Here is a 115,343-nt window from a genome sequence, read left to right as displayed (position 1 = left end):
CTCGCATTCGCCGCCGCCAGCCTCGTCATCCTGGCCGTCAGAAGACATGCTTACGGCTTTGTCCTTCTGCTCGCCTCGCTGCTTCTCACGGCGCACGGCGTTATCATGCTATGTGAATTTGCGGAGGACGACAGGGGAACGGGAACGGCGCCGCTTTTCCGTCTGATGTCGTTCAACGTTGCGATTGATAACTGGAAAAATTCGACCGCCATCGCGGATATGGTGATCGCTTCGAACGCCGATGTCGTCAATCTGCTCGAAGCCAAGCCGCTGACGTTCCATCTGCAGCGATTGTTCAAGGTCTATCCGTATCATATCGGCTGCGACAACGGCAAAGACAGCTGCGATACGCTGGTGCTGTCCAAACGCCCGTTCGTGACCCGCCAGGTCGCGAGCATCGGCAGCTTGCGGAAAGACAGGCTGGTCGCAGCGAGCGTGGATTTCGGCGGGCAAACCGTCAATCTCGTATCGGCCCATCTAACCAAACCCTATTTCGACGATTACCAGATAGAAGAGTTGGACGATCTCAGCAAAGCGCTTGATGCGATCTCAGGTCCGCTGGTGCTGTCCGGCGATTTCAATTCGTCGTCGATCGCTCCCAGCATTCAGGCTCTCCTGCGCAAGCAGAAGCTGAAGACTATGGCGCCCGAACCGGCGACATGGCCGATCGCCGCCGGTCGGTTCGGTATCGCCATCGATCACATATTCGCGCGCGCGCCGCTTCATCTGACGTCGTTGAAGCGCCTCGACGATAATCTCGGCTCCAACCATTCAGGGCTGATCGCCGAATTCGTTGTCGATAAGAGCGGCGAGACGGCGCTGGCACGATAACAGGCAAGATAAGCCGGGCTGAAATTAGAATCTGGTTCGGCCGCCCTTGCGGTCGATCATCTGAAAATTCTTGCCGTCAGTCTTCACGTTGACGCAGTCGGTCGACTTATCGGGAAACCGGACACAGACCTCGCCATTGTTGATCTTGTAGCCATTCTTGCTGCCCTCGCGATATTCATAGCCGTTGCTGCTTTCTTTCAGCTCAGACGTGCCGGGCAGATGCTGTCGGATTTCCGCCTCGCTTGCGGCGCGCATGTTCGCCGTTTGCGCAAAGGTCATTGCCGGCAGCAGGATTGAGAGAAATCCGGCGAGGGCGGGCAGGGTACGCATCAGAGGACATCTCCTGTGAGGTCTGTCGGCTCATTCTACGAGAATTCCGGCAGGGAATTCAACAGGGATGGTGGTCATGCCGCAAGCGCCGGCGGGCTGATAGGACCCGCCGGCCGTTCCAGCGCTTGGCTTACGTTCTTCCGAATTCGTCGACGATGCGGATGATATCGTCCTCGCCGAGATAGGAGCCCGTCTGAACCTCGATGAGCTCGAGAACGATCTTGCCGGGATTGGCGAGACGATGGACTTCTCCGAGCGGGATATAGACGCTTTCGTTCTCACGCAGCATCTGCACATTGTCGCCGATCGTCACCTCGGCCGTTCCCTTGACGACGACCCAGTGCTCGGAGCGATGGTGGTGTTTTTGCAGCGAAAGCTTCTTGCCCGGCGTGACGAAGATGCGCTTCACCTGAAAGCGGTCGCCGTTGAAGATAGAGGTATAGCCGCCCCACGGTCGGTAGGATGTCGGATGCGTTTCGGCAAATTTCGCCGTCGCCGAGGAGGAGGCCAGCATCTTGACTAATTGCCCTACGTTCTGGCTGTCCTTGAGTGGTCCGACATAGACGGCGTCTTCGCTGGCGATGACGGCGACATCCTCCATGCCTTGGACGGCAAGGTGCACGCCATGGGTCATGACCAGCGAGTTGCGGGTATTGACGACGGTCGTGTTGGCCGCGGCGACATTGCCGTTATCGTCGCGTTTGCCCGATTTCCAAACGGCATCCCAGCTTCCCATGTCCGACCACCGGAATGGTGAGGGGACGACCGCGGCCTTCGACGTCTTTTCCATGACCGCATAATCGATCGATATATCCGGGCTCTTGGCGAAATGGTCGGCATCGAGGCGGGTGAAGTCGAGATCGCGGCTTGCCTTGGAAACAGCCTTGCTTGAAGCCTTCAGCACCTCGGGCGCATATTCCTGCAGCTCGGCAAGAAGTTCCGTCACCGGGAACATGAAGATGCCCGAGTTCCAGTAGAAGCCGCCGTCGGCGAGCATCCGCTGGGCTTCGTCCAATGCCGGCTTCTCGACGAAGCGGCTCACCTTGTGAGCGCCATTATCAAGCGCATCGCCGATCTCGATATAGCCATAACCCGTCGCCGGCTCGGTCGGGTTGATGCCGAAGGTGACGAGCCTGCCATCGGCCGCCGCCTCGCGAGCGATGCGGATACAGTCGAAATAGCTCTTGTCGGCGAGGATTTCATGATCCGAGGCGAGCATCTGGATGATCGTGTCCTTGCCGAAGAGCTCGGCGGCGAGCGTCGCGGCAGCGGCGACCGCTGCGGCGGTGTTGCGGGCAACGGGCTCGAGCAGCACGGCGGCGAGCGGAATGGCAAGTGCGCGGGCCTGCTCGGCGACCAGGAAGCGGAACTCCTCATTGGTGACGACGATCGGAGCTTCATAGAGCTCGGGATCGGAAACGCGTTCGAGCGTTTCCTGAAACAGCGTCTTATTACCCACGAATTGGATGAATTGTTTCGGCGCGGTCGCACGGGAAAGCGGCCAGAGCCGCGTGCCTTTGCCGCCGGCCATGATCACGGGAACGATTTTCTGCGTCATAGGCGGGTTCCTTGAAATAGACGACCTTACTGGTTGCATGTCAGCGGGCGGCTGCCCAGCCTCTTATTCTGTCGAGACCGGCGTGCAGCAGGTCGAGAGCTGCAGGCTCGCTGCCGGCTTCCACGTAGCAGCGCATTTCCGGCGCATTGCCGGATGGGCGGAAATGGATGATCCGGCCGTCCGTCAGTGTCATCCGAAGCCCGTCAATATCGGATTTGGTCGCGACAGCGCCGATCGGCTGCAGGAAAGAACGGAGATTTTCGTCCGAGGCGCGCAAGTGTTGCATCAGCGCGGCGCTCGTCTCCACCGGGAAATTCTCCAGACGATCGGCAGCGGCGAAGGGCAGCTTATAGGAGGTCGCAATGGCAGAGAGCGGCTGCCTGCGAGCTGCCGCAAGCGACAGGACTGCGAGCATGGGAATAAAACAATCGCGCGTCGGCAGGGCGCGGACGTTCTGCCCGTTGACATCGAAAGGGCTGGCGGTCAGCAAACCGCCATTGGCCTCAAAGCCCATGACCCGGTCGTCGCCGGCCGCCACGGCCTCTTCCATGCCTGTTATGACGAAGGGAGAGCCGACACGGGTGCGCTTGACGGCGAAGGAGCCAGCGACCTCGATGCCGGAATTGGAGGTGACGGGCGTCACCACGATGCGAGCTCCCAAGAAATTGGCTGCTATAAGGCCGAGGAGGTCGCCGCGCAGTGGCGTGCCGGTTTCGTCGGCGACCAGCGGGCGGTCGCCGTCGCCATCGGTCGAGACGATTGTATCGAAGCTGTGATCGGAGACCCAGTGCTTCATCAGCGTGATGGTCTCCTCGGAAACGGCTTCTGTATCGACCGGAATGAAGCTATCCGAACGCCCGAGAACAGTGACCTCAGCGCCATAATGGGCAAGAACGTCGACCAGGAGATCACGGGCGACGGTGCTGTGCTGGTAGACGCCGATCTTCAGGCCGGACAGCGCGCCTTCCGGAAGCAGGGCCGTATTGCGTTCGAAAAAGAGCTGTCGACAGATCGCCTCACGATCTTCCATCGCCGCTGGCGCCTGGATCACGGCTTCGCCGCTTTTCTCGATTTCGGCCGCCAAGGCGGTAATCGCAGCCTCGTCCGATTTGTCAATCTCGCCGTCCGGACGGTAGAACTTGATGCCGTTGCGGTCCGCCGGAATATGAGAGCCGGTTATCATCAGGCATGCGGCCTTGCTTTCAAGACCATAAAGAGCAAGGGCTGGCGTCGGGACATTGCCGCAGTCGAAAATGCGGAAGCCGAGCGCGGCAAGCGCGCCAGCGCAATTGCCCGAGATTTCGGGGCTGGAATCGCGAAAGTCGCGGCCGATCAAAATGACGTCGCCGGTCTGTGCCTTGCCGCTTTTCAGCAGATATTTGCCGAACGCCATCGCGTAGAGAGCCGAGGCCCGACCCTTGAGATCCACTGAAAGTCCGCGAAGGCCGCTCGTGCCGAATTTCATTTGAAGAGGTGTCTCCAGTTTACAGTCAAGGTTCTACTCAGGCCGCCTGCCGGCGTAAATACCGAAGCCGTCATATAGTTAAACACGAACGACGATGCCTCGGACAGCCTCTCGCAGTCTTCTCTCGCCGATCCTAAAGACGTAGACCCATCGCCGACAGGCATTGCAGCGTAGATCGATTTTGTTAGAACCGTGTGTCCATTGTTTCGTCCTATGCTGAAGGGTTCCTGATGAGCGATACATCCGTCAGTCTCGATGAGAGCTGGAAGGCCGCGCTGGCGGGGGAGTTTTCAAGCCCCTATATGCAACAGCTCAAATCCTTCCTCGTCGCGCAGAAACAGATCGGCAAACGGATCTTCCCCAAGGGCAGCGAATATTTCCGCGCTCTTGATCTGACGCCGATTGCCAATGTCAAGGCCGTCATCCTTGGACAGGATCCCTATCACGGGCTGGGGCAGGCCCATGGCCTGTGCTTCAGCGTCCGGCCGGGCGTGCGCATACCGCCCTCGCTCGTCAACATCTACAAGGAGATGGAGACCGATCTCGGGATATCGCCGGCGCGTCACGGCTTTCTCGAACATTGGGCAAGGCAGGGCGTGCTGTTGCTGAACAGCGTGCTGACGGTCGAGGAAGGGCAAGCGGCCGCCCATCAAGGCAAAGGGTGGGAGCGCTTCACCGATGCCGTTATCGGCAAAGTCAATGACGAATGCGAATCCGTCGTCTTCATGCTCTGGGGCTCCTATGCCCAGCGCAAGGCCGCTTTTGTCGACACGGCGCGCCATCTGGTGCTCAAGGCGCCGCATCCCTCGCCGCTTTCGGCTCACAACGGCTTCTTTGGCTGCAAACATTTTTCCAAGGCGAATGCCTTCCTCCAGTCCCGCGGGCGGGCGCCGATCGACTGGCAATTGCCGGCAGATCCTCACGGTGCCTGAAGTAAACGCGGACCGGTCTTTGTTCACTAATAGTAGACAATGCGTTTTGGTCTCAGGGTCTGTTCCGGAGGCCGGGTGAGGCGCATTTATGATCCATGAAAGCCCGCGAAAGGCGGGCAAGAAAGGGGTCTCACATGCTCGATCAGATCAAGGGTCTGCACCACGTCACGTCGATGGCGGAGGACGCCCGCACCAACAACCAGTTTTTCACCCATGCGCTCGGCCTGCGTCGCGTCAAGAAGACGGTCAATTTCGATGCGCCTGATGTCTACCACCTCTACTATGGTGATGAGACCGGTGCGCCCGGCACGATCATGACCTATTTCCCGTTCCCGAAGATGGCGCAGGGTCGCCCCGGCACCGGTGAGGTCGGCACGACGGTATTTTCCGTCCCGCAAGGCTCGCTCGGCTTCTGGAGTGACCGCTTCGCTACGCTTGGTCTCGGCGGCCTGAAGGCTGAGGAAAGCTTCGGCGAAAAGCGCCTCAACTTCTCCGGCCCGGATGGCGACGGCTTCGCGCTCGTCGAGGTCAAGGACGATGACCGCCAGCAGTGGACGCATGGCGGCATCAGCGAGGATCACGCCATTCGCGGCTTCCACTCCGTTGCCTTGCGGCTGAGAGACGAGGGCGCGACGGCCGAACTCTTGAAATTCATGGGTTATCAAGTGGCTGAGGAGCGGGATGGTATCAAGCGGCTGATCAAGCCTGACGGCAACGGCGCGCACCTGATCGACCTTGAGACGATGCCGAACATTGCCCGCGCGCTTCCCGGCGCCGGCTCCGTCCACCATGTCGCCTTTGCCGTCGAGAATCGCGAAAAGCAGCTCGAAGTGCGCAAGGCGCTGATGGATACCGGCTATCAGGTCACGCCTGTCATCGACCGGGATTATTTCTGGGCGATCTACTTCCGCACGCCGGGGGGCGTTTTGTTCGAGGTCGCGACCAATGAGCCCGGCTTCGACCGTGACGAGGACACGGCCCATCTCGGCGAAGCGCTGAAGCTGCCGCAGCAGCACGCTCATCTTCGCGCCTTGCTCGAGCAGCATCTGCAGCCGCTAGAAGTGTAAGGAAGGCAAGATGACCGAAACAGGCTATGTGCACCGGCTGCATGCCGGTGCACCTGACAAACCTATTCTGCTCGTGCTGCACGGCACCGGCGGCGATGAAAACCAGTTCTTCGATTTCGGCCGACGGCTGCTGCCCGAAGCAACGGTTCTTTCGCCGCGCGGCGATGTTTCCGAATATGGCGCGGCGCGGTTTTTCCGCCGCACCGGGGAAGGGGTCTACGACATGTCCGACCTCTCACGCGCGACGGAGAAGATGGCGGCCTACGTCAAGGCATTTGCCGACGAATACCGGGCTTCTCACATTCTCGGCCTGGGTTTTTCGAACGGCGCAAATATTCTTGCTAATGTGCTGATCGAAAAAGGCATCTTCGACGCGGCGGTTCTGATGCATCCGCTCATCCCGTTTCAGCCCGAGGCTCGCTCGACGCTCGCGGGAAGAAAGGTGCTGGTGACAGCCGGGCAGCGGGATCCGATCGCTCCGATTGCGGTGACCCAGGCGCTGTCTGCGCACCTGGAGGGCCGGGGCGCGGAGGTCAGGACGGTCTGGCATGCCGGTGGGCACGAGATCGCACCATCGGAGATCAATGCGGTTGGCGACTTCCTCGGCGGTTATTGACCTGTGCCAGCATTAGTGGACAAGACATCAAGCGGGGCCGGCGAATGCCGGCCCCGCATCATTGCTGCAACGACGATCATGGCGTCGTTGATCGACAAGTTATCCAAAGCGCGTCGCGATCTTTCAGATTCGCTCCTTGCGCTTTAGGTCCCCGATTGCGCGTGTCGTAGCCGCAAAACCGCAGCGCAGTTCTGCGCGACATGCTTATGGGCGATGAGGATATTTGCCTCTTATCGCCTTCATGTAAAAATTCCCCGGTGATTCTGCCATCGTCAAACCGACGACGACTCCTTTGGGGACTCCTTCATATTCTCGTCTCTGACCATTGGTCAGATAGACCCGTAGATGCCGGCTGTCTTCGTCGTAGCTGATCGCCTCGATAAGTTTCGAATCAACCGCAGTTTCCACTTTGCACCCCGCAGTTTTGGATCTGAGATTCCTGATCAAGAATTGTCATTCATGCTCGCAGCGCACCATATTTATGCGGCGTCGAAGGGTCGTCAAGCGTGATCTGCTTTAACGTTCATTTTTTCCGGTAGCCTCTCGCTATAGTTGATATGTGCAGCTTTTTCGAAGTCCTCACCTGTGGAAAGTCCATCGTTTCGAGTTCTTCCAGGCGTGGAAATATTGGATGACACAGCTGAACGTGAAAGAATCGAACCAGTAGACATACGTTTAACCAGTGGTTAAGCATCATGTAATAAAATACAACCTGTTATTAATCGCGATGTCTTCCCAACTATGGATAAGTACAGAACGCCGATTTCCGCGGCAGCCGTTTTGCTATCGCCGGTGAGCTGCGGCGCTTGGCACAGGGGAAGATACGCAGGAGACCCTTGCGATTTCCATCGCGAGCTACAAGCATGGACCGTCCCCGTTGCTTGATGTGGGAGCGCAGCGTTCTGTAGCGGTCGCGCAGGCGAGCCTGGCGCGCGCGGTTCAGCAAACCGCGAAGGATCATGTCGTTCCGAATATGGCAAGAGGTTGCGGCTACATTGTCAACGCCGCGATCAGGCCAACTTCTTATGAACACTACGATTCGTGCCATTGCAGCGATAGATGGGAAATCGATCAACCCGCCACGCGGTCGGGTCTCATAAATGGGTTACATGTCTAATTATCTAGGACGGTGGCGACAACAGATACCGATGCTGGCCGGCAATCGTAAGCAGCGCGCTCGGCTGACCTTTGCCGAAGGCGACTTCGCTGCGGTCTACGCCATGAGCGATGTTCATGGATGTTACAACGAACTCCTCGACGTACATCGCCGTATCGAGGAGGACGCAGCACGCATTCAGGGGCCGAAACTCATCGTCATGCTCGGCGATTATGTCGACCGTGGACCAGATTCAAGCGCGGTTCTGGAGTTCCTGAGCAAGAACCCGCCGCCAGGATTTCAGCGCTTGGTCCTTTGCGGCAATCACGATGCTGAGTTGGTGAAGCTCTATCGCAAACCGGCGGGTATTCTCGAATGGCTGGGTTTTGCCGGGACGGAGACGCTGCACTCATACGGCATCGATATCGAGCATCTCCTGCAGTCGGCGGCCGGAAACGAAACGATCGCCCGCATCATTCGCAATATGATACCCGAGCGGCATATTCAGTTCCTCGAATCGCTGCCAATCATGGTGCGAATGGGCAGGGTAGTGTTTGTGCATGCTGGCGTCAGACCCGGCATCGATCTTGAGAAACAAAAAGACAGCGACCTCATGTGGATCCGGCAACCCTTCCTGGACGAGGGACCGCAGCTTCCTGTCCTCGTGATCCACGGACATACTCCGGGGCGAGCCCCGACATTCGGTCCGCAACGCATCGGCATCGACACCGCCGTTTCGGCGACGGGCCGGCTGACCGTACTGACGATCAAGGGGACGCGGGTAGGGCTGCTTTAGAGCTTCGGACGCTCAAAGGACGCGCTGCCCTCTGAATCCCCCATGTCGTCCTTTTCGAAAATCGATTCCGATCTTTAAGCCGATGCCCTGGGCGAAGAGAGCGTGGGGCACGCTTCAAAAACAAACGCCGCGGGCTTGTGCCCGCGGCGCCAGAAGGTTCACATAGTTGCCAGGCGCTGTCAGGCGTCCTGGTAAAGGTTGGTGCCGATACCGGTATAGGTAAAGCCGTGTTTGCGGATCTCGTCACTGCGGTAGATGTTGCGCAGATCGACCAGGACCGGAGCGCGCATCGACTGCTTCAGGCGATTGAAATCGAGTGCGCGGAACTGGTTCCATTCGGTGACGATGACGAGGGCATCGGCGTCGGCAGCGGCTTCGTAAGGGCCGTTCGCATATTCGATGTTCTCGATGACCTTGCGGGCATTGTCCATACCCTCGGGATCATAGCCGACGACCTGGGCGCCGGCGTCCTGCAGGGTCTGGATGATGGCAATGGCCGGGCTGTCGCGCATGTCGTCGGTGTTCGGCTTGAAGGTCAGTCCGAGGATGGCGACTTTCTTGCCGCGAATGTCCCCGCCGACGGCCGAAATGACCTTGCGGCCCATCGCCCGCTTGCGGTTGTCGTTGATCGAGATCGTCGTTTCGATCAGACGGACCGGTGCGTCATAATCCTGCGCCGTCTTCGCAAGGGCAAGCGTATCCTTGGGGAAGCATGAACCGCCGTAACCCGGACCGGCATGCAGGAACTTGGAGCCGATACGGCCATCGAGGCCGATGCCGCGTGAAACGTCCTGGACGTTTGCGTCGACCCTTTCGCAGAGATCGGCGATCTCGTTGATGAAGGTGATCTTCATGGCCAGGAAGGCGTTGGCCGCATATTTGATGAGCTCGGAGGTGCGGCGGCTCGTGAAGACCAGGGGAGCCTGGTTGAGGTAGAGCGGACGATAGACTTCAGTCATGGTCTCCCGTGCCCGGTCGTCGTTCAGCCCAACGACGATCCGATCCGGACGCTTGAAATCCTCGATCGCCGCGCCTTCGCGCAGGAATTCGGGATTGGAGACGACGGCGACATCAGCCGACGGATTGGTTTCCCGCACGATGCGCTCAACCTCATCGCCGGTGCCAACCGGCACCGTCGACTTGGTGACGATGACGGTGAAGCCCTCAACATAGGTGGCAATCTCGCGCGCAGCGGCATAGACGTAGGAGAGATCGGCATGGCCGTCGCCGCGACGGGACGGTGTGCCGACGGCGATGAACACGACGTCGGCGCCACGAACGCTTTCGCCGACATCCGTCGAAAACGAGAGGCGGCCGGTGCTGGTATTTTCAGCAACCAGCTGATCGAGACCCGGCTCGTAGATCGGAATACGGCCCTCGCGAAGGGCCTCGATCTTACTCAGATCCTTGTCGACGCAGATGACGTCGTGGCCGAAATCCGCAAAGCAAACGCCTGAAACGAGGCCGACATAGCCTGATCCAATCATCGTGATGCGCATATTTCCCTCAAATCATTAGAGTAGAACGTCATGCTGCGTCGCAGCATGGCGTTCGTCATACTGAATCTGGGCCAAAAGACAATATCGAAGATCGCTTAATACCCACATCGGAAGTCGTATTGAGGGTGCCGCTGTTTGCTGCCGGGCACCCGCTCGACAGCAAAAACATAGGTTTATGTGGGCGATATGACAAGTCGAGCCGTTCCTGAGCGCCGGCTCGACTTCAATCCGGGAATGAGACGAATTGCTCTATCGGCTGCCTCGGCGGCTACAGCCGGTACCAGACGTAGGGGTCCGTTCCCGATTGGATCTTGTCCCAGCGCAGATCTGTATCGCGCCAGTTCTTGATGCTGCTTTGCCTGTTGTCGAGCACCAGGTCGCCCTTGTCGGTTCTGACCACGAGGACGGCGTGCCCTTCGCCGGAGGGTGTATAGGCTGTTGCGATCCGCAAGGCGCGCGATGACCAGCCCATCGCTATCAGGCGGCTGCGCTTGGTCAACGCGAAATCTTCGCAGTCGCCGCTGCGCACATTCACCTTCCAGACATCGCCGTTCAGCTCGTTGCGGGAATCGTTGCGGCCGATCATGGTACGATTGACGGTGTTGTTCACGTTCTTCAGCTGCAGCATTTCCTTGTCCGTCAGTGCGATGACCGACAGTCCGTTATTGTCGCGGCATTCGGCAGGGTTCTGGGCGCAGAACAGCACCTGGGCGAAGGGCGGAACGATCTTTCCCTTTTCGGAGATATAGCTGACCTCCGAACCGCTGGTCAGGCCGTGGGCGAAACCTGCGGGGCCGGCCGCGAATGCAGAGCAGGCATTCCCCGCAGTAAAAGCCAGTGCCAGAAGTGTAACGAAGGTTTTCTTCATCTCTTGATCCCCGTCAGGGCAAGCGCTTGAGATCAGGCTTGCCTTTTGGCTCAGTCAATGGCATGGCGACTTAGTGACCTGCCAAGTATTGGGCACAGAACGTCTGTCCCGTTTTTGCTGCTTGAAGGAGCATAAGCGGGGTCCTGTCTCGATTGGCTTAAGCCATTCGCGACAATTTTAACGATGTGGAATTCTGTTGCACTTTAACACGCAAGCGCTTGATCTGCAACTTATGTTAGTGCGAGTATATTAACCGTAATGGTTGTGATTGGCTCGTTTTGACTGCTGATGAGTGAAGTCAAATGTTATCCAACCTCATCAACAGGCAGGTCTTGCGGGAGGCGGTTCTCGTTGCCTTCATCGGCCTAGTGATATTGACGCTCATTCCTTTTGGAAGTGTCACACCTTTGCCCTTCGCCTTCGCCGCAATCGGAATGTTTGCTCTTGCCATCGTTTCGGTATTGCTGTTTGCGGAGCCAAGACAAAGCAGGTGGGTGTTCAAGATCGCCTTGCTTATGCTCGTCGTGCTGACGAGCTGGACATTTATCCAAACGATCGAACTGCCGGCCAATTTGCTGGCAAACCCCGCCTGGAGCGCTGCACGCGATCTGGCGGGCGTCCAATATGCGGCGATCTCCGTCGAACCGGCGGACACGCTTGCCTCGATACTCTGGGTGGCCCTGCCTTTCGTGACCTTTCTGACCGGACTTATCTTGTGCGATACCGATCAACGAGCGCGCAAAGTGCTCGCCAGCCTGGGGCTCGCGGCGGGGGGCATCGCCGTTTTCGGCCTGCTGCAATTTTCGATGTTTCCCAACGTCTTGATCGTCATAGAAAAACACGCCTACCTCGACAGCCTGACGGCCATCTTCGTCAACCGCAATACCGCCGCCACTTTCCTCGGGCTGGGAACGTTGCTCATGCTGACGCTGGTCAGGGACATTGCCCGTTCCTATTCAACGCATCCGCCCGGCGAACCAGGCCGAAACCTTCTGCTCTTGAGAACGTGGATCTATATTCTGCTCTTATGTGCATGTTTCACCGCGCTGATGCTGAGCCGCTCCCGCGCCGGAATATTCGCGACCTTTGTTGCCGCGCTCATCTATTTTCCTTGGCTGGTCCTCAATTGGAACAGCTCAAGGCGATATTTATCGGCACCGAAATGGCATTCGGTATTAAAGCTTCTCGCGGCAGTAATTTTCGTCGTCCTCTTGCTAAGCACATTTGCAGGGCAAGCGATCTTACGCGCGCAGGAACGGCGGCTCGAGGATGATGATCGTTTCTGTATTCTGCCGGGCATATGGCGCGCCATTTCGGATCACTGGTTAACGGGAACGGGCCTTGGAACCTTTCGCACCGTTTTTTCGGCCTATCGTGATCCTGCCTGCGGCATCTTCGGGATTTTTGACCGTGCACATAATTTCTACCTCGAAGGATTTCTGGGGTTGGGGGTAGCGTTTCCAGTCGCGACGTTTCTTACTTTCGCAGTGCTCGCGAGGGTTTTCTGGCGCGGGCTCTCCGAGAGGCGGCGCCTGCGACATTATGTTCTGCTCGGCATAGCGGCGACGGTTCTGGTCGCTCTTCATGCCGCGGTCGACTTCTCGCTGCAAATCCCTGGTTTCGCAGTTTTTTTTTCCGCATTCCTGAGCGCCGTTGTTGCAATCAGCCTCGGCCGCAGTCACCGCGAAACGGATCGCCAATATGGGTGAGCCGTGCATGCGCAATGGCTTAAATGAATGGAATTTATGAAGGTTTTTCGAAGATGCCGGATTGATTCAGGGCTGCGGGTTGACTCTTAAACCTAAGAAATTTTATAGCGGACGCAGCCTTTAGATTATTGCCGACGTCAGAGAGTCGGGCTGAGGCCGTTGGTTTCCTGAAGGGCGCGGCGTTGCCGGGCTGCCACAGTTAGGGAATGATAAACGGCATTTGGTAATTATTGATCAGGGATTGTCTTGTAATTTGTCCGATTGCGGAGCAGTAGCTTCAAGGGCGTCAACACGGGTTATTCTATGGGTTGTTTTCCTGTTGGTAGTACACGCGTCGCCATTGTTGTAGCGCTAACGAGTATATTGGCAAGCTGCACGTCCTTGCCAAGGTCCGGCCCCGATCACAAGGATGTTGATCGAAACGCCGCGGTAAAGGTAACCACGAAGGAGCGTCGAGTCGGTATCGACTACGCCCTGGTTGATCTCAGCAAAAACGTCCTGGCCTATTTCACTACTCCGCAGCCGAGCTCCTTCAAGGGTTTTGGCGGTGGACGCGGTGGCGCGCCCGAAATTCCACTCGGTTATGGCGATGTCGTAGAGGTTGCGATTTTCGAAGCTCAATCCGGTGGTCTCTTTATTCCCTCTGACGCCGGTAGCCGGCCCGGCAATTATATCTCTCTGCCGGCGCAGACCATCGATAGAAACGGAACGATCACGATCCCCTATGCGGGTCGCGTTCCGGCTGCCGGTCGTCTAAAGGAGACCGTCGAGCAGGATGTCGAAGATCGTCTTGCCAGCCGCGCGATCGAGCCTCAGGTTGTTATCACCACGACGACCAACCGCTCCAGTCAGGTAGCCGTGCTGGGTGACGTCAACAATCCTCAGCGTGTTCAGATCAGTCCGGCCGGTGAGCGCATTCTCGACGTCATTTCCGCCGCGGGTGGTTTGACGACCAATAACATCGAAACGAATGTGACGCTGCAGCGACGCGGCAGAACGGCGACGGTCGCCTACAATACGCTGCTGAAAAACCCGGCGGAGAATATCTATGTGGCGCCGGATGACACGATCTCCGTCGATCACGAGCGCCGCACGTTCCTGGCGCTCGGCGCCGCCGGCGTGAGCGGCCGGTTCGATTTCGAGGAGTCGGACCTGACCCTCGGGGAGGCTATTGCCAAGGCGGGCGGTCTGCGTGACGACCGTGCGGATCCAGCCCAGGTCCTGCTCTATCGCCTTGTCCCGAAGAAGACGCTGGCAGCGATGCATGTAGATACGACGCGGTTTGCGGGCGAGACGGTTCCGGTGATTATCCGCGCCAATCTTCGTGATCCGGCAACCCTGTTTGCCGCTCAGCAATTCAAGATGGAAGACAAGGATATTATCTATATTTCCAATTCGGACTCTATCGAACTGGTCAAGTTCCTTGACATCGTAAACTCGGTATCGTCCACTGTTGCCGGCGTCACGGACGACGCACGCGATACCCGTAATGCGGTCCAAGACCTCGGAAACTAAGTGGGGAGTAGCCGGCGCCGATCGTAAACGATCGGTGCTGGTGGTCTGTTTGCGATAGCGGATTTGATGAAGGAAGCCACTTTTATGGCAAGGTTTAGTGTTTATCGTAAACTTGCATATAGCGGAATTGCCGCGGGGATTTTTGTCGGCATGACTTCGAGCGCCTTTGCAGCTGCTTGCCTGGGTCCTGCAAATCTCACAACCGCAGATGTCGGCGGATTTACCGCCAATCCTGCCGTTCTGCTCGACATGTCCGATCCCCTGGTTCTGTCATCGCGTGTTCGAGCGCTGGTAGGGAGCAGCAACGACGCCCTATTGCCGGTACTCGAGCAGGCCAAGAAGGCTAATGCCGCACAGATGGCGGCGATCGGATCCGGTCTCGGGCGAGCCGCAAACAGTTGCCAAGTCTCGGATCCGCAGTTCAAACTGGCGATCGAAAAAGCTGTTGCCGAGGCGGCCAGCGCCGATCCCGATCTTGCGCCGCTGCTGACAGCCTTTGCAAAGGTTCTGGCCGAAGGCGGGACGGCGGCGCTCGGTCCGGGCACAGGTGCGCCAGCGGCAGCATCCGGTATCGGCAACACCGGTTCAATCGGGCAGACAGGTCCCGGGTCGGATGACGGTACGCCGTTTGACGGCAGCGCCACGACTGCCGGCACGCTCAGGGTTTCGAATACGAACGATGAGGACAGCTCGTCCACAACGTCGACGACGACAATCGTCAGCGCGGGAGGAGCGGGCCAGTCATCCTCTGATACATCGGAGTCGACCAGTCAGAGCGTCCCCGTCACACAATAGCTGGAATTGCCTGTAGATCTTAGCGCTTGACGCCATTGTTGGAGATCGAAATTGCTGTCGCCAGATAAACTTACGCCGCGTATCGACGCTTCCCGCGATACGGGAAACGAAGCTGATTTCATCGATTTCGACAAGCTTATTGCAATCGTCCGTCGCCAGTGGCGGATCGTAGCGGTATGCGCTTTCGCCTTTGGCATTCTCGGTGTCGTCTATGTCCTGACGGCGGTGCCGGTCTATACAGCCGAGACCAAAGTGCTGATCGACCGCAGCGACAATCAGATGATTAACCAGCTGGCGGCTTTTGGCCAGTTGGACGATGACGAGGGTACGGTCCTCAGCCAGGTCGAGCTGTTGAAGTCCGATACGATCGCCTATGCCGTCGTCGACAAGCTGAAACTTGTCGACGATCCGGTGTTCAACGCACAGAAGAACTCACTCTTTTCTGTCGGGACGCTGAAATCTCTGCTGAATTTTCGCTCCTGGTTTGCCGACGACGCGGCCATCGCTCCCGATCTGGAGATGAAGCGGCGATGGGCCGCGGAAACCGTCGCCGGAAATATCGATGTCGAGCGTGTCGGCAAATCCTACGTTCTCGACGTCACCTACACCTCGCAGTCTCCGGATCTGGCCCGAGTAATCGCCGCCGCCATCGCCGATGTTTATCTGGTCGATAAGCTCAATTCGAAATATGACGCGACAAGGCGGGCCGGCGAGTGGCTGCAGGAGCGTATCGAAGAACTCCGGCAGCAGGCGTTGGACACCGACCTTGCAGTGCAGAAGTTCCGAAGTGAGCATGGGCTCGTCGAGGCGGGGCAGGGCAACTTGCTCAGCGAGCAGCAGCTTTCCGAGCTGAACAGCCAGTTGATCAAGGCTCAGGCCGAAACCGCTCAGGCCGAAGCGAAATATACCCGCATCAAGTCGATCATCGAAGCCAAGCAGACCGATGCGATCGTGACCGACGTGCTCGACAGCTCGATTTCAAACGACCTCCGCAAGAAATATCTCGAAGCTTCGAAGCTCGAGGCCGAAATCGAGGCGCGGCTTGGTCCCGACCACGTCCAGGCCGTCCGGCTGCGCGCCGAGATGGCCGAATACGAACGGCTCATGTTCGACGAGCTGAATCGCATCGCCGAGAGCTATCAGAGCGAGCTCACGGTTGCGCAGTCCCGCGAAAAATCGCTGCGTGACAGCGTTGATAAGGCAACGGGTGTGGCCGCAACGGCGGGCGAGACGCAGGTTCAGCTCCGCGAGCTCGAGCGGACACGGGATACTTATAAGAACCTCTATCAGAGCTTCTTGGCGCGCTATCAAGAGGCGATCCAGCAGCAGAGCTTCCCAATTACCGCCGCACGTATCATCACGACTGCGGAGACGCCAACGAAGCCGAGTGCGCCGAAAAGAAGCCTCGTCATCGCTTTCGCCATGTTCCTGGGATGCGCGTTCGGTAGCGGCATCGGAGCTTTCCGTGAATTCCGCGATCGCTTCTTCCGCACCGGTGACGATGTCAGGGATATGCTCGATGTCGAATCCCTTGGCGTCATGCCGCTGATCGAGAACAATGTCGATGATCCGACGCTGGTCGATCCCGGGAACCCGCGAAGCATCGCCAGGGGCGGCAAGACCACGACTTATGTCGAGGAGCATCCGCTTTCGGCATTCGCGGAGACGCTTCGAAGCGCGAAAATCGCGATCGATATCAGTGCCTCCGACCAGCGCTGCAAAGTCATCGGCGTGGTGTCGAGCTTGCCCGGTGAAGGCAAGTCGACGACGGCAATCAATTTTGCCAAGCTCTTGGCCATGCAAGGGGCACGGTGCCTGCTTATCGACGGCGATATGCGCAATCCCGGAGCGACGCGGGCGATCGGCCGCCACGCGGAAGCCGGCTTGCTTGAAGCAATCGTCGACAATCGCCCGCTGAAGGATCTCATTCTCCTCGACCCCAAGACAAAGCTCGCATTCCTGCCGACGGTGGCACGCTATCGCGTTCCGCATTCGTCGGAGCTGCTCGCGTCGCGCGGTATGGATCAGCTTCTCGAGATTGCGCGTCAAAGTTTCGATTACATTATCGTCGACTTGCCTCCTCTGGCTCCGGTGGTGGATGCACGAGCCATTAACCCGAAGCTCGATGCGGTCGTGTTCGTGATCGAGTGGGGCAAGACTTCGCGGAAGGTGGTCCAATCGACATTGTTGTCCGAGCCGGATCTCTATACGAAGTGCGTCGGAGCCATACTAACCAAGGTCGATCCGGCCCAGATGAAGCTCTACCGGACATTTGGTTCGAGCGAATATTATTACAAGCGCTATTCCCGATACTATACCGAAAGCTGATGTTCGGCATTCGGCACGTTTCGCGCACGAGAATCGTTTTCTTCATCGTCGCCGTGGCCTTTACGGCGCTGGCCAGCCGCGAGCTCTATGCTTCGATCAGGACGGCCAGCATTTCGATTGTCGCCGAGAGGATAGAACGCGGCGAAACTGTCGGGAACACTGTCGCGGCCAGATACGCGGCGCGCGCTATTGAACGAATCGACGGACACTATTGCCGATCTGACATTGTTGCCGCCGGCCTGACGCTCGTTCTGACGCAGCTCGATCGACAGAACGTCAATATCGATTACGACGCCTGGGTTGCCGCGGCCGCCAGTGCACGTCATTATCTGCAACATGCATTATCATGCATGCCGACGAACAGTAATTTCTGGCTGCGTCTTGCGGCGGTCGAGTCGAAGATTGCGGAAGAGCCGCTGTCGAGCGCTGGGATGATGAAACGTTCCGTCGCTCTGGCGCCCTACGATGAGTCGATGATTCTGACGCGGTTTTATTTCTGGAACGGTTTTACCGATGCAACGCTCCTGGCGGCGGGCCACGCGCTCGACAGCGATCTCATGACCATGCTGAAGCTTGGGGATCGTTGCAGGGTCAAAGCCGTCATGAAGCAAATCAGCCCGCAACTCCGCCCGATCTTCGACAGAAATTGGGAGAAGGCAGGAGACGGAGCGACAGCGCGTTTCCGGCAACGCTGCAGCAAGTGATTAGGGGCGGAGCTCTTCCTTGGAGCGCCGTGCGTCCTTTCGCACGGACGCCCTGACACCATGAATCTACCATCGTGCTTTCCGAACTCCGATTTTCGCACCGATGCGCTATCTTGCGCTCTCCCCATGTGACAAGGCCCGCCGATTGTGTGACGGGCCTTTTATTGGCACCCCGTTTGCATAGGAAACGGGGTGCGATGCTTGTCGTCGATCAGACGACGGGGCCGGAGACGACATCCGTGCCCGTAATGTTGAGCGTCAGAATGCCGACATCGGTGTGACCTTCGCCGTCGGAAATCTTGTAGTATTGAACGGTTTCGGTGACATGGTCGCCCGGGGCGATATCGGACGTCAGCTCATAGCTGAATTCGCCGTTCGCCTGGACATGAAAGGTGCCATAAGTACCGAGTACATCGGTTACGGCGCCGCTCTCGGCGTTGACGTTCGTACCGTCAAATTGGCGGAGGAAGAGGTGACCATTGTCGCCGGCAATATCATTGTCCAGAACGTTGCCGCCGATGGAATCGCCTTCGTTGAAGCTGTAATGATCGTCCACTGCGATCGGCTTAACCTGCGTGACGCCCTGAATATTGAGGGTGAACAGGCCGAAATCGGTGTGGCCGGCCCCGTCGGAAATCTTGTAGGAGACTTTCTCCTGAAGCGTTTCGCCGTTGATGAAGCCGATCTTCGCGGCATCACTCAGCACATAGGTATAGCTGCCGTCCGCCTTGACGTAGAAAGTACCATAATCGCCGTGAATTTCGGTAATCTGGCCGGGTTGCTTGGCGCCTACACTCTGGTGATCAAAAGCGCGCAAGAATAGATTGCCATCAGATGTATCATTGGTCAGCAGATTTCCTGAGATAACGTCGGTTTCCAGGAATGTCGCAGAATCGTCTGTTGCGTGAATAGCCATCGGGGTCTCTCCTTGAAATATTGTTCGCTGGTCATGTTTGAACTTCAACGAGCGGCCCGATTAAGGATAGCTTAATAGAAATAGTCAAGCATATGCTTAACAAAAATTAAACATTCATAGGTGCGTTCTTTAATAATTTCACGCGTAGAATGTGCATAAGAGGATGAAATAGTTGAAGATTTTGCGTTAATAATAATTGATTATGGTTGTTGCCCGTTATAACGCTCATATCTTCTCAGGCGAAGTTTATTTATCCGTCGTGAAGCCCGTGTCGTACGACAGAAATATGAAAAAGGTAGAAACACCAATTATAATCCCTTATGATCATCTATCTGATCTGTGCCTTTTGTTATTCATGCTTACCTGTTGTGGGTACTCAACGCAAACAAGCGCTTTTGCGCTAGGTGGCGGCGAGTAGTTGTTCTGCGTGAAATTAGCCTTCGTTTTGTTACCTGCGAAGGCCTTTATCTCCGATAGGGGAGTTCGCGGTGGTTGTTGTCTTGTTTAAATATACAACCACATTTTGTTCGGGAAGTGTTTTGCAATGCAGCAAATGTTTGTCATCAGCAAATATTAATGATCACTTTCTCAAGAATATCGCGAGATAGAACGCATTTTAGTGTTTCATTTTAGCAGGCGGAGAGAGGTCCGCCATTAAAAGATCTCCTAACATCGAGGGAGATCACGCATGACTGTTTATTATGTGAATTCGGCGACAGGATCCAACAATAACAGCGGAACCAGCGAGAGTTCGGCATTCGCGACGTTATCCGCCGTGGAAGCCTTGAAGCTGAACCCCGGCGACAGCGTGTTGCTTGCTGCCGGAAGCGTCTTTAACGAACAATTCGATCTGAGATATTCCGGCACTGCCAACGCTCCGATCACCATCGGCAGCTATGGCATCGGTGACGCGCCGGTCATTCACAGCAGCAATGACGGGATCCACGGCTCCAAGGCTTCGAACATCATTATCGAGAACATCAAGATCGCCGATACCGGCGCCAACGCGATCTATGCCGGCAATGTTTCAAACTGGATCGTGCGCAATGTCGAAGTGTCGAATACCGGCCTGTCCGGTAAACCTGGTTCGGTCAGCTTCCAGAGCAGCCAGAACATCACCATCGAGAACAGTACGCTGACCGGCGTGCATTCCGACGGGATCTGGATGGATAAGGTCAACGGCGTCACCCTCATCAACAATACCGTCACCAACAGTCTGGGCAGCGCCGCAGACGCGATCCAGCTTAACGACAGCAGCAATATATTGGTCGCGGACAACCACCTTGAGCAGACGGCCACGAATAGCGCCAAGGGTGTTCTGGTGCTGATCCGGGCGACCAATGCCGTGGTCGAGGGCAACACTCTGCTCGGTGGCGGCTTTGGACTGAGCGCGCAGGCGGGTACGAATATCGCCATCCACGACAATGATATCTCAGGATATGGCGGCTATAGCTGGTCTTACGGTATCGGTCTCGGTGACCAAGGCGATGCGAAGAACTACGACATCAGCGGAAACTATCTGCATGACGGCGTCTACGGCGTTTTGGTCAGCGCCGTAGGCAACCCTGGCTATATTCGCGAGAATATCACTGTCCACGACAACGTCTTCGACGAACTTTCCTCGTCCGCATTGAAAGTGGACAAACCGGCATCAGGCTCCTTCTACAACAATATCATCGACAGCGATGTACCGACGCTCACGATGCCGGCGACAATTGCCGCCCAAAACACGTTCTCCATCGGAGAGAACAAAACCCTCGAGCAGGCGCAGGCAGAGTTGGACAGCGCTGCAGGCGGCACGGGCGACAACACCTCGCCGGCTGTCGCCGAGCCTGAAGTGATGCCTCCGCCCACGACCACGGTAACACCTGCTCCCACCACAGATGCAGTCATTCCCAAAATTGTCGCAGTGCATGACACCCTGAAGATTTCGGCCGATACCGGCAGCGGTTATCATGGCAATCTGCTGGAAAACGACAGCGCGAGCAACGGGATCGTATGGCTTCGCCGCTTCGGTGATAGCGCAGTTGACAAGCATGGCCTGACGCTGACCGGAAAATACGGCGTCATCCATGTTGAGAGTGATGGCGATTACACCTACACGGTCGACGCTGCGAAAATCGCGGGTTTGAGCGGAAAAGTTAGCGAGACCTTCCAATACAAGATCTCCGATGGCGCTTCGCATATCGATACCGACAGCTTGAGCGTCTCCATCAACGTCGACGCATTCCACGGCAGTCACGTCTCACAAATGCTGGCTTGAAACTGCAGCGGATCCCGAAGCGTTTCCCGCGCGTGGCGGAAATGCTTCAACTTTTAAGGGTCGCGAAGGTCGTCGCTATCGGCGGACGCTGAAGTCACGCGGTGATTATGGAAATGTTCCACAGGTACCCATAAAAGTTAACTATAGATTGCATTTATAGTTAACATCCTAGTAAATATCGATATAAGTGCGCCACATGTGCGCCACATGTTCGCCGCTTTGAGCCGTTATTGGGCGGATTGCGATTATCTCTTGCTTCGGCCGGTATGATTATCGTAGCGTTAATGTTAGAGCCTCTGAAATTGTTCGTGATAAATTTGTATTTTCGGTCATTTTTCAGTGGGACTCATGAGCTAAGTTATAGGCTGCAAGCGGGGGGCGGCACCGGTGCCGGCTCCGAAGGCAGCATGTCAATGATTGGGCTTGATAAGCCCGCAACTGCAATGTGTATCCGCGGCTTCGCCGGGTTAGCGATGCGGTAAGAGAGGATTGCTTCGTGTTTCAAAGTTCGACAGCTGACGTCAATGAACCGTCCAAAGCATTGCGGAAATGCAAAGGGGGCCTGATCTTTATTGGCATAGCAAGCGCACTTATCAACATCCTCTACCTCACAAGTTCATTTTTTATGCTTGAGGTTTATGATCGAGTCATTCCAAGCAAAAGCATACCGACGCTGGCCGCCTTGGCAATACTTGCGTTGACTCTTTATGCTTTCCAGGGCGCGTTCGAAGTTCTCAGGAGCAGAATGCTCGTTCGCGTTGCCGGTGCGCTTGACGAGATGGTGAATGGGCGGGTGTTTCGGGCGTTGATCAAAGCGCCGCTGAAGGTCAAGATTGGCGGCGACGGGCTTCAGCCCCTGCGGGATTTCGATCAGATAAGAACGTTCCTGTCCGGCATGGGCCCGACGGCAATGTTCGATCTGCCCTGGCTCCCTTTCTATCTCGTCATCTGTTTCTTGTTCCATCCGGCTATTGGATATATCGCCATCGGCGGATCGCTCGTTCTCGCCATGCTGACGTTCCTGACCAACCAGGGCACGCGTACGCTCTCCAAGCGGCAATCGGAAGCCGCCAACATGCGCAACGGATTTGCGCAGAGCTCGATCCGCAACTCCGAGGTCATTCATGCCATGGGCATGGCAGGCACGATGGCTGAGATTTGGGATCGCAAAAACGGCGAATACCGGAACATCACCCGGCAGGCATCGGATGTCGGCAATGGTTATGCGACCCTCTCGAAGATTTTCCGTATCGCCCTGCAATCGGGAACGCTGGCAACAGGCGCGATCCTGGTCATTCAAGGTCAAGCCTCTTCAGGTATTATCATCGCCGGTTCCATCCTGACGTCCCGCGCTCTGGCGCCTGTAGAGGCGGCGATTGGAAATTGGCGCGGTTTCGTTTCCGCCCAGCAAAGCTGGGCGCGGCTTGCGAACCTCCTGAAGACAATTCCGGAGATTCCAGCCCCTCTCGCGCTGGCCGCACCTTCCAAGCAGGTGACGGTCGAAGGCGTCGCCAGCGGACCGCCGGCCGGCCAGCGGTTGGTCATCTCCGATATCAGCTTCGGCCTGAGAGCAGGGAGCGCGCTCGGGGTCATCGGCTACAGCGCCTCGGGCAAGTCGTCGCTGGCGCGGGCGATGATAGGCATCTGGCCGACGGTCAGAGGGTCCATTCGTCTGGATGGCGCGGCGCTCGACCAATGGGATGGCGACGCACTTGGCCGGCATATCGGTTATCTTCCACAGGATGTGGAGCTCTTCTCAGGCACGGTCGCGCAGAATATCTGCCGCTTCGCGAAAGAGATGTCGCCGGAAGCGGTGGTTACCGCAGCGAGGGCGGCGCGCGTTCACGACCTCATTCTGCGTCTGCCGAACGGTTACGAGACCGAAATCGGCGAGGGCGGTGCTGCGCTTTCAGCCGGGCAGAGACAGCGTATCGCGCTTGCGAGAGCGCTCTACGGCGAACCATTCCTCGTCGTGCTCGATGAACCGAATTCCAATCTCGATGAGGAAGGCGAGCGGGCGCTGAGTGCTGCGATCATGAGCGTGCGTGCACGTGGCGGCATCGTCGTTGTCATCGCGCATCGTTCCGGCGTTCTGGCAGTGTGCGACTTCGTGCTGATGATGCAGGAGGGCAGGATGATCGCATTCGGTCCTAAGGAAGAAGTTCTGGCGCGGGTCAGCCGGACCGAGGCAGCGCGCACTCCAATTGCCGAGCGCGTGGCTCAGCTTAAGGTCGTGGTCGACGGGAATGCGGCGGAATAGGCCGGAAGGAAGATCGTGAGCAAAGTTATTAGTGAATCCAAACGCTCCCTCAATCGCCATGTGGCGGTTGTCGGCGCGCTGTCCATTGCGTTGGTTTGCGGCATCGGCGGGTGGGCGGCGACGACGGAACTTTCGAGCGCCGTCATCGGCGAAGGCGTCGTTGTCGTCGACGGCGACGTCAAGAAGATCCAGCATCTGACGGGCGGTATCGTCTCGGAACTTCTGGTCTCTGAAAACGAGCATGTGTCGGCCGGACAGGTTTTGATACGGCTTGATGGAACGGCGACAAGAGCACAGCTGTCGATTGTCGAGAGCACGCTTGCTCAGCTTTATGCGCGCCGCGCCCGTCTCAAGGCGGAGCGGGTCGGCGCCGAGTCGTTCGAAGTCGACGAAAACCTCAGCGATCTGACATCCAGCACCGCGGCGCAGCAGCTGCTCGACGGCGAGCGGAAGTTGTTCGACAGCCGCAGGTCAGCGCTGATTGGAATGAAGAGTCAGCTGGCGTCGCGCAAGGATCAATTGGGAGAGCAGATCAAAGGCTTGGTCGTTCAGATCAACGCCACCGGCGATTCCCTTGGTTTGATCGAACAGGAGCTCGAAGCCGTCGATGTTCTCTACAAGAAGGGTCTGGTGACGCTTCAGCGTTTGAATACGCTCAAGCGAGCCCGCGCCGATCTCCAGGGTAACAGCGGTCAGGAAATCGCTGCAAAGGCGGAGGCCGAAGGCAAGGCGATCGAAATCGACCGGCAGTCGATTCAGCTGGATGAGGATCGTCGTTCGGAGATCGCAAAGGACCTGACCGATGTCGAAGCTCAGATCGCCGAGAATGAGGAGCGCCGCGGCACTGCGCTCGATCAACTCCGCCGTCTCGACATCACCGCGCCGCTCAGCGGCCGCGTTCACGAATTGTCGGTGCACACCGTCAATGGCGTTATCGAAGCGGGTCAGACGCTGGGGCTCGTTGTTCCGGAAAACGACGATCTTACCGTCCAGGCGAAAATCGCCACCCGCGATATCGATCAGGTCCATGTCGGCCAATCCGTCGATGTGCGTTTCAGCGCTTTTGATCAGCGCACGACGCCCGATGTGCAGGCGGTGATCACCTCAATTGCGCCTGATATCGTCAAGGATGAGCGGACGGGGATCAGCTATTATCCTGTGCGCGTCAAGCCGGAGGCTCAAAGTATCGCGAAGCTGAAATCGATAAAGCTCTATCCCGGCATGCCGGCCGAAGTCTTTATCAAGATCGGCGACCGCACCGTCATCTCTTATCTCACAAAACCGCTGACCGATCAGATGCAGCACGTATTTCGTGAGGAGTGATTGGCGCTCCTCGGCACCGTTGCGGCGTGTCGAGGCAGCTGCTATCCCCGGTTGGATGTAAGGCTGATTTGCGCACTGAAGCGGGCGTGACTATCTGTGCTTGATGATATTGTCTCAAGCCTGCTGCAAGTTTGGCTTCAAGGGCCTGCCAGCCGTTCCACAAGGTTCTCCTGCCGGGTGACGTATAGCTCTTGCCGAGATATGGTTTTTGTCATGATATGTTTGCGGCTTTGGCGAGCGGCGCCGACCGAGAGGCGACCGGTATCGGGTCTGGTTCTGCTTTTAGCCTGCCTCGTGATGGTTTTGATGACTGAAAACAGTGATGCTGAGAACCTTCCACCGCTGAAAATAGTGGCTTTCGGAACATCGCTGACAGCGCGCGGGGGATGGCAGCCCGACCTCCAAACAAGGCTTTCTGCCTGCCTGCAGAGATCTGTGAAAGTCGAGAGCGTCGCAAAGAGCGGCGAGACGTCGGCGTGGGCTTTGACCCAGCTGGACCGGGTCGTTGCCGAGCAGCCGGATATTATTCTGATCGAGCTCTACGCCAATGACTCGACATTGCATCGGTTCGTGTCCCTGGCGCAAAGCCGAAAGAATATTGCCGATATTCTCGATCAGCTTCATCAACGCCTGCCGCGGGCACGGATCATTCTCATGGCGATGAATCCATTTTCAGGACTGCGGGGGCTGATCCGTCCTTTTGTCGGTAGCTATATCTCGGCTCATCAGGCGGAGGCACGGAAACGGGGCCTGGAGTTTATCGACCACCGCCCCGATTGGGAGAGTCTGACCCCTGACGATCTGGCCGCTGCAATTCCTGACGGCGCACATCCGCGACCCGAAGTCGCTTCTAAAATCATTGTGCCCCAACTCGTCCGGCACATAGCCGACCACGATTGCGGAGAATGAATCTCCCCCGCCTGAGGATGTCTGCACCTGTCGACGGGATCAACCTGCTCCGAGATAACCCTTCAAATAGTTGACCAGCGACGTCCGGCCGGCATCGGACACGTCTTGATGAGAGGGGCTCTCCAGGTCCTGGAGGAGATAGTCTTTGAGTTCGTCGTCATTCTGGGCGACATAGATGCCTGGCCGGCCGACAAGCTGGCTGACCGTGGCAAGCTGGTGATCGTTTCGGTGCTCGCCAAGAGCCGCCTTCCGTGGAACGAGAATGATCGGTTTGCCGAAACGTTTCGCCGTGAGGACGGTGCCGATCCCCGCGTGAGAGACGATGACAGTCGCATCGCGGAAGACCCTATCGAAGTCCGCAGGCTCGATATTCTTGATCCATTTCATGTTCTGTGGCGTGTAGGTGCCCTTGCCGATCTGCGCCAGAACCGGCCTAGTCAATCCCTGTGCGAAACTGTCGACAGCCTTGATGAGGCGATCAAAGGGCAGCTGCGTTCCAACGGTGACAAGGATCAAAGGACAGCTCCTGCGTAATGTGGGCCATCCGGCCGCGAAAGATGTTGCCATTGCGTCAGCCAGAGAGTCGCAATATGGCCAGCCAGTTTTCCGGAGAGGGACAGTTTCTCCACATTGGCGACGCTATCGATCCAGATCGTCCGCTTGCCCGTCAACTTGCCGGCAAGCAGGCAGAAAAGCCCAGGTGCTGCACCTGTCGAAATGACAACGTCCGGCCTGTGTTTGATGACAATGGAGAAGGCGCTGAAAAAGCAGCGGATGGACATTGTGATCGAGTCGCGGCTGCAATCGGGAAGCACCAGTCCATCCTTGATGTCGTATTTGGCGAGCAGTCCCGGGATTGTCGTTGCGAAGACGATATCGCAGCCTTCGAATGCGCCGCGCATGGCCATCAGCTGCTCCCAGTGACCGCCGCCGGAGGAGGCGGCGAGGACTTTCAACTTTTTCTCAGCCATAGAGAGACCTCGTATTGAGAATTGCGCTAAAGTGGTCCGCATCGAAGCCGACCGCCGTGTATTGTTTCGATACTCTACATTTCGGGTCGGATACCAGCTCTTAATATGAACTCATACTGCTGGTCTTCGACCAGAATTCGGCATAATCGGTTTTCGTGGCTTGCGCCTGAAGGAACTCGGCGAAGAATCCTTTGGCAAGCACACGACCATAAGCGGCCAAAGCACGACCGGTGCCAACATCAAACCAGCCTCCATCATCGCGCCGATCATGATCATCAGCATGACTGCGACTTCCTTCGCCTGAACTTCGTTTAGCGCGGCGCCCGACGATACCGTCGTTATGCGTTCTCCAAGCCGTTTGAACAAGAATGCAACCCAGGCGATTGTCCCGGGCACGCCAATGTTGAGCGCGAGCTCCAGATAGGTGTTGTGCGTCGATCTCGCATCAAACGTCACACGGACGAACTGTTCCATGATCTCGGGTTGTCGAAACAGAGCGAACCCATATCCGAAAATCGGTTTGTCGTAGACAAGCGGAATCAGTTGCTCCCAGATGTTCGTTCGGCCGGAGAACGTCAAATCCTTGCCGAAGGCATCCGCGATCAGTTGCGCGGCGCCGAGATAGGCCGACGCGCCGACAAAGCCGAGGATAAGACAGAGAAAGAACAGAAAGAACGATCGAACGCCGGAATTTCCGATCTTGAACATCATCTTCAGACCCGCGAGTGTCGCAAGCCCCATTGCCAACATGACGACGGCCGTCGACGATCGCGAGACGGCGATCAACAAAAGCATCAACAACAAAGCGGTCCAGCGCAGCAACGTCCGATATCGAAGCTTGGCGGATGGCAAGCCGATGGAAACCACGACGACGAACGCGACCGCAAAAAATTGCCCCATCGTGTTCTTATGGTAAAAAAGCCCTTTGACCATGCCGGCATAAGAACCGCCCATGATAGCAAAACGCGGGAAGGCGACCGTATACAGGACGTTGGCAAAGGCTGCAAAAATCGCGAAGTTTGTAAGTAGCCTGAATGTCTCGACGCTGCCGTAGCGACGTCGGTAGAGCAGCGGCGCGATTGTCAGCACCGTCACGGCGGCGACACCGCGCGCGGATGCGCCAAAGCTGATCGATAGAGCGAGGGATATGAGCGAAAAGCCAGCCACAACGATGACGAGAACCGGAATCCTTCGAAAATAGGACAGAAACCGGTTTGGCTCCAGGATGAAGTAAACGCCCATCATCGGAATCAGGGAATAGAGCATCAGCTTCTGCGGAAGCGGATCCACAGATATCCCGTCATCGAAGTTCGAGGGATAACCGTACCACATTCCGGTTGCACGCAAGAGCGTGATATAAAGCATGACCGTGAGGAGCCAACGGACCAAGGTTTCTTTCTCGATGCCATGACGTGGTCGCGATCGCGCCGCTTGCCGCGTCAAGCTGATGTTCCCGTTCGGAACATAAGTAGGGCCGAAACTCATCCGAGAGCGCTCCTGCAAACAGTATCAGAGGGCGGCATTGGGTCTGTATTCCTGGTAGGCATGCCCAAGGATCCCGTTGACCATGCCTGCGCCGCGCAAAACATGAGTGAGCGCCCGCATGCCCCAATAGGGTGAAATCAGAATCGCCGGCAGCATGGCCACCCCGAGCATTACTCTCGTGGCGCCATAGGCCGCGCGATAGAGCCGGCGCTTGAGGTTGCCGTGCAGGACCTCGCTGACGGCGAAAGTGTTGCCAAGCCGGTATTGCCGCTGCAACACCCACTTCCAAGTCATTCGGCTGGCAGGAACGATATCATAGACGAGCGCCTTGTCAGCCCAGAAAACCTGCATGCCACGACGAATTGCCTGATTGAAGAAGAGATAGTCAGTGCCCCCGGTGAAGCGCATTTTCTCCTCGAAACGCAGATTCCATGAGCGGATGAGGGGATAATCGAACATGACATTGTTCGAAGCCGCATAGGAAATGCGCTGACCGTCCTTGTTCTTCTTGCGCTCGAAAACCCTTGCCTTGATGAAATATTCCGGCGGGTTCTCGGGATAGACCGGCTGGACCGGACCGTAGACGCAATCGGCGCGGTTTTTCTCCCGGGTCTCCAGCATCGCATCGAGCCAGCCGTCGACCGGCCATTCGTCATCATCGAGAAAGCAGAAGAGGTCCGTGCCGGCAGGGGCCGAATCGAGCGCGCGGTTGCGCGCAAAGGGTATGCCCTGGTTGGGTTCGACGACATAGATAAGATCATAGGCGCCCGTTTGGCCGAAGCCCTCTACCGTGGCTCTTGCGCTGCCAGCGGCATCATTGTCGACGATCACCATCGTCAGATGATAGGGACGATCCGAATGCTTGGTCTGGCGTGTCATCACGTCGAGCAGCTTGGCGATGCCATCCAGCCGCCGATAGGTCAGCACGCCGACGGCGATGTTCAACGGCGACGCGCCTTGCCGATCAGATGAAGGCGCCAAGGTCTCTTGCTGGTCCATCACTGTCCTCTCCGCAGCATAGCGCCCAAACGCTTGCGCGCGGCCATCAGGGCCACTTCGTTTACGGCGTCATCACCAAACGGACCACCTGCCACCGTGCTTCGAGCTTCGCTCCTCAGCTTCAGGAGCGACGTCGTTTCGGCGATGCCGCCGGCCACCAGGCTCTTGCCGAGCGCATGCAGCCCATCATAGCGACGTGCCAGTTCCAATCCTGTGGCGATCATGATCCGCGGGCGCAGTGTTTTCGCCCTGCTCGTGCCCGTATAGCGGTTCGAAGCATGAATGCGCTGAAAGGTCAGCGGTGTTTCGACGATGGCGCCGCGACCCAGATAGGCGGCCGCAAACTTGATGTAATTGTCGCTGAGGACGACGTCTTTCGCGACGGACATCGGCAGGATCTGGGACAGCAGTTCGCGGCGGAAGGTCAAGCCTGAAGTCGGCACGGGGAGCGAGGGGAAACCGCCTCTGCGCAGAGTGTCCCGCTTGTCGAACAGCGTCACTTGCAGGTCCGCGGGAGGCTGGTCGCCCTCATCGGTCGTGACGCGGTCGAAGCACCAGTCGATCTCGTTGCGGTCGTAGATCTCGGCGACGCGCATGAGTTTGCTGGGCAGAAACGCATCATCGGCGTCGAGGAGAAAAAGGATATCGCCGCTTGCGGCCGCAAAACCGGCATTGAAGCTTGAGGCCTGGCCGCCATTCTCTTTCAATACGGTCAGGATCCGCTCGCCGTATGAAGCAAGGATTTCTCGGGAATCATCAGTGGAGCCATCGTCGACGACGATCACTTCGAAATCCGGATAGGCCTGCGACAGAACACTGTCGATGCAGGGACGCAGATACTGGCCGTAATTGAAATTGTTGATGAGCACCGATAATTTCACCGCACGACCTCCTGCACCAGTCGACCAGAATGATTTCCGGCCGGTGCGTATCGGCGCAGCCCGGCGCGGTAGCCACGCATGTAGTAGTACTTCCAAATGGCCCAGAACCTCTTCTTTGATCGGGGCAAAGGATAAAGAAGCGCCGCCCGAACCGCCCAGTTGGCACTTTCGATCCAGGTCCGCAAGGGCACCCCGCCGATCCTTACACCTTTGGGAATGTCCTCGGCGAAGAGCGCAGGCATTCCATAGCCAAGACGTTCCGCACGTTTCTGGACCCAAGCCTCTGTCACGCTCGAGGCGGGAATCCAATGATGAACGGTGGCCTCAGCGCACCGATATGTCTTCACGCCGTTTCGGGATAGGCGGGTGACAATTTCCGTATCCTCTCCCATCGCGAAAAGACCTCCTGGAAGAGGCCCGATGTCCTCGCGGAACCGTATAGTGCTGCCGAGCAGTTCACGACGCACGGTCGTGTTGGGACCCCAGATTTTTGTCGGGTCGCACGGGCCACTGGATTCCTGGTCGGCTATGGCGAAGGTGGATCCCATGGGAATCCAGTCCAACAGCGGATCTCCATGGGGATAATGCTCCCAATTCGGGAGGATGCGACCGCCGACAACGCCGTAATCCGGATTCACCTCTGCGCACTCCGCAATCGAACTCAACCAACTCGCATCGGCCTCGATATCGTCGTCCGTAAAAACGATCAACGCTCCTCGAGCTATCGCCAAAGCGGCGTTCATAGCTCCTGATTTTCCTGGCCGGGCATGATTGACAACAACCATTGGAAGCTTCTCCGTATATTGGTCGAGAAGCTGCTGTGTTTCGTCTTCACTGTTGTTGTTGACGGCAATCAGTTCCCATTGGTCAGCCGGAAGGTCTTGGCCCAGCATCGAATCCAGCATCTGCTGAAGCCGTCTGCTAGCGCCATTAAAGGACGAAAAGATGACACTAATTTTTAGATTCGCCGTCAAACCGAGCCGCCTCCCGAAGTGCGAAAATCCTGCCCCCTGCCTCGGCAGATGGAGCACTTCCTGTCGATGCCGTGGTTTGGGACTGTCATCACTTGGCACCAAGCTGAGAATGGACCGTTTTATTCATCGCAGATCTCTGCTTCAAAAATTGGCGCAGGATTCCCTGTCTCACCGACTGCGCCCAGAGCAATTTGAAGCGAAGGCCGCTTGGGGGGAATCGCTTGACGACGACGCTGGCCGGCGCCATCAGAAGCCATCTCAGGGCGCTAACAACCGGCAGGCCGGCGATTTTCATTTTGCTCTTGAACAGGTCCGGCCGAACGATAACCAAACCCATGCCATAGCGCTCGCCGCGTCGCAAAACCCAGCCTTCCTTCACATAGCCCTTCCTTATAATGTGCCGAACCCCGGGATGCCGCGAATGAAACGCCTTGGCCCCATTCTTCTCCAACCTGAGAGCGAAAGCAGTATCCTCACCCATGGGGAATTGAGCGACAGTGGCATCCGGGCCGAGGCCGTCGTGGACGATGTAGCCAGGCGCTAAAATGGAACGGCGGAAGGCCGAATTCGGCCCTGAAATTAACGCCGCCGAAATCGGGCCCTCGGGAAGATCGCCATTGAGAGCATAAAGAATTCCCAAGTGCCCATACTTGATCAACCACGGTGCCGGCTTTTCCTCCCATTCGGGCGTGATCAAGCCCCCGAAAATGGAAAACTGAGGTTGCTCCTCCGCCAAGATCAGAAACTGCTCGATCCAATCCGGCGCGGGGATGACATCGTCATCAGTTAAAATGACGAGTTCCCCCTCCAGGTGGCGGAAGCCCAAAGTCAATGCATGTTGCTTGCCTTGTTTTGGCTCGAAATAAACTTCCAGCGGAAGCCGCTCCTTATAGGAATTCAGGACTGCTGCAGTGTTGTCGCTGCTGTTGTTATCGACCGCGACGATTTTCCATTCTTTTTTCGGTATGGTGGCAGCGCAGAGTGCGTCAAGCATCGTTGGCAGGGTCTTCTCTCCATTGTAAGTCGAGAAAAGTATTGTTACCTTGACTTTGCTCATTTGCTGCTCCGGACCCCATTTCGGTCGGATCGCCTCACAGTACGGCTTCAGCTCACGCCTTGCCGGTGACTTGGACCTCCGATAGAACGCTGTCGATGCGTGGACGCAAATACTGCCAAAAATGACTGATAGACACCGATAGTCTCAAATTACTGCCTCCTGGGCAATCGATCACTGTACCGCCGTTTGAGACACGTACCGGCGAATTCCGGCGCGGTAGCCACGCATGTAGTAATATTTCCAGATTGCCCAGAAACGTTTCTTCGATTGCGGCAGGAGATAGAGCATTGCTGCCCGGAAAGCCCATTGCGCGCTTTCGATCCAGGTCGGAAGCGGAACTCCGCTTAACCTCAGCCCTCTAGGCACCTCGTCGGGAAAGAGCGCCGGCATCCCGTAGCCAAGCCGCTCACCTCTTTTCTGTACCCAATCCTCCGTCACGCTCGACGCCGGAATCCAGTGATGGACCACGGCCTCCGCGCATCGGTAGGATTTGGCACCATTGGCCGCGAGGCGAATAACGATCTCGGCATCTTCACCCATGGCAAAAATCTTTCCGGGAAGAGGACCGATATCTTCGCGGTAGCGCACGCTTGTTCCGAGCAGTTCTCGTCTGACGATTGTGTTCGGACCCCAGACTTTTGTCGGGTCACAGGGCCCGCTTTGTGTTTCATCGACGATCGCAAAGGTGGAACCCATCGGAATCCACTGGATAAATCGGTCTTTTGGCTCTTTCTCCCAATCAGGAACAATTCTGCCGCCGAAGATGCCATAACTTGGATGGGCTGCGGCGCAGTCGACGATCGCTTTAAGCCAGTTCGGTTCGGCGCGAACATCGTCATCGGTAAAGACGATGAGATCCCCCTTCACCCGGTCCAGGGCCATGTTCAGCGCACCGGACTTTCCTGGCTTGTGCTGTTGGAGGATGGTGATGGGAAGTTTGTCGCAATAGGATTTCAAAAGATCAAACGTGCGGTCATTGCTGTTGTTGTCAACAGCAATCAGTTCCCACTGATCGTGGGGAAGCTCCTGGCGCACCAGGGAGTCCAGAGTATGGCGCAGCCGGCGGCTGGCGCCGTTGTAAGATGAAAAGAGCACGCTGACGAGAAGATTCGCCATCTTTAACCAACCCTTTTGGTGAAATCGAACGAGAAAAGCGTCATAATTTAGTTGCCTTCGCTATGTGCATCGGAGTCTATGCAGGATTCGACCGCGCCCCGCCGAAAAATTCGCGCCGATAACCCTGGCCGAGAACCCTCAGCCGGCGAAAATTGCGCAACAAGCGTCGCGGCTTCAGAAGCACGCCGCGATTGAGAAAATACTGCCGCATCAGGCTCGGCGCCCGACTATGCGATCCGCCATGGGCGACCCGGTAGACCGCCCCGCGAAAGGGGAGTTTGGCGAGCGGCGCTCCGCGTTGGGCGAGAATATCTGCAATGCGCACATGGCTGCCGAGCATCGACTTGATCCAGTCAAGCGAAGCGTCCTCGAACCGCTGCGGCAATTCATAAAGATCGGCGCGAATGATCAGCGACGTCCCGCAGAGATGGCTGAAGTCATCATGACCAAGCAGGAAATTACCGCCGTCGTCCCAGATGTAACCATGGTCAATCGTCCAGCCGTTGGCGTTCTGATTTTCCGAAGCATGCTGGACGATACGGGAGCTAACGAAATCATCATCGTCGACAATCATGAAGAAACGGCTGTCGGCGGCGGCCAGCATGCCGCTCAGGACGCGCCGGCCCTTGTCGGCGCGGAACGCATCAAGGAAGTCTTCCTTGCTGCCTTTGCCGAGTTCATGCATGTCGTTAGGGGGGAAGGTCACGCGAACGGCGGAAAATTTCTCCGGCAGATCAGGTAGATCGGCGCCTTCGTTGGCTACGATGATGCCGCGCCAATCTCCATTGGTCTGATTGGAAATGGAGGCCACGGTCTGGCCGAGATTTGCCTTCAGCTTGCTCCAATCGCGCGCGTTGTCCTGATGTCGGACCGGGATGATGAAGGTGACAAGTGGCATCGAATTCCCCTTAAGCCCGCAGGCCCACAGCTTCTTTCTCAGCGGCGCGGCCCTGGCCAGCCTGCTGACGCGCCCACTCGATCCCGTCTTCGAGCGATGTCGCCTTATAGGAAAGGTCGGTTCCGCCGGAGAATGCATTCATGAAGCGGCGGATCTTTCCATAGCTGTTGTCCAGTACCGCATGCGGACGGCCGAGCAGCAGCGAGCAGATATGGACGTGCAGGCGATCGGTCACAATCGCGCGGGCACGGGAGATCTGGCTGATGCCGCGCTCGAAGCGGTTATGAGCCGCAGCGTCCAGTCGGCGCAAGGCAACTTCGCTCGGCTTCAATGCGAAATAAGCCGAAGCTACGCCCAGTTTCTTGGCGATATTTACCTTACGCTTCGATTCGGTGATCCAGTCTTCCACAGGAATATCGGAAGGAATCTTGCGATCACCGCCGCCAACCCGTTCCGCATCCTCGCGCAACATGGCGAGGACGGGGATCTGCGTTGCCCTTTCCGGCAGCGGACCGATGGCGAAAGCCATGTCCGGGCATAGCCGCACGGTGCAGTCAAAGTGCTTCTCGGAAAACTCCTTCGATTCTTCGTCGCGCACCAGCAGCACGAAATTCTTGTGGCGCCCGATGGCCCGCTTCGACTGCTCGATGCGCTCAGCCGAACTGTAGTGGATCGACTGCGGAAACTGGATGATCTGCCGATCCGGGAAACGTTCCATGATCATCTCGCGGAAATCCTGGTGGGCGACCCAGATATCGCCGAAATTGCCGCCGCCGTGAATGAAGATCGGGCCTGTGGGAACCCGCCGTTTCAGTTCTTCGACGGAGAAGTCGTGAAGCCTGGAAACATAGTCCGGACGCTTGCCGAAGCGATCACGGAGATAGGCCATCTCTCCCAGCCAGATCGCCGAGTCGCCGCAATTGCGAATGTCAGGAAAATCGAGAATCGCAAGCGGTTCATCGCGCGAGACATAGTCCTTCAGGCAATCATGGATCATGCCGTTGAGTTTTGCGATCAGCTCCGATCTGGATTGGCTGGTCATTCTGCCTCTCTTGTTGGTGTTCGTTAACTTCAGGCCGACTTAGGTACGGCAATACGTTTTGCTTTTGACAGGAACTTGACAATGATGCGGTGGACTTCGGTTTCCGGGCCGTTGGGCTTCTTCATAGCGACCCAAAGAACAAAGCTCGATCCGAGATAAATGATGCCGCCCGTAATGACGAGGAAGGCAAGATACACGGCCAAGTGCAGCTTGTCGGCAGGCATGCTGACCATATGCGACAATCCCCACACGCCGGCCGCCATCAAGGCGACGCTGGCAAGCGCGCGGAAGTTCGCTGCGAGCTGCTGGAAGAACGGCAGATTGATCAGGCGCTTGACCAGAAGCATGTTGACCACGGTGGAAATCAGACCCGTCAACACGCGCGCATAGACCACGCCCGGCAGCCCGTACAGCATCAGACCGGCGATGATGATCGGAATGCGGACCACCAGCATTTGCGTGTCGCGGATGAACAGCATCTTGGTATGGCCCTTCGCCATGCCGAGCGGCTGAACGAGCGAACCCAGCGTTTGCAAGGCGAAGACCGATGCTAGCGCCTGGACGATGAAGATTGCCGGGACCCACTTCTCACCCAAGGCAAGCCTCATCATCGGCTCGGCCACCACGGCCATACCGATCCCGGCCGGGAGCGCCACGGCCGCCAGCAGCGCCTGGGCACGCTGATAAGCTGCGATCAGCCGGATCGGATCATTGCGGACTTTCGAAAAGCCTGGATAAATCGTCTGGTTCAACGGCGCCGTGGCTTCGCGCGTCGGCAGCGTCGAAAGGGTGTTGCCGACAGTATAGTGGCCAAGCTGCGTGGCGCCCAGCATCTTGCCGATCAGCAGATATTCGATCCGCCAGTTCAGCGTGTTGACGATCTGACCGGCCGTCAGCCACACCGAGAACGAAAACAATTCGCGCGCGTGCCGAAAGGTGATGCGCGGCCAGAACGGCAGGACGGTGTAGGAAACGATGATATTGGTCACCTGATAGGCGAGGGTGCCGATCACGAGCGCCCAATAGCTATGATAGACGGCCGCAATTCCCACCGTGACGATAAATCCGACCAGCTTTTGCGAGACGTTGAGGACGAATTCCTGCCAGAAGATCAGATCGCGCTGGAGCATGACGCGGCGCGGATTGGCGAGCCCGCTCAGGAGCAGGCTGAAACTCAAGGCAAGCATCACGCTCGTCAGCCGCGGCTCGTTATAGAATTCGGCGATTGGATAGGACGCGGCGGCAAACAGCAGCGCCAATATCGCGCTTCTCGTCACGCTCAAGGTCCAGACCGCGCTGAAGTGCGTTTCGCTTGGCGACTCGTGGCGGATAAGCGCCTGATTGAGGGAGAGTTCGGTGACCGAACTCAGGATCACCTGGATCGTCGTTGCAATGGCGACGAGACCGAAATCGGCCGGCACCAGATACCAGGCAAGCACGAAGGTGCTGAGCGCCGAGAGCCCGTTGACGATGGCGCGGGACAAACTCAGCCACATGCTGCCCTGAATCAGCCGGTCGGTAACACTGCTCATGGGCGAACGGCTCCTGAGGTCGATAACATTGACCATTTCAGCAAGTCGGTATCGGCGGAATTAGAAAGCATCATGCCTTATTGCCTCGTCACGGGATCATCAAAGGGCGCTGGCCGTCTTGTTGGAAAAATCCTGTTTCAGCCGATCCAGCTGGACCAGCATTTTTTCGTGCGCCCTTACGATAGCCTCGTCGGAGCTGAGCTGTCCCGGCTTTTCAGCCACCCGCTGCAGCGTCTTGACAGTCGAGCCGAAGACAAAGTTGCCGGTCAGTTGCCGGATGCGGCGGTGACGGAACGTTATATTCTTCAACAGATATGTGTTTTTGCGCACCAAAGCTGCGCCTGCTTCGACGAGGTTGGACGGGCCGATCGGGTCGAAATCGATCTCCAGATCGAGCGCACTCGCCCAGTCGTACCACTTGGCGCGATTGCCCGGCGCAATCGGCCGGATCGCGCGCCAAGGAACGCGCAGCGCATCGGAGATGATGCAGCCATGCATTGCCTCGGAAACGACCTTGTGCGATGCGCTGAGTTCGGTCAGAACCTTTTCCACCGACCAGCGCGGATCGATATAATGGATGCCGGCAAGGTCGCAGACCTTGTCCCAGCTGCCGTACATGGCGCTTTCGTAGTGCGGCATGAAAGAGACGGGGTAGCGCTTCTCAACGCTTTTTGCATCCCAGCAACTGCGGGTCAGGATGCCCGAATCGCCGATGGCGTAGCTCGGATCGATGCCGAGGGCCTCGGCGGTCTTTTTTCCGCGCACGAAATAGAAGGTCCAGTTACCGTCGACCTTCGGCGCGTTGGTGTAACCGCCATAACCCGAGCCGAAGACGATCTTCTGTATGTTCGGGTCGAAATTGTCGTAGAGGATGGACCCGATGCCGAGAAAGAGCTGGCTTTCATCGTCGTCGAAGAAGCCGGGCAGCAGACGTTCCCAGAGCCAATGGTTCAGCTCGTCGCCAAAATTTTCATGTTTCCCGCGATAGGCAAACATCTTCATCGTGCTTCTCCAGTCGGCAAGTGCGTCACGAGCTGCGTGACGGTTTCGTCCTCGCGGGCCATGCGTCCGTAACGCGAAATGATCTTGATGTCGCTGCGGATTATCTTTGCCGGGTTGCCGGCCACGAGCGATCGCGGCGGCACGCTCTTGGTCACCACCGAGCCGGAGCCGATGACGCATTCGTCGCCGATCTCCACGCCGGGCAGGATGATGCTGCGGGCACCGATGAAGCAGCGTTTGCCGATCCTCGTGTGAAGATAGAGCCCGCGTGTGAGGTCGTGGGTTAGGATCGCCGCCTCAAAGGCGACATAGGTTTCGGCGCCGATATGCAGTCCCTTCGGGTTGGTCTTGTCGAAGCGCACGCTCAACGAAAAGCTGGCAGTCGGATCGATGTCCATACCCCAGAATTTCGTGTAATAGAGCCATTTGGCCTTTACGATCCCGTTCCGCAGCGGCCGAAATACGTTCAGTCCCCACTTCGGCTTCTTTCCTGTATGCACCATCAAGTCCGACCCCGGCTGGCAAATTCGTCTAGAACGGAACTGTAATAGTCCTCTAGCATCCCCGTTTGACGACGTATGTCGAAGCGCTCGGCCACCAGAAGCGGTGCCCGCGCGCTGAAGGCTGTCCACAGGGCCTGGTCGTTGAGCAGCTTTCCAACCGCTTCCGCCATGCCCGCGACATCCCGCTCCTCCACGAGATAACCAGTTTTCCCCTCTTCGATCGCTTCGCCCACGCCTCCCGAGCGGAATGCGACGACCGGAGTACCGACGGCTTCGGCCTCCAGATTGGCGAGGCCGAAGGCTTCCGCGTGACCATTGTCGAGGGTCACGCTGCCATGAAGATAGAGTTCCGCACTGGCGAGCAGATCCCTTATCTCTGTCTGCGACAGATTTTCATGGATCGTGACGCTTGGCAAGGAACGACGCGCCATGGCTTCGATTTCCTCCTTCAGTGGTCCCTGTCCGACCATGACGAATTCAACCGGGGTGCCGGCGGCCGCCACGCGTGAGAGCGCGTCGATCATGAGGCGGTGGCCCTTATAGTCGACGAAACGGGCAATGGAAACCACCAACCCCTTTTTTCGTGGACGCGGTTCCATTTTGAAGAGATCGAGATCGATACCGATATGATGGCGAAAGACGCGGTCGGCGCGGAAACCGAGCGCCAGCAACCGCTCCCGGATAAAATCGGAAACGGCGATGTTCCAGCTGTTCCAGCCGGCCATCTCGCTCCGGCCCTTGGCGAAGAAACGCACCTGATTGAAGCCGCCGGGTTTTTTTGGATCGCCGCGATAGGTGGCGTCGAAGCCATGAAACGTCGTGACGAGTGGCTTGCCGGCGGCGCGCGCGAGCGGACCGATGACATAGCCGTTCTTGCCGAAATGGGCATGGACAAGATCGGCTTGGCTGATCGCGGGAAAGAGAAAAGGCAGGCCGACCTGCGGGATTTTCAGAAGCAGCTCACCGGCCCGCGCAACGGGAGACCGACGAATGTCATGAACCGGGACAGTTGATTTTTTCGTATGGGCGGAAGAGATTCGCGAACCGGCAAGAATTTCAGCTTCGAAGGAACGAAATGCCACGGCCTGGTTGAGAACGAATGCCTGGCTGGCAGGCAAAAATTTTTCCACATAAATAACGGCTTTTCTCATGAATCTGTTCGCGTCTCCACTGTCTTTGGCGATCACATTGCCTCTATTGCCCGCTTGATGCCGTCAATCGAACTTCTCGGATCGTTGTTATCGTCGTAAAGATTAACGCGCTTCGTGCATGCCGCGCCGGGGTTGGTGTCCTTCTCGTCAAGCCCGCCATATCTCTCCGACATGCCCCAAACGGTGGCGCCTTTCAAGTCACCACGGTCGGCTGCGACGGTGATCACGTCACCGAAAATCTCCGCATAGGAGACCGGCGTGGAACTCTTATCGCGATTGAGGAAATGGCAGGACGCATCGAGTTCGGTGATAAAAACCCCGATACCCATATCCTTCAGCGTTGCACAGAATCGGCCCATTCCCTCCGGATCGATCCGATCGAGACCGGGGCGGAAATGCGATTGCAGCCCGACGGCGCCGATCGGCGTCTTTCTGGCGACGAGATCCTCGACAATTTTCAGGATGCGTGCACGCTTCTGTTCGAACACGTCGGATTTTTTCTCCAGGTGCGTCTCATTGAGAACCAGCATCGCGTCGGGATTGGCTTCGTGTGCCATGTCGAAGCTCATGCGGATATAGTCGTCGCCAAGAAGGCGTCGGAAAACGCAGTCCCGCAGATCCGGCACATCATATTCCAACGGCTCGTTCACCACATCCCACGCGTCGATCGACCCCTTATAGCGACCGACAACCTGTTTTATATGACGGTTCATCGCCGCCCGAATGGTCTCAGCATCGGTGATGGCGGACACCTAGTCGGGCGTGCGATACCAGACAAGCGTGTGTCCATAAACCCGCATGTTGTTTTTGCGCGCAAACGCAACGATTTGATCGGCAGGGCCGAAGGAAAAGTTGCCTGGCATCTTTTCCGTTGCCTTCCACTTCAGCTGGTTTCGCGGCGTTATCGAATTGACGTTATCGATGTATATCTGCGACGCAATCGGATTGCCGACATCCGTCGGATCGATCGCCGAACCGAATCGAAACGATTTTCTGTCGGCAAGTGCGCGCAGCCCCGCGGACGGCGGCACCTGCGCCAAAGCCTGACCCGCGCGCGCATATAACAGGGCGAGCGGAACGGAGGCGAGGAAACGTCTTCTATTCATTCTTTCTCTCACTGTTGGCTGTGTTTAACGTCTTCGGCGGAATTGAAGGGCCAAACTTGCGGATTACGATCCATCGCGGCTTCGACCTTAATTAATAGATCGGTACAAATTCCGACGTATTTTCAGCGGGCGCGGATAACGACGGCAATTTCTAGATATCTTCGCATAAGCCAAGATATTAAACCGCTGCGGGAGAGAGCTCGCTATGGAAGATTGGCTTAACTATCTGATGAGCTATGCCGCTTTTTTTATGGCGACTGTTCGCAGCGGCGTATTCCTTCTTGATGATCGTCAGTTCGCGGCGTTTGCTCTCGGCGTTGTCGGCATCATTCTCCTCCTCGTCGGCGCGCTCGTCAGAACCTCGTTGCGATGCGTCAATCGGCCCACGTCGTTCGCTCGCTCAACGACGAACTTGCGCAAGCTACTCAGGACCTCAATGTGGAGCGTCTCTGGCGTCTGGCCGGTGGTGAAGGGGCCGAACGGCCAGGTCCAGACAGCTTGACGGAGCTTTACAGGATCCTGTCCCGGCATCACGGTGATGCAAGTCGCATTGCCTGAGGTGCGCTGCATGCGGCTCTAGAGCCTTTCCGGGTTAGATTGAAGCATTCTGTTGGCTCAAACGGAGTCGGATGGTCGACCGGCCGGCGCGCGTCGTAGCCCAGTTCTACGGCCAAGCCGGCCGGTGGATCAGCCGGCCCGTTTCAGCCAACCCGAAGGGCCGGGCATCTTTCCGCCAGGATCAAAGGCGATCGGCTCGGACGTACCTTGGGGTATGCCCGTCGCCAATCGCCTTTGCCCTGACGAAAACCTGCTCCGGCAGAATGCTTCAAGCTAACCCGGAAAGGCTCTAATTGCGATTTACTGCCGGCGGCTCTTGATGGGGAAGTTCCGGCTGCGCGCGGTTGGCCGCAATTGCGGGCTCCGGCGCGGGAAGCCATGTTCTGCCGGAAAAGTAATTCCTCGCCCTTTTCTGAGGGGCTGAGATTGCCTCCAGCGAGAGGGTAAAATTGTAGCGCTCCGGATTGAGCACCTCGTGGGTGAAGGCGATATTGGCTCCGAAGCCGTCTTCCTTGACGTCCTTCAAGTTTTTTATCGCATTCAGGGTCTCATGAAAATCGAGCCATTGCGGTTGAAGCAGCATGGTTTCGAAAACTCGCAGGATCGCCGGATCGAGCTGGCCATTCTGATCCGTTCCGGGATTGACGATCTTCACGCGCATGCTGCTGATCGTGCCGGCGGCATCGCCACGAACAATGACGAAGATGGAATTCGCGAGCTGATCCTTCTCGCGCTTGGCGCTGTGCTCGTAAAAGCACTCGAACGTGTCGGCATTGAAGCTGGCCGCCGCCCATTCGCTGGTCTGAACGCCCGCTTGGCGCAGCGCCGCGCACATTGCAGGCCCTGATATGCGCCATGTGCGCAGAAAAGCCGACGCGGTCTGTGCCATGGGCGCTTCGGTGGCATGCAGAGGAAGCTTGTAGGTCGCCGGCGGCTCCGGTCGGGAAAGCGCTTTGGGCGGCGGCGGCTTATCCTCAGGGGGGAAAAGATCCAAGCCGAAATAATGGCCGATCGCCCTCAGGTGTTTCATGTCGTTGGACAGAAGCACCGTTCCGATGACCAGCGAGAGGGAAATCGTCAGCAGCAACCAGAAGATCACGGGAATCCGCGGTTTTCCTGCCGGCTGTTTGGCATACGCGGGCAACGAATTATCGGGCAAGCTTGTCTTCTCCGGCACGCGAGAAGGGTTTCGTTGGTCTGTCTGGATCCCAGCAGTATACATGATCCGGTTAAATATCTTTTGGCTTCGTGTCTGCAACCGAGCGCTCTTTCATCCGAGCCCACATGAAAAGCGCGCGATCGGTTCGCCGAGAGCGCTTCAACGGCATTTCAGTCGAGAATTCCAATACAGCATTCGGCAATTCGGCGAGAGATAGCCGCGGATCTTGCCGCTTCTGTGGTCGCATAGGGGCGTTGTCCGAATTGAAATGAAATAAATACGAGTTTTTTGAAAAGATTGTTGAATTGACACAGTTATTTTCATCTATCAGTCGAGCATATTGAGATATTTAGTGTCACTTTCAGGCAATCTGGCTTAATTTCAACAATTTTTTCGCGCGTAACGTTCAGAATTATTTGATGAGTTCTAAATTATTTCGAACATATATTTTTATGCTGACGAATTTAGGCGAATTCGATCAAATTTTCGACGTATTAATCGATAGGGTTTGCGTGCAACAGCAGAAAGGAGAGACCATGTCCATCGAGCTAGACGCAACCACCTATATTCACGCCAAACCGACAACCGCGCACTCCTACATCTTGCCCAAAATCTTCGATGTACTGGAGGATCATTTCGACGGCTCAGCGGAAAATGACGTCTTCGATCTCGGGTGCGGAACCGGCGGGGCTGCAGCGACTCTTGCGAAAGCAGGATATGATGTCGTCGGCGTCGATCCTTCCAGCGACGGGATCAGCAAGGCCAATATCCGTTATCCCGGCCTGGCGTTGAGCGTCGGCTCGGCCTATGACGACCTGTCCCGGGAATATGGCAACTTCAGCGCCGTTATCAGCCTGGAGGTCGTCGAGCATGTCTACGATCCGAAGAGCTTCACCGCGACGATGTTTGATCTCGTCAAGCCCGGCGGCATCGCGGTGATATCGACGCCCTATCACGGCTATCTGAAGAATCTGGCTCTGGCTGCGACGGGAAAAATGGACGATCACTTCATGCCGTTGAGGGATCACGGGCATATCAAGTTCTGGTCGAAAAACACATTGCGCACACTGTTGCTGGAGACCGGCTTCGCTAACGTCCGTTTCGAATATGTTGGAAGAATTCCTGCCTTTGCCAAATCAATGATCGCCGTCGCCGATAAGCCGCTTTAGCCGGGCGGCGCGACATTGCGCGGTTCGCCGCAGTAGTCCAGAGGTTGTTCTACTGCGTGCCGTGATGAAAAAAACCGTTCTGAAATATTTACTTTTAGTTGCATTCTTGCTTAAACTCTCCATTATACAGCCGGCGTATTGATGAAGCGGGAGACTTAAGCAGATGAAGGCAAAATCGCCGAATTCCATCGATGTCTATGTTGGCAACCGCGTGAGAGTTCGGCGAAAGACGCTCGGCATGACCCAGCATGGCTTGGCCGAACTTCTTGGCATCACCTTCCAACAGATTCAAAAATACGAAAAAGGAACGAACCGGATCGGCGCCAGCCGCCTTCAGCGCATTTCCGAGATCCTTCGCGTGCCGGTCGGCTTCTTCTTCGAGAACGGCGGTTCCGGGCCGATCGAAGGCGAGACGAGCGAATTGAACAAGTTTTTGTCCTCGAAGGAAGGGCTCGCGCTCAATAAAGCGTTCATCGCCATCGAAGATCCCAACATCAGGCAAAAGCTGGTGGCCTTGGCCAAAAGTCTGGCGATGACGGGATTGCCCGACGTCGATAGCGACCTGCAGGATCCGGTTGTACACAACTGAGGATGGACCGTGCTTCATCTGCAGACATTTGGCGATCTGCGGCTGACTGAGTCGGATGGCGAGCCGGTTCGCTATCCGATCAAAGGTCTGTTGATGATGGCCCACATCTATGCGGGTGCGAGCCATGAACTCAGCCGTTATGAACTGGCCCAGTTTCTATGGAGCGACGTCGAGCCCGAATTGGCGCGGCTCAATTTGCGCAAAATGCTGTCCCGCATCCGGGAGATGGACGGCGGACGCACGGAAGTAGCCTTCGATTTCACTGCCACGACGGTTTGCCTCAACAAGGAGGTGGTTTCCAGCGATCTGGATGTCTTTCGAGCCGGCGGCTCGCCGCTGGATCGACTACAGGCGATCGCCGAATTGATGCAGCGCGGCTTCATCGGAAATATCAAGCCCGCGACAAAGCAGATAGATGCTTGGATCAGGGCGCAGCGGGACGCCCATGCGCTGCAATTGCGGCAAGCATTGCTGGAGGCGCTGCCCGATGTGCAAAAGCCGGGTGCTGCGCGCATCATTTCCAGCGCCGCCCTACAAATCCTTGAGCGGGATCCGAATGACGAGCAGGTCAGGACATTGCTGCATCGGCTATCCGGCGGCGCATCGTTCGGCGAGAGATTGCCGGAAGGCGGCGGCCAAACAAGGGTGGAGGTGAAGCGTCCCGAGCCCGGCAGCCAGCCGACCGATATCGAACACATGTCGCCGATCCCAAGGATCCTTCCCCGTCTGGTGTTGCTTCCCCCGACGGCGAAGCACGCCGATGCCGGACTTGCACTTGCCAACGCCCTGATCGAAGACGTCACAATCGAACTCTGTGCACTTCGGCATATTTCCATCGTCGCTCCGCATACGGCCGGACAGATCCGCCGCGACTCCGAAAAAGCGGCGGTGGTCGCCAGGCACTCGATTGCCTATCTTCTCGACACCCGGTTTTCCGAAGAGGGATTGTTCGCCCAGCTGATCTATTTCCCCACGGATGAGATCGTCTGGGCCAATCGTTTTAAGATGACCCCCGATATATTGCCGCGTCAAAGGCGGGTTATCGCCCAGCAGTTGACCGAGTCGGTGGCGCGTGAGCTGGCTGAAAACGAGGAGGAACGGCTACGTTTCGAAGCCAATCCTGAAGCCTATCACGCCTATCTCGTCGGCTCCAGCCTGATGAGCAAGCTGACGCTGCCGCATATCCGCCGGGCAAGGAAGGCGTTCAAGCAGTCGCTGTCGCATAGGTCGGATTTCTCCCCGTCATTTACCGGGCTGGCAAGAACTTTCACCAGCGAGTGGCTCGTGACGGCGCAGGGAAACAATGAACTGCTGCACCTGGCAGAGCAGCATGCGCTTCGCGCAATCGAGCGAGATCCGGGATCGGCGGCGGGCCATCGCGAGCTCGGGGTCACCAGACTTTATCTCGGTGATGTGGATGCCAGCGTCGCAGCCCTTCACCTGGCGGAAGAGCTCAGTCCGCATTTTGCCGATGTCATCTACAGTCATGCCGACACGCTCGTGCATGCATCCCGCCCCGGCGACGCGCTCGCCAAGATCAGAAAGGCAATTTCGCTCAATCCGATCGCACCTGACGCCTATCTCTGGTGTGCCGCTGGAGCCAGTTTCTTTTTGGAACAGTACGAGGAGGCCATCGCCTATGTCGAAGCGATGAAAGACAAAGCGCCGGCCCATCGTATCGCCGCGGCCAGTTGCGCAATGATCGGCGATCGAAAACGGGCACTCTTCCATCGGCAGCGCGCCGAAAGCATCAACCCGGTGTTCGACGTCGAGAAGTGGCTCGCCATCGTTCCCTTCAAGGAGCACTGGCAAAAAGAGCTATATCGGGAGGGCCTGTTGAAGGCTGGTTTTTAACAATAGCTGAGGGGCATTACATGGCGAAAGCTGTCATTATAGGAATACCGGGCGAGGAAGGTCTTTGGCTCGCCGATCTCGACGCAGGAACCGTCAAACCGCTCAATCCGACGGGGGAATTGGCGACTGCGAGCAGCCTGCGCAAAGCCGGTGGCATATTCGTGAAGGGCGTCGATTTGGCCGTCGCCGTTTCGTCGGCGCAGGTCGCGCTTTCCGGTCACGTCGACGGCTGAGCCAGCATTCTGACGGACCGGTCCATATATTCCGACAGGATCATATCGCCGCGGGAAACTCTTTCCCGCGTCGAGCCTTTTTTAGCTCGGTTCGGCATTACCAGGATTGCACGACATACCGGGCTTGATGACATCGGAATTCCCGTCTGGTGCTCCTATACCCCGAATTCACGCTCAATCGTGATTGCTCAGGGGAAGGGGCTGACCGATATCGACGCCAAAGTATCCAGCGTCATGGAGGCTGTGGAACGGGCAGTTGCCGGCGAACCTTTCGTTGATCCTGTCCGCAATACCTCGTTCGGTCTGCAGGCGATGGGGCACAAGATCGATACGCTGAGCTGCCTGATCGCCATGCATAAACCCGACCTCAGGCCAGACGAGGAGACGGAATGGGTGGCCGGCATCAACATCCTCACCGGCGAGCCGGTTTATATCCCTTTTGAAGCGGTGCTGCTCGACCGCACGCGCGATGCGCGATACTGGATGTCATCTGATGGCTTGGCATCTGGAAACAATTTCGAGGAGGCCGTTTTCCACGGCGTGCTCGAGCGGATTGAGCGGGATGCGACCGTGCTGTGGCAGGTTGGCGGGGAAAGGGATCGTTATGCCGGCTGCGTCGATCCCCGCGGCTTCAAGGATGAAGCACTGACCGGGTTGATCGACAAGATCGAAAAATCAGGATTGGCGCTCCGGCTCTTCGATATCACAAGCGATCTCGCCATTCCCTGTTTCACCGCCATTCTGGGTCCCAGGGACTCCGTTCCAGGCCAGCCGGATCGCCAAGGCGGCAGGGACATTCGACTCGTCGAGGTGACCGGCGGTACGGGAGCCCATCCGTCTCCCGTGCGCGCGGCCATCCGGGCGGTAACGGAAGCCGCACAATCCAGGCTCACCTATATCAGCGGAGCCAGGGACGATATTTCTCCCGCCACGTTCTCGAGATCCTTGCCGCCGCTCATGCGGCGAGCCTTCGACGCGGTTCCGATCTCGCCGGCTGCCGGTCCTGTCCGCCACCGAACGCCGGGACATCGGGATCTGACGCATTTGTTGCAGCATGTGCTGGAGGCTTTGCGGAACAAAGGGATCAACTCGGTCATCGCCGTACCCCTCAGCGACGACACGCTTCCCTTTGGCGTCGTAAAGGTCGTTATCCCCGAACTCGAAAATCCGGAGGGGTCGCGTGCTCGCCAGTTTGGAACAAGGGCGCTCGCGAGAGCGATAGGCTTTTGAAGGTCATTTTCGCGGGTCCCAGTCTTCCCGACGCAGGCTCACTTGCCGGCGAGGGGATACGCGTCCTGCCGCCCGCCACGCAGGGCGATGTTTTGGCTGTGGTGGAACAGGGTGCCAATGTCATCGGTCTGATTGATGGCGGTTTCGAATACGCCGCGCCGGTCTGGCATAAGGAAATTCTCCGTGCTCTTTCGCTTGGCGTGACTGTCCTCGGAGCGGCAAGCATGGGCGCGCTGCGCGCTGCGGAATGTCATTCGTTCGGGATGATCGGGATCGGCCGCATTTTCGAAGACTATCGGACGGGTCGGCTGGTCGACGATGCCGCCGTTGCACTCCTGCACGCGCCGAGCGCGCTGGGCGGCAAGCCGCTGACCATACCGCTGGTCAATGTCTGCGCCACGCTTGATGCCATGGAAAGGAATGAGTTGCTCGCAGATGGGCTGCGCCAGGTCATTGAAGACGCCGCGAACGCAATATTCTTCAAGAGGCGGACGTGGCGGACAATCGTCGAGCAATGCGCTGACGTAGCCGAGCCAGATCGCCCGCACCTTCTGGCCACTCTCGTGTCGCATTCCGTTGACCAAAAACGCATCGATGCATTGGAATTGTTAAAGATGGTGCAGTCGACCGCCGATATTCGCGTGAATGCCGGTTTGTCCTGGAAACTGCGCGAAACCTCGTTCTCCACACGGTCCGCATTGTGAAGCGAAGACGACGATCGTCACCGAGGGTTGTGTCACGCTTTTTTCACGGGCTCGACCACGTCAGCCCGCGTATCATTCCTTCTATTCGTTGGAGAAATGGACATGGGCGTGACATCGACTATTGAACTAGATGGAGATCTAGGGGCGAAAGACGCTCTGGACGAACTGGTCGCATTGGCACGGATGATCGCCTATGCGCGACAGGTTGCTCAGGATGTCAAGCTGCAATTCGCGACGAATTGCCTCGACCTTGCTCTTGAGGCGGTGAAGCAGGAAGTCGGGGAGGGGCTGACCAGAGAGTTGGCCGAATTGAGCTCTCCGGTTCCGCAAGTCAGCGTAAAAAGACATTAGAGCACGCTTCGATTTTTCAGAATCGCAGATTCGCAAATCAGCTGAAATATGATTCTCTGTCCTACCGGAAAAGGACGGCCGGCAAGGATGACGCACCCATATTCTGAGGATCTTCGCGAACGGGCGATGGCGCGCCTGAACACCGGAGAAACGATACGATCGATCGCAGCAGCACTTGCGATTGCTCCCTCCTGTGTTTCGAAGTGGAAGAAGCGCCTTGCGGAGACCGGCGCTCTGACGCCCGGCCGCGTCGGCGGTCGCAAGCAGCGGACTTTGTCCGGCGAACGGGCCGACTGGCTGCGCCAGCGCTGTCGATCCGGCCCGTTCACGACGCGAGGCCTTGTGGCGGAACTGGCCGAACGCGGTATCAAGACCGAGCGACGCGCCGTTTGGGTGTTCGTCCGGGCCGAGGGCCTGAGTTTCAAAAAAAACGGTTCTGCCGGCCGAGCAGACGCGGATGGATATCGCCAGGAAACGGTTGCGTTGGAAGACCCATCAACGGCGGATCGAAGCGCAGCGGCTGGTCTTTCTCGATGAGACCTGGATCAAGACCAACATGGCGCCCCTCAGGGGGTGGGCACCGCGTGGTCAACGCCTATGTGCCGCGGTTCCGCATGGGCACTGGAAAACCCTGACATTCATTGCCGCCTTGCGCTGCGACCGCATCGACGCCCCTTGGGTCATCGATGGGCCGATCAACGGCGAACTCTTTACCCTCTATATCCAGAGGATCCTCGTGCCCACGCTCGCCAAGGGCGACATCGTCATCCTCGACAATCTCGGCAGCCATAAGGGCCAAGCTGTCCGTCGTGCCATCCGGGCCGCAGGCGCGCACCTCTTCTTCCTGCCGCCTTACAGCCCGGACCTCAATCCCATCGAGCAAGTCTTTGCCAAGCTCAAGCACCTAATTAGGAGAGAACAGCCTCGCACAGTCGAAGCGACATGGCGCAAGGCTGGTGAAATGCTCGACTGCTTCTCGCCAGCAGAATGCGCAAACTACCTCACAAACTCAGGATATGCTTCCGTATGAAAGCAGCAGGCTCTAGTGCCCGCTTTCATGCTGCTCGGATAGCCCGAAAATCACATCGATTTTGGGGCTATATGCGACTGTGCATATGGGAGGGCCGCAGAAAACCGGCTCCGGTCGGTTGCACAGCAACGGTCTGTCGGGCTGAAACGAGTGCCCTGAGGCCTGTCTATCGGCAATCCATCTGAATTGTGGGTTGGGAGAAGCCTCGGCTTGTCGCGGGCTGGACAACCGCCGCTCATTCGATGGCGTAAAGATAGGTTCAGAACGAATGGTAAGCGGTTTGGCTGGCGTTGTCTGCGGGCAGGGAGGCGGCGGCGATATCGGTTTGCGGTCGTCCGACGATCGGCCGAGCCGGCCGATCATGATCAATGGGTCAAATTGCGCTTCTGGGCCAGCAGTAAAATATAGTCGTCGGCAATGTCCGCGATGGCCATTGCGACTTCCGCCGGATCGCACCCCTCGACCTTCGTGTTTGCAATGAACTGATAAACCGCCTTCTCGATCTGTTTGCGGCAAATCATCACGCGTTCATCATAACCAAATTCCGGAATCTGCGATGCCATATCACTCATCAGGGTGGCTCCTCACTACTTCCAGTGACCATGACACAAATTATAAGTTGAGCAAGCAAATGCTTTACGAACGGTTAATTCGATCACGAGGTGCGACCATTTCGACACAGCTTGACGCGAGAACGGACATTCGAGGCTGTTGTCTGCGGCGATGCGTTTGGTACTCCGGAGCCCTCGTTCCATGCGGGTGACCGCTTAAACGAGGATGGTCGTCTCTTAGCCTGCGGCGTCGCGTGCCCGGGGTCTCGGCTCATCATGCGAATTTGTCATGCCACGTCGAAAGGCGCGCCTTATAATGTCCGACCAGTGGCGTGATGAACGGCGATAACCCTTGATTTACTGGTGTTTCGAAGCTTCATTCGCCTCGAGATCAGCACTCTTTGGTATCGAATTGCGCCGCCACGTCTTCGGTGCCTGTCGGTGCGAAGACTTTCGGGCCGCCCGTCGTACTGCCCGTTCGACAGTACTATATGGTTACAGCACTGCCGAAACGGCACTCAGCAAACTAACGAGAGCGATTCCATATTTCTGGAAGGAATGCATCTCCATTATCTACCAGTCAGAAATTAATAACCCTTAAGGATAGCGTAATACAAATCAAATTATATCAAACGAGGAAAACATTAATTTCACACCATGGTTGTATTTATAAATCTACCGCAAGATGAGTTCGATTATGCTAATGCTGTGAACAAGCTGTGACGAGCGAATGTAATGCGGTAGGATGATCTCTGATCGACAATAATACCACGTGGCGAATTTGCTGTGCCCCATCACTGCTGAGGGAAGCATAGGTGCGGGAGAATGCAGCGGGGTCGTTCGGTCCTTGCTTTGTGGTGTCCCGATCTCTTCTTGTCCGACCCAGGAACCATCGCCCTTGGCTCTGCGTAAACTTTCGAGCTTCTCCGAGCTAGATTGAACCATCCTCTTGGCTCAAGCGGAGTCGGCTGGCGATCAGTCCATCCGGGTGTCTCCAGCCAAAGGCGATCGGCTCGGGAGTACTAGGAGGTGTGCCCGAGCCGATCGCCTTTGCCCTGACGAAAACCTGCTCCCCCAGAATGCTTCAAGCTAACCTGGAAAGGTTCTAGCAAAGTTGAGGACCCGCCGGGGTGGTGACGGGTCCTCGGGTAAGATTGCCTGCGCAGTACGGAGACATGATTGCCATTAAATTCGATATTGTCACGGATTATTGTTGGGGCGTCGTGTTTTCTCACAATTTATCGCTTTATTGCTGCGATGATATTTGTGGTTTCCTAGTTTGTACTTAAAAAGAGAGGCGTTGCCGATGGAGTGGAATCACTGGCTTTCCGGAGCATTTCTTTTTCTCTCGATTGGCGGAGATGTCCTATCTTCGAGGAGACGCAACGGACTTTTCGCCGCACCGCCAACGCGCTGCGCGTCATAGATCTCGACAGGTGTATGATCCTCGTCGGCCCAAGGTCGTTGTGCGCATTAAGGGCACGATCGGCGGGTTTGAGTTCGGCATCTTGCGAACGGGCATGATTGACGCGGCCCGCGCTAAAGCGCTGCGGGGCCGACAATCTACCGGCTAGGAACAGCTGCTGGGTAGAAATACCTTTTTCGAAGAACCACTACCCCATTATTGACACTCAAGCCTGCATCTTGATCTATCCTATTTCAGATTGTGGAGCCTTCGGAGTTAAGAGCTTGAAGAAATCGGCAAGAAGTGACGTAACTGTTGCTGTTGTAATCCCTGCCTATAACGCGGAACGAACTCTGGCTGAAACAATCAGCAGCGTTCGCAATCAAACACATCATGCGCTCGATATCGTCGTGGTGGACGACGGTTCTAAGGACCATACCCTGGCTATTGCGCAAGCAGTCGCTGAAATAGATCCGCGTGTTCGAGTATTGAAGCAAAGAAATTCCGGCGTCGCCGCTGCTCGAAATGCGGGTTGGCGCTCTACGTCTGCCGACTTGGTGGCATTCCTAGATGCTGATGACATTTGGTCACCTGATAAAATTGAGCGACAATTGGCTGCATTGGAGAGAGGTGGTCCCAATGTCGGCCTGGTCTACACTTGGTATGCAATGATTGACCACAACAACTACATCATCTACCGGAGTGATGAGGTTTCCATCGAGGGAGATGTGCTCGACGAGGTACTTGCGGATAACTTCATTGGAAATGCAAGTTCGCCACTCGTACGGCGGAATATTCTTGACGCGACGGGAGGATTTGACTCCTCACTCCAACAGCGTGACGCGCAGGGGTGTGAAGATCTCCTCTTCTACTGCTTGGCCGCTGAATTCTCACATTTTGTGGTGGTGCCGGATTATCTTGTCGGCTATCGCCAAACGCCAGACAACATGTCATCCAACCTGACGCGAATGCTACGGTCCTGGATTCTGGTCGCGGATGAAATGCTCAAGAGACACCCGGAAAAGCGTTTTGCAGTCCGGGCCGGCCTAAGCCGCTGTGGCCGCTGGCTCGTCCAGAAGGCGGTTGAACAGCGCCGATACCGCGAGCTCATCAGACTTGTCGCAACCATGTCGCGACATGACAAGCCAATTGCAGCCAAGATGCTTGTGGTCGACACGGGATCAAAGGCGATGAGGAGACTCAAAAGAGAGGCCCGATCGTGGCTGAAGCAGAAATCGTATTTCTCTTCAAATGCCGATCACCGATTTGCCTTAGGAACAAAGTACGATGCGGGTTGGACGGTGGACCCCCCCATTCTTGTCTCAGCCAAATAGCAGATTTGCGAACTCTGATCGGGTGATCCCGCTGAAAACCTCCTGTCTTTTCAATGCGAGCTTATCTGCATTTGCCTGCACCCTGCCACCGACGCAGCTTAGCCCGATCCGGTAGCCACACTGTTCGGCTATCTCCCTGATAGCGGGGTCGAAGTCGCCGTACGGATATGCGACCGCCAGCACTTCTCGACCTAGGCATTTCTCGAGCATAGCCTTGGAGCCAGCAAGCTCTCGCAATAGGCTCTCCGGTGCCAGGGCAGACAAACGCACGTGCCGGGCACCGTGGGCGCCCAGCGTCACGTCGCTGTTCGCGACCGCCGCAAGTTCCTCCCAAGTTAGTAGTGGAGCCGGCGGTCCATAGGCCGAATCCCATATTGCAGAGCTGCCGACCCTATCGGTTGGGACAAAGAGCGAGGATGGGAAGCCATATCGATGTAGCAGGGGGAGGGCATGCGTCATGAAATCGCGTGTAGCGTCGTCGAAGGTCAGAACCAACGTTTTTTCGGGCGGTTTGGCGCCTTCGTCGAAACAAGCAAGCAGCCGATCCAAAGTCATTCCTCGCCATCCGGCGTCGCGCAGGAAGGCCAGTTGGGATTCGAAGGCCTCTGGAGACTGGCGGTATCGAGAAAGCTGTTCCGGGCCATCGTCCGAAACCTGATGGTACATCAAGATCGGGACATCGTTCCAGTCGGCGGCCGATTCCACAACTCGCCCGCCTCTCCAGCGTACTTGGCTGGCGACTTGAAGAGGCAGAGGCTGCGCCGTGTTTACTTCCACGCGTGTAGGCTCTAGGAAGCCCCCGCGCTCTACCTTCTCGAACCTTTGGATTCTATAGAGCGGACTCTTGGCTTCAGCCGAGAGAGTTAAATCCGGATGTTGGTCAAACGTCTCACCTATGCCGATCGCACCGAATTCATGCGGCCACCCAAAGCCTGTCTCATTCGGCCTATCGATCAGGAGGTTGGCGTGAGCGGTAACGAACCAACCACCAGTTCGAAGACTGCCCGCAATCTTATCGACTATCTGCCGGAGCTTTTCTCTGTTCTCCAAATAGTACAGAACTTCACTGCAGACGATGAGATCGTAAGGTCCTCCTAGCTCGTCCCTCAAAAGATCCAACTGCCGATAGGCTACCGGAGAATCATGGTCCTGAAGCGAGGCGGCTCGAGCGACTGCCGACGCCGAAATGTCGGTTGCCAGCAGGTTGTCGACGCGGGGCGCCAACATCCGTGTAAAGGTTCCTTCCGCGCAGGCCAGCTCAAGGCCGTTTGAAAAGCGGCGAGCGTCCAACAATGACAATGTTTGAAGATATTTCACAGTCTCATAGTTATTTCGGTAGTCCCAAGGATCGACCTGGGAAAAAAGCTCCTCCCAGTACGCTTCCGTATCGTACCTCGGCACCTCATCGCCCGCCGGGCCGGTTTTTTTCGACGGCTTCTCATTGAACATCTGCCTCGAGGCTGCAATCGCCCGCTGACGTTCCTCGTCGACGATTCGGTCGAATTCGGCGCGCCCGGTATGCGCGGTGACCAATATCGAATCGACATGTGTCGGTGTCGGCTCCTCCTTGCGCCACCAACCCGCTACTGTCTTAGCTTTGGCCCAATGTGATATTTTCGCCATGAGCTTCAGCAACCGTCGAGCTACTCGGCGGTGGCTTGGCGCCGCCATGCTGGTGGAGACAGCGCGCCCGTCATCCTGATCGAAGTCCGGGCCGAACACCATCCTGAGTCGATTTCGTATCGTATCGGCTTCGATTGCTCCAAAGACAACAAACTCCACTTGCCCTAGCGGGGTCGGACCTCGCCAGATGCAACAGCGCAACCGCTCGATGCCGGGCAAGATGAGGTCGACGATAGGGCGATCCAAATCAATTGGCTGTATCCTTGTTGTTCCGATCGTGGTGAGCACGTTGGTCGGTAGTTGGTCAGCGACCTTTCGCTCCATTGAACGAACCAACAGGGAACCAAAAGCTTCTTGGGGACCATGCCGATTAAACCAGGCCTCCAGCTCGGGAAGCTTGTCCTGGATCTTCGACCAAAGTCCGGGCCAAATCGGCTCGTCCGCGAAGGCGCCGACCACAATCCCGTCTACCATTACCGCGATGAGCGCGTAGACATCGGCGTTAGGTGGAATAGGCTCTGCCACTCGGTCGAGCAGTTCACCAGGATTGTCGCCTTGACCTATTGAGGCGCCGACGAGCCAGATCGCGAGATACCAGCAGGCTGTTCCTAACGCGGCCTGCGTTACTCCCTGGGCGAGCGCCGGCACCGGATCGGTGACGCGGGGATCGGAATGGTGGCCGCGCCGGATCACCTTAAGACCAAAATCGAGATGTTTGATCCTGTTTGACGACAGCGAGCCGGCCGTTACGCTAACATCGGCCATCAGGCCTTCGACCGGCGCAAACTCGGCGCCAGCCCGGGCGAGGCGCTGCCACAGGTCCCAGTCCTCGCACATTTTCATCTCTGGATCGAAGCCGCCGATTTCTGTAAGCCGGGACCGGCGAACCAAGGCTGCGTGGATCGCGAAAGGGCAATAGCGCGCTGTTTCGGCAAACGGATTGTCCATTTTGACCGCGGGGTGAGACTGCCACCAGGGAGCACCATGTTTCAGGCGGCGCCAACCGCAATGCAGAATGTCGGCCTGCGGCAAAGTTCGCGTGTGACCTAGCATGATTTCGAGGTGGGAAAATGCCAAGGTGTCGTCTGAGTCGAGGAAGACGACCCAGTCGCCTTTCGCCTGCGCCAGCCCCGCATTGCGAGCAACTGACACGCCGCTCTGCTCCTGCCGCAGCACACGGAAGCGCGTATCCCGATCCGCGAAACGGTCCGCGATCTGAGCCGTCTGATCGGTTGAACCATCATCAATGATGATGCATTCCCAGTCAGCATGACTTTGGGCTATCAGGCTCTCCAACGTCGAGGAAAGTGTTGTTTCCGCTCCATGCGCCGGTGTAATGATGGAAACTATAGGCATAATTGCTGCTTCCTGCGATAAAGATCACGCTGGAGTTACCGTGTCAGTTCGCGAGTATGATGATCTTTACTACTTTGAGGCAAGGTGTATTTAACCGATGGCAAAAGTGAGCCGAAATGCCTGAGCACCTCAAGGATCAAGCGCTTGATCGCGCGAAGCGACGGGACCAATACAGGCGTCGTGATCAGTGCAAGCGTTTGATTGACATCTGTCTGCAATGGAACGATCTGCTGTTAGCACTTCTGGCTCGCGATCTGAAGATGAGATATCAAAGATCCGCAATTGGCCTCGGCTGGTCCTTGATGCGGCCATTGAGCCAGCTGCTGATTTTTTCCCTGATCTTTCGTCACGTCCTTCCCTTAAATATTCCCTACTACACCACTTTTGTCTTTTCCGGCGTGTTGGCCTGGGGCTGGCTCAGCACTGCGGTACCCGCAGCGGCAACTTCCATAACCGGCAGCAGCGAATTGGTGCGCCGGCCGGGCTTTCCGATCGGGATACTTCCTGTTGTCGCAGTCATCACACAAGCAGTGCACCTTCTGCTCGCTCTGCCACTCCTCTTCATCATCTCGTTTATCGAGACCGGGGGCCTTGCTTTAAGCATAGCGGCACTTCCACTCGTGTTCCTTGCGCAGGCGCTGTTCACGATGGGTCTGTCCTATCTTGTCGCGATTGCGCATGTCCATTTCCGCGATACTCAACATTTGGTAGGCGTGTTTTTGATGCTGGGTTTCTACCTGACCCCTGTGTTCTACAGCCCGCTTAAGGCGAGTGAGCCGATGGCGTTAATTCACACTTGGAACCCGATGGCCTGGATTCTCGAGGGCTACCGCGCCATTTTCGTCGAACACGCGTGGCCTCCGGTTGCTATCTATTGGAAGACTGCGCTGATTTCTTTGCCGATGCTTTTTATCGGCATTTGGCTGGTCGAGCGTGGCAGCGCGCGCCTGGTGGACGAGCTATGAGGCAAGGCGCCATCATCGTCCACGACGTCGGCAAGCGCTACCGCGCGCAAGGGGGGGCGCGCTCCACCACCTTGAAGGGTTACCTTTTGTCCGGGCGGTCCGTGGTACAGTCGAAAAGCTTTTGGGGCCTGCGCCACATCAGCTTTGCGGTTACGCCAGGGCAAGCTGTCGGCGTGGTGGGCCTAAACGGGGCCGGCAAGTCCACTTTGCTGCGTCTGATCGGCGGCGTTGGTCGTCCCGACGAAGGGCAGATCAAGGTGGTGGGTCGAATTGGCGCCTTGCTCGACATCGGGGCGGGCCTGACCGACGATTTGACTGGGCGCGAGAACATCTTTCTGCTGGGGGTTATCGCGGGAATGCGGCGGACCGAGGTTGCCGAGCGGTTTGACGAGATTGTAGCCTTTGCCGAGTTGGAGGCGGCGGTTGATAATCCGGTTCGTAGTTACAGCACCGGAATGCGCATGCGCCTGGCATTCGCCGTCGCAGTCCATGTGCGCCCGGACGTCTTGCTTATCGACGAGGCCCTCGCCGTGGGGGACCAAGCCTTCCAGCAGAAGTGCATTGCAAGAGTGAAGGAGATACTGAATGGCGGCGCCACTATTTTCTTCGTGTCACACGACGTCTCGCAGATAAGAGACATCTGCGATCACGTGCTATTCCTGAGAGCCGGCCGCGTTGTGGGCTACGGGCCAATCGACGAAATGCTGCCGCTTTATACCTCGGCGGTCGAGGCGAAGGTCGCTAGCGTCCAGCACGAACAGTTCGCCGTTACAAAATTGCACGTTGAACTGGTGCCGCAGGTCAGCCGGTTCGGCAATGGCGAACTCCAGATCACAGCCGTAGCGTTGCTGAACGAGCAGAGCATCCCGACAAGCACCATCGCTGCGGGCGACCGGCTGTCGATTTCACTTACCTATGTCGGTGCCACCAGAGATCGCAATGCCATTATCGTCATCGGCGTCTACGCTGCGGACGATACGTGCTGCTTCGAGATCGACAGCAAGTTGGCCGAATTCGCCCCTGTCGTAGACTCGGACACGGTGCGCATCGAAACAACACTCAATCGAATCGACCTGGCTCCAGGCGACTATCGCGTTACGGTGGGCCTTTTTTCGGCAGATTGGCAGCAGGTTTACGATTATCATGCCGAAGTCTATCCGCTCGCCGTGACCGGACCCGGCCCAAGAAAGGGTATGCTGAACCCTCCGACACTGTGGCAGCAGGTGCAGTCGCGCCCCGCCGCGGCCTCGTCGGGCCACGGCTCATTGGGTCAGCCCAGATCGGATCCGAACTCCTGATGCGCCTTGCCGTTCGAGACATCGACATTCTCGACTTTCCGCCGGATTTTGAACCGACGGGTGACTATCAGGGTGCACTTGTGCTGATCAGGGTCGCCGGTCGTCCGTGCGGCCAAGCTGTGATCGCCTTCGACACCGATGGCGGGAAGACGCCAATCAAGGACCGGATTCTGTCTGCGGCCGGTTCGTCGGTGTTCGAGGCTTGGTTAAGGCATTGGCTGGCCCTTCCTGACCCGTCGCCGAGTCCAAGTCAGCTACCGAAAGCTTCCGTCGTGATCTGCACGCGCGATCGTACCGAAGATCTGGAGCGCTGCCTCATCGGGCTATTGGCTATGCCCGATAAGGCCGATATCCTCGTCGTCGACAATGCCCCATTGAACGACGCCACGCGAGATTTAGTCAGCCGCTTCAACACTGTGAGATATCTGCGCGAACCGCGCCCTGGTCTTGACGTCGCGCGCAACACTGCCCTTCGCAACGCAGAAGCAGACGTCGTAGCGTTCATCGACGACGATGCCGTCCCCGACCCGCTATGGCTTAGAACCTTGCTTCGCAATTTTGAGGACCCCCTGGTACTGGCCGTAACCGGCCTCACTATGGCGGCAGAGCTGGAAACGGACTCGCAGATCGCCTTTCAACATTTTGGCGGTTTTTGCCGTGGCTTCAGGCGTCAGGTCTACGACGCCCACAACCTGGACCCATTCACCGGATGGCATGCGGGTGCCGGTGTCAATATGGCATTGCGCCGAACCATCGTTGACGCGGTAGGGTGGTTCGACGAGGCCCTCGACGCTGGAACCCTCAGCCTGGCGGGCGGCGACACGGACATGTTCCGGCGTGTACTCGAAGCCGGTTATCGGATCATCTACGATCCCGAGGCTCTGAACTGGCACCGCCATCGTCGCTCAAGCGAGGAACTGCAGCAGCAGATGTATGGCTACGAGGCTGCATCGTTCGCCATCTTGACGAAGGCCCTCGTGTTCGAGGGGAACCCGCGTGCGCTCCCTCGCATGGTTCGTTCCTACGTCAGGCTTCTTCGGCGAGTTTTTCAACGTCGACAGACACACCAATTCAGCCTGCCCTACAACGACGCCTTAACCCAGTTCAGAGGGGCTGCGAGCGGCCCGGTCCGTTATCTGCGCGCGCGGGCGCGAGCAGCGAAGGCAGAGCATAAGAATGGTTGACATCAGCGTTATCATACCAACGCATAATCGAGCCGCCATGCTGAAGTCGCTTCTGGGAAAGCTCGACGCTCAGCGCGATGGGACACCCGCATTCGAAATCCTGGTTGTGGCTGACGGGTGTGAGGACGACACGTCGACAATGCTTGCGTCGCTTCGTACCCGCGTTCCCCTTCGAACCCTGTCGTTGCCGGGCGTCGGTCCGGCACTCGCCCGTAATGCGGGGTCGCAGGTCGCGAGCGGCCGTTTATTGATCTTCCTTGACGACGACATCGAGCCGGGGGCCAATTTCGTGGCGGCGCATGTCGCTGAACATCAGCGCCACCCCGGGGGCGTGGTGATGGGCCCCTATCCGCCACTTCCGCACGTTGCGACGGACCGCTTCCGCCTCAGCGCCCGCGAATGGTGGACGAGGCACTTCGAGCGCGTCTCCCTCCCTGGACATCGGTTCGCTTTTACCGATGTGCTGACAGGAAACCTGTCGCTGGATGCGGAACTATTTCACGCTATGGGCGGGCTCGATCCTCAATTCGCCCGTGCACGAGAAGACTTCGAATTTGGTCTACGTGTGATCAAAAAGGGAGTTCCAATTCGTTTTGCTCCCGACGCATTCGGCTATCATCTCGAACATCAGACGATGACACTCACCGGAAAGATGGTGCGCAGGCATCAGGAGGGACGCTCCGATGCCTTGATCGCTCGCAAGCACCCCGACATACAGCGGCTGCTCGAGATCCATCGGTTTGCCGGAAGAAAGGGGTGGAAGAAGCGTCTGCGAAGGATCATCGCCACCCGAGCCGGTTCTGTCCTTGACCCCCTCGTCAAGGCTGGCCCACGCGTCCTCCAAACGTTGGAAAAGGCTGGCCTTCGTAGGCTTTATGAGAAGGTAGAGCGGCAGCTCAATGGATATCATTATCTTCGCGGCGCCGCCGAAGTGTTGGGTGAGGATTGGCGGCTTCCGCCGGATCCGACTGCTTCGGCCGACGAAATCGAGGTGCTCGAGATCAATCTGGACCAAGGCCTTGAGGCAGCCGAAGCTATGCTGGCGGAACGTCGACCTCTTGCTGCTCGTATCGTGAATGGGACGAAACTGGTCGGCGACATGTGTCACCAGATCGGTGCCGAACCGTGGGACGCACGGCACCTCCGTCCGTGGCTGAGCCGTCAGGCAATACGTGGATATCTTCCTGTGGCGCTTGCCGAATGGCAGGCTCTGCCGAACAACGTCCCTACGCGTTTGTCGGACTTAACATTGAACTTCCTCAATAACCCCAGTTTCCGCGCGCATACATTCGAGCAGCACCTCCAGTGGATGCAGGCGAAATTGCGTTCAGCACTCGATGGAAATACGAGTAAATCGTAGCGGCCGGACTGCTGCAGCCGAGGCGAGATAGTGAATGGGTACGGGAAAATTCATATTCTTGAGATCAGACGGAATTGGTACCCGCATCAATACACTCTCGATCGAACCCTTGAGCCGTGCGCATCGAGCCTAAATCGAGATCGATCTTCGAAAAGCACGATGCGCGGGTTCAGAATATCGGCGCCCTTCGCGCGTCCGAAAGGCCGCGAGCCGCCCGAAGCCGTCAGCATCAACGATGCGCGCTGCGCAGCCGTGATGATTGCTTCTCAGCCTTCATTTTTTCCCTGAACCATTCGAGCGTCCGGGCCACGCCTTGCTCGTAACTGATCTTACACGACCACTCGGGCATGACGTAGTTCGCATTGCTGAGGTCCGGCCGCCGGTTGGTGGGATCCTGCGGGGGTGACGGCTCGAACACGATGGGCGCGCCGCCGACGAGGCGGGAGACATATTGCGCGACCTCGAGAACCGAAATCTCGCGATCGTTGCCGATATTCAGTGGCCCCTTATAGTCGGTTTGGTTTATCCAGAAATAGCGGGCGAAACCGTCGACAATATCGTCGACATAGCCCCAGCTGCGGGATTGCAGACCGTCGCCGAACACCGTGATCGGGCGGCCAGAAAGCGCCTGGGTGATGAAGTTGGAGACCGCCCGCCCATCGTCGGCGCGGGTTCTCGGGCCATAAATGTTGAAGGGACGGATGACCTTGACGTCGAGCCCCTGGGTGCGCTGCATCTCGAACAGCAGCGATTCCGTGCAGCGCTTGCTCTCGTCGTAGGACGAGCGTGGGCCGGTACAGTCGACCTGGCCCTTGTAGGATTCCGGCTGCGGCGAGACGAGCGGATCGCCATAGACTTCGGACGACGAGGTAAAGCCGAAACGACCCCCCTTTTTCAGGAGATCGAGAAGCCGCATTGCCCCGAGAAGATTGGCGGAAATCGTCCGCTTCGGCTCCTTCATATACCAGGGCGGCGATGCGGGAGAGGCGAGATGGTAGATTTCGTCGAATTTATCGGAGGTCTGCAGGTTTTCGACATCCGATTTCACGAAGTGGAAACGCGGGTCTTTGATGTGTTCGATATTTTCGAAAAGTCCGGTCCAAAGATTGTCGACAACAACGAGTTTCTGAACGTCAGTCCGAAGCAGAAGTCGATCGCACAGATGCGATCCGATGAAACCAGCTCCGCCCGAAATCAATACAGTTTTCATTTGCATTGCCCCTGATGACTTCAAGAAAGGTAGTTGTTTATTAGCATTCTCTATGAGGACTGGCAATTGCTTAGAGAAATTCTAGGAAATACTCGCGCATTAATCTTAATTATTAATTTGCATTACTCCCGGTGGTAGCAGCGCCCTGTGTGCTGGGGGCGAGATTGCGGTCGTTGGACATACGCCGCAGCCGGCTCGGCCACAGCATGTCCGGCCGCCAAGGGTCTATCACAAGGGTGCGGTCGCGCATCGGGCTAAAGTCCGACGCGAGACGAGCACGCTGATTCAGAGCGTTGCCCTCCGTGTGCTTCAAGGTCCGACGGGTGAACAGCCGCTTTGGGTCCGTCACGCCGACTGCGCCCATTTCCGATCACTCGGCCGTAAGTGCGGTCAATATCCGATAGGCTGCGGCAATCCGATCCTCGTTCGGATAGTTTTTATTGGCCAGAATTGCGATTCCAAGGCGCTCCTGCGGAATGAAGGCGACATAGGCGCCGAACCCGTTGGTCGAGCCGGTCTTGTTGATCCAGACGTCGTCACGCGGCTTCATCGGCGGCCGCAGTTCAGAAACCGGAATGGTCTTCAGCATCGCAGGCGAATTGCCTTCGAGCAGGCTCGCCAGGGTGGCGGGATAGGCGTATTGCTCCCAGATCAGATCCTGGGTCATCGCCCCGACGCTGAAATATCCGGTATGGGTACTGGTAATCGCTTGCTGCAGTGTTCCGTCGAGCTTGACCAGGCCCATATTGGCGCCGACGAAGCGGATCATGTCGCCGGCCGTCGATCTCACGCCATAGGCTTCCGAGGAGAGCAGGGCCGGCGTCAGCCGCGCCGGCTCGCCATTGCGCTTATACCCTTGAGCATAATCGGCCATCCGCGATTTCGGCACATTGATATAAGTGCTCTCTAATCCGAGAGCGGCAAACAGCTTGCCTTCCATAAGGGCGGCGAAATCGCCGCCCATGGCCTTCGCGGTCATATAACCGAGCATGCCGATGCTCGGATTGGCGTAACTTCTCTGCGTCCCTGCCGCATAAGAGGGCTGCCAGGCGGCGAAATAGGAAAGCAGCTGCTTTTCGGTCTTGACGTCATCGGGCAGCTGCAGCGGAAATCCGCCGGCGGCATGGGTGGCGAGATTGATAAGCACGACATCGCCGAACGGCTTGCCCTTCATCGCCGGCAGATATGTGCTCACCTTGCGGTCAAGCGAAAACGCGCCCTTCGCGTCAGCGTAAGATGCCAGCGTCGCAGTGAAAGTCTTGCTGATCGATCCGAGTTCGAACAGCGTCGTCGGCGCCACCGGCCGGCCGGTCTCCTTCGATTCTACGCCATAAGTGAAGACGTACTGCTCTCCATCGACGGTGATGCCGACGGCAATGCCCGGGATGGCGTTTTTCTCCATCACCGGCTTGATCGCGGCGTCGGCGATCGCCCTCACTTTCGCGGCATCGGCGGCAAAGCCGCTTGCGCAAGTGCATGCCGAGATCAAAGCGGCCGATAAAATTCCTATCCCAACTTTCTTCATATCAATCATCTCCACATCGCCAGGGCGGTTGATACAAGCGCAAAAATGCGCCGGGGAGGGGATTTAGCTGCCCTGTTTCACGACCACAAACGATGATATCTCGCAGCAGCCACAAGAATTTCTAGGGCTCACATGGTTCGGCAATTCCTTCCCCTGAACGGCCTCAGGGCTTTCGAAGCCTCCGCGCGGCATCTGAGCTTCACCCGCGCTGCAATCGAGCTCTGCGTCACCCAGGCGGCCGTCAGCCAGCAGGTCAAGGGCCTGGAGAAGCGGTTGGGGGTGGCGCTGTTCCAGCGCCTTCCCCGCGGCTTGAAGATCACCGCGGAAGGCGAAGCGCTGCTGCCGACGGTCACAGCCTCCTTCGACCAGATGGCGATGACGCTCGACAGGATCGAGGCCGGGCAGGTGCGCGAACTCATGTTCCTCGGTGTTGTCGGAACCTTCGCCGTCGGCTGGCTCCTGCCGCGGCTTGCGGGCTTCCAGCGCCGGCATCCCTTCATCGATCTGCGCATTTCCACCAACAACAACCGCGTCGATCCGGCGGCGGAAGGGCTCGATTTCGCCATCCGCTTCGGCAGCGGCTCATGGCACGGCACTGAGGCGCAGCGCCTGTTCGAAGCGCCGCTTTCGCCTCTTTGCACCCCGAAACTGGCAGATGATCTCCGATCGCCGGCAGACCTTGCCGGAGCGACGCTGCTTCGTAGCTACCGCACGGATGAGTGGAGCACCTGGTTTCAGGCCGCGGGCGTGCCGCCGGCCGCCCAGGTCAATGCCGGCATCGTCTTCGATTCCTCCGTTGGCATGATGGAGGCGGCCCTCCAGGGGCTTGGCGTAGCGCTCGCCCCGCCCTCGATGTTTTCAAGGCACCTCTGCTCGGGCGCGATCGTGCAGCCTTTCGCCACCGCCATCTCGCTCGGAAGCTATTGGCTGACGCGCCTGCAGTCGCGGCCGGTCTCGGCGGCCATGCGTGCTTTTTCCGACTGGATCTTTTCGGAGATCGAAAGGTAGTCCAGGGGAGCGCCCACCGGAATGGGCGCTCCGAACGCGGCGTCATTTCTGGATGCAGGTGTCGACCGTATCCTTGGTGCACTCGTCCAGTCCGGTAAAGACAGGATCATCGACCTTCTTGCCCGAGATCAGGTCCATCATCACGGTCGGCGCCTTGTAGCCCATTTCGAAAGGCCGCTGGCCGACGAGCGCGGTTACCAGGCCCTCCTTGGCGATCGCCACTTCGTCTCCGATGGTGTCGGCGGCGCCGATGACGAACTCGTTCTTGGCGATCTTGTCGGCCATCGGCTTGAAAAGGTCGCGATAGGGCTGCGGAGCGCCGAACAGCGGCCAGCCGCCCATGATACCAAAGGCGTCGAGGTCGGGATTGGCGGCGAGGATGTCGGTCATCGCCTGCACGCCCTTGGCGCCGTCGTCATTGGTAAAGACCGGGCAGCCCGCCACCTCGGTCCAGCCACCTTCACCCTTAAGGGCGTCGAGTCCCTTCTTGCCGCTCAACGTGTCACGCATGCCCTGGGCGCGGCGCAGGATGTTGTCGGCGCCGGGATTGCCTTCGATGGTGCAGATCTTGCCGCCCTTCGGCTTGGCCTTCTTGATGTATTCGCCGATCCGCGCCCCCATCAGATAGTTGTCGGTGCCGAGATAGGTCTTGCGCAGCGCGGAATCTTCCGCCGCAAGATCGGCATCAAGGGTCATGACGGGCACGCTCGGGTTGGCGGTCTTCAGCGTCTGGGCGATCAGCTTGGCGTTCGACGGCGATATGGCAATCGCCGCCGTATCGGCCTTGCCGAGCATATCCTGGACAATCTGCGCCTCGCCGGCTTCATCCGAGGTCGATGCCGGGCCGGTATAGAAGCATTCATATTCGGCCGAAGCGTTTTCCTTGTTCCACTTCTGGCAACCCTGGTTGATCGCTTCAAAGAACGGGTTGTCGAGGCCCTTGACGACAATGACCAGCTGCTTCTTGGCGGCAAGGGCCTGACCGGCCGTCAACGCCAGGACTGCAGCTGTAAGCAATAATGCCTTCCTCATAGCTTCCTCCCATTGAAAAAGACGGGCGCTTCTGCACCCGCCGCGTTATCAACCTGGATACCAGACGACCCGAGGCTCCTCCTTCGAACGCTGGTAGTCCCAAGCCGAATTGATCAGCTTTTCCAGATCGTAGACCGGCTTCCAGTCCAGCAGATATCTGGCCTTGCTGTTGTCCATCCAGTTCGAGTAATATTCGCTCGGAATGTCGATGGAGCCGAGCCCGCGCGTGCGGGCGAGACAAGCGGCGACCTCGCCGTAATCGACCGGCCGATCCATCGCGATGTTGAAAAGCTGCCCCACGGCGCGCGGATTGTCGATCGCCGCCAGAATCGCCGAGACGAGATCGTCGACATGGACGAAATTGCGCTTCAGCGGCCGCCCGTCGGCATCGCGCAACAGCGGCACCGTGCCGTCGCGCGCATAACGTTCCGCATCGGCCGGCGGCACCAGACTCTTCCAGTCCGGCCCGCCGAAGACATCGTCGCCGAAGGAGAGCGTATATTTGAAATCGTCCTTCTCCATGATCCAGGGCGCCCGCAGGCAGCAGCTGTTGATGCCATACTGGATGGCGAACTGCTCGAGCATCACCTCTTCCAGCACCTTGGAGAGCGCGTAGCAGCCGGGATAGGCGCGATGCGGCGTCTTTTCGGTCACCGGCCCGTCGTGACGATAGAAGAAATGGCCGACGCCGGCATCGCCGCCGATCAAGATGAACTGCCGCGCCGTCGGGCTTAGGCGAAAGGTCTCGAGCAGCCAGAACAGCCCCTTGACGGTAACATCCATCACATCGTCGGGCGTTTCCTTGCAGGTGGCGAGATGCAGGACATGGGTGACACCCGCCATCGCCGCTGTCACGACGGCGCTGTCGGCGATCGAGCCTTTGATGACCTCGATACGATCGGTTTCTTCAAGCACACGATTGTGACACAGCGCGCGGATGCGCGCTTTGGAAAATCTTGGCTCGTCAAGCAGCTCAGTTATGAAGCGCCGCCCGACCTTGCCCGTAGCCCCGGTGACAAGGATCAGCATGCTCTCTCTCCCAGCAACAGCTAATATCTACCCGTTTCCGGCGTCAATCTGTATTTGCGCGGCGAAGTAGATTTTTGCTTTGGCAGGCGCTTGGCGCGGACAATTGATTGACCATTCTTCAGGCTTTTGCATAAATGAGCATAATCGCTTTCCGGGAGGAGATCGGCAAAGCGAGATCGAGGCGTCTGGCGGCCAGCAGGCCCGGACGGTAGGTCTGCGGCATCAGGGGAGGGTGGTCGGCTGGTAGCGGTTCTCGAGCTCACCAATATTTCTAAGCATTTCGGCGCCATCCAGGCGGTGAACGATGTGTCGTTTACGCTCGAAGCCGGCCAGGTCGTCGGTCTGATGGGCGATAACGGCGCGGGAAAGAGCACGCTGGTCAAGATGATCGCCGGCAACTTCCGGCCGAGCGAGGGCACGATGCGGCTCGACGGCAAGGAGATCGTCATGCACCGGCCGGTCGAGGCGCGCCAGCATGGCATCGAGATCGTCCATCAGGATCTGGCGCTCTGCAACAATCTGACGGCCGCCGCCAATGTCTTCCTCGGCCGGGAGCTCCGCCGCGGCATCGGTCCGTTCCGCGTGCTCGATTACAAGACGATGTACAGGCGCGCCGGCGAGATCTTCAAGGAGCTGAAATCGGAAACCCGCCCGCGTGACCTCGTCAAGCAGATGTCGGGCGGCCAGCGGCAGGCGGTGGCGATCGGCCGCACCATGCTGTCGGAAGCGAAGATCGTGCTGATGGACGAGCCGACCGCTGCGATTTCGGTCCGCCAGGTGGCGGAGGTCTTGAACCTGATCCGCGAGCTGCGTGATCGCGGCATCGCGGTCGTGCTGATCAGTCACCGCATGCCCGACGTCTTTACCGTCGCCGATCGGGTGATCGTCATGCGCCGCGGCCGGAAAGTCGCCGACAAATCAATTGCGGCGAGCTCGCCGGAGGAAGTGACGGGTCTCATAACAGGCGCCATCGAACAGGTTTGAGCGGCGTGGAACCGGGCAGAAAAGAAGGTCAGCAATGGCAGTTACCCTCGATCAGACGATTGCGCAGAGAGAGCGAAGCCGGCTTTCGGAGTTCGTCGGCAGTCAGACCTTCTGGGTGCTGATCGCCGTCATCCTCGCCTGCCTCTTCCTGTCCTTTGCCACGGATTCCTTTGCGACGGCGAAGAACCTCTACAACATCACCCGGAACGTCACCTTCGTCGCCATCATCGCGCTCGGCATGACGCTGGTCATCATCACCGGCGGCATCGACCTCTCCGTCGGCTCGGTGCTCTGCCTCTGCAGCATGGTGCTGGCTGTCACCATGCATGCCGGTTACGGCATCGAAATCGGCATAGCGGCCGCGATCGGCACGGCGCTTGTCGTCGGCGCTTTCAATGGCGTTATGATCGCCTATCTCGATTTCCCGCCCTTCGTGGTGACGCTTGGCATGCTGTCGGTGGCGCGCAGCCTCGCCATGGTCGCCTCCAACAACACCGTCGTTTTCCAGTTCGGTCCCGATCACGACAAGCTCCTGGCGCTCGGCGGCGGCGCCTGGTTTCTCGGCATCGCCAATCCTGTCCTCTACATGATCATTCTGGCGCTTCTGACCGGCTTCGTGCTGCGCTGGACGCGGTTCGGCCGCTATATCTTCGCCATCGGCGGCAATGAACACGCCGCGACACTGACCGGCGTTCCGGTGCGTCGCATCAAGGTCGCCGTCTACATGATTTCGGCGCTGTCGGCCGGCATTGCCGGCATCGTCCAGACCGGCTGGCTCGGCGCCGTCACCACCAATATCGGGGCCGGCATGGAACTGCAGGTCATCGCCGCCGCCGTCATTGGCGGCGCCAATCTCGCCGGCGGCGTCGGCACCGCCTTCGGCGCCCTGGTCGGTGCGGCTCTGATCGAAGTGATCCGCAACAGCCTCGGTCTGCTCGGCATCAACGCCTTCTGGCAGGGGACTTTTATCGGCGGCGCGATCGTGCTGGCGGTGCTGTTCGATCGGATCCGGAATTTCAGGCAGAGCGAATAGGCTGCGGTTCTTCGACAGCAGCATGCGTAAACAATGAACTGAAGCGCGAGCGGATCCGAAAGGCCTCGGCGCGCTTTGATGCTACCGCAACCTAGGCTGCCGGCGGGCGGTATCGGATCGACTTCGCTCTTTCCAGGGCCTGGATCGTGTCCTCGACTTCGAGCAGCACGGTGGTCTCGATCGAGCTGAGCGCGCCGCCGGCGCCGATCGCAAGCGTGACGGCCGCCATCGATACGTTGTCGGGCGCCTCCCACAAATTCCATCCGTCATGCTCGCCAAAGGCATACCAGAACCCATGGAGTTTGCCGCCCACGGATTCGATGTAGCTGCGTGCCGCCTCGCGGCGATCCTCAGGCTTTTCGATCATGCGCGCCCAGGTTTCGGGCGTATAGCTGAAGCGTGTGAGATACATGGCCATGGTCTGCTTCCTCCGCCAGAGCGATAGAGTAGACGCTCAAGCCGGAAGGAAGGCCAGTCACTCAATGTGCGTATTGGATGGAGGGTGTGGTGGGCCGCCCGGCGGCGAAAAAGACGCCGCCGGAATCTGCGTGTTAGGCCTTAGGCCTCGATGATATAGACGATCGTCAGAGCATTCGGATCGACGATGACGATCCGGCCATCCGCAAGGATGAAGAAGCGATAGCCTTCATACTGCGGAACGATCTTGACGATGCGCGGCGGCAATGGTTCGAGCCGCACCTTCTTCGGGATTTTCACCCCGACGGAGACCGTGAAGTCCACTTCCTTCACCGGTGCGACATGGACCTCCTTCACCACCGATCGAATTTCAGTCTGCTGTTCGACCGAGATGTTGACGTTGGTGGTGTTCGAAGTCTGCTTGTTCGTTGTCGTGTTGTTGTTGACGTTGGTTTCCGACGAGCTCTTGTTTGTCGTCGTCGCATTCTGATCAGTCGACTGCTTGGTCGCGTCGCCGCTCTGCGTAGTGCTGCCTTTTGTGCCTGTGGTGGCGGAGCCGCTGGTATCGGTCGTGCCGGATTTGGCGGTGGGCTTCTGTTCGGTGGTGGTGGCGCCGCTGGCGTCCGGCGATGCGGGCTTGGTTTCCGTCGAAGCCTTGCCCGAGGTGCTTCCGCTCGTCGAACCGTTGTCGTTGGAAGGCTGTTCAGCACTCTTTTTCATGTCGGAGCCCTGGCCGGATTTCTGCTGCGTCGTCTGGCCCTTGCCCTGCGGGCAGGCCCCGGAAGCATCGGGGGTGCAGTCGGTCTTGCCGGCCCCGGATTGCGAGCCGGAATCCGTGCTTTGAGAACCGGACTGGGTCTGGCCGCTGCTCTTTGTGGTGTCCTGCTGGGCCGCGGCCGGCAGTGTCGCAAGCGGCGATACGCCGAGCGACAGCGCTGCCAGAAGCATGGCGAGATGGTTGCTTTTCATGATCATTCTCCGAAGCTCGAACAGGCGGTACCGCCCGCATTCTCATGCGTGACATGCGCGCCCTGATTGTTGGAATGGCGGCTTTGCCGCCCGTCTGTCACTCGATGACCTGGATGACCGTCCGCGAGGAAGGTTCGACGATCACACGCTGATCGTTGACGATCGCATAGGCATATTTCGGATCGTCAGGAATTGGCGTCGCGACGACTGTCTCCGGCAGGGGCTGCCCGACGACAACCTTCTCCTTCACCACGACGCGTTCAGCCGGGGCGGGAGCCTGCTCGACATAGGTCACCACCTTTGGCGGCGGCGGATCGATGACGCTGCCTGCGACGCCGCCGACGATGCCGCCGACAGCAGCACCCACCGGGCCGCCGACGATGGCACCCGTCGCGGCGCCTCCGACCGCGCCTGTGACCGTCGACTGCTGCGCAAAGGCAGAGGTCGAGGCCAACAGGAGACCAGCGGCAATTCCTACTGCTTTGATATTCATCAATGTTCCTCCTTTGATGCGGTTGGTTCCGCTGGCGTACCAACCGGATAATGGAGGAACGGTTCCGGAGTTAGGACTAGAGGCCGGGGCTTAGCCGACCTTGGTCCTAGTCGCCGACCCCTCGCTACTGCGTGGAGAAACGGCTCAGCATCCGGTCGTGGACATTCTCCTCACCGACGATCATCGCCGCAAGCGCGATGGCTTTGTCGCGGTCGGCGGGCTTGGTAATATAGCCTTCAAGCAGCACGACAGGACCGAGCATCCTGACCTCGATAGCGCTGCTGTCGATGTCGGGATCAGCGGAAAGGGCTGCTTCGATTGTGGCGACGGTTGCTGCCGAACTGTGGCCTTGCGAAAAGCGCTCTTCATGGTTGTTGTTATCGGGGCCGAACTTCATCTCCTCCTCCCGTTCCGCCCCTCCACGGACCTACAGGTTACATGACTCTGTTATATGAACAGCCGCTGCCGCCCTTCCAGTCCGACTTAGGTCCGGCTTTTCCCCTGCATCACCTGCCTTAGATGCTTCCCGTCCGATTGAAGGGACATCTCAGGAAGGTTTTGGTCTGTCGCGAAACACCGTCGAGACCTCCTGCCAAAGCGCCAACCTGCCGAACCCGGCGCCTGCGTTTGAGCGGATGAGGAAGGCTTCTTGTGAGGTGAAGCAACGAATGGCAATACAGACGGTCGGAATTGTAGACTGGCACACAAGCGAAGACTTCGCGCCTCTGATGCTTGTGATGGGCGGTCAGGAAAAACACAGGCTGGTCCGGTCGCTCGGTGAGGTCGCAGGCGCGCTTGTCGCCGCCTGGCCGACGGATGACGGCCGGGAATATATAGCGGCTGTAAAGACCTGCCTTGACGCGATCCAGGGCAATATTTCGCCCGATATGGCGCGCGCCGCCCTCATTCGCGCCGCGGAGGAAGCCGGAATACGGGTGATCGCGGTCGTTCACTGAGACAGTGAGATGAGCCGCCGGCATATGCACAGCGCCACTCGGCCGGATGAAAGGGTGGAGCGGCCGGCGTCGGCTCGGCCGCTGCCCTGCCGCAGCTCGCAATCGGATCTCGGAAGGTTTTGTCGAGGTATTGTGGATCGCACAGGGCATAGGGGTGCGCGCGGAGACAGGAGAGGCTCCTTCTGCGCGATCCGAAGCAAGAAACGCCCGCGGGTCGCAAGAGTTTCCGTACGGTGCCGTACCGAGCAAAGTACTTCTGCAAAAAAAAGCCCCGCTGGATTGCGGGGCTGCGAAGTTGGAAAGGACAAATGCGAAGTCGACTGACCGACGATCACATCCGCACTCTTAACTCACCGGCATTGAAGAAGTTCCTACGGCTTATGATCTTGTTGATACGGCTCATAAGCGCTGAGCGAGTGATGATATATTTCAAACCTCGCGTTGATATTTTAATCGCTCTATTGATTCGATCGGGAACGGAGACAAGAGCATCTCTGCTATTGCCGTGTCGCCATTAGCTCTCCGCCATTGTACCCACAGCACCGGAGCACTTCTCTGACGCAAGCTTAGAAACGACTTCTGGCCCCTATGCATCTATCGTTTTTCGGTGGTCAACCCTCCGGGAGCGACGAAAACCGGCTGGCGTCGAACGGACCTGTGGCGGCGACCGGAACGGTGTTCTCGTCTGAAGCCGCGACATTCGCCTCGCGATGGACCGTGCGTGGGGAAAGGCGAGGCGCGCTCAATCCAATCGCCGCGCCGGGAGAATGCAGCGCCCATTGCATCAGCGCCGCTTCTGACGTCGATGCAAGGAAATCTGCTTCTTCCCAGGAAGCGGTCATCGGCAGGGAGGCGATCATGTCGGTACCCTGCCTGGAGGTCTGCTGGGCGGCAACGACGGGATGGAAGCGCGCGTGAGCCGGCAATGCGGGCGGGCGTCTCTCCGGAAGTGCCGCAATCGGGCCGATCGAGGCAGTCACCAGCCTGTCGTCCGCGCCCGAGTCCTGCGCCAGGGCGAGGGGGCGCATCGCCGGTATCGGAATCGGGAGAGATGAAAGATCGGGAGCGGAGCCTTTGTCATCTCGCTCGACCGCGCCGGTCTGTTGCGCCAGCGCGTTCAAGGCCCGGCTTTTCGGCGTCGGCAGCAGCGCGGTGGTGCCGCCGCTTGGCGTGGTGGAGGCTCCCGCGTCTTCGTCTTCTCCGGCGGTGCTGGCGATCTCGATCGAGGTGGAGCTGACGCGTTTCCTGTAGTTCGCAACCGCCTGATTATATCCCGGCAGCGGCCGGCCATCTGCCGGAAGATGCATCGTTTTCCCATTCGGGAATATACGCGCGAGTTCCTGCCGGGACATGCGGGGCCAGGCCCGGACATTGCCGACGTCGAGATGCACGAAGGGGGATCCCGAGGTCGGATAATAGCCGACACCGCCGACCTGCATCTGCATGGCAATGGCACGCAGCGTCGCAAGCTTCACGCCGGGAACGTAGAAATCCATCGCCTTGCCCAGCATGTGCTGGCTCTTCTTGGCGACGCCAGTGCTGCGCGAACGGTTGCGCAGCATGTTGTTGGTGGCTGGGGAACGATAGGCGGAGACGACGTGGATATAATCCTTGCCGCCGCTCTTCTTATACACCTCCCAGACCAGGTCGAGCAGCCGCGGATCCATCCGAGTCGGCTCATCCTTCGCCAGTCGCGCAGAAACCGGTTGATCTGGGCAAGGCCCCTGGAATCGAACTTTCCATCCCGCTTGTAGGTGATCGTGGCCCTCTCGCCGGTGTGGGTGAAGAAAAGCTTCAGCGCCCGATCTTCCGCCGATGCAAGGGATGCAGAACCGGCAAGTGCCGGCAGCGCAAAGAGAGCCGGCAGAATGGTCTGTGCCGCGAAGCGTTTGGCCCGCGACAGGAGCGCGGCAATTCCGCCCAAGGCTTCACCCGACAAACCCTGTGAATACTCCAACACGAACAATCCCGTCCCACACCAAACATTCGACGGCGGGCGGAAACCTCCCATCCATCAGGCCCAGTAAAGCCAGCTTATGGTCAACAAATTGCTAACAGGCGGATGCGCAAGCGAAGGCTTAGGGCGGAAACAGTTGCCTCGAAAATCTTCATCTTGTTTGTTTCGCCTGCAATCAGAAGCGTCGGACCAGGAAGGCCAAGCCGACGTGGCTGTCTATCAAGGCTAGATTGATGCGAACTTTGGCGATGTAGCGGCGGGCCGTGCGGCCGGGGCACGGGCCATTTCCGGCGCCTCGCAGCCGTCATTCTAACGTAGATCACCTTACGCCCAATCGTGATCTCGCTGTCAATTTTAACTACTGTCATAATCGAAAGGAACGACCGACCGGATAAATTCAATCGCAAAATACGAGCAATATCGAGGATCGGATGCGACGGCTCCACCGGTCGGGCAGAGAAGGCAAAGATCCTCAGCAACGTCTGGTATGGGACGGAAGTGGAGGGCGCTTGTCGTGTGCTTCTAGCTCGTGCGCATGAGCACCATCTCAACGATGGTATACGAAGGTCCGGACTTGAACACCGAGCTCATCGTCCCTTGTGTCGGAGCACCGCCTAATTTGATGGAGAGGCGGAAGACGCGGGACCAGCGTTCGGCTCAGAACTTGCCGTTCGTTCGGCTTGGCTGGGGTGCGGCGGTACCAGGAAATCGAGCAGACCGTTGCTGCGTAGATCGGCGGTTTTCTTTTCCAGAATGTCACCAATCAACGTCGTCAGAAATTCGGCTGTCATATGGTTCCAGTCTGTGATGAATGGAACACCCCTGCTGCTGGTGAGGCATTTCTCCTTGTCATAATCGCAGTGAAGCTTGACGATATCGACGTAGGTGAACGGAAGACCGGAGGGGAAAAAGGGCAGTTGCTCTAAAGGCTGGTTGGCCGGCGGATAGCTCGCCGATCGCAGGCAGATAGAGGCGTCGGATTTTCTCTGAAACATCAGCCCCAGGCACGAGTGCAATTCGTCGAGCTGGAAGTAATTTCCGAACACGAAAACGCGCGCATTATCCGAGTGGCTTTTCATCCAGGAAATAAGCTCGAACCTGAACGGGTTGACGGTGTATTCGAAAGGCCGAAGGCTCGTGAGGAAGATCGCTTTCGTTCGGCTGAGCAATGATTTGTCGTTGATATATTTTTCAAAGGGAATGCAGTATTTGTCGTAGATGCTGGCGCGTGAGGGGGCCTTCACACTATCGTTCTTGATCTCAACCATGCAGTTCAAATAGCTGAGCGCCACGACTTGATACCGATCGGTATCGACGTAATTTTTCAGCGCAATCGACCAATTTCTGGCGTGCGAGTCCCCAATGATGAAGATAACGGGCTTCTCAGCTTGAATGTTGTCGTTCAAGCTTAGAAAAGTGCTTTCGAGCCGTGCTTCGTCCGCCTGCGCGACAGGTGAATAGACTTCATCCAGCCTGTGAGGAAAACCGGCCATCGTGATTGCTGAAAGGACAGCAGCTGCGATGGTTGCAACGGATGAGCTCAGGGTGATCCAGAGAGCGCGGCTTCTCCTGGTGTGGCGAAGCGGCTTTTCAATGACGACAAAGCTGATGACTGAGACCAGGACCGTCACTGCGATGGCGAGAAACTTGTCGCCATTGCCGAAATCCAAGCTTGTCAGCCGCCAGAAAGCGAAGACCGGATAATGCCACAAATATAAGGAGTAGGACACCAATCCGGTGAGCGCCGCGGGCCGAGAAGCCAGCAGGCGCCCGGCTGCGTGCTCACGGCTGGCGAATGCGAGCACAAGGCAGGTCCCGACGACGGGGATCACAGTGACCCGGCCAGGATGAACCGTATCCTTTCCAAACAAGATGAGCGAACCAACAACGAGGATAAGCCCGGCTGCCGCGAGCAACGGCTGGGGGCGAGGCTGTCCTCGCCTGAGTTCGTAATAGGCGAGCAGTGTTCCGGCCAGCAGCTCCCAGGCCCGGGTGAGCGGCGAATAGAAGGCCTGCTGCGGATCGTGCCGTACCGTGACGAAACAGAATACGAAGCTGAGGGCTGCCGCCACCAACACGCATGGCAAAAAGTTCGATTTCAAGTATCGGCGCACGATCAGCAACAAGACCGGAAAGGCGATATAAAACTGCTCTTCGACGCTCAGCGACCAGGTGTGAAGAAAAGGCTTGAGAAGGGTATTGGGCTCGCCGTACTGGGCCGCCGTAAAATAAAAATAGATATTCGATCCAAACAGCAGCGAAGAACCTACGGAGTTCGCCTAATCAGTGAGTTCCAACGGCAACAAAAAATAATAGGCGAAGGGCATCGTCCCGAAAATCACTGCGAACAACGCCGGCAGAATTCGCCGCGCACGACGGGCATAGAATTTCAGGAAATCGATACGCCCCGTCGCTTCGATTTCCGTCAGCAAAATCTGGGAAATCAGGAAGCCGCTGATCACAAAAAATACATCGACGCCGATATATCCACCAGAAAGCAGCGGGTGGCCGGCCACCGTGAACTCGGCGTGGTAAAGAATAACCGCGATCACCGATATGGCCCTGAGGCCATCAATCTCTGGTCTGTAAACCTTCAATGCGCCTGCCTTCGATGTCGAGAGTGTAGTTTGGTCGCGCGCAAGATTGGCGCTTTTGGGGCTGCCTAACACAGAGATCCTGGAGGGAGAACAGTAGGGCCTGATAAAAGATTTACGGGCGGGGCCGATTTCAATCTTTATTTTCTGCGCTGTTGTAAATCAGCATTCAGGGGCGCTCATTTGTTTTCCCGGTTGGCCCGCGCCAGCGGCGATGGAGTCTCTTACTTGAACAGCGCGGCGGTCGCCGCCTGTTTTCAAGAAGTGCCGCGACGGTATACTTCCGGCGGGGTGACGGGGAATCGTGGGGATTGAAAGCCTTGGCGATCACGAATAACGTCAACGAAATCGAGCGTGATTTCACGCTTCCAGTCCCCGCCGGGAGGTAAATGGCGTATTCTGGAGCAGGCGTCGCACTGTTTTCGGGAGATCGTTTTCCAAGGGCTCGCGGACACCTGGACGGGCTTGTGGCCCTGGCCGACCGGTCGCGTCGTCCGGTCGCATCCAATTCAATTGCCGGAGCCAGTTACGGCGATGGTCGGCTTTAAATACCCTCAGAAGTTCGGGCTTTCCTCGTAGCCTTCCAACTCTGGACATCCCCTGATGTTGCCGAAACCGATCGTTCGCCGGTCGCCCGATTCATCCAGGCCTCTGAGCACGATGATATTCTCATCCTGCTGCATGATCTCGCTGCGATAGATGCCGGCCCGAAGCGCACGGTTTTTCGCCTGACTTATATTGCATTGCCCGGGCGGCGGGGTGACATGCCAATATCTCGTGCCTTGCCCATCCGACTGCCATCCGCCAGAAGCGGCAAATCCCGACGCGCTGGATAGCAGCATGGCAGACGACAATATCAGGCTGGCTAGAACCGGTTTCATGCAATCTCCGTAAGCCGTGGCGTTTCCGTGATCCCCAGCGTCCATTTGTGCTGTTGCAACGGACAAACCGGGTTTCCGATAGTGTCGCTATGGTAGGTGACTTACGCTAACACCGTGCTAACGCGGGCTGCGGCCGCTATTCGCCGATATTGAAAACAACGAGTTTTCCGGAGTGGTTAGCATTGCGCTGCCGATATTGCCGTTTTGAGGAAGAGCGCAAAAGCCGACAATTCAACAATTTCGATAAGATGATGGCGCACCCGACAGGATTCGAACCTGTGACCTTTGGAATCGGAATTGGAAGACATAGGTTCTAACCATTTGATTTTTATAGTGCTGATTTCAGACTGCGCTAGGACTGCGCTAGAATTTGGCCGTCGCTTCAGATCTCAGATTAGCTCAGGCCGATTTTTCTGACACTATCGAAGAGCGTCATCGGAATTGGGAGAATGTTGTTCTAATTAATTGAATTTATTGGTTTTGTTTAGCCCTTCTGCTAACTATGCGCTAAGTTGCGCCCCGTTTTCAAGAGCCTTGAATAGCAAGGTTCCTGTTGACGGTGGCCGGTGCCGCAAAGCGGTTTGAGACGGTGGGAGTCACACGATTCAAGCTCTTAAAGATGGCGAACCTTTAAAGAACCTCCCCATTTTCCGTTGAGATATTCACAAACAAGCTGCCGGTGGCAATTATGAGGCTTTGCTTCAGAGCACAGCAAACATGCTCCGTGAAACGACCCAGGAGTGTATCGTTCTTCGACGTGTCGTAATTCCATCAAGTTCATAAATCGAGCTCGATAAGTATACCAGTCGCCTTTTTCTTTCTTAAAGGCTGTAAGCATAGCTTCTGTTGGCGCCAGATTTGGCTCGTGAGCATAATCTATTTCAGCAATAGTTTTCAAAAAAAATCTTAGATCGTTGGCTTTTGCGAAGCCTGCCAACTGAGAGGTATTATTCAAGCGGACGTCTAACAATCGTTTGACGCCTGCATTCTTTAGTCGTTCAAAGAAATTCTGGGCCGTCGTCTGCGTAAAACCAATCGTAAATGTATCAACTTTTTCCATTAGTACGTGGCTTTCCGGTGTACTGGCAAAGCGTATGCGACTTTGCTGGCTCGATCACGATATGCAGCTGATAGGCGATCTTGCGCAGGCATGAACAAGTCTCCAGTAGTGTTGCCGAGCAGAGCGAGAAGATTGTCTTCTATATGCCGGTGAGAACGTATCCGACCGTCCGACAGAATATGACGCACGTCGAGGCCGTTTTCTTTCAAGGCTCTGCCGACCAAGAGGCAACGATGACAATCTAGCGGATTGTGCTCTGAGCACATAAGGGCGACCTGATACGTGCGTGCGCCTTCAATTACCCTGGAAAGCCCCCTCTTGAACTTATCGGCCTTCGCCATTTTTTCATAATCGGCTACCCCTTCACAAAAGAAATCAGGACTTGTTGGTCGCCCCCCCAACTCTTCTCCGAGAAAAGAATACTCTATACCGTCCTTTCGAAGCTCGCGCTTTAGGGTATCCCCATTAAAATGAGAGAAGTGTTTGGAGAATGGGCTGCTACGAACATCCGCAATAGCGGTGATTCCGGCATGTAGAAGCAGCGAGAGGAATTTCTCATAAGTGTGCGTCGAGTGACCGATGGTAAATAATGTCGATTGCGTGTTGGAAGACATCACCAGTGAATCCCGTTTAACATCGCATAGCAGTAGGCGGGCGGATTACCAAATGCTCGCGCTAACCCAATTCTCACGTGCAAATGCTGGTTTGGAACAAATTGATTAACCGCTGCCAATCCGCCAGTTCGCCATACCTGCTTCAGTTCTGCACTCGAAACTGCGATCTTGTATTCATTCTGGCCATCATCAACTATAACCTTCAGTTTTCCAAATTCCTCTACAAACGACACTTGGTTCTTATGGAGCCGCAGGGCTCCTAACGACGGCCCTACGGAGTTGGCAGGTATATGAACGCCTTGTAAGACACCATTCCACTCACTGTTGGCAGCTAATTGTGGACCAAAAGCGGCTTTGAGTGAATTGCTTACAGCGGGCGCGCCAACGCCCATCCAATTGAAGGGAGGAGACGAAACTAACTGAATTGTGGTGGGGTCCACAGGCGTGTCTTCTGTTCGATGGGGAAACGCTCCGTTGGGTGGGTGACCGTTAGCTTGAACTTTTATAATGGTCCCAGGTGCAATCTGGTGTTGGATCAGCAATGCAGCGGTCCAATTTGCTCCATTAGGGAGAGGACGAACCATTGAAGACGTTGCCGAACGCCATCCTGCGACACAAAAATTCCCGGCATGCATTTCGGTAACGTCGGTAATTAGCAGCTTCATAACACCCCCCAGATACCGCAGCGATACATGGATCAATGCTATCTTTACGCGAAGAAAATGCTAGATCATGGACAACCGTTTCGTCGAATTTTTAGAAAGGATTGGCCAACGGACTCAGGAATATAGCATCGGCTGGAAACTTACGAATGCTTCCCTTATCCTCCGTACGTTGCCGCCAAGTGCCGCAGTGGCGTCAGGTAGGCCGCGGTATTTCAGGATCATCAGGTCCGCCAATTTGTCTTGATCAAGCTCCTCTACACCGCGCTCAACGTATTGAAATAGTACGAAATCGAGGAACGCTTGAAGGTTGTCTTCATATTGGGGCAAGATAACAGTCTTACGCGTCGCAACCCGTTCCGCTCGCGTTATGGTCGGTAGGGCGAAAGCGATATAGGCGAGCACGTCAAATAAGTCGCTTTTCTCTGCGTCGATCATACGACGGATTTCGCTAAGCTGCTCGCGCCCATAGCCCCGGTCGTTTAAGTTATCAAGAAGCCCTTTGCGCGTCGTGGGATCGCCCCAGAGCTTGCGCAGCTCGGCCTCGTCCTTAAAGAGGGCCGGTAGGTCCCCGAACAGACGCTCGATGAATTCCGCTGCCGATAGAGGCCGCCCGTCGGGGCTGTAGAACATTGTCGCCGCGATATGCTGAAGCGACCGCTCTTTGCCGTCCGCGAGTCTTATTTTAATGCGGCCTCCAGACGGCGGCGGATCGACGATGGTGCCGCTATCGTCGCCGGGCTGTTTGGGCGGGCGCGGAGATCTTGGCTCGTCAGGTTCCGGCGGCTCGGCGGGTTCGCCGTCCCATTCAGGATCGGAGAAATGCTGGTAGGCCTTCACGAAATCATAGATCGTGAAATAGTCCTTCCCGTCGTATAGCCGCGTGCCGCGCCCGACGATCTGCTTGAACTCGATCATCGAATTGACAGGACGCATCAGGACGATGTTGCGCACATTTCGCGCGTCTATCCCGGTCGATAGCTTCTGCGACGTGGTGAGAATGGTGGGAATGGTTTTTTCGTTGTCCTGAAAGGTTCGCAGCCAGGTTTCCCCTTCTGCCCCATCGTTTGCAGTCACGCGGACGCAGTAGTTCGGATTGGTGCTGGCCTTCATCTGGTTGATCAGGTCGCGTACGGCGGCGGCATGATCCTGCGTGGCGCAAAAGACAATGGTCTTCTGATTCTGGTCGATCATTTCCATGAAGGTCTTGACGCGATATCGCTCGCGTTCGGCGATTTCAATGATGCGGTTGAAATCGCCTTCCGTGTAGCGCTTGCCCGTCTCGACCTCGCCTTCGATCACGTCGTCATCGCTTGTATAGACGTAATCATCCAAAGTCGTGGCGATCTGCTTCACCTTGAAGGGCGTCAGGAAGCCGTCATTGATGCCTTCGCGCAGCGAATAGGTGTAAACCGGCTCTCCGAAATAGGCGTACGTATCCACGTTGTCCCTGCGCTTGGGCGTCGCGGTCAAGCCGAGCTGCACAGCGGGCGAGAAATACTCGAGGATGCCGCGCCAGTTGCTCTCATCCCGCGCGCCGCCTCGATGGCACTCATCGATGATGATGAAGTCGAAGAAATCGGGCGGATAGTCGAAGAAGGATGGAGACGGCACGCCTTCCGCGTTCGTCCCGGTCATGAAGGTCTGGAAGATGGTGAAGAAGACTGATCCGTTCTTGGGAACGCGGCCTGTCTTCCTGATCTTGCCGGGGTCTATCCGCACGCGCGCATCGTCGGCGAAGGGCGAGAATGCGTTGTATGCCTGATCGGCAAGAATGTTCCGGTCGGCGAGGAACAGGATGCGCGGTCGGCGGGTCGGTTCGCGGTTAAGGCTCCAGCGGGCGTGATAGAGCTTCCATGCTATCTGAAAGGCGACGTAGGTTTTGCCGGTACCGGTGGCGAGCGTGATAAGGATACGGCTCCCGCCTGCTGCCACCACCTCCATGACGCGGTCAATTGCGATGTCCTGATAGTAACGCGAGGTCCACGAGCCACCTTTATCTTCAACCGGAACCGCGGCAAAACGGTCCCGCCAGACGTTTTCCTCGGCGTATGTCCAATCCCAAAGTTGCTGTGGCGTTGGAAAGCCGAGCGCGTGTCCTTCCGCGCCGGTCTGCATATCGGCCTGGTACACACCAGTGCCGTTAGTTGCATAGGTGAAGCGGATTTGCAGCTTCGCTGCATAGGCCTTTGCCTGGGCAAGCCCTTCCGTCACATGGGCACCGCGCTTCTTGGCCTCGATAACTGCAAGACGTTTGCCGCGATAGATCAGGACGTAATCGGCTTTGTCTGCCTTCCCCCGACGACCTGCGCCTTCTAGCCGCCCCGCGGTGATCTGAAACTCGCGCGCGACGCGGGTGCCTTCCGCCACCCCCCAGCCGGCGGCGGCCAGAGCCGGGTCAATTAGCTCGGCGCGGGTTTCAGCCTCGTTCACAGAAGCGCCTCCTGGCCGCCGACCCGTTTGCCGGAACCGGTCGGGACGAGTTGCCCCGTCTTGATTCGGCGCAAAGCGTTGAGAAACTTGCTTTGCGGAATTTTCAGTTTGCTCGCATGCCAGTTCTCACGCGCCTCGTACAGGATTTCGGCATCGGACGGCTGTTTGCCGTCCAGAAGGAGATTGTTCCAGGCGGCATGCGTCGTGGCGAAGACCTCCGCCTCTTCCGAATCCATCGGCACCAGCAGATCGACGACACGCCCAATTTCGCCGCGATGCGTCGCAAGCCGCGCGAGCGCGCCGGCATAGAGCCGATCGAACGATTTTCCCTTGACGAAATCGTAGCCGCCGCCGTGACGTTGGACGAAGGTGAAATAGTCGTTCTCGGCGGCCCATGCCTCGGCCTTGCGCATATGCGGGCTGTCATTCGGGCCGGCGGCATCCTTGATCGGCGCCCTCCCGAGTTCCACACCGCCGATGCTCTCGACGAGATGCAGAACCTTCTGACCTTTCACCCGGCCGAATGTCCGGTTGCGGTTGGCCGACTGATGCTTTGAATATGCGAAAGCGAGAATGTCAGCCGTAAACGCTGGGGTCGTCGTATCCGCCACTGCCGGAACTTGGACCGTGGCAGCAACCATCTTTTTAGAAGCGAGCTGGCCGGAAAAGGCTTTGCGGAGGGCAGATGCTCTTAGCTCATAAAGCTTATTTAGCTTTTGCAGGTAAATTCTCTGGAGCTGCTCCCTTGCGTCCAAAGTTCGATTGAGTCTTTGGGCAACATCACGCTGAACCGAAATGTTAGGTATCTTCAAATTGTACGCAAACATGTGGTTACGATTAACCTTTGGCATTCCTGCGCGACCAGAACCTACTACAGCGTAATCTGTAAATTTCTTTGTCAATAGAAGAAAGAAAAGGTAATCCTTATCAAGCAATCCTTTGTGCGGCGAAAGGGGATAAACATCGGCACTGCACAGACCAGAGAAACTCGGCCTCGATACCTTCATAAGGTACGGTCGAATTTTGCTGTATAGAACCATAGATTGGTCAAAAAGGAATTTTCCAGAAATCAAATTCTCTTCTTTTGCCGTCTTTAGGTCTATTAGTTCATCCGATTTTGAGACCATGTTGGCGCCTCCAACATGAATCAGATTCTCAAATTCATTTAGCCTTGGATCGACAAGGCGTGATGTAATTTCGCAGATTTCGGAGAAAATATATTTTTTTCCGCCAGATTCTACTCCGTCAAATAATGATTGCAGTTCACTGTCGAAAAGCTCATCGGCATCTGCAAGGTTGCGCTCCGTATTAGAAGTAGCCTTGGCGATCCCCTCGAAGGTTTCGTCGAGAATAGTGACGAGGTGCTGCTGCTCGATAAGGGACGGGATTGGTATTGGAAACTGTCTAATCTCTCTCTGATATAGATGCGGCGTAGTCGCGCCATCTATTCTTTCCTGAACCAGAGCTTGAAAAGCTGGGCTTGAAAGATAGTAGTAGAGGAATTTCGGAACAAGCCTTTCGCCCGCCCGTATCAACAAGAGCGAGGAGTTGATCGTGGCTGGCCCGGGAAGGTTTCCCACAATGCCTGTTTTTCCAATACCCGCACCATCCTTACAAATTAATACGTCACCCTCTCGGAGCATGATTTCAGGACTCTCGTCGTACCGGGCTTGGCTGATATGGTTTGCGTCTCTGAAATCAACCTCTGACCCATAGTTAAGGCCGTGCACGGACAAAAAATATGGCCCCTCCTGCGTGTATTCCTTAGCTGTCAGCCCCTTCCAACCGATACGACCCGCTAGGTAGGCGACATCTTCAAGACGTTTGATATGTGTGGAGGGGTTCACAGCATTCCCCGAATGGTCTGGAGGATTTCTGCGCTTTCGGCATCGAGGGCGATCATCTCTTCAATGATGTCTTTCGGATCACGGTAGGCTACCGTTTCCTCGCGGTTCGGGTTCTTCACCGACATATCGAAGGAAACGGGGTGGATATCGCCGACCTTCACGATCCAGCTCTTCTCGAAAACGTGGCGGGTAGCTTGCAGGCGGACGAACTCTTCAAAATCCGCATCCGTAAGCGCCGTGGTCTTGCCCAGGCTGCGGCCGGGATCGAGCTGGTAGTACCAGGTTTCCCGCGTCGGCGCCCCCTTGTCGAAGAAGAGCACCACGGTCTTGACGCCCGCGCCCTGGAACGTCCCTTGCGGACAATCGAGGACGGTATGCAGGTTGCAGGTTGAAATCAGTTCCTTGCGAAGCGCGGCAGCGTCGCCATTCGAGAGGAAGGTATTCTTAATGACCACGGCGGCGCGGCCGCCGGGCTTGAGCATCTTCATGAAATGCTGAAGGAAAAGGTAAGCGGTCTCGCTCGTGCGGATCGGGAAATTCTGCTGAATCTCCCGCCGCTCTGACCCGCCGAAAGGCGGATTGGCGAGTATCACATCCTTCTGGTCCCGCGGCTGGATGTCGGAGAACGAACGGCCGAGTGTGTTGTCATGCACGATGTCCGGCGCCTCGATTCCGTGCAGGATCATGTTCATGATCCCGATGACGTACGCGAGGCTCTTTTTCTCCACTCCTGAAAACGTGCGTTTTTGCAGGGTATCGAGATCGGCCGTGCTCTTGGCCTGCCTGGAAAGGTATTCGAAGCCTTCGCAAAGGAAGCCTGCCGACCCAACCGCGCCGTCATAAACGGTTTCTCCGATCCTCGGCTTGACCACCTGGATCATGGCACGGATGAGCGGGCGCGGCGTATAGTATTCTCCGCCATTGCGGCCCGCATTGCCCATGCGTTTGATCTTGACCTCGTAGAGGTCCGACATCTCGTGCTTTTCGACGACGGAGCCGAAGCGCAGTTCGTCGGTAAATTCCAGCACATCGCGCAAATTGTAGCCGCTATTGAACTTCGGCTTGATCTCGCCAAATATCTGCCCGATCTTGTATTCGATGGTCTGCGGGCTAGATGCCCGCTGCTTAAAGCCGCGCAGGTACGGGAAGAGCTGATCGTTGACGTAGGCGATGAGGTCGTCGCCGGTCAGCGCGTTATCGCGGTCCAGCGATCCGTCGGCTTTCTTCGGTGCAGCCCAACGCGACCAGCGGTGTTCGTCATCGATGATGAAGCGGTAGGGCTTCCCTTCCAGTTCAGCCCTGGTCTCACGCTCAACCTCAAGATCGTTAAGATATTTGAGGAACAGAATCCACGACGACTGTTCCGTATAGTCCAGCTCGGTAGTGCATCCCGCCTCTTTACGAAGTGCATCATCGATACTCTTGAACGCTTGTTCAAACATACTACGCATTAACCTTCGGACGAAAAACCTGGTCATGATGATATTCGAGCGCCTTGGCAGAGGGGCGGACCTCTATCAATGCGGGAACCGTCACAGGCTGGCCTTTCATTTTCACATATTCAACATCTTTTAGCTTTGGGCTAACCTGCAATTGCAAGCTGCTATCTATTGTTATCAGTCCGCTGTCAAAAAGGCGATGGATGTCAGCGCGCATGCAAAGCCCATTTTGCGGATGGTCGCTGCGAGAATCGACGTATGGCTGAATGTGCGCTGCTTCTAACAACTCTTCTTGCGTTGAACCCGTTATGCAGCAGCGATGACCGTAGTTGCGGAGGATAACCTGGCGAAATACAGCCTGTCCTTTTCTATCTTTCCGAGAAACTTGCTTCTTCGTGCCGGTTCCAGCTATTAACGTGAAAGGCGTCTTGGCTAATATTGACGCGCCAAGGGCGGGAGCGAGCAGATCCACGTCATTGAAATATTTTAACTTTACTACCTGCCGAGGGAAGAGGTGCCCTACGTTATCTGGTGCTACAAATTCATCGTCATTGAGAAAAACAGCTTCGCGAAGTAGTATGCAGCCGATTCTTGGATTACCGCTAAGCGTGGCGAGGGAACGTCTCGCGGTGAAGTTTCGCACCTTGGCAATTAAGTCTTCTTTGCTATCAAGCCCATTACCTATTCCGAATTTCTCCCACGCGTCTTCAGCAGGCATTTCAACATAGCTATCGAAGTTTCCGTAGCCGCCGACTTTCCGGATTGGATGCTTCAAGAGGAAATAGAATCTATCATTGACCGTTAGGCGGCGCACATTCCAAGGCGTTGGCGTCCAAAAATTGACTAACCTTGGCACGGGACCAGTTTTTAATCGGTCGAACCAATCCAAATCTGTGGGTGCGATTGCAAACATATTGCCTCCTGAGCCTAACCCGATCGGTTACAGATGATGGGAAATTTAATCAGGTGATCGCTGGGTTGTCGCAGCGTGCCTGGTTGGCTTTAAAATCAGTGGTTGCCTTTGTATACACGACGTCACATCGTGTCGATGCAGAAATGGGCATCGGAGGAGCGATGGCAAAGAAGTCATACACACTGCATTTGGCCAAGCCCGATGTCGAGGATTTTGCCCAGTTGCTGTCGGAGGCCGCGGCCAGCAAAATCGGAACTCCACTCTTACACATAGTTCTCCGGGAGGATTTCGCGGAAGGGGCGTGCCTCTATGTATTCGACTCTCGCGAACTCCCGCCGAAGTGGTTGCGGGAACTGCGCGGTGAATTTCAGATACCGGGAAACATCCAGACCAGTTCAGCATGTGCAATTCTTGCTTTTCGCCAGTCTGAGCGGATTTTTGCTGCAACTTTCGCACATGGATGGATGTACCTCGCTGAGGAAAATTTCGAGGGCGATTTCGGTCTGCGCGCCGCAATCAATGCGTTGGACGATAGCAAGCTCAAGCGGCTTGAGCGCGCTAACCTTGGCGATGCTATGAGAGGAGTATCACTCTCTCCGTTTCAGCGTGATCTGCGCTCGTTCGGACTCGATGACGCGCTGGATCTTGTTCGCAAGGTAAGCGGGAAAACACGAGACGATACTCTAGCAGATTCGCTAGCGGGCGCTCGCTCCCTCAAGGTCACGGGGGAGTACGATCTCAACGATCTCCCTGAGATAGCGGCAGAGGCGCTCGGGTTATTCACGGCGACGCGCTATCAGGAGACTGCTTTCCAAATACTTGATGTCGTGACGCCAATCGCGGATAACCGTCTCATAACCATACTGGACAACCTAGCGGCAGAAACCATCAGGCAGGGTCAGGCAGACTTTGAGCTCGGGCTGCCGGCGAACCACGATGATGATGGAGTCGCTTATTGCTTTTCTGGCCCCCGATTGCGGGGCAGGTTTCCTGATCTTCTTATGCGGCATTACATATCTGCGCTGGGAATGCGGATTGCCGATGTGGACGCCCAAACCCTTAGGGACCATAAGATAATTGCCGAATTCGAGGATGACGCGCGGCCAGATCAAAAGTGGTCAATCCGCAAGGCTCTTGTCGGCTCAATGGTTTACGATGGTGGGCGATATGCGGCGAACGAAGGTGAATGGTACCGGATCGATGAGATTTTTAAGACCGCGATCGAGGAAACTTACGACAATCTTGTGATGGGTTGGGACAATCCGCCGGTACCTCTCCGCAAAGAGTACGATGAAGACGGTAATGGCCGATATCAGTCAGAGGCAAGCTATAACGCGGAGCGTGCGACGGCACTTGGCTATGTTCTGCTGGACACCCGAAGCGTTAATATTCCCGGCGTCCAACGCTCGGATTTCGAGCCGTGCGACATTCTTGATATTACTGGAAAGCGCTTCATTCATGTGAAGAAGAGCTCAAGACGCTCAAGCGTCCTTAGCCACTTTTTCAAACAGGGATCGAACGCTGCGCAGAATTTCAAACGGTATCCTGCAGCATGGGACCAACTTGTTGCCCTAACCGCGGAGATTTCCGGTGCAGATGCGTCATATGCGCTGACGGTCGCGCTGGCGGATGTCGATCGGGCCTGGACTGTGGAGTTCTGGATCGCCGATACGCCGCGGGCGAATGGCGCCTTCAATATTCCATTCTTCAGTAAGATATCCTTACGGGACGAAACTTCTCGACTTACCGCGATGGGTTACGGGGTGCGCATTCGCTTCATCGGTTTGGAGGCGGTTGCCATCTAATTCGGAAGCTTGGCGTCGTTCTCGCCCTATGGTCAGATATTTCTCACGAATGCTTCGAAGACTTGATGTGATCGGCGAGACCTAAGAAAACACGCAAATCCTGACATTCTCGCTTGCTGCGGCTGGATAGCCTTGATCCAGCAGAGCAATTTCCCGCTGGCAATGACCGCTCGCCCTTTCAGTCCATCGGCAACATAACGGATGGCATGGAAACGCTGTCTTTTGTGAGGTTCTGATGAAGCAGGCTCGGGTCCTGACAGACGCCGAATTCAAACGAATGCTGGCGGTGGTCGCACAGATGAAGCATGCGGGCCGCAACCGGCTGGCGCTGATGCTGTCGCATCTGGCAGGTCTGCGGGTCGGTGAGATTGCCGCGCTGACTGTTCGGGATATCATCGACGGCGATGGTAAGGTTCGGGAGCAATTGCGGCTCAGCGCCGAGGTTACCAAGGGTGGCCATGCACGCGTTGTCTTCCTCAACGACAAGCTGCGCCGGGAGATCGAGCGATATGCCGGCGAGCACCTTGGCGACCGGGCGGCAGACACGCCGTTGCTGATGACGCAGAAGCGCACGGCGTTTTCCGCGAACACGCTCTGCCAGCTAATGGGAGAGCTTTATCGGAGCGCTGGCCTAGACGGGGCGACCTCGCATAGCGGCCGGCGCTGGTTCATCACGCGACTTGCCCATTCAGGCGTCAGCCCGAAGGTCATCATGACGCTGGCGGGGCACCGGAACCTGGCCACGACGCAACGCTATATCGATGTCCGCGACGAGATGATGAAAGCCGCCGTCGATCTGCTGTAGCCATTTCAGTACCGAACGCTGGGCGCTAGGCTGCTGCGCACGATATCAAGCCAATTCGCAAGCAGGCGCGCTTTCCTGCCGGTCCCCGGTTCAGCCGGACAGCCATCCTCCGCGATCCAGCCGACCATCTCTCTGCGATGTGCCTGCTCAAGCTTACAGCGGCGAAGCTGTTCCTCAAGCTCGCCGGCCTGGATGTCGATGTCGTTGATGTCGGCGGCGATTCTATCGCGCAGATGCGCAACGACCTCCTGCGGCACATTGCGGTCGCGGGCGCTCATTGATGTCAGATAGCTCGGACCTTTGCCGAGCATACGGGTGGAAAACTCCACCTTGCTCTCAACGAGCCCTGCTTGATGCATGCGCTCGTAAACCTTCTCCAGAAACGCGATGTCGTGCGTCATGTCTGCCTCCCTTTGATATCTGTGGTTTGCGCCTGTTTGACACGTGTCCGCGCAGCTCGCCGCTAAATAACTGAGTTATTTACCAAAACAGTGCTGCTCGGGTAGCAGCAGGGAGACGACATGGAGCAGAACACCAAGGAAGGCCGCCAACGCTTGCGCGACGGCTATATCGAGATGGCCGAGCAGATGCAGCCGAACGCCTTCGTCACGCTGGCGACGAACGGCAGCGGCGACCTGCATGAGATGACGCGGCTGATCGGCAAATTCTGCGGCATGATGGACCGCGAGCTTTTGGGGCACAAATGGCATACGCTGCCTGCCGAAGAACGCACCGACGGCATCTTCTTCATCGAGCATACGAAGACGAACATTCACGCCCATGGGTTGCTGAAGTTCCCCGACTGCCCCGACGCCGACCTGTCGGTGCTGACCGCGTTCAAATGGAGCCGACTGACGCGCGCCGGGGAAACCAATTTCCAGCCGATCTACGATGCAGGCGGTGTCGCCGGATACTGCACCAAGGAAATGCAGAGTTTTTCCTTCGACGGGGACCAAGTGGTTCTCGTCCGTCAATTCATGAAGCACTGAACCATAGACCCGCAACGAAACCGTGTGGCCACGCCTGCGTTGCATTTCCTGCGGATCGATCGTCTGGACATTTCATTGTTGCTCTCCGCAGAGCCGCAATGGAATTCTACCAACAGATGATAGATGGTTCAGAAGAACCACAGACGTCTTCATAGCGAATGCATCGAGCATTCACAGCGTCGAAGACCTCAGATACTCAAGTATCAACGTCAGCATAAATCCCACCCTATGATCCGTCCGGATCGAATTTTCCCAAAAGAAATCACCTCTTGTTTCAGCCTAATAGTGCGTTAGGCACTACCGTTTAGGTTTGGCCGATGGCATTTTCCTTCGTGTAACGCGAAAAATTAGACTTTCATGATATGAAGAATGCGAAACCGACGATCCTTGACCTAATCCGACGTGCGCGTCTTGTACGTCGGGCATTTCGGATAGACACCAGCGCGGAAATCTCCGAGAACACGGCTGAATTTCATGAGCGCCTTTGGCCTCTCCGTAGTTTGAAACCCGAGGACGACGGGTATTTTCTCGATATTTTCACCCCAGACCCTTTCGAGACCGACCCCGACGAGATCAAGCGCCAATACGCGCTGGAAACCATGACCCTCGTTTGGTTCAAACTTCAGACCCCCGATTTTGACGAAGCGAAGATGCGCGAAAACGCAGCCGCTTATGAGCGCGGTGTTCGCCTCACATCCGCTGAGCGCGAGGCGCATCGCAAGCGTGCCCGCGCAGATGCGGAAGGACTGAAGCGCGACGGCCTCTTGCCGTCCGAGCGCCGGCAGTACGAAAGCTTGTCCTCGTTTGAAAAGAACCGCTTTAATTTCCCTATCAGCACCGAGACTCTGGAGCACAACGCGCACCTCACGCGCGCGAAACGAGCAAGGTTCTTTAAGGACTACGACGAGGGTCTGTTAGAAGGCGGCGATCCGAACCACACGCAGCTCGTGCGCTATCGGACACGCTGGCGACGCGATCATGTCGTGTCGGCATGCGCGATGGTCGAGGATATTGCCGATTGGATCGATGCGCAGATGGCTTTGCCGCGTAATCGTCGCGACAAAGACCTCGACATGCTGCAAAGGCGTTATGCTCGCGATGAACTGCCGGAGACGCGGAGCGTGATTGTGACGCGCAGGGAAAGCGCTTGGCTCGCCGTGGCAGCAACCACGGCTGAACAAGTGGCCAGCGGAAGTGCGAAACACGAAGCTCGACCACAAGTCGCCATGAGCGCGCTTGCGGCCTTCGGAAAATACGAATTGGCCAAGGACCGGGCTATGAAGAGCAAGATCTGGTCGAGCGCGGGTTCCCGTAAATCCCGTAACCTACTGATTTCACGTTTTTTATAGCCGTCCAACTGAACTGCTAATTTCGCGCCCTCAGCCTAGAAATGTCCTTGTGATCAACGCCAAACACAAGGAGATTTAAATGGCTTTTATCACTCTCGACAAGATCACCAACGAGGCGATCAAGACCGTTCTCACGGACGCGGACGCACACGTTCAGACCTATCTGGACAATCTGCGTACGGCGAATAAGTCGCTCTACGTGGCGATGCAGGACGCTTACCGTCTCAGCCAGACCCACGACAAGGTTGCCCTGCATAAGGCGGCGAAGGAGATCAGTGTCAAGTTGCAGACGCTTGCGACGGGCGAACTCGCTGCCGTCAAATTGGTGTTCCGCAACGCCGATCCGTCGAAGGCCAGTGCCTATAGCGCGGTGCTGCTCAAGGGCGCCGCACTGAACATCGGCGTCGATGTCTTCGCCAAGTGGATCGAAGATAAGAATGGCATCGAGGCTATTCGTCGTGCTGACTACGAAGCACTGAGCGAGGAGAACAAGGCCGAAAAGACTGCTGCCATTGCCAAGGCAAACGGAGCAATGAAGGCTGAGCGGAAGGACGCCTTCATCATCCCGCGCCCTAAGGAGAGTGCTTGGACACTCCCGGTTCACTCCGAGTCCAAGAAGGCGGTTTGGTTCGTCACCGAACGCGCGAACGGCGATTTCGAAGTGGTTGCGGTTCACACCGGCAAGGGTGCTATCGACGCGATGACCAAGCGGGTCGGCGAGGCGCTGGCAAACCCGGTGAACGTCAAGGACTTCAAGGTCATCCTGAAGCCCGCGCAGCCGAGCACGGGTGAGCAGGACGCGGCCAAGGATCGTCTCGCTGGCAAGTCCGAGTGAGCTGATATGCGATGGTGGCTTTCAACCGCCAACGCACTCCCCATCCCATAGATAAAGGATTTTTCCGATGACAATCACCTTGTCTTCGCTCATGTCGAAGTACGAGCCGAAGAAACTCGCCGACTACACAACGTTCAACCTCAAGACGATGACCGTCATCCACGGCTATCCCAGGGGGACGTTCACGCGCCCGTTGTTGCTGGTAGGCCCTGCCGGCAGCGGCAAGACGCAACTTGCCAAGTTGCTCGCTGCCGAGATCATCCCGGGTATGACGTCCTACGACATCCGTTTTGTCGATGCGGCGGAAGATCCGAGCGTCAAGACGATCAAAAGCATCAGCCAGACCGTGCATACATACGCACGCAACTCGCAGAACCTGCGTGTGGTCATTTTGGATGAAGCCCATGATTTCACGCCCCAGGCCATGGCTGCGCTGAAGGGACTGATGACCAAGTTCCCGTCGGTGGACAAGGGCGTGTTCTTCATTCTGACGACGAACCACCTTAGCGGGATTAGTAATCCAGTCCGCGACCGCTGCCTTGTACTCGACGTTCCGGCGACAACCGTGGACGACGTTTTGCCGATGGCTTGCCGCGTCCTCGATGGCGAAGGCATCCCCTACGCAATCGAGGACCTCCGCATTGCACTATCCAAGGATAGCAGCGGCCTCGCTACGTTCCGCGACATGTGGGGCGTCATCGAAGACATCATCACGCGCAGAAGTATGCCGTGACCCTCATGGGGCGAATAGCTGCCTCATTTCCCAACATCGCAAACGTAAGGAGTTAAACGCGATGAAGTTCAAAGTGCTTGCTAAGGAAGATATGCCGCTGGAAATGCGGATCATGCGGGAAGCGGCGATTAAGCCGCTCATCCGTGTACTGGAACAGGACCAACGGGCGCTCGAATTGATTATGGCGCTCGTCTTCGATCAGCACGTCATTGCCACGGATATCGCGCAATTCGTGGTGAACAGCCTCACGCCCGAGGAGGGCGATCTGGTTGAGGCCTACGTTGCCGCCTGCACGGCGCATGGCAACAAGCGTCACTGAGGGTCGTCCAAGCGATGGCGAAGTTGACTTTACCATGAGAGTTGCAGCCTTAAGCAAACCTCAATCACGACCAGGTATTGGGGACCGAAGCAATTCGGCCCCATTTTTCATGGACGCGTATTCGGCATGACCCCATCAGACCTCAAAGAACGTATCGCACGACTGCAAGAGCCGCTGGCTTATTTGGAGGGTGGCGTGTCCCTATACGCGGGAGCAGCTACATATACAGCGATGTTCAGCATGGACCGATCCAAGCGGATCGTTTCGTGTTTCGTTCGACCTGACCGGGACTTGCGGAAACGGGTCCTGCCGGAGGCGCAGTTTTACGCGCAACTAAATGCAATCGCCGATTTCGAATTCATCACCTCGCAGGATCGTATAAGGCCGGAGCTGTTGGCTCGGAAAAACAAGCCGATAACCAATAAGTTCGCCGATGATACGGCCTATGAAGAAAGCGAGCGCCAGCGGCTGTCCGAACTAACGCTCGAACACAATGTGCCAATCCTACGGTATGTATTGCGTTGGGAGAAAGACGGACCGGAAGAGACGTTGGCGGGCGCATTGCTGGCGACGCAGCAACAGCAGGTTCTTTTCGAGTTGGCAAACAAAGGCTGATTTTTCGACCCAGATGCTTGCCGGTTGTATCAAGTCGTCGGAAAGAATTTACAGGCCATAGTCCTCGTAGATCGTCCGGCCGCGAAGCTGCTCAAGCTCGGGCTGTTGGCGGCATTGCCAGTCGAAGATGCGCAGCACGGTCGGCGCCGGCTCCGGCAATCGCAGCCGCGGTACGTTGCCGGTGAGCGGCAGAATGTTAAGTTCTCGCTCATCGGCTATCCGGCCGGTCAGCGCAGCTGCCTCAAGATAGGAACTGATGGGCAGCGTCGGGGCAAAGCTTTCGTCCCGCACCAGCCGCAAGCCGATCTTCGCATCGAGCCGCAGCAGATCGGAAATCCACACCGGCTGGAACACCGGCTTGCCGTCGTTGAGATTATGGAGGGTATCGACGGCATGACCTCGGCACCGGCTGCGGGTAATGATGACTTTCCCCGGCCCATTCGGATCGATCAGCTTCACTACCGGTACGACATCGCGGCGTACTTCGGCGCTGTCGTCCAGCTTCTGTATGATGTCTTCGGGAAACATCCGCGCCAGCCGCCCCGGTTCGTCCATTTCCAGAACCTTGAATTCCCGGCAGTCTTCCAGCGCGAACAGCATCAGTGCGCGCCATGACAGCGCCGAACGAAACCTGCGCTCCTGCCTGCGGCCATCAGCCTCGTAGCGCACCCAGAATGGGCGCTTGCTGGTGTTGATCCGATAGATCGATCGGCCGCCGACATGCAGGTCGTTCATGAACAGGAACGCCAGGTCCATGGCGGCGGCTGAAAGAGGATTTTGGGTGTTGTCGCTGTCCCGATCCGGCTGCATGCTGTCTCCGCTGTTGTACAGCGGCAGCAAAACGCCATGTGGCGAAAAGGGCGAGCGGAGAGGTGGCGCGGTGAACGCGGAACAAAATCACTGGCTTGGCTTCTCTATCCGGCAGTGATGAAGAAAATGAAAACAGCACCGGCAAGCTGCCGGCGCTGTCGTCCAGACGCACAGACACGTCAAGGAACGCAGCGAAGGGCCCAAATGCACTTGCGCTGCGGCCAGCGCCGAACGCTTATCGTTGACGCTCCATTGGACCCGCAGGCAGAAACGCCCCCCATGAGATGGTTTCCATCTCATGGGGTTCGATGCACATTTCGAAAATATTGCGAGGCTTACTGCGCCTTGCGCAGCATCTTACCGCGTTCAGCAGCAGCGGCGGTCAGTTGCACATCAAGCTCGCCGGCGCGGACAGCTTCAATCAGCGTGTCGATGATCGCCGGCAGCGCCGCAAGCTCCCCAATCTCGATAGCGTTCTTGTCCTTGGCGAAGTCGATGGACTTTCCGGCGTAACGCAGCGCGAAGAACACCTTGCCCGCCGCATCGGTGAACCAGCCCTGCCGCACGCGCTTGGCTGTTTCGACATCGACACGCTGGCCCTCGGCGTTCTTGCGGCGAACAATGTGCGTAGGGGTGAATGCCTGGCGGGCGATTTTCGCCTCGGCCATCTGCTTCTGCTCGGCCAGCGCCGCGATCATCTTCTCCCGCGACCGTGCGACTGGATCGGCGCTCGCGCGAACCGGAACCGCCTGAGCCAGCTTCAAACCCTTCAGATGAGACACTCCCTAATCCTTTCCCGAAACCGTTGATCGTAAGTCCGGGATACAGCCGTCTGCCAAAAGGGCGAGCGGAGAGTTGACGCGCGATCATCGCTTCAAGTTCACGAGCACGTCGAGCAAATCGGCCCCTGTCTGGAAGACCTTGGAGTTTGCCGTGTAGCTGCGCTGGCTTTCGATCATCTCCGTGAGTTCGGATGCCAGATCGACATTCGATGCTTCCAGCGATCCCGACTTGACCGAACCAAAACTGCCCGAGTTAGCAAACCCCATGACGGTGACACCGGATGCACCGTTGGCCGAAAACGCATTGCCGTTGATCATCGTCAGGTTGTCGGGGCTCGCGACATCGGCCAAGGGGATGCGGTATTTCGGCTGAAACGTGCCATCTGCATAGCGCAGAGAGACAACACCATCGTCCGAGATATCGTAACCTGTGATCGCGCTCGCGCCATTGCCGTTGACGTGTGCGGTAACCGTCGAAAATCCAACGGCAAGCTGCGTCGTACCTGCAATGTCAAGCGTCATTTCTTCTCCGCCTGGGATGGTGAATTTGAGCGGAGATGAGATATTAAGTAATTCTCCCTGCAAGCTAAAGCTTAGTAATGATTTGTCCGATTGCACCGACGGATTATTCGAGAATTTCTATTTCGCGTTATTTTAATTTCAGCCTCACGCAAGCCTCGGCCCATAGCGTTCCACCATATTCATTCATATCAAGGATATATTTCTATGAGTTTGTTCGGTAGCATGAAGACGAGCGTGTCCGGCATGAACGCCCAAGCCAACCGGCTTTCCACCGTGGCCGACAATATCGCCAATGCCAATACGACCGGCTACAAGCGCGCCTCCACCAGCTTTTCATCCCTGGTGCTCCCGTCGGCTTCTGGCAACTACAATTCAGGTGGCGTACAGACGAGCATTCGCCGCGCCATTTCCGAGCAGGGCGATATCAACTTTACGACTTCCGATACCGATCTTTCCATCAGCGGGGCAGGCTTCTTCGTCGTGCAGGATGCTTCCGGCGTTCCGGTTCTGACGCGTGCCGGTGATTTCACGAAAGATGCGTTCGGCAATCTGGTCAATTCGGCTGGTTACGCGTTGATGGGATATACGTTCGACGGCGGGGCGCCGGCGGTCGTGGTCAACGGCTTTTCCGGTCTCGTGCCGATCAATCTCAATGAAAGCAGCTTGTCTGTCCATCCTTCGACCTCGGGTGTGTTCAAGGTCAATCTGCCGGCCAATGCGGCTGAAGCTGCGAATGACATGATGCATGCGCCATCGGACAACAAGCTGCCGGCATCCTATGACCGCAAGTTCACGGTATCTTCGTCCGATGTTACCGAGGATTTTTACGCCGATGTCTACATGACCAAGATTGGCGACAACAAATGGGAGGTGACGGCCTTTGGCCGGCATGGCGCGGTGTCATCGGGCCTTCCCTATGACGTATCCGATCCTGCGCCAATGGCGACGACGACCTTGACCTTCGATCCCGCGACGGGAGCCATCGTTGGCGGCAATCCCATGCTGACGATCTCGGCGCTCGACGATCCTTTCACGATCGATCTTTCCGGCATGACACAAGCGACAGGGCCGAGCGCCAACAATATGGGAGCGCACACGAACCTGCCGTCGGATGCTCCCGAGATCGATACGGCAGGCGGCGAACTGCCGCCGTCTTCAAACGAACCTTCCAGCGTCTACGTTGCCAAGCAGACGTGGACAGGCTTTGTCGATTTTGGTCCGCCGACCTCGCTCGACGTTTACTACGCCAAGACCGGCCCCAACACATGGGAGGTCAGCTACTACAGCAGTGCAGCATCCACAGCGGGAGGCTTTCCCTATTCGACGCCGGCATTGACCACGCAGACGCTCACTTTTGACCCCTCGACTGGGGCGCTGCTTGGCCCGGCCTCGTTGACTGTGCCGATTTCGACAGGCAATAGCTTCGATGTTGATCTGACCGGGATGACCTCGCTCCCAAGTAACGACCCGACCGTCGCTAATCAAAGCGGTGGCTTGAGCCTGTCCTACGATCTTTCATCATCAACCAGCATATTCAAACCCTTCCTGATCGGGCAGACACCGGCACAGAACCAGGCCGACAGCGTCTATACGAACAAGAGTTCGCTCATCGCTTATGACAAGCTCGGCGCTCCAGTTCATTTGGATATCTATTACGCCAAAGGCCCCGATGGTGCCTGGGAGATGACGGTGTTCAATCATGCCGACGCGTCCAATGGCGGCTTTCCTTATGGCGCCCCCGGTTCGCCTCCGCTAGCCACAACATTACACTGATATAGCCGTTTGCACCGATTGCCTCGCGCTCGCCCGCGTTTCCCGCCCATGCTAGCGACCAAGCGCAGGAGGCGACAATGACCGACAGCTCCGACGACAAGGGCAGGACCTATCCATTTCGGGCATATTCATACGTTCGAATGAGCAGCCAACGGCAGCTTCGCGGCGACAGCCTGCGCCGGCAGCTTGAACGGTCGCGGCCTATGCGGACGAACACTCTCTGCTTCTGGACGACAGCTTGCAGGACTTGGGGATGTCGGCGTGGAAGGGGAAGAACTTCAAGCATGGTGCGCTTGGGCGTTTTCTTGCTATGGTCGAAAATGGAGAAATCCCCAAGGGTAGCTATCTGCTGATCGAAAGCCTCGACCGCCTCTCACGAGAGGCCGTGCCGGATGCACTGACGCTATTCATGGCGATCATCAATGCCGGTATCACTATCGCCACGCTCGGTCGCGATGGCCAGCAAGTCTACAGCCGGGAAATCCTCAACGGCGATTGGACCAAGCTCATCATCGGGCTTGCGGTGATGTCGCGCGGCCATGAGGAAAGTCAGACCAAGAGTGAGCGCATCGGCGCGGCAAATCGCAGAAAGCGGGAGAAAGCCAGAGCTGGGGAGGGCCATATCACTGGACTGACACCTGCTTGGATCGATGCCAAGCGGATCGACGGCAACAAATACGAGTTCACGCTCAACCATCATACGCAGACGGTGCGGACGATCTACGAGATGGCGGCGCGCGGTCTCGGATCGACGGCGATTGCTCGGCATCTCAATGCGACCGGCGTTTCGACGTTCGGCACCGAGAACGGCTGGTATCAGAGCATCATTAAGCTCGTGCTCAAACGTGCCGATGTCATAGGCACATTTCAGCCGCACAGGATCGTTGACGGCAAGCGTGTGCCGGATGGTGATCCGATAGAAGGTTATTTCCCTGCGGCTATCGACAAGGATTTGTTTCTGCGGGTGCAGGCGATACGCGATCTAGTCGGAAAGCCCGGGCGCAAGGGCAAGACATTCGCCAACCTCTTCACCGGGCTTTGCCACTGCGCTCATTGCGGTGGGCCGATGACGATGAAGGTCAGCCAAGTCAAGCAGGGCATGGCCCGCTATCTCGTCTGTGCAAACCATATGCGGGGTCACCAGTGCGGTGAGGGACGCAAGAATTTCCGCTATGAGCCGATTGAGGCCGTCATCCTCGATCATGTCCGCGAACTCGATCTGGCCGATGCGCTGCAATCGGCGCGGTCCGATGCGGAAATCTCGGATATGGACAAGACGATTGCGGCTGTCACGCTGCAACTGGACGATCTGCACCGAAGAGAGCGCCGGCTTGCCGAGCTGATCGAAGGCAGCAACGGAGAAATCGACAGCATCGTTCAACTGTTGAAAACCCGACAAATCGAACGACAGACCGTTGAGGTCGAGCTTCGTCATCACCGGCAGAAACGTCAGCGGCTGGCGATGCGGGCCAGCGATATCGAAGCAGCGGACAGCAGAATCGCGAAGCTACGCAGGATCTGGCAGGCGACAGACGATGACGCAATCCGACTTAGTACTCGCGCCGAGGCCCATGCCGCTATTCGCGAGATTGTTGCCGAGATCGCCTTCGATAGCATCGACAATGCCGTCGTGCTTGTCGTCGCCAACGGCGTGCGGGCCTACTGGATCGGCGATGGCAAACTCTGGCAGACGTTTGATACGTTCAGGATCGCTGCCGAGTGAGATATCGGCCAACAGTTTAGCGAACGGCCTTTTGGGTAGCTTTCGGCCCTTAGCGGACTCGCCAGACCTCTGGTCTTGCAGGGCCTTGCACCGTTCCTCGGGCGTTTGAACCCCAGGAAAAAAAGAAGAGGCCGGTTTGCACCCGCCCCTTCGTCTCAGTCGTATCTTACATGAAGTAGGTCACTATGAAGGCGACAATCCAATAGATCGTCCGCAGCTCCACCTGACCTTCGATTTCCAGCCTTACACGCATATCAGCGTCTCCGGCTCATCAGGCGCCCTCAGAACCTTTTGGGAATTGAGGTTAGAACTTCTCGAAGTCAGTTAGGCATTTCGGAGAGGAACTTCCAGCCGGCCGACCGGGCAGAACCTCTAGGATCGTTTGTTCGTAGGTGCGTAGATTCGTTTTAACAGCAGGTTCGATTGAGCGCGTAAGTCAGAGATTCGTTTTGGCGTAGATGAGCAGGTTCGTTTTCAGCGTAAGATCAGTTGATAGCGTAGGATACGATAGGTTCAATTGAGACGTAGGAGCGTTTTCAGATTTTAGCGTGGGATCAGATTAGCGAAGAGACACATTCAGCATAGCAAACAGGTTCGTTGTATCGGCGCGTCCGCCGACGTACAAGATTTGGGAAGCCTGTCCTGAATATTCAAGTGCGGATCATCAATGAAAAAGACCGATAAATTCGATTCACAAGTGAAGGTGAATACCGTTGTCTGGATCACGTCGCTATACGCGCATCAGCAGGGCATTACGCGGAGAATCGTTGAAGACCTCGAACCATTTCTGAAGGGAAAGCAGGTCCGCTTTGAGGTTCATGAAGCAACCAGCGAGAAAGACCTCCTCGATTACCTCGACTACATCCGTGATGAGGCGGCCGGAGGGATGCTGCCCATCATCCATATCGACACGCATGGAAACGCGGAAGACGGCCTCCATATCGCGGCGACGAAAGAGAATGTGGCATGGGCAAAGCTCGTGGAGAAGTGCCGACAAATAAATGTCGAGACGAAGAACAACCTTTGCGTCGTCTCCCTTGCCTGCTTCAGCTTCAGTGCCGTGCGGGAAGTGCAGATCACTAGCCAGACCCCATTTTACATCCTGGCCGCGCCGCAGATCGCGGTCGAGGCGGGTTTCGTCGCCGATGTGATTATGCCTTTTTACCGGCACGTCTTCGAGAAGCAGGAACTGATTAGTGCCTTCCGATCGGTTCTCATGCAGAAACTCAACCTCATGCATTGTGAGGAGGTGTTGTTCACGACGTTCGCTAAGTATGTCCGGCGTTCATGTATGGGGAAGGGAGCGAAAAAGCGCATTGAGGATCTGCTTTCCCAGGCAAAGGGAATGGGCATAGAGATCAAGGATTATGACCTCAGCAGATTTCGCAAGATCATCAAACGCTCCATCAAGCCCACGCAGGCATTACTTGACCGGTATACGGACAGTTTTTTGATGGGTAGGTCGGTGAGCTTCAAGCTCGGTGCCGTCATCGAGCATGCGAAGAAGCTGGAATTGGGAGCGTAGTAAAGCTTATCCGCTTCTATCGCATTTCAGTCCTTCTTCACCATTCGGTCTGCCCCGGTCGCAGCCGGTCCTTAATATGCTCCGTGGCGACATGCGCGTAATGCTGTTCGATCATCTGCAATGACGTGCGGGTGTTCAGCGCCACGTCGTAGACCGATGCGCCGTTGATGAGCATTTTCGAGATGTAATAGTGGCGCAGCGAATAGGGCGTGCGATGCACTCCGCGATAGTCGTATTCGAGATCTGCCGCTTTCAAAAGCTCGTTGAAGCTTCTCTTGAAGGACAGAATTTGCTTGCCTTTGGCATCAGCAAATACAGGCTCGTCATCTTCAGGCTCGCGGCCGACTTCCGTCTCAAACATATTCCACAACATCAACAGGGCAGGGATTACATCGAGCAGGGGAACGGAGGTGCCGTGTTTGCCCTTGCCACGGACCTGAAGCCGGACATCTTGTTGACCGATCGGTTTATCCTTGCATTTACGGAAGCCAATAATGTTCGCCCATGTCAGGTTCTTGGCTTCCGTAGGCCTCATACCGGAATGCGCCATGATCTCGATATAGCAGTAGAGCCGGATGCGATCCGCTTTGATGTTCTTGGGCGTGACCTTCATTGTCCATTCGCGGCCATCCTTGGCCTTGATCTGCGGCTGAAGTTCAGAGATGCGGGCGAGCGCCGTGTTGAACAGCTTTTCGTATTCTTCCGGCGTGAAGCCGGGACGGCGATTGTCGGTGCGTTTGCGCACGACCGGATTGGGAATGACGATCTGCTGGCAATAACCCCAGCGCACGGCTTGGTGAAACAGGCTGCGAATGATGGCCATCTCGCCCTTGATGGTGCTGAGCGACGCGGCTTTGCGCGGAGCTGGGCGGCTGAAGATGCGGCCATCTTCGCGTTCGACGCGGATCTTCTCGATCTGACTGCCGGGTCCCGAGGTCCAATAGGTCTTGCGCCACTCCAGATAGCGCTCGATGTCCGGCGGGGTGATCTTGTCGATCGGCACTTCGCCGAAATAGCCGATGAGAAAGCGCCTGACCTTCGGGACCCAGTATGTCACGTGATCCTGGGTTCGCTCTTTGCGCTCTGCTTCCGTCTCGATCTTTTTGATGAATTCCTCGGCCACTTCGCAGAAAGCGTGTTCAATAATGCTAAGGCCATGCTTCAGGCGGTAATTCTGCTCGTGCCAAATCTCATTGGCGAGGCGATTGGCCTCGACTTCATCCGTAGTGCCGAGTGATTTTCGGATTTGTCGACCGCCCATCGTGTAGCGCATCGACCAATTCGTGCCGTCACGCTGGAAGAGAACAAAGGGCTGATTCGGCTGCTTAAAGCGCTGCAACAAGGGAACATGGTCTCCAATGGTGTTACTATGGTAGCGCGGTTGCGCTAAAGTTGTGCTAACGCGCTCCGGTCCGGCGAATAGCTACCATTGAAAATAAAGAGCTTTTTTCGAGCTGATGGGAACTGTGCTAACGCTGTGCTAGCGTATTTCCAGTTCTTTAGAGATCAAGAATAAAAATAAAATTCAATGATTTCAGTAGGTTGGATACGCACCCGACAGGATTCGAACCTGTGACCTTTGGAATCGGAATCCAACACTCTATCCAGCTGAGCTACGGGTGCATGCCTGAGGCGGTTTGAATCGCCTGTCCGATGCGTGGTTCTTAGCCTAGCTTGCGGCCGGCTTCAATCGCGAAATTCTCGGAAATACCGATGCTTGCGATTTGACGGGCGTTTTTATCCGTCAGCCTGCGAAATGCCACATAAAAAACTCCGCCGGCTTTGCGGGCGGCGGAGCTTGGTTGTCCGGGGCAGGGCGCAGGTGGCGTCAGATCTGCATGGCGCCGGGGCCGGGGATGGCTTTTGGGGGCACCTTGCCGAGGATGATCATGCCCAGCACCTCGTCCTTGGTCACGTCCTCGGTGCGGGCGTGGCCCACCACCTGGCCATTCTTCATCACCGAGACGCGGTCGGCGAGGTCGAAGACGTCGTGGATGTCGTGGCTGATGAGGAAGATGCCGATCCCTTCCTTCTTCAGCTGCTTGATCAACTCGCCCACCTGCGCCGTCTCCTGCGGGCCGAGGGCCGCCGTCGGCTCGTCCATGATCAGGATTCGGGCGTTGAAGAGAATGGCGCGGGCGATCGCCACCGATTGCCGCTGGCCGCCCGAAAGCGCCTTCACCGGCTCCTTGAAGCGCTTGAAGTTGGGGTTCAACCGCCCCATTACCTGGCGGGCCGAGGCTTCCATCGCCACGTCGTCGAGCGTGCCCCAGCGGGTCTTCAGCTCGCGGCCGAGATAGAGGTTGGCGGCGGCGTCGACATTGTCGGCCACGGCAAGCGTCTGGTAGATCGTCTCGATGCCGTATTTCTTAGCATCGCGCGGGTTGCGGATCTCGGCCGGCTCGCCATTGATCAGGATCTCGCCGCCATCGCGCTTGTAGGCGCCGGAGAGGATCTTGATCAGCGTCGATTTGCCGGCGCCGTTATGGCCGAGCAGGGCCACCACTTCGCCGGGGTAGAGATCGACCGAGGCGTTGTCGACGGCGTGGATGCCGCCGAAGGAGATCGAGATGTTTTTCAGTTCCACGAGGGGAGTGCGTTGATCAGTCATATCTGGGGCTCCTCTCACTTGGCACGGGCGCGGTAGACGGTGTCGAGCCAGACCGCCACGACAAGGACGGTGCCGACGACGACGCTCTGCAGCGGCGTGTCGACATGCGCCAGCACCATGCCCGATTGCAGAGACTGCATGACGAGCGCGCCGAGCATGGCGCCGGCGATGGTGCCGGTGCCTCCAGCCAGCGACGTCCCGCCGATCACGGCGGCGGCGATGGTGTAGAGCTCGTCGAGTGTGCCCTGCGAGTTCGTCGCGGCGTTGAGGCGGGCGGTGGAAATCGCCGCCGCAATGGCTGCGAGAACACCCATCAGCGCGAAGATGCGCACCGTCACCCAGCGCGTCTTGATGCCGGCGAGTTCGGCCGCCTCGGGGTTGCCGCCGATCGCGAAGACATAGCGGCCGAAGCGCAGGCGGGTGGCGATGAAGGTCATGATGATGCCGACGACGATGGCGATCAGCACCGGCACGGCGATGCCGTAGGGAATGTCGAGGCCGGTTTCCGGCCAGGGGATATTGTTGGTCTCGGCATATTTCTTGGCGATGTTGACAGGCCAGTAATAGCTGTTGGCGATCGAGACGGCGCCGAGGATCAGCACGCAGCTCAAGGTCGCCAGGAAATATTCCGCCCAGATCGGCCGGCGCGGAAAGCCGAAGCGGCGGCGCTGATGGCGCGAGCCGATGATGCTGGCGATGACGAAGAGGCAGGCGGCGATGCCGACCACCCAGCTCCAGGTGGCGCCGATCGAGCCCTCCGCGCCCCCGCCCATGATGCGGAAGGTCTGGTCCATGGGGGCAACCGTCTGGCCGCTGGTGACGAGCCAGGTCGCGCCGCGCCAGACGAGCAGGCCGCCGAGGGTGACGATGAAGGAGGGAACGTTGAGGAAGGCGATGATCATGCCCTGAAAGGTGCCGATCAGGCCGCCGGCGATGATGCCGATCAGCAGCGTGATCACCCAGGTGAAGGGGCTGTCGAAGCCGATATATTCCGGCAGGATCTTCGCCTGCGTGACACCCATGATCATGCCGCAGAGGCCGAGCACGGAGCCGACCGAAAGGTCGATATTGCGGGTGACGATGATCAGCACCATGCCGGTCGTCATGATCGCGATGTCGGTCGTCTGGACCGAGAGGTTCCAGAGATTGCGCGGGGTCAGGAACAGGCCGCCGGTGATGATGTGGAAACCGATCCAGATGATGACGAGCGCGCCGATCATGCCGAGCAGGCGGGTGTCGATCTCGGTCGCGCGGAAGAAGCGGGTCACCGGATTGGCTTCCGCCGTTCGCGGCCCGCTTGAAGTCGTTGATTTTAGCATGTCGGCCATGGGTTTGCCGTTCCCCCATTCTTGTTTAGACGGGCGCCTGCGTGCTGGAGCTTGGCCAAAGGCGTCATTCGTCTGTCTTCAACTGACCACCGCGATGCTTCCGGAAGCCGGTCGCGTGGCGTCGCGACGCTCTTCCGGCAGGGAATGCAAGTCTGCGATGGTGTGGCGAGGCGGAGAAAACTTCGTCTTGGAATTCCCGTCCGCATCCGGCGCCGCAGCGGTGTCCGCTGCGGCGCCGGTCATTCTAGTTCAAAGCTGGCTTACTTGCAGGCGGCAACCGTGCCGGCCTTGACGCCCTGGCAGGCTTCAGCCTTGGAGATCCAGCCGGCGTCGATGACGACGTTCAGATTGTCCTTGGTGATCGCAAGCGGCTTCAGGAAGACCGACTGCATTTCCACGCCCTTCGGTCCCCCCTTGAAGGCCTGAGCGCCGTCGATCTTGCTCATGTCCTTGCCGCCGGCGAGGTCGAGAGCGATTTCAGCGGCGCGCTTGCCGAGTTCGCGGCTGTCCTTCCAGACGGAAACCGTCTGCGTGCCGAGCGCGATGCGGTTCAGCGCCGCCTTGTCGCCGTCCTGGCCGGAGACCGGAACGGAGCCGGCGAGGCCCTGGGCGTCGAGCGCTGCGATCGCGCCGCCGGCCGTGCCGTCGTTGGAGGCGACGACGGCGTCAACCTTGTTGTTGTTGGCGGTCAGGAACTGCTCCATGTTGCGCTGAGCATTCTCCGGCAGCCAGCCGTCGGTATAGGCTTCGCCGACATTCTTGATCTTGCCGGCGTCGATCGCAGCCTTCAGCACTTCCTGCTGGCCCGAGAACAGGAAGTCGGCATTCGGGTCGGAAGAAGAGCCCTTGATGAAGACGTAGTTGCCTTCCGGCTTGGCCTTGAAGACGCCCTCGGCCTGCAGGCGGCCGACTTCCTTGTTGTCGAAGGTGATATAGAAGGCAGCCGGGTTTTCGATCAGGCGGTCGTAGCCGACGACCGGAATGCCTTCGGCAGCGGCCTTTTCGATGGCCGGGCCGATGGCGTCGGAGTCCTGCGCGAGGATGATCAGCGCATTGGCGCCCTGCGAGATCAGCGATTCGACGTCGGTCAGCTGCTTGGCGGCAGAAGACTGCGCGTCAGCGGAAATATACTTGGCGCCCTTGGCTTCCAGAGCCTTCTTGATGGCGGCTTCGTCGGTCTTCCAGCGCTCCTCCTGGAAATTCGACCAGGAAACGCCGACGACGAGATCAGCAGCCATGGCGGCGGTATGCACGGAAACGAGAATGGCAGCACCTGCCATCAGTTTCAAAATAGACTTCATAAATTGTCCTCCCGAGTGAGTTGCGACCGGCCCAGCCCATGCTTCCTCCGGCCACCGCGAAAGCTGTCGAGATTTTTTTCTCGACAGTCGAGAAATTAACTGTCAGAGATTTTTTCAACTGTCAACTCTGCATCGCCGGCTTAATTCGCTTGCGCAAGAGCGGCCGCAGATGCAGTGGAAGGTGAGGGCGATGAAGGCATGATGCCGAAAACCGTGAACGGTTTTTCGGGTAACATCATGCTCTGACGAAAGCAGGAGGAGAGGGCGGCATCCATGCTGACCAAGTCGAGCACGGAGCTGGTCCGGCAGAGAAACAGCGTGCTCGTGCTGTCCGTGCTGCGGCGCCACGGTGCGCTCGCCCATACCGAAATATCCGATTTCACCGGCCTTTCCTCGGCCACCATTTCGGCGATAACAGCCGATCTGGAACGCGCCCAGATCATCGAAAAATCCGAGCAGCAGGCGGCAAGCGGCCGCGGCCGGCCGCGTGTGCTTTTGCGCCAGCGGCGCGATTGCGGCTATCTGATCGTCGTCATCATCTCCTCGGATGCCGTGCAATATTCGCTTGTGGATTATGCAGGCAAGCTGATCGACCGTTTCAGCGAGGAGCGCTCGCGTGATCCGTCCGGTGCCGCCCGGTTCGTCGCCGGGGTGCAGGCCGGGCTCTTGCGCATTCTCGATCGTTCCCGGATTTCGCAGGAAAGAGTGCTGCTGATCTCGATCAGTTCCAAGGGGCTGGTCCATTCCACCGAGCCGGTGCTTCTGTGGTCGCCGATCTTCGGCAGCGACCAGATCGATTTCGAATCGGCGCTGCGGCCCGACTGGCAGGCGAAGGTCATTCTCGATAACGAGACGCTGCTCGTCGCCGCCGCGCTCGGCGCCCGTGAGGAGATCGCCAAGGGCGCTGATTTCCGTTCGCTCGCCGCACTTTCGCTCGGCCACAGCATCGGGCTCGGAATCGTCCGGCGCGGCGGCCAGGCCGGCCAGGAGATATCCGCCCCCAATTTCGGCCACATGCTGCATATGGCGGGTGGCGGCCTCTGCCGTTGCGGCACTCGCGGCTGCATCGAAGCCTATGCCGGCTTCTACGCCATCCTGCGCACCGCCTTCGAAGTGCCGCTCGATACGATCCCGGCCAAATTCGTGCCGGTCGCCGAACTCGACAAGATCGCCGTCCGCGCCCGCCAGGGCCACCGTACCTCCGCCTTCGCCTTTCGCCAGGCGGGGCTCGCGCTCGGCAACGGTCTGTCGCGCATGCTCAGCCTGACCGAACGCATGCCGATCGCCATCACCGGCCCCGGCACCCGCTATTACGACCTGCTGCGGCAGGGCATCGAAGAGGGCCTCGGCCAGTCGCATGTCGTGCGCATGGAAGGCATGCCCGAAATCCGCGTCGTCCCCGACGAACCCATCCTCGTCTTCGAAGGCCACCTCAACCGGGCGCTCTCGGTGATCGACCAGGACATCGTGCTGTCGGGGGGGCAGGGGACGGATTAGGGATAGATCCTGCCGGCGCCTCGGCGTTAATGGCTGCCCCTCACCCTAACCCTCTCCCCGAGAGGACGTGCCAAACGCAACGTCGAGATGGAGAAAGAGGGCGCGGTATGTCCCTTCGCCCCGCCTGCGGGGAGAAGCTGCCGGCAGGCGGATGAGGGGCAGCCACAGACACGAATTTTAGCAACCGTGGCTCGGCGGGGAAGGGTCTTGGTTCACGCACCTGCGAGTGCCATCAAACGCAAAACGGCCGGGCAGAGCCCGGCCATCTCATGCACGACTTCCGGTCGGGAGAGGACCGTCAGCCGATCTTGATCAGCTTGCCTTCCTTGACCGACTGGACCGCGGCGTCGGCGAGCGCCAGCGCTGTCAGACCATCGGCGCCGGAGGGGGTGATCTTCGAACCCTTTTCGATCGCGGCGATGAAGGCGGCGATCTCGTTCGCGTAGGCTTCGGTGTAGCGGGTCATGAAGAAATCATGCAGCGGCGGGCGGGTATAGCCGTCGCCGTTCGCCACTTCGATCGAGATCGGGCGCTGGTTTTCGGCTGCCGCCATGCCCTTGGAACCGTGCACTTCGATGCGCTGGTCGTAGCCATAGGTGGCGCGACGGGAGTTGGAGATGACGGCCTGCTTGCCTGAAGCGGTCTGCAGGATGACCGAGACGCTGTCATAATCGCCGGCTTCGCCGATCGCCTTGTCGACCAGCACGGCGGCGGTCGCCAGCACCGAGACCGGCTCTTCGCCGAGCAGGAAGCGGGCCATGTCGAAATCGTGGATCGTCATGTCGCGGAAGATGCCCCCCGAACGCTTGATATAATCGACCGGCGGGGCGCCGGGGTCGCGCGAGGTGATCGTCACCATTTCAACGTCGCCGATCTTTCCGTCGTCGATCACCTTGCGCACCGCCATGAAATGCGGGTCGAAGCGGCGGTTGAAGCCGACCATCAGCTTGGCGCCGGTCTCTTCCACCACATTGATGCAGGCCTTGACGCGGGCGACATCGAGATCGATCGGCTTTTCGCAGAAGATCGCCTTGCCGGCGCGGGCGAAGCGCTCGATCAGGTCCGCATGGGTGTCCGTCGGCGTGCAGACAACGACGGCGTCGATGTCTTTGGCGGCTTCGATTGCCTCGATGGTGCGGACTTCGCAGCCATAGGCCGAAGCGATGGCTTCCGCCGCCTGCGGAAAGGCGTCGGCGACGGCGACCAGCGTCGCATTGGCATCGCCGCTGACGGCCTTGGCGTGAACCTTGCCGATACGGCCGGCGCCGAGCAGACCAAATCTTACAGTCATTTCAATCTCCCTTGAATTCGGAACAAACAAACCGAATTGCCAAAAATCTGGAATTTTCATTCCATCATCTGCGCGTCTCGTCAAGCCCGCGACTCTTTCACATTTGCAAGATTCAAACTAAAGGACAGTGCGACAAAATGCGACCGCGGGGACAGACATGCAGCTCATCGATCCGAACCATCCGGCATACCAGCGCCTCTGGGTGCGTGTCGGCATCGTTGCCGTCTGCTTCGGCTGGGCGGCGATCGAGATCATCGGCGGCGATCCCTTATGGGCGGTAATCTCCGCTGCAGCCGGCGCCTATGCCTTCTATATGCTGTTCTGGACCTTCAAGCCGCAGCCGCGGTCGGCCGAGCCGGTTGCGCAGCCCGACGCCGGGGGAGAGGACGAGGCCGATGAGACATCAGCCGAAAAGCCTTCGAAAGACGGTCAGGCGGAATAGTAGCGGGCGATTCGCCGATCAAGAGATCGGCGAGCATCATCGGCTCCGTCGCAGCCGATCAATCGAAGCGCGCCGCGCTCTTTCCGATGCGTGCCGCGCTTGACATCTTTGTTCGATATTATCGCAAAACCGGCGCACGGCTTCGCGTGCAGCGAGCCTGATCTATGCGCATTCCCGTCCCGTCAGAGCGACAATTCCCTGGCCTGCGCGTCGATCTTTTCGCAGGCATCGCCGAATGGATCGGTTGTCGGTACCAACGGCGAAACGCCGAGCAGGAGAAGCGCTTTCAAATGTGACCAGCCACCTCCGAGCAACGGCGCAAAGGGTGTCATCATGCTGCGTTCACCGCCATAGAGACGCTGGTACTCTGCAAAGTTGCAGAAGTTCTCGTGATTGCTGTTCTTCAGATGGAAGGACTCGGCCGCAGCACCTTCGGCTAGGATAACCTCGTGCGCATCGAGCATGACGGCATAATAGTCGATCGAGGCGTCGGGCGCGGGAGCGACCGGTGCGATCGTCGTGCCGTTCACCAGCTCCTTCACCTGGATCAGAATGCCGTTCAGGTACAGCCCATGGCCAGGCGACAGGTAGAGATCCGAGTGGGGTGTGTGCCCGTCCAGCGCGTGGCTGCAAACCCGGATCGGCACCACGTCTTTCTGCCAGCGTGCGCCGCTCTTCTTGAAGCTTTGGCGGCCGACCCACTTTACCGCACGGGTGCTGCCGTCCGGAAGGGCAACGCGATCGCCGATGCTGAGATCCTCGACGGGCTTCTCACCGCAATCGGTGAGGATCGCCGTTCCCCGCAGGAAGCAATTTGCGCCGCTGCCGCCATGGCCACCTCTTCCGCCGGAACCTCCGTGTCCACCGGAGCCGCCCCGCCCCCAGCGCCGACCCATCGCTTTGGCCGGAGAGATTGAAATTGCCGTGGCCATGGCCGCCGCGCCGGCGAGACGAGCGCCGGCGGCCGCAACCAGTCCTAGAAAATGTCTGCGCGCAGTGTTGCGCGGCTGCTTCGGATCTTCCGTAGACGACATGTGGGCGATCTCCTGAAAACATTAAACCGCCCGATGCTACAACATGTTGTATCGCATTCAATTTCGCCAGTTAGCGCTGTGCCTTACTGAAAAGGACGTAGGCATGGGTTAGGGGGTCCCGAAATACGCTATGTCAGATACTAAAAAGCGGGAGGCTTATTTGCTACCCCAACGCGAAAGAATCGAACTGAGTACCTTGGTGGGCGGTTGAATCGCTGGAAAACAGCACATATAGCGTGCGCGGACCAAGCCGGATGGCGGCTCCTCCGTGGCGTCGGAGTGTTTACCCGCGCTCGAGATAGCTTCAGCTACGCGGCAGGCGGCGCATCGCCTCGTCGATCAGCAGATTGGCGATCATCATGCGCCTGTTGGCATCGTCGCGGAAAGGCGCTGCGAAACCATCAGGATGGTTGGCCTTGGCAAAGGCGCGCCGCTTCTCGTTCAGCGTCTGTTGGGTATCGGCGGCAGCGATCGCCAGTTCGATGGCGATCTCTTCGGGGGCAATGCGGGCGAGATGATCCGGCATGACGGGTTCCTGCGGCGGGAGCCAAGGTCTCTGTTGTGCTGGGTTGATTAAAGATCGTAAAACCTGACCCTCATTGAAACGGTCGAGCCCATGAAGGGCGTTCGCGGGTTCGCCCTCCATGAAATCTCAACCGCCTGATATCCGCCAAGTCATGTTTCAGAGTCCCGAGCGAGGGCGGGACACTGGAGAAGCTGACTTCGAACTCAATGTCCGGCGAATACCAGGGTCTGAACCGGCAGCAACATCGCCTGTATACGCAGGATCATCGCATGCACGACACCCACCGTGTCGACGACATGCAGGAACATCCAGCGCGGCGTGCTGATATTGGGATCGGCGAGCGCGTCGTGGTTGTTGGTATAGGCATTGGCAATGCAGCTGCTGCCCGGCGGGACATCAGCGAGGCCGCCGTCGAAGAGCGGCTGCAGGAACACCGTCAGAGTGCCGGGTTTTGCCATCTGCTGAACATCGACCAGCTGGTCGGTGGGGCGCAACTGGCCGGCCGCGATCACGTCCTGCACGTCGGTCACGACGAGCGGGATGATGGTGAACGGCTTGCCGACACAGACAGCCTCCGCGACCATTCCGGGTTTCATCACCTGCGCCTCGATCTGCCCGAAACCGGCGATGAGCGTGCCGCGGCCCGCTTCGCTCGGCACCAGGATGCCGGCAGGACGCAGCATGGTGTTCAGCACATCGCCTGGGCGCAGTGTGAATTGCTGGACGGTGCCCGATACCCCCGCCTTGACGATTGTCTTGTCGAGTTCCACCTGCGCTTCGGCTTGGGCGGCCTCCGCGCTCGCCTTCTGCGCCGGAAGGAGAACGCTGAGCTTGGTTTCCAGCGTCTCTTTCTTGGCGAGCGCAGCGCTCAGGGAGCCTTTGCGGCCTTGGACCGTATTGGTGAGGCGGACGACCTCCCGGCGGGCGACGGCATCGTTTTTCAGAAGCTGCGTCTTCATCTCCAACTCGTCCTCGGCTACTCGCAAGGCGCCTTCGGCCTCCTGAATCTGGCCATCCATGCTCGCAAGCTCGGTCTGTGAGACCCTCGCTTCCGCCTCGGTCTCGGCAATCTTCCGGCGGGCGGTCTCAAGGGCCGCCTTCTGCTGTGAATCGTCGAGCCGGAAGAGAGGCGCGCCGGCGGCGACCTTTTCGTTGACGCCGACAAAGACTTCATCGACCCGGCCGGAGGCCTCCGGCAGGATCGTGACGGTGCGGAACACCGCCGTGACCGTTTTTGTTGAGGGATGGAAATAGAAGATCATGGTGATCAACGAAACGGTCAGGATCAGGCAGGCGGAAATGCCCCAGCGTAGTTCGTACCACATGCTGTAAAGGGTGATCTCCTGGCCGATGCGCTTGCCCTGGACATAGCGCCTGTAGAGATAGTCCGGGAAGATCGTCAGCATTGAGCAAAGCAGCAATTCGAGCATGATCAGATCCCCTCTTCGTGCAGCGTCTTGGCGGGCGCCCGGGCGACGGGTGCCTCTGCCACTGGTTCCGGCGCCGGCGCTCGAACCGGTTCCGGATGATCGGCGGCTACCGGCGCCTCGTCCTCGAGTTCGGCCGGATTCCGACCAGCAAGCCTGGCGAGCGACCGGGCGATCGAATAGAGCGGCGTCGCAAAATCTGGAAACCGAATGAAGGCCAGGAGCAGACCCAGGATCCAGTAGAGATGATTGTGGGTGAAGAGCGAGATCAGCGCCAGAACCGCGACGATCTCCATCTGCACTTTGTTCGTGTGATGGGCGATGCGTTCGGGAACGGCGTGAAGCTGGAAGTAGAGGTTGCCGACCACAAGAATCATCACGATCAGAAATACGATGACGCCGACGAACAAATAGTCCGTCTGGCCCGGTCCCGTGATGAAGCCGGGCACGTGGTTTGTGAGAGCGGAGTGATAGTCTTCCATCGGAATCTCCTTTCCTGAACGCCGTAATGGTCAGGCCGCCAGGCCGCATGGATCATGTCAGCCGGCGCCTGCTGCCAAGGCCTGTTTGTGCGCCGTCAGGGCCTGCTGCGCCGCTGCGACCGTATCGGCAGCCTTGTCGCCGGCGACCTGGACGGTCGGCACGGCAAGGCGGATGCCGTTTTCATTGAAGGCCTGATAGATCATCCGCAGCGCCCGGCGCTTCAGTGTGAACTGCTCTCCGGGAAGCGTCATGAACTTCATGCGCAGCAGCAATCCGGAGTCGCCGAGGCTGTCGATGCCCTGCATCTTCAAGGGCTCGATCGTAACGGGCTTGAATTCGGGGTCGTCGAACAGTTCCTGGCCGATCTTCTTGATGATCTTGCGGGCCTTTTCGACATCGGCATCATAGGCGACGGTGATCGTCATCTTCTCGATCACCCAATCGCGGCTCATGTTTTGAATCGCGCCGAGTTCGCTGAAAGGCACGATGTAGACGGCGCCACGGTGATGCCTGAGTTTCACCGACCGGAGGCTGAAGGATTCAACGCTTCCCTTGTAATTGCCGCTCTGAATGTATTCGCCGACGCGGAAGGCGTCGTCGAGTAGATAAAACACACCGCTGATAATATCCTTGACGACGGTCTGGGCGCCGAAGCCGATCGCAACGCCGACGACGCCGGCGCCGGCGATCAGCGGCCCGATCTCGACGCCGAGCGAAGACAGCGCCATCATCACCGCAATGGCGGCGAAGAGGATCATCAGCACGTTGCGCAAGATCGGCAGCAGCGTACGGATTCGCGCCCGGCGGCGTGCCCTGTCGGTGCCTGCCTCTTGGGTCGTATCGGTCTCGCGAAGCTTGCGGTCGATGACAACGCGCACGAGGCTCCAGGCGAGATCGATGACGAGAAGGATGATACCGGCGCTCAGCATGCCCATGACGATCCGCAGCATCGGGGTGTCCTGCATCGTCATGCGGGTCAACTCGACATCGAGAGCCTTGGCAAGCAGGAGGATGGCCCCGACAATGACGGCTGCCCGTACGCCGCGCTCCACCAGCACTGAGGTGACGCTCGCCTGCTCGGCCTTTTCCTCGCCGGTAGGAGCCGACAGAATATTGGCGATGGAGACGCGAGTGAGCGCAAGGATGGCCGGCACGGCAGCACATACCGCGACGATCCAAAAGAGTCTCATCGCACCGACCACCCAGAGAGCCCAGAGACCGATGAAATAGGCGGTCCATAGCCAGCTGCGGATCGTGTGGCCGATGCGGGGCGTTTGGCTCTCGGCCAGCTCTTCCACGGGTCGGCGCCACAGGCTTTCGATGGCGATCACCAACAGTACGACACCCAGCATGTAGGCGACGAGCAGCCGCGAGGCGGGGGGAAGGCCGAGCGTTGCAAGCAGCCGCACCGTCACCCAGCCGAAAGCGAACCAGCCGCAGAGATAGGCGAGGCGGCGCGCCCAGTAAGTCGCGGCCGGATCGCTGACGGGGACCACGCGAAATGCTGGCTGTACGGCGGCGGGGGGCGCGAGCCAAGCGCGCAGAAGCGCGGCCGCGAGCCGGAAGGCGACGAATGCGAAGAGGTAGCCGACGACGATTTCGCGCACGAGCGGCGGCCAGTCGAAGACAAGGAAAAAGCCGATGCTGCCGAGCGCGAAAGCCAGCACATGGCATGCTTCCCAGAGAAGCTTGGCGCCGAGAAGGACAAGCCGCTCCCGGACGGTCGAAAAGGGCGCCCGCTCCATCCAGGCGCGCCAGCCGCCGCTGATCCGCCGGAAAAACCATTGGGCGGCAAAACCTGCCGCCATGAAGGCGATCAAGAGCACTACCGGCCGGGTGCCGCCGTTCGCCTGGATATCACGCTCGAGCACGGCCGCAGCAGCCATCAGCTGCGATGGAAACGAGGTTGCAGCCTCCATCAGATCCGAAGAATGCCGGCGGAAGCGTGTGGCGAATTCGGCGAAAGAGGGATCGCTTGGCTTCGCCTCGCCTGTTTCGGCAGCCGCTTTTGCCGCCGCCTGCTGCTTCAGCCATTCCTGCACCGCAGGATCGGTGGACAGGGTTATGAACTGCTCGATCCGTTCGGCCGGCAGTCCGGCCGGCGGCGTCTGCGACATCGCGGGAATGGCCGTCAGTGCGGCGGCGAGGGATGCCATCACCGCCAGGAGCAGCGTGCGAAGACCATTCCTTGGTGATACTATCGGCATGATCCCTCCCAATCCCGAGTATCGAATACGGCGCCCTATGGCCGGCATTCCGTCCTGAACGCATTGCCACATGCCGGTTTCGACTTGCCGCCGGGCCCGGCAACCGCGCTGACATCGGCGGCATAGGCGTCGCGTGTGTCCTGATCGACGACGGCGGCAGGCGCCGCCAGTACCAGGCCCGCAGCACTGCCCGCGGCGGCCGCCGTTTCAGTCGTCGCCGCAAGAATTCTCTCGCCGAGGCCGACGCGGCTGTCGGTCAGCGTCTGTCCTTCCGAAATCCGGGCGCCGATCAGCTGGACGATCGCGGGCGAGGCTGCGAATTTGGCGTGGTTGAGCCGGTCGCTGGTCTTCACCTTCGTCAGGTCGATGACATTGATGTCGTATTCCTCGAGCTCCTGCTTGTAAGGCGCCTGTTCCGGATCGATTGAGCCGAGACGGGCGACATCGCCCCAGACCCTTCGGGAGACGGCGAGCGCCTTATCATCACGCGATACGAAGAGGGTGAATTGGGGATGCTGCTTTCCCATGTCGGCGATCTGCTGGCGGAACACGTCGACATCGACGTCGGGAGCCGCGAGCATGACATTCTTGAATTTCGCTGGCAGGCGGCCATTGCGGATCGCCATCTGCCGCAGGCCTTCCATGGCAAGCCAATTGCCCATCGAATGGGCAAGGATCGAGACTTCCTTGATCTCCGGATCATGGTAGAGATACTGAAACAGCTTCTCCAGCGCATTGCGGGTGTAATTGGTACTCTCCCGATCATAACCATAGGCGAGCAGCCGGCCGCGCGAGGGCCACGTCACCAGCACCGGCGCGCTGTGCACGCCGGAATCATGAACGATCTGGGCAAAACGGTAGACGGAGTCCTCGAAGCGCGTGTTGTAGCCGTGGATGAAGACGAAAACGCTCCTGTCGGGGCTTTTACGCACGCTGGCGCTGAGCCAGGCCTTTGCGGCGTCGACATCCAACTCCGTTGCCTTGAGCGTCGCAAAATCGGTCTTGGGGTTGGACGGCAACTTCTTCGGCCAGGCGACTTCACCGGCTTTGCGGCCAGGCGGAATCGATACGGTGATATCGGCAAAGGTGGGCTGGCGGGCGCGCT

General features: G+C 57.7%; 101 protein-coding genes, 1 tRNA gene and 6 pseudogenes (2 of these 108 only partly in view). 48 read left to right on the top strand and 60 right to left on the bottom strand.

Annotated elements, in window-relative coordinates:
- Positions 1–831, top strand: the 3' portion of a protein-coding gene (locus NXC14_RS16995; RefSeq protein ID WP_085780160.1) for an endonuclease/exonuclease/phosphatase family protein. The gene continues 126 nt to the left of window position 1, outside the view; only the last 831 of its 957 coding nucleotides appear in the window; its start codon lies beyond the left edge, outside the window; its stop codon occupies positions 829–831.
- A 24-nt stretch (positions 832–855) separates the two neighbouring features.
- On the opposite strand, the gene NXC14_RS16990 is transcribed toward NXC14_RS16995, so the two are convergent.
- The 3 genes from NXC14_RS16990 to NXC14_RS16980 all read right to left on the bottom strand — a co-directional run bounded on the left by NXC14_RS16990 (position 856) and on the right by NXC14_RS16980 (position 4,184).
- Positions 856–1,161 (bottom strand): hypothetical protein, encoded by a 306-nt coding sequence (locus tag NXC14_RS16990; RefSeq protein ID WP_085779135.1) that lies wholly within the window; start codon positions 1,159–1,161, stop codon positions 856–858.
- Between the two features lie 130 nt (positions 1,162–1,291).
- A complete protein-coding gene (locus tag NXC14_RS16985) occupies positions 1,292–2,719 on the bottom strand; it encodes a mannose-1-phosphate guanylyltransferase/mannose-6-phosphate isomerase (protein ID WP_085779134.1) in 1,428 nt (475 codons plus the stop codon).
- A gap of 40 nt (positions 2,720–2,759) precedes the next feature.
- Positions 2,760–4,184, bottom strand: coding sequence for a phosphomannomutase (locus NXC14_RS16980; RefSeq protein WP_085779133.1), 1,425 nt, complete (start codon positions 4,182–4,184; stop codon positions 2,760–2,762).
- Positions 4,185–4,414: 230 nt separating this feature from the next.
- On the opposite strand from NXC14_RS16980, the gene ung reads away from it, so the two are divergent.
- From ung to NXC14_RS16965, 3 genes are all read left to right on the top strand, one after another.
- On the top strand, positions 4,415–5,116 hold the full coding sequence (ung, locus tag NXC14_RS16975; protein WP_085779132.1) for a uracil-DNA glycosylase: 702 nt from the start codon (positions 4,415–4,417) through the stop codon (positions 5,114–5,116).
- A gap of 134 nt (positions 5,117–5,250) precedes the next feature.
- Positions 5,251–6,183 (top strand): VOC family protein, encoded by a 933-nt coding sequence (locus tag NXC14_RS16970; protein ID WP_085779131.1) that lies wholly within the window; start codon positions 5,251–5,253, stop codon positions 6,181–6,183.
- Positions 6,184–6,193: 10 nt separating this feature from the next.
- A complete protein-coding gene (locus NXC14_RS16965) occupies positions 6,194–6,799 on the top strand; it encodes an alpha/beta hydrolase (protein WP_085779130.1) in 606 nt (201 codons plus the stop codon).
- A 204-nt stretch (positions 6,800–7,003) separates the two neighbouring features.
- Here the strand turns inward: NXC14_RS16965 and NXC14_RS16960 are convergent, their stop codons facing one another.
- Complete coding sequence (locus tag NXC14_RS16960; protein WP_064804427.1) at positions 7,004–7,246, bottom strand: KTSC domain-containing protein; 243 nt, start codon at positions 7,244–7,246, stop codon at positions 7,004–7,006.
- Between the two features lie 370 nt (positions 7,247–7,616).
- On the opposite strand from NXC14_RS16960, the pseudogene NXC14_RS33425 reads away from it, so the two are divergent.
- Positions 7,617–7,916: pseudogene (locus NXC14_RS33425) on the top strand (hypothetical protein); the annotation flags it as partial.
- Positions 7,900–8,691, top strand: a complete 792-nt coding sequence (locus tag NXC14_RS16945) for a metallophosphoesterase (protein WP_085779129.1) — start codon at positions 7,900–7,902, stop codon at positions 8,689–8,691. The pseudogene NXC14_RS33425 and the gene NXC14_RS16945, both read left to right, overlap by 17 nt.
- A gap of 179 nt (positions 8,692–8,870) precedes the next feature.
- Here the strand turns inward: NXC14_RS16945 and NXC14_RS16940 are convergent, their stop codons facing one another.
- Together NXC14_RS16940 and NXC14_RS16935 are read right to left on the bottom strand one after the other, a co-directional pair.
- Positions 8,871–10,190 (bottom strand): UDP-glucose/GDP-mannose dehydrogenase family protein, encoded by a 1,320-nt coding sequence (locus NXC14_RS16940; RefSeq protein ID WP_085779128.1) that lies wholly within the window; start codon positions 10,188–10,190, stop codon positions 8,871–8,873.
- A 268-nt stretch (positions 10,191–10,458) separates the two neighbouring features.
- Entirely contained in the window at positions 10,459–11,058 is a 600-nt protein-coding gene (locus NXC14_RS16935; RefSeq protein ID WP_085779127.1) for a transglutaminase-like cysteine peptidase, read from the bottom strand.
- A 302-nt stretch (positions 11,059–11,360) separates the two neighbouring features.
- Here NXC14_RS16935 and NXC14_RS16930 point away from each other — a divergent pair, with 302 nt between their 5' ends.
- From NXC14_RS16930 to NXC14_RS16910, 5 genes are all read left to right on the top strand, one after another.
- Positions 11,361–12,767 carry an O-antigen ligase family protein gene (locus NXC14_RS16930; RefSeq protein WP_085779126.1) on the top strand — a complete coding sequence of 469 codons (1,407 nt, stop codon included), beginning with the start codon at positions 11,361–11,363 and terminating at the stop codon, positions 12,765–12,767.
- A 303-nt stretch (positions 12,768–13,070) separates the two neighbouring features.
- On the top strand, positions 13,071–14,282 hold the full coding sequence (locus NXC14_RS16925) for a polysaccharide biosynthesis/export family protein (protein ID WP_085779125.1): 1,212 nt from the start codon (positions 13,071–13,073) through the stop codon (positions 14,280–14,282).
- A gap of 84 nt (positions 14,283–14,366) precedes the next feature.
- Complete coding sequence (locus NXC14_RS16920) at positions 14,367–15,077, top strand: sugar transporter (protein WP_085779124.1); 711 nt, start codon at positions 14,367–14,369, stop codon at positions 15,075–15,077.
- Between the two features lie 51 nt (positions 15,078–15,128).
- Positions 15,129–17,405 carry a polysaccharide biosynthesis tyrosine autokinase gene (locus NXC14_RS16915; RefSeq protein ID WP_085779123.1) on the top strand — a complete coding sequence of 759 codons (2,277 nt, stop codon included), beginning with the start codon at positions 15,129–15,131 and terminating at the stop codon, positions 17,403–17,405.
- On the top strand, positions 17,405–18,109 hold the full coding sequence (locus NXC14_RS16910; RefSeq protein WP_085779122.1) for a hypothetical protein: 705 nt from the start codon (positions 17,405–17,407) through the stop codon (positions 18,107–18,109). The genes NXC14_RS16915 and NXC14_RS16910 overlap by 1 nt, the downstream gene beginning before the upstream one ends.
- Before the next feature lie 211 nt (positions 18,110–18,320).
- Here NXC14_RS16910 and NXC14_RS16905 read toward each other — a convergent pair whose 3' ends face one another.
- The gene (locus tag NXC14_RS16905; protein WP_085779121.1) at positions 18,321–19,025 is read right to left on the bottom strand and encodes an Ig-like domain-containing protein; all 705 of its coding nucleotides are present in this window, start codon (positions 19,023–19,025) and stop codon (positions 18,321–18,323) included.
- 688 nt (positions 19,026–19,713) lie between these two features.
- Here NXC14_RS16905 and NXC14_RS16900 point away from each other — a divergent pair.
- The 4 genes from NXC14_RS16900 to NXC14_RS16880 all read left to right on the top strand — a co-directional run bounded on the left by NXC14_RS16900 (position 19,714) and on the right by NXC14_RS16880 (position 25,780).
- Positions 19,714–21,288: a right-handed parallel beta-helix repeat-containing protein gene (locus NXC14_RS16900; RefSeq protein WP_085779120.1), complete on the top strand. Its 1,575-nt coding sequence runs from the start codon at positions 19,714–19,716 to the stop codon at positions 21,286–21,288.
- A gap of 496 nt (positions 21,289–21,784) precedes the next feature.
- Positions 21,785–23,548: a type I secretion system permease/ATPase gene (locus NXC14_RS16890; protein WP_085779118.1), complete on the top strand. Its 1,764-nt coding sequence runs from the start codon at positions 21,785–21,787 to the stop codon at positions 23,546–23,548.
- A gap of 15 nt (positions 23,549–23,563) precedes the next feature.
- Positions 23,564–24,871 (top strand): HlyD family type I secretion periplasmic adaptor subunit, encoded by a 1,308-nt coding sequence (locus tag NXC14_RS16885; RefSeq protein ID WP_085779117.1) that lies wholly within the window; start codon positions 23,564–23,566, stop codon positions 24,869–24,871.
- Positions 24,872–25,084: 213 nt separating this feature from the next.
- Complete coding sequence (locus NXC14_RS16880) at positions 25,085–25,780, top strand: SGNH/GDSL hydrolase family protein (RefSeq protein ID WP_085780159.1); 696 nt, start codon at positions 25,085–25,087, stop codon at positions 25,778–25,780.
- Between the two features lie 39 nt (positions 25,781–25,819).
- Here NXC14_RS16880 and NXC14_RS16875 read toward each other — a convergent pair whose 3' ends face one another.
- The 15 genes and pseudogenes from NXC14_RS16875 to NXC14_RS16805 form a co-directional block, all read right to left on the bottom strand.
- Positions 25,820–26,296, bottom strand: a complete 477-nt coding sequence (locus tag NXC14_RS16875; RefSeq protein WP_085779116.1) for a glycosyltransferase — start codon at positions 26,294–26,296, stop codon at positions 25,820–25,822.
- On the bottom strand, positions 26,293–26,751 hold the full coding sequence (locus NXC14_RS16870) for a glucuronosyltransferase (protein WP_085779115.1): 459 nt from the start codon (positions 26,749–26,751) through the stop codon (positions 26,293–26,295). The genes NXC14_RS16875 and NXC14_RS16870 overlap by 4 nt, the downstream gene beginning before the upstream one ends.
- Before the next feature lie 111 nt (positions 26,752–26,862).
- Positions 26,863–28,236 (bottom strand): O-antigen ligase family protein, encoded by a 1,374-nt coding sequence (locus NXC14_RS16865; RefSeq protein WP_085779114.1) that lies wholly within the window; start codon positions 28,234–28,236, stop codon positions 26,863–26,865.
- Between the two features lie 24 nt (positions 28,237–28,260).
- Positions 28,261–29,235, bottom strand: coding sequence for a glycosyltransferase family A protein (locus NXC14_RS16860; protein ID WP_085779113.1), 975 nt, complete (start codon positions 29,233–29,235; stop codon positions 28,261–28,263).
- On the bottom strand, positions 29,235–30,116 hold the full coding sequence (locus NXC14_RS16855) for a glycosyltransferase family 2 protein (RefSeq protein WP_085779112.1): 882 nt from the start codon (positions 30,114–30,116) through the stop codon (positions 29,235–29,237). Before NXC14_RS16855 ends, NXC14_RS16860 begins: the two co-directional genes overlap by 1 nt.
- Positions 30,113–31,090, bottom strand: a complete 978-nt coding sequence (locus NXC14_RS16850) for a glycosyltransferase family 2 protein (RefSeq protein WP_085779111.1) — start codon at positions 31,088–31,090, stop codon at positions 30,113–30,115. The genes NXC14_RS16855 and NXC14_RS16850 overlap by 4 nt, the downstream gene beginning before the upstream one ends.
- A gap of 88 nt (positions 31,091–31,178) precedes the next feature.
- A complete protein-coding gene (locus NXC14_RS16845) occupies positions 31,179–32,147 on the bottom strand; it encodes a glycosyltransferase (RefSeq protein WP_085779110.1) in 969 nt (322 codons plus the stop codon).
- Between the two features lie 171 nt (positions 32,148–32,318).
- The gene (locus NXC14_RS16840; RefSeq protein ID WP_085779109.1) at positions 32,319–33,263 is read right to left on the bottom strand and encodes a glycosyltransferase family 2 protein; all 945 of its coding nucleotides are present in this window, start codon (positions 33,261–33,263) and stop codon (positions 32,319–32,321) included.
- Between the two features lie 76 nt (positions 33,264–33,339).
- The gene (locus NXC14_RS16835) at positions 33,340–34,161 is read right to left on the bottom strand and encodes a galactosyl transferase (protein ID WP_085779108.1); all 822 of its coding nucleotides are present in this window, start codon (positions 34,159–34,161) and stop codon (positions 33,340–33,342) included.
- A 10-nt stretch (positions 34,162–34,171) separates the two neighbouring features.
- Positions 34,172–35,203, bottom strand: coding sequence for a polysaccharide pyruvyl transferase family protein (locus NXC14_RS16830; RefSeq protein ID WP_085779107.1), 1,032 nt, complete (start codon positions 35,201–35,203; stop codon positions 34,172–34,174).
- 29 nt (positions 35,204–35,232) lie between these two features.
- Complete coding sequence (locus NXC14_RS16825; protein ID WP_085779106.1) at positions 35,233–36,735, bottom strand: lipopolysaccharide biosynthesis protein; 1,503 nt, start codon at positions 36,733–36,735, stop codon at positions 35,233–35,235.
- A gap of 99 nt (positions 36,736–36,834) precedes the next feature.
- Positions 36,835–37,737 carry an exopolysaccharide glucosyl ketal-pyruvate-transferase gene (gene pssM / locus NXC14_RS16820; RefSeq protein ID WP_085779105.1) on the bottom strand — a complete coding sequence of 301 codons (903 nt, stop codon included), beginning with the start codon at positions 37,735–37,737 and terminating at the stop codon, positions 36,835–36,837.
- A complete protein-coding gene (locus NXC14_RS16815) occupies positions 37,734–38,240 on the bottom strand; it encodes an acyltransferase (RefSeq protein ID WP_085779104.1) in 507 nt (168 codons plus the stop codon). The genes pssM and NXC14_RS16815 overlap by 4 nt, the downstream gene beginning before the upstream one ends.
- A complete protein-coding gene (locus tag NXC14_RS16810; RefSeq protein WP_085779103.1) occupies positions 38,240–39,391 on the bottom strand; it encodes a glycosyltransferase in 1,152 nt (383 codons plus the stop codon). The genes NXC14_RS16815 and NXC14_RS16810 overlap by 1 nt, the downstream gene beginning before the upstream one ends.
- Before the next feature lie 32 nt (positions 39,392–39,423).
- Positions 39,424–40,497 (bottom strand): annotated as a pseudogene (locus NXC14_RS16805) (endo-1,4-beta-xylanase).
- A 205-nt stretch (positions 40,498–40,702) separates the two neighbouring features.
- On the opposite strand from NXC14_RS16805, the gene NXC14_RS16800 reads away from it, so the two are divergent.
- Positions 40,703–40,999 carry a hypothetical protein gene (locus NXC14_RS16800; protein WP_245362102.1) on the top strand — a complete coding sequence of 99 codons (297 nt, stop codon included), beginning with the start codon at positions 40,703–40,705 and terminating at the stop codon, positions 40,997–40,999.
- 345 nt (positions 41,000–41,344) lie between these two features.
- Here NXC14_RS16800 and NXC14_RS16785 read toward each other — a convergent pair whose 3' ends face one another.
- Positions 41,345–42,214 (bottom strand): DUF6030 family protein, encoded by an 870-nt coding sequence (locus NXC14_RS16785; RefSeq protein WP_085779102.1) that lies wholly within the window; start codon positions 42,212–42,214, stop codon positions 41,345–41,347.
- Positions 42,215–42,750: 536 nt separating this feature from the next.
- Here NXC14_RS16785 and NXC14_RS16780 point away from each other — a divergent pair.
- The 8 genes from NXC14_RS16780 (at position 42,751) to NXC14_RS33045 (ending at position 49,374) form a co-directional block, all read left to right on the top strand.
- Positions 42,751–43,383, top strand: coding sequence for a class I SAM-dependent methyltransferase (locus tag NXC14_RS16780; protein ID WP_085779101.1), 633 nt, complete (start codon positions 42,751–42,753; stop codon positions 43,381–43,383).
- Between the two features lie 163 nt (positions 43,384–43,546).
- Positions 43,547–43,972 (top strand): helix-turn-helix transcriptional regulator, encoded by a 426-nt coding sequence (locus tag NXC14_RS16775; protein ID WP_064804372.1) that lies wholly within the window; start codon positions 43,547–43,549, stop codon positions 43,970–43,972.
- Between the two features lie 9 nt (positions 43,973–43,981).
- The gene (locus NXC14_RS16770) at positions 43,982–45,826 is read left to right on the top strand and encodes a peptide antibiotic resistance protein (protein WP_085779100.1); all 1,845 of its coding nucleotides are present in this window, start codon (positions 43,982–43,984) and stop codon (positions 45,824–45,826) included.
- A gap of 20 nt (positions 45,827–45,846) precedes the next feature.
- The gene (locus NXC14_RS16765) at positions 45,847–46,059 is read left to right on the top strand and encodes a hypothetical protein (protein ID WP_085779099.1); all 213 of its coding nucleotides are present in this window, start codon (positions 45,847–45,849) and stop codon (positions 46,057–46,059) included.
- Between the two features lie 42 nt (positions 46,060–46,101).
- Positions 46,102–47,289: a YcaO-like family protein gene (locus NXC14_RS16760; protein WP_085779098.1), complete on the top strand. Its 1,188-nt coding sequence runs from the start codon at positions 46,102–46,104 to the stop codon at positions 47,287–47,289.
- Positions 47,286–47,993 (top strand): TfuA-like protein, encoded by a 708-nt coding sequence (locus NXC14_RS16755; RefSeq protein WP_085779097.1) that lies wholly within the window; start codon positions 47,286–47,288, stop codon positions 47,991–47,993. The genes NXC14_RS16760 and NXC14_RS16755 overlap by 4 nt, the downstream gene beginning before the upstream one ends.
- 102 nt (positions 47,994–48,095) lie before the next feature.
- Entirely contained in the window at positions 48,096–48,344 is a 249-nt protein-coding gene (locus NXC14_RS16750) for a hypothetical protein (protein ID WP_085780158.1), read from the top strand.
- A gap of 87 nt (positions 48,345–48,431) precedes the next feature.
- Positions 48,432–49,374, top strand: a protein-coding gene (locus tag NXC14_RS33045; RefSeq protein ID WP_176536422.1) for an IS630 family transposase whose coding sequence is annotated in 2 segments (ribosomal slippage) — positions 48,432–48,767 and positions 48,769–49,374 — 942 coding nt in all. Because the reading frame shifts where the segments join, the coding sequence is not laid out codon by codon here.
- A 365-nt stretch (positions 49,375–49,739) separates the two neighbouring features.
- Here NXC14_RS33045 and NXC14_RS16740 read toward each other — a convergent pair.
- Positions 49,740–49,946, bottom strand: a complete 207-nt coding sequence (locus tag NXC14_RS16740) for a hypothetical protein (protein ID WP_004676311.1) — start codon at positions 49,944–49,946, stop codon at positions 49,740–49,742.
- A 1,668-nt stretch (positions 49,947–51,614) separates the two neighbouring features.
- Here NXC14_RS16740 and NXC14_RS16735 point away from each other — a divergent pair.
- On the top strand, positions 51,615–52,664 hold the full coding sequence (locus tag NXC14_RS16735; RefSeq protein ID WP_085779096.1) for a glycosyltransferase family 2 protein: 1,050 nt from the start codon (positions 51,615–51,617) through the stop codon (positions 52,662–52,664).
- Here NXC14_RS16735 and NXC14_RS16730 read toward each other — a convergent pair.
- On the bottom strand, positions 52,653–55,643 hold the full coding sequence (locus tag NXC14_RS16730; protein ID WP_085779095.1) for a trifunctional glycosyltransferase/class I SAM-dependent methyltransferase/polysaccharide deacetylase: 2,991 nt from the start codon (positions 55,641–55,643) through the stop codon (positions 52,653–52,655). The genes NXC14_RS16735 and NXC14_RS16730 overlap by 12 nt on opposite strands.
- A 116-nt stretch (positions 55,644–55,759) precedes the next feature.
- On the opposite strand from NXC14_RS16730, the gene NXC14_RS16725 reads away from it, so the two are divergent.
- The 4 genes from NXC14_RS16725 to NXC14_RS16710 are packed head-to-tail and all read left to right on the top strand — an operon-like array spanning position 55,760 to position 60,450.
- Positions 55,760–56,608: an ABC transporter permease gene (locus NXC14_RS16725; protein WP_085779094.1), complete on the top strand. Its 849-nt coding sequence runs from the start codon at positions 55,760–55,762 to the stop codon at positions 56,606–56,608.
- Positions 56,605–57,906: an ABC transporter ATP-binding protein gene (locus NXC14_RS16720; RefSeq protein WP_085779093.1), complete on the top strand. Its 1,302-nt coding sequence runs from the start codon at positions 56,605–56,607 to the stop codon at positions 57,904–57,906. The genes NXC14_RS16725 and NXC14_RS16720 overlap by 4 nt, the downstream gene beginning before the upstream one ends.
- The gene (locus NXC14_RS16715; protein ID WP_085779092.1) at positions 57,906–59,090 is read left to right on the top strand and encodes a glycosyltransferase; all 1,185 of its coding nucleotides are present in this window, start codon (positions 57,906–57,908) and stop codon (positions 59,088–59,090) included. Before NXC14_RS16720 ends, NXC14_RS16715 begins: the two co-directional genes overlap by 1 nt.
- Complete coding sequence (locus NXC14_RS16710) at positions 59,083–60,450, top strand: glycosyltransferase (protein WP_085779091.1); 1,368 nt, start codon at positions 59,083–59,085, stop codon at positions 60,448–60,450. Before NXC14_RS16715 ends, NXC14_RS16710 begins: the two co-directional genes overlap by 8 nt.
- A gap of 229 nt (positions 60,451–60,679) precedes the next feature.
- On the opposite strand, the gene NXC14_RS16705 is transcribed toward NXC14_RS16710, so the two are convergent.
- Both NXC14_RS16705 and ampC read right to left on the bottom strand, forming a co-directional pair.
- The gene (locus tag NXC14_RS16705; RefSeq protein ID WP_085779090.1) at positions 60,680–61,660 is read right to left on the bottom strand and encodes an NAD-dependent epimerase/dehydratase family protein; all 981 of its coding nucleotides are present in this window, start codon (positions 61,658–61,660) and stop codon (positions 60,680–60,682) included.
- 370 nt (positions 61,661–62,030) lie between these two features.
- Complete coding sequence (gene ampC, locus NXC14_RS16700; protein WP_085779089.1) at positions 62,031–63,185, bottom strand: class C beta-lactamase; 1,155 nt, start codon at positions 63,183–63,185, stop codon at positions 62,031–62,033.
- A gap of 132 nt (positions 63,186–63,317) precedes the next feature.
- On the opposite strand from ampC, the gene NXC14_RS16695 reads away from it, so the two are divergent.
- Positions 63,318–64,193, top strand: a complete 876-nt coding sequence (locus tag NXC14_RS16695) for a LysR family transcriptional regulator (RefSeq protein WP_085779088.1) — start codon at positions 63,318–63,320, stop codon at positions 64,191–64,193.
- Positions 64,194–64,235: 42 nt separating this feature from the next.
- Here NXC14_RS16695 and NXC14_RS16690 read toward each other — a convergent pair whose 3' ends face one another.
- Positions 64,236–65,225 carry a sugar-binding protein gene (locus tag NXC14_RS16690; RefSeq protein WP_085779087.1) on the bottom strand — a complete coding sequence of 330 codons (990 nt, stop codon included), beginning with the start codon at positions 65,223–65,225 and terminating at the stop codon, positions 64,236–64,238.
- Between the two features lie 48 nt (positions 65,226–65,273).
- Positions 65,274–66,254 (bottom strand): NAD(P)-dependent oxidoreductase, encoded by a 981-nt coding sequence (locus NXC14_RS16685; RefSeq protein ID WP_085779086.1) that lies wholly within the window; start codon positions 66,252–66,254, stop codon positions 65,274–65,276.
- 306 nt (positions 66,255–66,560) lie between these two features.
- On the opposite strand from NXC14_RS16685, the gene NXC14_RS16680 reads away from it, so the two are divergent.
- Positions 66,561–67,238: an ATP-binding cassette domain-containing protein gene (locus tag NXC14_RS16680; RefSeq protein ID WP_245362101.1), complete on the top strand. Its 678-nt coding sequence runs from the start codon at positions 66,561–66,563 to the stop codon at positions 67,236–67,238.
- 34 nt (positions 67,239–67,272) lie between these two features.
- Positions 67,273–68,271, top strand: a complete 999-nt coding sequence (locus tag NXC14_RS16675; protein ID WP_085779084.1) for an ABC transporter permease — start codon at positions 67,273–67,275, stop codon at positions 68,269–68,271.
- 91 nt (positions 68,272–68,362) lie between these two features.
- Here NXC14_RS16675 and NXC14_RS16670 read toward each other — a convergent pair whose 3' ends face one another.
- From NXC14_RS16670 to NXC14_RS16655, 4 genes are all read right to left on the bottom strand, one after another.
- On the bottom strand, positions 68,363–68,689 hold the full coding sequence (locus NXC14_RS16670) for a GYD domain-containing protein (RefSeq protein ID WP_085779083.1): 327 nt from the start codon (positions 68,687–68,689) through the stop codon (positions 68,363–68,365).
- A 140-nt stretch (positions 68,690–68,829) separates the two neighbouring features.
- Positions 68,830–69,657, bottom strand: a complete 828-nt coding sequence (locus tag NXC14_RS16665) for a DUF1236 domain-containing protein (RefSeq protein ID WP_085780157.1) — start codon at positions 69,655–69,657, stop codon at positions 68,830–68,832.
- A gap of 97 nt (positions 69,658–69,754) precedes the next feature.
- Positions 69,755–70,150 (bottom strand): DUF1236 domain-containing protein, encoded by a 396-nt coding sequence (locus NXC14_RS16660; protein WP_085779082.1) that lies wholly within the window; start codon positions 70,148–70,150, stop codon positions 69,755–69,757.
- A gap of 124 nt (positions 70,151–70,274) precedes the next feature.
- Positions 70,275–70,547 carry a BON domain-containing protein gene (locus NXC14_RS16655; protein WP_085779081.1) on the bottom strand — a complete coding sequence of 91 codons (273 nt, stop codon included), beginning with the start codon at positions 70,545–70,547 and terminating at the stop codon, positions 70,275–70,277.
- A 277-nt stretch (positions 70,548–70,824) separates the two neighbouring features.
- Between NXC14_RS16655 and NXC14_RS16650 the strand changes: the two genes are divergently transcribed.
- A complete protein-coding gene (locus NXC14_RS16650) occupies positions 70,825–71,106 on the top strand; it encodes a DUF982 domain-containing protein (protein ID WP_085780156.1) in 282 nt (93 codons plus the stop codon).
- A gap of 611 nt (positions 71,107–71,717) precedes the next feature.
- Here NXC14_RS16650 and NXC14_RS16645 read toward each other — a convergent pair.
- The 11 genes and pseudogenes from NXC14_RS16645 to NXC14_RS16605 form a co-directional block, all read right to left on the bottom strand.
- Positions 71,718–73,117: pseudogene (locus NXC14_RS16645) on the bottom strand (DUF882 domain-containing protein).
- A gap of 560 nt (positions 73,118–73,677) precedes the next feature.
- A complete protein-coding gene (locus NXC14_RS33420; RefSeq protein ID WP_245362163.1) occupies positions 73,678–74,556 on the bottom strand; it encodes an SGNH hydrolase domain-containing protein in 879 nt (292 codons plus the stop codon).
- A 162-nt stretch (positions 74,557–74,718) separates the two neighbouring features.
- Positions 74,719–75,615 (bottom strand): annotated as a pseudogene (locus NXC14_RS33415) (acyltransferase); the annotation flags it as partial.
- Positions 75,616–76,211: 596 nt separating this feature from the next.
- Positions 76,212–76,538 carry a hypothetical protein gene (locus NXC14_RS16635; protein WP_085779080.1) on the bottom strand — a complete coding sequence of 109 codons (327 nt, stop codon included), beginning with the start codon at positions 76,536–76,538 and terminating at the stop codon, positions 76,212–76,214.
- 613 nt (positions 76,539–77,151) lie between these two features.
- Positions 77,152–77,598, bottom strand: a complete 447-nt coding sequence (locus NXC14_RS16630; protein ID WP_085779079.1) for a DUF488 domain-containing protein — start codon at positions 77,596–77,598, stop codon at positions 77,152–77,154.
- Positions 77,598–78,212: a DUF488 domain-containing protein gene (locus NXC14_RS16625; protein ID WP_198175462.1), complete on the bottom strand. Its 615-nt coding sequence runs from the start codon at positions 78,210–78,212 to the stop codon at positions 77,598–77,600. Before NXC14_RS16625 ends, NXC14_RS16630 begins: the two co-directional genes overlap by 1 nt.
- A complete protein-coding gene (locus NXC14_RS32480; RefSeq protein WP_157131423.1) occupies positions 78,212–78,877 on the bottom strand; it encodes a hypothetical protein in 666 nt (221 codons plus the stop codon). The genes NXC14_RS16625 and NXC14_RS32480 overlap by 1 nt, the downstream gene beginning before the upstream one ends.
- Before the next feature lie 114 nt (positions 78,878–78,991).
- On the bottom strand, positions 78,992–81,307 hold the full coding sequence (locus NXC14_RS16620) for a type I restriction endonuclease subunit R (protein WP_085779077.1): 2,316 nt from the start codon (positions 81,305–81,307) through the stop codon (positions 78,992–78,994).
- Positions 81,304–83,154, bottom strand: coding sequence for a restriction endonuclease subunit S (locus tag NXC14_RS16615; RefSeq protein ID WP_085779076.1), 1,851 nt, complete (start codon positions 83,152–83,154; stop codon positions 81,304–81,306). Before NXC14_RS16615 ends, NXC14_RS16620 begins: the two co-directional genes overlap by 4 nt.
- Positions 83,151–84,596 (bottom strand): N-6 DNA methylase, encoded by a 1,446-nt coding sequence (locus NXC14_RS16610; RefSeq protein ID WP_085779075.1) that lies wholly within the window; start codon positions 84,594–84,596, stop codon positions 83,151–83,153. Before NXC14_RS16610 ends, NXC14_RS16615 begins: the two co-directional genes overlap by 4 nt.
- Before the next feature lies 1 nt (position 84,597).
- Complete coding sequence (locus NXC14_RS16605) at positions 84,598–85,506, bottom strand: HNH endonuclease signature motif containing protein (protein WP_085779074.1); 909 nt, start codon at positions 85,504–85,506, stop codon at positions 84,598–84,600.
- Positions 85,507–85,667: 161 nt separating this feature from the next.
- Here NXC14_RS16605 and NXC14_RS16600 point away from each other — a divergent pair, with 161 nt between their 5' ends.
- Both NXC14_RS16600 and NXC14_RS16595 read left to right on the top strand, forming a co-directional pair.
- On the top strand, positions 85,668–87,311 hold the full coding sequence (locus tag NXC14_RS16600) for a DUF6119 family protein (RefSeq protein ID WP_198175461.1): 1,644 nt from the start codon (positions 85,668–85,670) through the stop codon (positions 87,309–87,311).
- Positions 87,312–87,546: 235 nt separating this feature from the next.
- Entirely contained in the window at positions 87,547–88,116 is a 570-nt protein-coding gene (locus NXC14_RS16595; protein ID WP_085779072.1) for a site-specific integrase, read from the top strand.
- A gap of 5 nt (positions 88,117–88,121) precedes the next feature.
- On the opposite strand, the gene NXC14_RS16590 is transcribed toward NXC14_RS16595, so the two are convergent.
- Complete coding sequence (locus NXC14_RS16590; protein WP_085779071.1) at positions 88,122–88,517, bottom strand: DUF6626 family protein; 396 nt, start codon at positions 88,515–88,517, stop codon at positions 88,122–88,124.
- 120 nt (positions 88,518–88,637) lie between these two features.
- On the opposite strand from NXC14_RS16590, the gene NXC14_RS16585 reads away from it, so the two are divergent.
- The 6 genes from NXC14_RS16585 (at position 88,638) to NXC14_RS16560 (ending at position 92,956) form a co-directional block, all read left to right on the top strand.
- Complete coding sequence (locus NXC14_RS16585; RefSeq protein WP_085779070.1) at positions 88,638–89,105, top strand: hypothetical protein; 468 nt, start codon at positions 88,638–88,640, stop codon at positions 89,103–89,105.
- A 362-nt stretch (positions 89,106–89,467) separates the two neighbouring features.
- Positions 89,468–90,454 carry a hypothetical protein gene (locus NXC14_RS16580; protein WP_085779069.1) on the top strand — a complete coding sequence of 329 codons (987 nt, stop codon included), beginning with the start codon at positions 89,468–89,470 and terminating at the stop codon, positions 90,452–90,454.
- A gap of 79 nt (positions 90,455–90,533) precedes the next feature.
- Positions 90,534–91,289, top strand: a complete 756-nt coding sequence (locus NXC14_RS16575) for a hypothetical protein (RefSeq protein WP_085779068.1) — start codon at positions 90,534–90,536, stop codon at positions 91,287–91,289.
- 67 nt (positions 91,290–91,356) lie between these two features.
- Positions 91,357–92,022: an AAA family ATPase gene (locus NXC14_RS16570; protein WP_085779067.1), complete on the top strand. Its 666-nt coding sequence runs from the start codon at positions 91,357–91,359 to the stop codon at positions 92,020–92,022.
- A gap of 61 nt (positions 92,023–92,083) precedes the next feature.
- Positions 92,084–92,341: a hypothetical protein gene (locus tag NXC14_RS16565; RefSeq protein WP_085779066.1), complete on the top strand. Its 258-nt coding sequence runs from the start codon at positions 92,084–92,086 to the stop codon at positions 92,339–92,341.
- Between the two features lie 126 nt (positions 92,342–92,467).
- Positions 92,468–92,956 carry a hypothetical protein gene (locus NXC14_RS16560; RefSeq protein WP_157131421.1) on the top strand — a complete coding sequence of 163 codons (489 nt, stop codon included), beginning with the start codon at positions 92,468–92,470 and terminating at the stop codon, positions 92,954–92,956.
- A 48-nt stretch (positions 92,957–93,004) separates the two neighbouring features.
- Here NXC14_RS16560 and NXC14_RS16555 read toward each other — a convergent pair whose 3' ends face one another.
- The 3 genes from NXC14_RS16555 to NXC14_RS16545 all read right to left on the bottom strand — a co-directional run bounded on the left by NXC14_RS16555 (position 93,005) and on the right by NXC14_RS16545 (position 95,166).
- Entirely contained in the window at positions 93,005–93,796 is a 792-nt protein-coding gene (locus NXC14_RS16555; protein ID WP_157131420.1) for a DUF2958 domain-containing protein, read from the bottom strand.
- A 305-nt stretch (positions 93,797–94,101) separates the two neighbouring features.
- Positions 94,102–94,464: a hypothetical protein gene (locus tag NXC14_RS16550; protein WP_245362100.1), complete on the bottom strand. Its 363-nt coding sequence runs from the start codon at positions 94,462–94,464 to the stop codon at positions 94,102–94,104.
- 168 nt (positions 94,465–94,632) lie between these two features.
- Complete coding sequence (locus tag NXC14_RS16545; protein ID WP_085779062.1) at positions 94,633–95,166, bottom strand: flagellar hook-basal body complex protein; 534 nt, start codon at positions 95,164–95,166, stop codon at positions 94,633–94,635.
- Positions 95,167–95,274: 108 nt separating this feature from the next.
- Here NXC14_RS16545 and NXC14_RS33410 point away from each other — a divergent pair.
- The 4 genes and pseudogenes from NXC14_RS33410 to NXC14_RS16530 form a co-directional block, all read left to right on the top strand.
- Positions 95,275–96,129 (top strand): annotated as a pseudogene (locus tag NXC14_RS33410) (flagellar hook-basal body complex protein); the annotation flags it as partial.
- Positions 96,121–96,843, top strand: coding sequence for a flagellar basal body FlgE domain-containing protein (locus NXC14_RS33405; protein ID WP_348630258.1), 723 nt, complete (start codon positions 96,121–96,123; stop codon positions 96,841–96,843). The pseudogene NXC14_RS33410 and the gene NXC14_RS33405, both read left to right, overlap by 9 nt.
- 253 nt (positions 96,844–97,096) lie before the next feature.
- A complete protein-coding gene (locus tag NXC14_RS16535; protein WP_157131418.1) occupies positions 97,097–98,566 on the top strand; it encodes a recombinase family protein in 1,470 nt (489 codons plus the stop codon).
- 667 nt (positions 98,567–99,233) lie between these two features.
- Positions 99,234–100,091: a hypothetical protein gene (locus NXC14_RS16530; RefSeq protein ID WP_085779059.1), complete on the top strand. Its 858-nt coding sequence runs from the start codon at positions 99,234–99,236 to the stop codon at positions 100,089–100,091.
- A 37-nt stretch (positions 100,092–100,128) separates the two neighbouring features.
- Here NXC14_RS16530 and NXC14_RS16525 read toward each other — a convergent pair whose 3' ends face one another.
- Positions 100,129–101,094: a tyrosine-type recombinase/integrase gene (locus NXC14_RS16525; protein ID WP_198175460.1), complete on the bottom strand. Its 966-nt coding sequence runs from the start codon at positions 101,092–101,094 to the stop codon at positions 100,129–100,131.
- 54 nt (positions 101,095–101,148) lie between these two features.
- On the opposite strand from NXC14_RS16525, the gene NXC14_RS33040 reads away from it, so the two are divergent.
- Positions 101,149–101,328: a hypothetical protein gene (locus NXC14_RS33040; protein WP_198175459.1), complete on the top strand. Its 180-nt coding sequence runs from the start codon at positions 101,149–101,151 to the stop codon at positions 101,326–101,328.
- 312 nt (positions 101,329–101,640) lie between these two features.
- On the opposite strand, the gene NXC14_RS16520 is transcribed toward NXC14_RS33040, so the two are convergent.
- The 4 genes from NXC14_RS16520 to xylF all read right to left on the bottom strand — a co-directional run bounded on the left by NXC14_RS16520 (position 101,641) and on the right by xylF (position 105,331).
- Positions 101,641–101,714: transfer RNA gene (locus tag NXC14_RS16520), tRNA-Arg, on the bottom strand.
- Between the two features lie 205 nt (positions 101,715–101,919).
- A complete protein-coding gene (locus NXC14_RS16515; protein ID WP_085779057.1) occupies positions 101,920–102,702 on the bottom strand; it encodes an ATP-binding cassette domain-containing protein in 783 nt (260 codons plus the stop codon).
- Between the two features lie 14 nt (positions 102,703–102,716).
- Positions 102,717–104,030, bottom strand: coding sequence for a sugar ABC transporter permease (locus tag NXC14_RS16510; RefSeq protein WP_085779056.1), 1,314 nt, complete (start codon positions 104,028–104,030; stop codon positions 102,717–102,719).
- 260 nt (positions 104,031–104,290) lie between these two features.
- On the bottom strand, positions 104,291–105,331 hold the full coding sequence (xylF, locus tag NXC14_RS16505; RefSeq protein WP_003581351.1) for a D-xylose ABC transporter substrate-binding protein: 1,041 nt from the start codon (positions 105,329–105,331) through the stop codon (positions 104,291–104,293).
- A 273-nt stretch (positions 105,332–105,604) separates the two neighbouring features.
- Between xylF and NXC14_RS16500 the strand changes: the two genes are divergently transcribed.
- Entirely contained in the window at positions 105,605–106,828 is a 1,224-nt protein-coding gene (locus tag NXC14_RS16500) for an ROK family protein (RefSeq protein WP_085779055.1), read from the top strand.
- A 298-nt stretch (positions 106,829–107,126) separates the two neighbouring features.
- On the opposite strand, the gene iolG is transcribed toward NXC14_RS16500, so the two are convergent.
- Positions 107,127–108,119 (bottom strand): inositol 2-dehydrogenase, encoded by a 993-nt coding sequence (gene iolG, locus NXC14_RS16495; protein ID WP_085779054.1) that lies wholly within the window; start codon positions 108,117–108,119, stop codon positions 107,127–107,129.
- 157 nt (positions 108,120–108,276) lie between these two features.
- Between iolG and NXC14_RS16490 the strand changes: the two genes are divergently transcribed.
- The gene (locus NXC14_RS16490) at positions 108,277–108,561 is read left to right on the top strand and encodes a hypothetical protein (RefSeq protein ID WP_085779053.1); all 285 of its coding nucleotides are present in this window, start codon (positions 108,277–108,279) and stop codon (positions 108,559–108,561) included.
- Between the two features lie 182 nt (positions 108,562–108,743).
- Here NXC14_RS16490 and NXC14_RS16485 read toward each other — a convergent pair whose 3' ends face one another.
- From NXC14_RS16485 to NXC14_RS16460, 6 genes and pseudogenes are all read right to left on the bottom strand, one after another.
- Positions 108,744–109,595 (bottom strand): Hint domain-containing protein, encoded by an 852-nt coding sequence (locus tag NXC14_RS16485; RefSeq protein ID WP_085779052.1) that lies wholly within the window; start codon positions 109,593–109,595, stop codon positions 108,744–108,746.
- Positions 109,596–109,899: 304 nt separating this feature from the next.
- Positions 109,900–110,139 (bottom strand): annotated as a pseudogene (locus NXC14_RS16480) (hypothetical protein); the annotation flags it as partial.
- A 185-nt stretch (positions 110,140–110,324) separates the two neighbouring features.
- Entirely contained in the window at positions 110,325–111,551 is a 1,227-nt protein-coding gene (locus NXC14_RS16475; RefSeq protein ID WP_085779051.1) for a biotin/lipoyl-binding protein, read from the bottom strand.
- 2 nt (positions 111,552–111,553) lie between these two features.
- Entirely contained in the window at positions 111,554–112,030 is a 477-nt protein-coding gene (locus tag NXC14_RS16470; protein WP_085779050.1) for a hypothetical protein, read from the bottom strand.
- A gap of 57 nt (positions 112,031–112,087) precedes the next feature.
- Positions 112,088–114,238: a mechanosensitive ion channel family protein gene (locus tag NXC14_RS16465; protein WP_085779049.1), complete on the bottom strand. Its 2,151-nt coding sequence runs from the start codon at positions 114,236–114,238 to the stop codon at positions 112,088–112,090.
- A gap of 35 nt (positions 114,239–114,273) precedes the next feature.
- A protein-coding gene (locus tag NXC14_RS16460) for an alpha/beta hydrolase (RefSeq protein ID WP_085779048.1) crosses the window boundary here: on the bottom strand, positions 114,274–115,343 show its 3' portion. Its footprint extends 205 nt past the window's final position; 1,070 of the gene's 1,275 nt are visible here — the last part of the coding sequence; its start codon lies off the right edge, out of view — the gene reads right to left on this strand; the stop codon is at positions 114,274–114,276.

Source organism: Rhizobium sp. NXC14 (genome assembly GCF_002117485.1).
In the GTDB taxonomy this organism is placed as follows: domain Bacteria; phylum Pseudomonadota; class Alphaproteobacteria; order Rhizobiales; family Rhizobiaceae; genus Rhizobium.
This window is presented reverse-complemented; position numbering and strand designations above follow the sequence as displayed.

Bases quoted from the DNA above. Each gene is read 5' to 3' on its own strand.
- NXC14_RS16990 (WP_085779135.1), bottom strand. From the start codon at position 1,161: ATGCGTACCCTGCCCGCCCTCGCCGGATTTCTCTCAATCCTGCTGCCG.
- NXC14_RS16985 (WP_085779134.1), bottom strand. From the start codon at position 2,719: ATGACGCAGAAAATCGTTCCCGTGATCATGGCCGGCGGCAAAGGCACG.
- NXC14_RS16980 (WP_085779133.1), bottom strand. From the start codon at position 4,184: ATGAAATTCGGCACGAGCGGCCTTCGCGGACTTTCAGTGGATCTCAAG.
- ung (WP_085779132.1), top strand. From the start codon at position 4,415: ATGAGCGATACATCCGTCAGTCTCGATGAGAGCTGGAAGGCCGCGCTG.
- NXC14_RS16970 (WP_085779131.1), top strand. From the start codon at position 5,251: ATGCTCGATCAGATCAAGGGTCTGCACCACGTCACGTCGATGGCGGAG.
- NXC14_RS16965 (WP_085779130.1), top strand. From the start codon at position 6,194: ATGACCGAAACAGGCTATGTGCACCGGCTGCATGCCGGTGCACCTGAC.
- NXC14_RS16945 (WP_085779129.1), top strand. From the start codon at position 7,900: ATGGGTTACATGTCTAATTATCTAGGACGGTGGCGACAACAGATACCG.
- NXC14_RS16940 (WP_085779128.1), bottom strand. From the start codon at position 10,190: ATGCGCATCACGATGATTGGATCAGGCTATGTCGGCCTCGTTTCAGGC.
- NXC14_RS16935 (WP_085779127.1), bottom strand. From the start codon at position 11,058: ATGAAGAAAACCTTCGTTACACTTCTGGCACTGGCTTTTACTGCGGGG.
- NXC14_RS16930 (WP_085779126.1), top strand. From the start codon at position 11,361: ATGTTATCCAACCTCATCAACAGGCAGGTCTTGCGGGAGGCGGTTCTC.
- NXC14_RS16925 (WP_085779125.1), top strand. From the start codon at position 13,071: ATGGGTTGTTTTCCTGTTGGTAGTACACGCGTCGCCATTGTTGTAGCG.
- NXC14_RS16920 (WP_085779124.1), top strand. From the start codon at position 14,367: ATGGCAAGGTTTAGTGTTTATCGTAAACTTGCATATAGCGGAATTGCC.
- NXC14_RS16910 (WP_085779122.1), top strand. From the start codon at position 17,405: ATGTTCGGCATTCGGCACGTTTCGCGCACGAGAATCGTTTTCTTCATC.
- NXC14_RS16905 (WP_085779121.1), bottom strand. From the start codon at position 19,025: ATGGCTATTCACGCAACAGACGATTCTGCGACATTCCTGGAAACCGAC.
- NXC14_RS16900 (WP_085779120.1), top strand. From the start codon at position 19,714: ATGACTGTTTATTATGTGAATTCGGCGACAGGATCCAACAATAACAGC.
- NXC14_RS16880 (WP_085780159.1), top strand. From the start codon at position 25,085: ATGATATGTTTGCGGCTTTGGCGAGCGGCGCCGACCGAGAGGCGACCG.
- NXC14_RS16870 (WP_085779115.1), bottom strand. From the start codon at position 26,751: ATGGCTGAGAAAAAGTTGAAAGTCCTCGCCGCCTCCTCCGGCGGCGGT.
- NXC14_RS16865 (WP_085779114.1), bottom strand. From the start codon at position 28,236: ATGAGTTTCGGCCCTACTTATGTTCCGAACGGGAACATCAGCTTGACG.
- NXC14_RS16860 (WP_085779113.1), bottom strand. From the start codon at position 29,235: ATGGACCAGCAAGAGACCTTGGCGCCTTCATCTGATCGGCAAGGCGCG.
- NXC14_RS16845 (WP_085779110.1), bottom strand. From the start codon at position 32,147: ATGAGCAAAGTCAAGGTAACAATACTTTTCTCGACTTACAATGGAGAG.
- NXC14_RS16840 (WP_085779109.1), bottom strand. From the start codon at position 33,263: ATGGCGAATCTTCTCGTCAGCGTGCTCTTTTCATCTTACAACGGCGCC.
- NXC14_RS16835 (WP_085779108.1), bottom strand. From the start codon at position 34,161: ATGCCACTTGTCACCTTCATCATCCCGGTCCGACATCAGGACAACGCG.
- NXC14_RS16830 (WP_085779107.1), bottom strand. From the start codon at position 35,203: ATGACCAGCCAATCCAGATCGGAGCTGATCGCAAAACTCAACGGCATG.
- NXC14_RS16825 (WP_085779106.1), bottom strand. From the start codon at position 36,735: ATGAGCAGTGTTACCGACCGGCTGATTCAGGGCAGCATGTGGCTGAGT.
- pssM (WP_085779105.1), bottom strand. From the start codon at position 37,737: ATGAAGATGTTTGCCTATCGCGGGAAACATGAAAATTTTGGCGACGAG.
- NXC14_RS16815 (WP_085779104.1), bottom strand. From the start codon at position 38,240: ATGGTGCATACAGGAAAGAAGCCGAAGTGGGGACTGAACGTATTTCGG.
- NXC14_RS16810 (WP_085779103.1), bottom strand. From the start codon at position 39,391: ATGAGAAAAGCCGTTATTTATGTGGAAAAATTTTTGCCTGCCAGCCAG.
- NXC14_RS16800 (WP_245362102.1), top strand. From the start codon at position 40,703: ATGGAAGATTGGCTTAACTATCTGATGAGCTATGCCGCTTTTTTTATG.
- NXC14_RS16780 (WP_085779101.1), top strand. From the start codon at position 42,751: ATGTCCATCGAGCTAGACGCAACCACCTATATTCACGCCAAACCGACA.
- NXC14_RS16775 (WP_064804372.1), top strand. From the start codon at position 43,547: ATGAAGGCAAAATCGCCGAATTCCATCGATGTCTATGTTGGCAACCGC.
- NXC14_RS16765 (WP_085779099.1), top strand. From the start codon at position 45,847: ATGGCGAAAGCTGTCATTATAGGAATACCGGGCGAGGAAGGTCTTTGG.
- NXC14_RS16750 (WP_085780158.1), top strand. From the start codon at position 48,096: ATGGGCGTGACATCGACTATTGAACTAGATGGAGATCTAGGGGCGAAA.
- NXC14_RS16740 (WP_004676311.1), bottom strand. From the start codon at position 49,946: ATGAGTGATATGGCATCGCAGATTCCGGAATTTGGTTATGATGAACGC.
- NXC14_RS16730 (WP_085779095.1), bottom strand. From the start codon at position 55,643: ATGCCTATAGTTTCCATCATTACACCGGCGCATGGAGCGGAAACAACA.
- NXC14_RS16725 (WP_085779094.1), top strand. From the start codon at position 55,760: ATGCCTGAGCACCTCAAGGATCAAGCGCTTGATCGCGCGAAGCGACGG.
- NXC14_RS16720 (WP_085779093.1), top strand. From the start codon at position 56,605: ATGAGGCAAGGCGCCATCATCGTCCACGACGTCGGCAAGCGCTACCGC.
- NXC14_RS16715 (WP_085779092.1), top strand. From the start codon at position 57,906: ATGCGCCTTGCCGTTCGAGACATCGACATTCTCGACTTTCCGCCGGAT.
- NXC14_RS16710 (WP_085779091.1), top strand. From the start codon at position 59,083: ATGGTTGACATCAGCGTTATCATACCAACGCATAATCGAGCCGCCATG.
- NXC14_RS16705 (WP_085779090.1), bottom strand. From the start codon at position 61,660: ATGAAAACTGTATTGATTTCGGGCGGAGCTGGTTTCATCGGATCGCAT.
- ampC (WP_085779089.1), bottom strand. From the start codon at position 63,185: ATGAAGAAAGTTGGGATAGGAATTTTATCGGCCGCTTTGATCTCGGCA.
- NXC14_RS16695 (WP_085779088.1), top strand. From the start codon at position 63,318: ATGGTTCGGCAATTCCTTCCCCTGAACGGCCTCAGGGCTTTCGAAGCC.
- NXC14_RS16690 (WP_085779087.1), bottom strand. From the start codon at position 65,225: ATGAGGAAGGCATTATTGCTTACAGCTGCAGTCCTGGCGTTGACGGCC.
- NXC14_RS16685 (WP_085779086.1), bottom strand. From the start codon at position 66,254: ATGCTGATCCTTGTCACCGGGGCTACGGGCAAGGTCGGGCGGCGCTTC.
- NXC14_RS16675 (WP_085779084.1), top strand. From the start codon at position 67,273: ATGGCAGTTACCCTCGATCAGACGATTGCGCAGAGAGAGCGAAGCCGG.
- NXC14_RS16670 (WP_085779083.1), bottom strand. From the start codon at position 68,689: ATGGCCATGTATCTCACACGCTTCAGCTATACGCCCGAAACCTGGGCG.
- NXC14_RS16665 (WP_085780157.1), bottom strand. From the start codon at position 69,657: ATGAAAAGCAACCATCTCGCCATGCTTCTGGCAGCGCTGTCGCTCGGC.
- NXC14_RS16660 (WP_085779082.1), bottom strand. From the start codon at position 70,150: ATGAATATCAAAGCAGTAGGAATTGCCGCTGGTCTCCTGTTGGCCTCG.
- NXC14_RS16655 (WP_085779081.1), bottom strand. From the start codon at position 70,547: ATGAAGTTCGGCCCCGATAACAACAACCATGAAGAGCGCTTTTCGCAA.
- NXC14_RS33420 (WP_245362163.1), bottom strand. From the start codon at position 74,556: ATGGCCGGTTTTCCTCACAGGCTGGATGAAGTCTATTCACCTGTCGCG.
- NXC14_RS16635 (WP_085779080.1), bottom strand. From the start codon at position 76,538: ATGAAACCGGTTCTAGCCAGCCTGATATTGTCGTCTGCCATGCTGCTA.
- NXC14_RS16630 (WP_085779079.1), bottom strand. From the start codon at position 77,598: ATGGAAAAAGTTGATACATTTACGATTGGTTTTACGCAGACGACGGCC.
- NXC14_RS16625 (WP_198175462.1), bottom strand. From the start codon at position 78,212: ATGTCTTCCAACACGCAATCGACATTATTTACCATCGGTCACTCGACG.
- NXC14_RS32480 (WP_157131423.1), bottom strand. From the start codon at position 78,877: ATGAAGCTGCTAATTACCGACGTTACCGAAATGCATGCCGGGAATTTT.
- NXC14_RS16610 (WP_085779075.1), bottom strand. From the start codon at position 84,596: ATGTTTGAACAAGCGTTCAAGAGTATCGATGATGCACTTCGTAAAGAG.
- NXC14_RS16605 (WP_085779074.1), bottom strand. From the start codon at position 85,506: ATGTTTGCAATCGCACCCACAGATTTGGATTGGTTCGACCGATTAAAA.
- NXC14_RS16600 (WP_198175461.1), top strand. From the start codon at position 85,668: ATGGCAAAGAAGTCATACACACTGCATTTGGCCAAGCCCGATGTCGAG.
- NXC14_RS16595 (WP_085779072.1), top strand. From the start codon at position 87,547: ATGAAGCAGGCTCGGGTCCTGACAGACGCCGAATTCAAACGAATGCTG.
- NXC14_RS16590 (WP_085779071.1), bottom strand. From the start codon at position 88,517: ATGACGCACGACATCGCGTTTCTGGAGAAGGTTTACGAGCGCATGCAT.
- NXC14_RS16585 (WP_085779070.1), top strand. From the start codon at position 88,638: ATGGAGCAGAACACCAAGGAAGGCCGCCAACGCTTGCGCGACGGCTAT.
- NXC14_RS16580 (WP_085779069.1), top strand. From the start codon at position 89,468: ATGAAGAATGCGAAACCGACGATCCTTGACCTAATCCGACGTGCGCGT.
- NXC14_RS16575 (WP_085779068.1), top strand. From the start codon at position 90,534: ATGGCTTTTATCACTCTCGACAAGATCACCAACGAGGCGATCAAGACC.
- NXC14_RS16570 (WP_085779067.1), top strand. From the start codon at position 91,357: ATGACAATCACCTTGTCTTCGCTCATGTCGAAGTACGAGCCGAAGAAA.
- NXC14_RS16565 (WP_085779066.1), top strand. From the start codon at position 92,084: ATGAAGTTCAAAGTGCTTGCTAAGGAAGATATGCCGCTGGAAATGCGG.
- NXC14_RS16560 (WP_157131421.1), top strand. From the start codon at position 92,468: ATGACCCCATCAGACCTCAAAGAACGTATCGCACGACTGCAAGAGCCG.
- NXC14_RS16550 (WP_245362100.1), bottom strand. From the start codon at position 94,464: ATGATCGCGGCGCTGGCCGAGCAGAAGCAGATGGCCGAGGCGAAAATC.
- NXC14_RS33405 (WP_348630258.1), top strand. From the start codon at position 96,121: ATGACACAAGCGACAGGGCCGAGCGCCAACAATATGGGAGCGCACACG.
- NXC14_RS16535 (WP_157131418.1), top strand. From the start codon at position 97,097: ATGTCGGCGTGGAAGGGGAAGAACTTCAAGCATGGTGCGCTTGGGCGT.
- NXC14_RS16530 (WP_085779059.1), top strand. From the start codon at position 99,234: ATGAAAAAGACCGATAAATTCGATTCACAAGTGAAGGTGAATACCGTT.
- NXC14_RS16515 (WP_085779057.1), bottom strand. From the start codon at position 102,702: ATGACTGATCAACGCACTCCCCTCGTGGAACTGAAAAACATCTCGATC.
- NXC14_RS16510 (WP_085779056.1), bottom strand. From the start codon at position 104,030: ATGGCCGACATGCTAAAATCAACGACTTCAAGCGGGCCGCGAACGGCG.
- xylF (WP_003581351.1), bottom strand. From the start codon at position 105,331: ATGAAGTCTATTTTGAAACTGATGGCAGGTGCTGCCATTCTCGTTTCC.
- NXC14_RS16500 (WP_085779055.1), top strand. From the start codon at position 105,605: ATGCTGACCAAGTCGAGCACGGAGCTGGTCCGGCAGAGAAACAGCGTG.
- iolG (WP_085779054.1), bottom strand. From the start codon at position 108,119: ATGACTGTAAGATTTGGTCTGCTCGGCGCCGGCCGTATCGGCAAGGTT.
- NXC14_RS16490 (WP_085779053.1), top strand. From the start codon at position 108,277: ATGCAGCTCATCGATCCGAACCATCCGGCATACCAGCGCCTCTGGGTG.
- NXC14_RS16485 (WP_085779052.1), bottom strand. From the start codon at position 109,595: ATGTCGTCTACGGAAGATCCGAAGCAGCCGCGCAACACTGCGCGCAGA.
- NXC14_RS16475 (WP_085779051.1), bottom strand. From the start codon at position 111,551: ATGCTCGAATTGCTGCTTTGCTCAATGCTGACGATCTTCCCGGACTAT.
- NXC14_RS16470 (WP_085779050.1), bottom strand. From the start codon at position 112,030: ATGGAAGACTATCACTCCGCTCTCACAAACCACGTGCCCGGCTTCATC.
- NXC14_RS16465 (WP_085779049.1), bottom strand. From the start codon at position 114,238: ATGCCGATAGTATCACCAAGGAATGGTCTTCGCACGCTGCTCCTGGCG.